Source organism: Methylorubrum sp. SL192, assembly GCF_026672325.1.
GTDB classification, from domain to species: domain Bacteria; phylum Pseudomonadota; class Alphaproteobacteria; order Rhizobiales; family Beijerinckiaceae; genus Methylobacterium; species Methylobacterium extorquens.
The window spans coordinates 3549960-3659979 of record NZ_JAPPQV010000003.1 but is presented as its reverse complement, the minus strand read 5'-3'; the positions used below and the strand labels follow the sequence as shown (position 1 = coordinate 3659979).

General features: G+C 70.3%; 109 protein-coding genes and 1 pseudogene (2 of these 110 only partly in view). 55 read left to right on the top strand and 55 right to left on the bottom strand.

Going from position 1 to position 110020, the window contains the following annotated elements:
* A protein-coding gene (locus OVA30_RS17970; protein WP_326493620.1) for a phospholipase D-like domain-containing protein crosses the window boundary here: on the top strand, positions 1 to 355 show its 3' end. The gene continues 1193 nt to the left of window position 1, outside the view; 355 of the gene's 1548 nt are visible here — the last part of the coding sequence; its start codon lies beyond the left edge, outside the window; its stop codon occupies positions 353 to 355.
* 114 nt (positions 356 to 469) lie between these two features.
* Here the strand turns inward: OVA30_RS17970 and OVA30_RS17965 are convergent, their stop codons facing one another.
* Together OVA30_RS17965 and OVA30_RS17960 are read right to left on the bottom strand one after the other, a co-directional pair.
* A complete protein-coding gene (locus OVA30_RS17965) occupies positions 470 to 1537 on the bottom strand; it encodes an asparaginase (protein WP_268176253.1) in 1068 nt (355 codons plus the stop codon).
* A 78-nt stretch (positions 1538 to 1615) separates the two neighbouring features.
* Positions 1616 to 2443: an endonuclease/exonuclease/phosphatase family protein gene (locus OVA30_RS17960; protein ID WP_268176252.1), complete on the bottom strand. Its 828-nt coding sequence runs from the start codon at positions 2441 to 2443 to the stop codon at positions 1616 to 1618.
* Positions 2444 to 2696: 253 nt separating this feature from the next.
* On the opposite strand from OVA30_RS17960, the gene OVA30_RS17955 reads away from it, so the two are divergent.
* From OVA30_RS17955 to OVA30_RS17925, 7 genes are all read left to right on the top strand, one after another.
* Entirely contained in the window at positions 2697 to 3584 is an 888-nt protein-coding gene (locus OVA30_RS17955) for an N-acetylmuramic acid 6-phosphate etherase (protein WP_253398242.1), read from the top strand.
* Positions 3581 to 4591 (top strand): SIS domain-containing protein, encoded by a 1011-nt coding sequence (locus tag OVA30_RS17950; RefSeq protein ID WP_268176251.1) that lies wholly within the window; start codon positions 3581 to 3583, stop codon positions 4589 to 4591. The genes OVA30_RS17955 and OVA30_RS17950 overlap by 4 nt, the downstream gene beginning before the upstream one ends.
* 97 nt (positions 4592 to 4688) lie before the next feature.
* Positions 4689 to 5855 (top strand): N-acetylglucosamine-6-phosphate deacetylase, encoded by a 1167-nt coding sequence (gene nagA, locus OVA30_RS17945; RefSeq protein ID WP_268176250.1) that lies wholly within the window; start codon positions 4689 to 4691, stop codon positions 5853 to 5855.
* A gap of 62 nt (positions 5856 to 5917) precedes the next feature.
* Positions 5918 to 6196: a hypothetical protein gene (locus OVA30_RS17940; protein ID WP_003605253.1), complete on the top strand. Its 279-nt coding sequence runs from the start codon at positions 5918 to 5920 to the stop codon at positions 6194 to 6196.
* A gap of 91 nt (positions 6197 to 6287) precedes the next feature.
* Positions 6288 to 8171 (top strand): glycoside hydrolase family 15 protein, encoded by a 1884-nt coding sequence (locus tag OVA30_RS17935; protein ID WP_268176249.1) that lies wholly within the window; start codon positions 6288 to 6290, stop codon positions 8169 to 8171.
* A gap of 265 nt (positions 8172 to 8436) precedes the next feature.
* Complete coding sequence (locus tag OVA30_RS17930) at positions 8437 to 8685, top strand: hypothetical protein (RefSeq protein ID WP_268176248.1); 249 nt, start codon at positions 8437 to 8439, stop codon at positions 8683 to 8685.
* Positions 8686 to 8766: 81 nt separating this feature from the next.
* Complete coding sequence (locus tag OVA30_RS17925) at positions 8767 to 9213, top strand: PilZ domain-containing protein (protein ID WP_268176247.1); 447 nt, start codon at positions 8767 to 8769, stop codon at positions 9211 to 9213.
* Between the two features lie 57 nt (positions 9214 to 9270).
* Here OVA30_RS17925 and OVA30_RS17920 read toward each other — a convergent pair whose 3' ends face one another.
* Positions 9271 to 9699 carry an HIT family protein gene (locus OVA30_RS17920; protein WP_015952462.1) on the bottom strand — a complete coding sequence of 143 codons (429 nt, stop codon included), beginning with the start codon at positions 9697 to 9699 and terminating at the stop codon, positions 9271 to 9273.
* 121 nt (positions 9700 to 9820) lie between these two features.
* On the opposite strand from OVA30_RS17920, the gene OVA30_RS17915 reads away from it, so the two are divergent.
* Entirely contained in the window at positions 9821 to 10843 is a 1023-nt protein-coding gene (locus OVA30_RS17915) for a cation diffusion facilitator family transporter (RefSeq protein WP_268176246.1), read from the top strand.
* A gap of 4 nt (positions 10844 to 10847) precedes the next feature.
* Here OVA30_RS17915 and ada read toward each other — a convergent pair whose 3' ends face one another.
* The 3 genes from ada to OVA30_RS17900 all read right to left on the bottom strand — a co-directional run bounded on the left by ada (position 10848) and on the right by OVA30_RS17900 (position 14558).
* Complete coding sequence (gene ada / locus OVA30_RS17910) at positions 10848 to 11933, bottom strand: bifunctional DNA-binding transcriptional regulator/O6-methylguanine-DNA methyltransferase Ada (RefSeq protein WP_268176245.1); 1086 nt, start codon at positions 11931 to 11933, stop codon at positions 10848 to 10850.
* A 250-nt stretch (positions 11934 to 12183) separates the two neighbouring features.
* Positions 12184 to 13341: a M20 aminoacylase family protein gene (locus OVA30_RS17905; protein ID WP_268176244.1), complete on the bottom strand. Its 1158-nt coding sequence runs from the start codon at positions 13339 to 13341 to the stop codon at positions 12184 to 12186.
* Positions 13338 to 14558, bottom strand: a complete 1221-nt coding sequence (locus OVA30_RS17900) for a GNAT family N-acetyltransferase (RefSeq protein WP_268176243.1) — start codon at positions 14556 to 14558, stop codon at positions 13338 to 13340. The genes OVA30_RS17905 and OVA30_RS17900 overlap by 4 nt, the downstream gene beginning before the upstream one ends.
* Before the next feature lie 281 nt (positions 14559 to 14839).
* Here OVA30_RS17900 and OVA30_RS17895 point away from each other — a divergent pair, with 281 nt between their 5' ends.
* Complete coding sequence (locus OVA30_RS17895) at positions 14840 to 15571, top strand: SOS response-associated peptidase (RefSeq protein ID WP_268176242.1); 732 nt, start codon at positions 14840 to 14842, stop codon at positions 15569 to 15571.
* Between the two features lie 15 nt (positions 15572 to 15586).
* Here the strand turns inward: OVA30_RS17895 and OVA30_RS17890 are convergent, their stop codons facing one another.
* The gene (locus OVA30_RS17890) at positions 15587 to 16582 is read right to left on the bottom strand and encodes an alginate O-acetyltransferase AlgX-related protein (protein ID WP_268176241.1); all 996 of its coding nucleotides are present in this window, start codon (positions 16580 to 16582) and stop codon (positions 15587 to 15589) included.
* Positions 16583 to 16897: 315 nt separating this feature from the next.
* Between OVA30_RS17890 and OVA30_RS17885 the strand changes: the two genes are divergently transcribed.
* The gene (locus OVA30_RS17885) at positions 16898 to 18142 is read left to right on the top strand and encodes a glycosyltransferase family 61 protein (protein WP_268176240.1); all 1245 of its coding nucleotides are present in this window, start codon (positions 16898 to 16900) and stop codon (positions 18140 to 18142) included.
* A 74-nt stretch (positions 18143 to 18216) separates the two neighbouring features.
* Here OVA30_RS17885 and OVA30_RS17880 read toward each other — a convergent pair whose 3' ends face one another.
* Both OVA30_RS17880 and OVA30_RS17875 read right to left on the bottom strand, forming a co-directional pair.
* Positions 18217 to 19500, bottom strand: coding sequence for a class I SAM-dependent RNA methyltransferase (locus tag OVA30_RS17880; RefSeq protein ID WP_268176239.1), 1284 nt, complete (start codon positions 19498 to 19500; stop codon positions 18217 to 18219).
* Between the two features lie 11 nt (positions 19501 to 19511).
* Positions 19512 to 20264 (bottom strand): TlyA family RNA methyltransferase, encoded by a 753-nt coding sequence (locus OVA30_RS17875; protein WP_268176238.1) that lies wholly within the window; start codon positions 20262 to 20264, stop codon positions 19512 to 19514.
* 359 nt (positions 20265 to 20623) lie between these two features.
* Here OVA30_RS17875 and OVA30_RS17870 point away from each other — a divergent pair, with 359 nt between their 5' ends.
* Positions 20624 to 21229, top strand: a complete 606-nt coding sequence (locus OVA30_RS17870) for a superoxide dismutase family protein (RefSeq protein ID WP_076642041.1) — start codon at positions 20624 to 20626, stop codon at positions 21227 to 21229.
* Positions 21230 to 21274: 45 nt separating this feature from the next.
* Here the strand turns inward: OVA30_RS17870 and dxs are convergent, their stop codons facing one another.
* From dxs to ygfZ, 6 genes are all read right to left on the bottom strand, one after another.
* Entirely contained in the window at positions 21275 to 23251 is a 1977-nt protein-coding gene (gene dxs, locus OVA30_RS17865; protein ID WP_015952451.1) for a 1-deoxy-D-xylulose-5-phosphate synthase, read from the bottom strand.
* Between the two features lie 89 nt (positions 23252 to 23340).
* Positions 23341 to 23601: an exodeoxyribonuclease VII small subunit gene (locus tag OVA30_RS17860; protein WP_268176237.1), complete on the bottom strand. Its 261-nt coding sequence runs from the start codon at positions 23599 to 23601 to the stop codon at positions 23341 to 23343.
* Positions 23602 to 23700: 99 nt separating this feature from the next.
* Entirely contained in the window at positions 23701 to 24213 is a 513-nt protein-coding gene (locus OVA30_RS17855) for a tyrosine phosphatase family protein (protein WP_268176236.1), read from the bottom strand.
* 14 nt (positions 24214 to 24227) lie between these two features.
* Positions 24228 to 24854, bottom strand: a complete 627-nt coding sequence (locus tag OVA30_RS17850) for an HD family hydrolase (protein ID WP_268176235.1) — start codon at positions 24852 to 24854, stop codon at positions 24228 to 24230.
* Complete coding sequence (locus tag OVA30_RS17845; RefSeq protein ID WP_268176234.1) at positions 24851 to 25480, bottom strand: DNA-3-methyladenine glycosylase I; 630 nt, start codon at positions 25478 to 25480, stop codon at positions 24851 to 24853. The genes OVA30_RS17850 and OVA30_RS17845 overlap by 4 nt, the downstream gene beginning before the upstream one ends.
* Positions 25477 to 26331 carry a CAF17-like 4Fe-4S cluster assembly/insertion protein YgfZ gene (gene ygfZ, locus OVA30_RS17840; RefSeq protein ID WP_268176233.1) on the bottom strand — a complete coding sequence of 285 codons (855 nt, stop codon included), beginning with the start codon at positions 26329 to 26331 and terminating at the stop codon, positions 25477 to 25479. The genes OVA30_RS17845 and ygfZ overlap by 4 nt, the downstream gene beginning before the upstream one ends.
* A 101-nt stretch (positions 26332 to 26432) precedes the next feature.
* On the opposite strand from ygfZ, the gene OVA30_RS17835 reads away from it, so the two are divergent.
* On the top strand, positions 26433 to 27770 hold the full coding sequence (locus tag OVA30_RS17835) for a dihydroorotase (RefSeq protein WP_268176232.1): 1338 nt from the start codon (positions 26433 to 26435) through the stop codon (positions 27768 to 27770).
* Positions 27771 to 28070: 300 nt separating this feature from the next.
* Positions 28071 to 29636: a hypothetical protein gene (locus OVA30_RS17830; protein WP_326493636.1), complete on the top strand. Its 1566-nt coding sequence runs from the start codon at positions 28071 to 28073 to the stop codon at positions 29634 to 29636.
* Positions 29637 to 29834: 198 nt separating this feature from the next.
* Here the strand turns inward: OVA30_RS17830 and OVA30_RS17825 are convergent, their stop codons facing one another.
* The 5 genes from OVA30_RS17825 to OVA30_RS17805 all read right to left on the bottom strand — a co-directional run bounded on the left by OVA30_RS17825 (position 29835) and on the right by OVA30_RS17805 (position 33241).
* A complete protein-coding gene (locus OVA30_RS17825; protein ID WP_003604705.1) occupies positions 29835 to 30089 on the bottom strand; it encodes a hypothetical protein in 255 nt (84 codons plus the stop codon).
* Positions 30090 to 30428: 339 nt separating this feature from the next.
* Positions 30429 to 30890: a TIGR02301 family protein gene (locus OVA30_RS17820; protein WP_268176230.1), complete on the bottom strand. Its 462-nt coding sequence runs from the start codon at positions 30888 to 30890 to the stop codon at positions 30429 to 30431.
* Positions 30887 to 31384 carry an NUDIX hydrolase gene (locus tag OVA30_RS17815; protein ID WP_268176229.1) on the bottom strand — a complete coding sequence of 166 codons (498 nt, stop codon included), beginning with the start codon at positions 31382 to 31384 and terminating at the stop codon, positions 30887 to 30889. Before OVA30_RS17815 ends, OVA30_RS17820 begins: the two co-directional genes overlap by 4 nt.
* Positions 31381 to 32526 carry a hypothetical protein gene (locus OVA30_RS17810; RefSeq protein WP_268176228.1) on the bottom strand — a complete coding sequence of 382 codons (1146 nt, stop codon included), beginning with the start codon at positions 32524 to 32526 and terminating at the stop codon, positions 31381 to 31383. Before OVA30_RS17810 ends, OVA30_RS17815 begins: the two co-directional genes overlap by 4 nt.
* Positions 32519 to 33241, bottom strand: coding sequence for an SDR family NAD(P)-dependent oxidoreductase (locus OVA30_RS17805; protein ID WP_041358820.1), 723 nt, complete (start codon positions 33239 to 33241; stop codon positions 32519 to 32521). Before OVA30_RS17805 ends, OVA30_RS17810 begins: the two co-directional genes overlap by 8 nt.
* Before the next feature lie 313 nt (positions 33242 to 33554).
* Between OVA30_RS17805 and OVA30_RS17800 the strand changes: the two genes are divergently transcribed.
* Positions 33555 to 33938 (top strand): response regulator, encoded by a 384-nt coding sequence (locus OVA30_RS17800; RefSeq protein WP_056463784.1) that lies wholly within the window; start codon positions 33555 to 33557, stop codon positions 33936 to 33938.
* A 48-nt stretch (positions 33939 to 33986) separates the two neighbouring features.
* Here OVA30_RS17800 and pdxH read toward each other — a convergent pair whose 3' ends face one another.
* On the bottom strand, positions 33987 to 34631 hold the full coding sequence (gene pdxH, locus OVA30_RS17795; RefSeq protein ID WP_012255403.1) for a pyridoxamine 5'-phosphate oxidase: 645 nt from the start codon (positions 34629 to 34631) through the stop codon (positions 33987 to 33989).
* A gap of 86 nt (positions 34632 to 34717) precedes the next feature.
* On the opposite strand from pdxH, the gene OVA30_RS17790 reads away from it, so the two are divergent.
* From OVA30_RS17790 to fabI, 3 genes are all read left to right on the top strand, one after another.
* A complete protein-coding gene (locus tag OVA30_RS17790) occupies positions 34718 to 35260 on the top strand; it encodes an RT0821/Lpp0805 family surface protein (RefSeq protein WP_268176227.1) in 543 nt (180 codons plus the stop codon).
* Between the two features lie 151 nt (positions 35261 to 35411).
* Entirely contained in the window at positions 35412 to 36356 is a 945-nt protein-coding gene (locus OVA30_RS17785; RefSeq protein WP_268176226.1) for a DnaJ C-terminal domain-containing protein, read from the top strand.
* Between the two features lie 245 nt (positions 36357 to 36601).
* Positions 36602 to 37429: an enoyl-ACP reductase FabI gene (fabI, locus tag OVA30_RS17780; RefSeq protein ID WP_003605474.1), complete on the top strand. Its 828-nt coding sequence runs from the start codon at positions 36602 to 36604 to the stop codon at positions 37427 to 37429.
* A 3-nt stretch (positions 37430 to 37432) separates the two neighbouring features.
* Here the strand turns inward: fabI and OVA30_RS17775 are convergent, their stop codons facing one another.
* The 3 genes from OVA30_RS17775 to OVA30_RS17765 all read right to left on the bottom strand — a co-directional run bounded on the left by OVA30_RS17775 (position 37433) and on the right by OVA30_RS17765 (position 40374).
* Positions 37433 to 38122 carry an MOSC domain-containing protein gene (locus OVA30_RS17775; RefSeq protein WP_268176225.1) on the bottom strand — a complete coding sequence of 230 codons (690 nt, stop codon included), beginning with the start codon at positions 38120 to 38122 and terminating at the stop codon, positions 37433 to 37435.
* Between the two features lies 1 nt (position 38123).
* On the bottom strand, positions 38124 to 39281 hold the full coding sequence (locus tag OVA30_RS17770; protein ID WP_268176224.1) for an AAA family ATPase: 1158 nt from the start codon (positions 39279 to 39281) through the stop codon (positions 38124 to 38126).
* Between the two features lie 88 nt (positions 39282 to 39369).
* The gene (locus OVA30_RS17765; RefSeq protein WP_015952436.1) at positions 39370 to 40374 is read right to left on the bottom strand and encodes a polyphosphate kinase 2 family protein; all 1005 of its coding nucleotides are present in this window, start codon (positions 40372 to 40374) and stop codon (positions 39370 to 39372) included.
* A 175-nt stretch (positions 40375 to 40549) separates the two neighbouring features.
* Here OVA30_RS17765 and OVA30_RS17760 point away from each other — a divergent pair, with 175 nt between their 5' ends.
* A complete protein-coding gene (locus tag OVA30_RS17760) occupies positions 40550 to 41146 on the top strand; it encodes a histidine phosphatase family protein (RefSeq protein WP_268176223.1) in 597 nt (198 codons plus the stop codon).
* An 83-nt stretch (positions 41147 to 41229) separates the two neighbouring features.
* Here OVA30_RS17760 and OVA30_RS17755 read toward each other — a convergent pair whose 3' ends face one another.
* Complete coding sequence (locus tag OVA30_RS17755) at positions 41230 to 41364, bottom strand: hypothetical protein (RefSeq protein WP_003606816.1); 135 nt, start codon at positions 41362 to 41364, stop codon at positions 41230 to 41232.
* A 99-nt stretch (positions 41365 to 41463) separates the two neighbouring features.
* Positions 41464 to 42561, bottom strand: a complete 1098-nt coding sequence (locus OVA30_RS17750) for a tyrosine recombinase XerC (RefSeq protein ID WP_268176222.1) — start codon at positions 42559 to 42561, stop codon at positions 41464 to 41466.
* Between the two features lie 122 nt (positions 42562 to 42683).
* On the opposite strand from OVA30_RS17750, the gene OVA30_RS17745 reads away from it, so the two are divergent.
* Complete coding sequence (locus OVA30_RS17745; RefSeq protein WP_056463798.1) at positions 42684 to 43079, top strand: VOC family protein; 396 nt, start codon at positions 42684 to 42686, stop codon at positions 43077 to 43079.
* Positions 43080 to 43091: 12 nt separating this feature from the next.
* On the opposite strand, the gene OVA30_RS17740 is transcribed toward OVA30_RS17745, so the two are convergent.
* Positions 43092 to 43463, bottom strand: a complete 372-nt coding sequence (locus tag OVA30_RS17740; protein WP_182568717.1) for a hypothetical protein — start codon at positions 43461 to 43463, stop codon at positions 43092 to 43094.
* A 200-nt stretch (positions 43464 to 43663) separates the two neighbouring features.
* On the opposite strand from OVA30_RS17740, the gene OVA30_RS17735 reads away from it, so the two are divergent.
* Positions 43664 to 44389, top strand: coding sequence for a hypothetical protein (locus OVA30_RS17735; RefSeq protein WP_268176221.1), 726 nt, complete (start codon positions 43664 to 43666; stop codon positions 44387 to 44389).
* On the opposite strand, the gene hrpB is transcribed toward OVA30_RS17735, so the two are convergent.
* Positions 44346 to 46835: an ATP-dependent helicase HrpB gene (hrpB, locus tag OVA30_RS17730; protein WP_268176220.1), complete on the bottom strand. Its 2490-nt coding sequence runs from the start codon at positions 46833 to 46835 to the stop codon at positions 44346 to 44348. The genes OVA30_RS17735 and hrpB overlap by 44 nt on opposite strands.
* Before the next feature lie 181 nt (positions 46836 to 47016).
* Here hrpB and OVA30_RS17725 point away from each other — a divergent pair, with 181 nt between their 5' ends.
* The 3 genes from OVA30_RS17725 to OVA30_RS17715 all read left to right on the top strand — a co-directional run bounded on the left by OVA30_RS17725 (position 47017) and on the right by OVA30_RS17715 (position 52623).
* On the top strand, positions 47017 to 47334 hold the full coding sequence (locus OVA30_RS17725) for a hypothetical protein (protein ID WP_268176219.1): 318 nt from the start codon (positions 47017 to 47019) through the stop codon (positions 47332 to 47334).
* A gap of 187 nt (positions 47335 to 47521) precedes the next feature.
* A complete protein-coding gene (gene mutS, locus OVA30_RS17720) occupies positions 47522 to 50272 on the top strand; it encodes a DNA mismatch repair protein MutS (RefSeq protein ID WP_268176218.1) in 2751 nt (916 codons plus the stop codon).
* Positions 50273 to 50463: 191 nt separating this feature from the next.
* Positions 50464 to 52623 carry a protein-disulfide reductase DsbD family protein gene (locus tag OVA30_RS17715; RefSeq protein ID WP_268176217.1) on the top strand — a complete coding sequence of 720 codons (2160 nt, stop codon included), beginning with the start codon at positions 50464 to 50466 and terminating at the stop codon, positions 52621 to 52623.
* Between the two features lie 63 nt (positions 52624 to 52686).
* On the opposite strand, the gene wrbA is transcribed toward OVA30_RS17715, so the two are convergent.
* A complete protein-coding gene (wrbA, locus tag OVA30_RS17710; RefSeq protein WP_003607417.1) occupies positions 52687 to 53286 on the bottom strand; it encodes an NAD(P)H:quinone oxidoreductase in 600 nt (199 codons plus the stop codon).
* A gap of 200 nt (positions 53287 to 53486) precedes the next feature.
* Between wrbA and OVA30_RS17705 the strand changes: the two are divergent.
* From OVA30_RS17705 to OVA30_RS17695, 3 genes and pseudogenes are all read left to right on the top strand, one after another.
* Positions 53487 to 54425, top strand: a pseudogene (locus OVA30_RS17705) (LysR family transcriptional regulator).
* 231 nt (positions 54426 to 54656) lie between these two features.
* Positions 54657 to 55355, top strand: coding sequence for a DUF1013 domain-containing protein (locus OVA30_RS17700; RefSeq protein WP_268176216.1), 699 nt, complete (start codon positions 54657 to 54659; stop codon positions 55353 to 55355).
* Positions 55356 to 55494: 139 nt separating this feature from the next.
* The gene (locus OVA30_RS17695; protein WP_268176215.1) at positions 55495 to 56070 is read left to right on the top strand and encodes a hypothetical protein; all 576 of its coding nucleotides are present in this window, start codon (positions 55495 to 55497) and stop codon (positions 56068 to 56070) included.
* Positions 56071 to 56339: 269 nt separating this feature from the next.
* On the opposite strand, the gene OVA30_RS17690 is transcribed toward OVA30_RS17695, so the two are convergent.
* Positions 56340 to 57818, bottom strand: a complete 1479-nt coding sequence (locus OVA30_RS17690) for an MFS transporter (RefSeq protein WP_015952425.1) — start codon at positions 57816 to 57818, stop codon at positions 56340 to 56342.
* 104 nt (positions 57819 to 57922) lie between these two features.
* Here OVA30_RS17690 and OVA30_RS17685 point away from each other — a divergent pair, with 104 nt between their 5' ends.
* On the top strand, positions 57923 to 58240 hold the full coding sequence (locus tag OVA30_RS17685) for a hypothetical protein (RefSeq protein ID WP_041358205.1): 318 nt from the start codon (positions 57923 to 57925) through the stop codon (positions 58238 to 58240).
* A 7-nt stretch (positions 58241 to 58247) separates the two neighbouring features.
* Here OVA30_RS17685 and OVA30_RS17680 read toward each other — a convergent pair whose 3' ends face one another.
* The 5 genes from OVA30_RS17680 to OVA30_RS17660 form a co-directional block, all read right to left on the bottom strand.
* Positions 58248 to 59339 carry an ABC transporter permease gene (locus OVA30_RS17680; RefSeq protein ID WP_268176214.1) on the bottom strand — a complete coding sequence of 364 codons (1092 nt, stop codon included), beginning with the start codon at positions 59337 to 59339 and terminating at the stop codon, positions 58248 to 58250.
* Positions 59336 to 60259, bottom strand: coding sequence for an ABC transporter permease (locus OVA30_RS17675; RefSeq protein WP_268176213.1), 924 nt, complete (start codon positions 60257 to 60259; stop codon positions 59336 to 59338). Before OVA30_RS17675 ends, OVA30_RS17680 begins: the two co-directional genes overlap by 4 nt.
* Positions 60256 to 61854 carry a peptide ABC transporter substrate-binding protein gene (locus OVA30_RS17670; RefSeq protein ID WP_268176212.1) on the bottom strand — a complete coding sequence of 533 codons (1599 nt, stop codon included), beginning with the start codon at positions 61852 to 61854 and terminating at the stop codon, positions 60256 to 60258. The genes OVA30_RS17675 and OVA30_RS17670 overlap by 4 nt, the downstream gene beginning before the upstream one ends.
* A 368-nt stretch (positions 61855 to 62222) precedes the next feature.
* A complete protein-coding gene (locus tag OVA30_RS17665) occupies positions 62223 to 62660 on the bottom strand; it encodes a GlcG/HbpS family heme-binding protein (protein WP_015824359.1) in 438 nt (145 codons plus the stop codon).
* 69 nt (positions 62661 to 62729) lie between these two features.
* Complete coding sequence (locus OVA30_RS17660; protein WP_268176211.1) at positions 62730 to 63182, bottom strand: OsmC family protein; 453 nt, start codon at positions 63180 to 63182, stop codon at positions 62730 to 62732.
* A gap of 148 nt (positions 63183 to 63330) precedes the next feature.
* On the opposite strand from OVA30_RS17660, the gene OVA30_RS17655 reads away from it, so the two are divergent.
* Entirely contained in the window at positions 63331 to 64047 is a 717-nt protein-coding gene (locus OVA30_RS17655) for a RibD family protein (RefSeq protein WP_268176210.1), read from the top strand.
* An 86-nt stretch (positions 64048 to 64133) separates the two neighbouring features.
* Here the strand turns inward: OVA30_RS17655 and OVA30_RS17650 are convergent, their stop codons facing one another.
* Entirely contained in the window at positions 64134 to 65159 is a 1026-nt protein-coding gene (locus tag OVA30_RS17650) for an alpha/beta hydrolase (RefSeq protein ID WP_268176209.1), read from the bottom strand.
* Positions 65160 to 65551: 392 nt separating this feature from the next.
* Positions 65552 to 67417 carry an ABC-F family ATP-binding cassette domain-containing protein gene (locus OVA30_RS17645; protein WP_003602407.1) on the bottom strand — a complete coding sequence of 622 codons (1866 nt, stop codon included), beginning with the start codon at positions 67415 to 67417 and terminating at the stop codon, positions 65552 to 65554.
* A 139-nt stretch (positions 67418 to 67556) separates the two neighbouring features.
* On the opposite strand from OVA30_RS17645, the gene OVA30_RS17640 reads away from it, so the two are divergent.
* Positions 67557 to 68783 carry an acyl-CoA dehydrogenase family protein gene (locus tag OVA30_RS17640; RefSeq protein WP_268176208.1) on the top strand — a complete coding sequence of 409 codons (1227 nt, stop codon included), beginning with the start codon at positions 67557 to 67559 and terminating at the stop codon, positions 68781 to 68783.
* 216 nt (positions 68784 to 68999) lie between these two features.
* Positions 69000 to 70988, top strand: a complete 1989-nt coding sequence (mutL, locus tag OVA30_RS17635) for a DNA mismatch repair endonuclease MutL (RefSeq protein ID WP_268176207.1) — start codon at positions 69000 to 69002, stop codon at positions 70986 to 70988.
* Between the two features lie 62 nt (positions 70989 to 71050).
* Here mutL and OVA30_RS17630 read toward each other — a convergent pair whose 3' ends face one another.
* From OVA30_RS17630 to OVA30_RS17615, 4 genes are all read right to left on the bottom strand, one after another.
* A complete protein-coding gene (locus OVA30_RS17630) occupies positions 71051 to 71560 on the bottom strand; it encodes a hypothetical protein (protein WP_268176206.1) in 510 nt (169 codons plus the stop codon).
* Positions 71561 to 71664: 104 nt separating this feature from the next.
* Positions 71665 to 72168: an Hsp20 family protein gene (locus tag OVA30_RS17625; RefSeq protein WP_268176205.1), complete on the bottom strand. Its 504-nt coding sequence runs from the start codon at positions 72166 to 72168 to the stop codon at positions 71665 to 71667.
* 231 nt (positions 72169 to 72399) lie between these two features.
* Positions 72400 to 73086, bottom strand: a complete 687-nt coding sequence (locus OVA30_RS17620) for a protein-L-isoaspartate(D-aspartate) O-methyltransferase (RefSeq protein WP_268176204.1) — start codon at positions 73084 to 73086, stop codon at positions 72400 to 72402.
* Positions 73055 to 73216: a hypothetical protein gene (locus OVA30_RS17615; protein ID WP_268176203.1), complete on the bottom strand. Its 162-nt coding sequence runs from the start codon at positions 73214 to 73216 to the stop codon at positions 73055 to 73057. Before OVA30_RS17615 ends, OVA30_RS17620 begins: the two co-directional genes overlap by 32 nt.
* A 71-nt stretch (positions 73217 to 73287) precedes the next feature.
* On the opposite strand from OVA30_RS17615, the gene OVA30_RS17610 reads away from it, so the two are divergent.
* Both OVA30_RS17610 and OVA30_RS17605 read left to right on the top strand, forming a co-directional pair.
* Positions 73288 to 73665: a cupin domain-containing protein gene (locus OVA30_RS17610; protein WP_268176202.1), complete on the top strand. Its 378-nt coding sequence runs from the start codon at positions 73288 to 73290 to the stop codon at positions 73663 to 73665.
* 108 nt (positions 73666 to 73773) lie between these two features.
* On the top strand, positions 73774 to 76002 hold the full coding sequence (locus OVA30_RS17605; RefSeq protein ID WP_268176201.1) for a glycosyltransferase family 2 protein: 2229 nt from the start codon (positions 73774 to 73776) through the stop codon (positions 76000 to 76002).
* 30 nt (positions 76003 to 76032) lie between these two features.
* Here OVA30_RS17605 and OVA30_RS17600 read toward each other — a convergent pair whose 3' ends face one another.
* Positions 76033 to 79293 carry a PAS domain S-box protein gene (locus tag OVA30_RS17600; protein WP_268176200.1) on the bottom strand — a complete coding sequence of 1087 codons (3261 nt, stop codon included), beginning with the start codon at positions 79291 to 79293 and terminating at the stop codon, positions 76033 to 76035.
* A 437-nt stretch (positions 79294 to 79730) separates the two neighbouring features.
* Here OVA30_RS17600 and OVA30_RS17595 point away from each other — a divergent pair, with 437 nt between their 5' ends.
* From OVA30_RS17595 to OVA30_RS17585, 3 genes are all read left to right on the top strand, one after another.
* Positions 79731 to 80327: a pyridoxamine 5'-phosphate oxidase family protein gene (locus OVA30_RS17595; RefSeq protein WP_268176199.1), complete on the top strand. Its 597-nt coding sequence runs from the start codon at positions 79731 to 79733 to the stop codon at positions 80325 to 80327.
* Between the two features lie 130 nt (positions 80328 to 80457).
* On the top strand, positions 80458 to 80925 hold the full coding sequence (locus OVA30_RS17590; protein ID WP_268176198.1) for a hypothetical protein: 468 nt from the start codon (positions 80458 to 80460) through the stop codon (positions 80923 to 80925).
* A gap of 239 nt (positions 80926 to 81164) precedes the next feature.
* The gene (locus OVA30_RS17585) at positions 81165 to 81593 is read left to right on the top strand and encodes a hypothetical protein (protein WP_268176197.1); all 429 of its coding nucleotides are present in this window, start codon (positions 81165 to 81167) and stop codon (positions 81591 to 81593) included.
* A 55-nt stretch (positions 81594 to 81648) separates the two neighbouring features.
* Here OVA30_RS17585 and metC read toward each other — a convergent pair whose 3' ends face one another.
* Both metC and OVA30_RS17575 read right to left on the bottom strand, forming a co-directional pair.
* Positions 81649 to 82827: a cystathionine beta-lyase gene (gene metC / locus OVA30_RS17580; protein ID WP_268177511.1), complete on the bottom strand. Its 1179-nt coding sequence runs from the start codon at positions 82825 to 82827 to the stop codon at positions 81649 to 81651.
* Positions 82828 to 82931: 104 nt separating this feature from the next.
* Positions 82932 to 83096, bottom strand: coding sequence for a ribosome modulation factor (locus tag OVA30_RS17575; protein WP_015824345.1), 165 nt, complete (start codon positions 83094 to 83096; stop codon positions 82932 to 82934).
* A 142-nt stretch (positions 83097 to 83238) separates the two neighbouring features.
* Here OVA30_RS17575 and OVA30_RS17570 point away from each other — a divergent pair, with 142 nt between their 5' ends.
* The 3 genes from OVA30_RS17570 to OVA30_RS17560 are packed head-to-tail and all read left to right on the top strand — an operon-like array spanning position 83239 to position 85454.
* Positions 83239 to 83526, top strand: coding sequence for a hypothetical protein (locus OVA30_RS17570; protein ID WP_003606728.1), 288 nt, complete (start codon positions 83239 to 83241; stop codon positions 83524 to 83526).
* 57 nt (positions 83527 to 83583) lie between these two features.
* Positions 83584 to 84468 (top strand): EamA family transporter RarD, encoded by an 885-nt coding sequence (rarD, locus tag OVA30_RS17565; RefSeq protein WP_056499589.1) that lies wholly within the window; start codon positions 83584 to 83586, stop codon positions 84466 to 84468.
* A complete protein-coding gene (locus OVA30_RS17560; RefSeq protein WP_268176196.1) occupies positions 84465 to 85454 on the top strand; it encodes a P1 family peptidase in 990 nt (329 codons plus the stop codon). Before rarD ends, OVA30_RS17560 begins: the two co-directional genes overlap by 4 nt.
* Positions 85455 to 85562: 108 nt before the next feature.
* Here the strand turns inward: OVA30_RS17560 and OVA30_RS17555 are convergent, their stop codons facing one another.
* Entirely contained in the window at positions 85563 to 87236 is a 1674-nt protein-coding gene (locus OVA30_RS17555; RefSeq protein ID WP_268176195.1) for an electron transfer flavoprotein-ubiquinone oxidoreductase, read from the bottom strand.
* Positions 87237 to 87447: 211 nt separating this feature from the next.
* Here OVA30_RS17555 and OVA30_RS17550 point away from each other — a divergent pair, with 211 nt between their 5' ends.
* The 3 genes from OVA30_RS17550 to OVA30_RS17540 all read left to right on the top strand — a co-directional run bounded on the left by OVA30_RS17550 (position 87448) and on the right by OVA30_RS17540 (position 90062).
* Entirely contained in the window at positions 87448 to 88461 is a 1014-nt protein-coding gene (locus OVA30_RS17550) for a uracil-DNA glycosylase family protein (RefSeq protein ID WP_268176194.1), read from the top strand.
* Positions 88462 to 88566: 105 nt separating this feature from the next.
* Positions 88567 to 89472, top strand: a complete 906-nt coding sequence (gene ypfJ / locus OVA30_RS17545; protein WP_003606570.1) for a KPN_02809 family neutral zinc metallopeptidase — start codon at positions 88567 to 88569, stop codon at positions 89470 to 89472.
* A gap of 26 nt (positions 89473 to 89498) precedes the next feature.
* A complete protein-coding gene (locus OVA30_RS17540) occupies positions 89499 to 90062 on the top strand; it encodes a sugar O-acetyltransferase (protein ID WP_012255358.1) in 564 nt (187 codons plus the stop codon).
* A gap of 34 nt (positions 90063 to 90096) precedes the next feature.
* Here OVA30_RS17540 and OVA30_RS17535 read toward each other — a convergent pair whose 3' ends face one another.
* The 6 genes from OVA30_RS17535 to hemB all read right to left on the bottom strand — a co-directional run bounded on the left by OVA30_RS17535 (position 90097) and on the right by hemB (position 93816).
* Entirely contained in the window at positions 90097 to 90414 is a 318-nt protein-coding gene (locus OVA30_RS17535) for a helix-turn-helix domain-containing transcriptional regulator (protein WP_012255357.1), read from the bottom strand.
* Positions 90414 to 90740, bottom strand: coding sequence for a type II toxin-antitoxin system RelE/ParE family toxin (locus OVA30_RS17530; protein ID WP_268176193.1), 327 nt, complete (start codon positions 90738 to 90740; stop codon positions 90414 to 90416). Before OVA30_RS17530 ends, OVA30_RS17535 begins: the two co-directional genes overlap by 1 nt.
* 86 nt (positions 90741 to 90826) lie before the next feature.
* On the bottom strand, positions 90827 to 91573 hold the full coding sequence (locus OVA30_RS17525; protein ID WP_003606575.1) for an arginyltransferase: 747 nt from the start codon (positions 91571 to 91573) through the stop codon (positions 90827 to 90829).
* 138 nt (positions 91574 to 91711) lie between these two features.
* The gene (locus tag OVA30_RS17520) at positions 91712 to 92206 is read right to left on the bottom strand and encodes an RDD family protein (protein WP_012255354.1); all 495 of its coding nucleotides are present in this window, start codon (positions 92204 to 92206) and stop codon (positions 91712 to 91714) included.
* A 112-nt stretch (positions 92207 to 92318) separates the two neighbouring features.
* Positions 92319 to 92720, bottom strand: a complete 402-nt coding sequence (locus tag OVA30_RS17515; RefSeq protein WP_253398156.1) for a hypothetical protein — start codon at positions 92718 to 92720, stop codon at positions 92319 to 92321.
* A gap of 40 nt (positions 92721 to 92760) precedes the next feature.
* Positions 92761 to 93816: a porphobilinogen synthase gene (gene hemB / locus OVA30_RS17510; protein ID WP_003605713.1), complete on the bottom strand. Its 1056-nt coding sequence runs from the start codon at positions 93814 to 93816 to the stop codon at positions 92761 to 92763.
* Positions 93817 to 94474: 658 nt separating this feature from the next.
* On the opposite strand from hemB, the gene OVA30_RS17505 reads away from it, so the two are divergent.
* From OVA30_RS17505 to ldtR, 3 genes are all read left to right on the top strand, one after another.
* On the top strand, positions 94475 to 95635 hold the full coding sequence (locus OVA30_RS17505) for an enoyl-CoA hydratase/isomerase family protein (RefSeq protein WP_268176192.1): 1161 nt from the start codon (positions 94475 to 94477) through the stop codon (positions 95633 to 95635).
* Positions 95632 to 96099 carry a DUF6163 family protein gene (locus OVA30_RS17500; protein ID WP_015824335.1) on the top strand — a complete coding sequence of 156 codons (468 nt, stop codon included), beginning with the start codon at positions 95632 to 95634 and terminating at the stop codon, positions 96097 to 96099. Before OVA30_RS17505 ends, OVA30_RS17500 begins: the two co-directional genes overlap by 4 nt.
* Before the next feature lie 161 nt (positions 96100 to 96260).
* Positions 96261 to 96779 (top strand): transcriptional regulator LdtR, encoded by a 519-nt coding sequence (gene ldtR, locus OVA30_RS17495; protein WP_003605707.1) that lies wholly within the window; start codon positions 96261 to 96263, stop codon positions 96777 to 96779.
* A gap of 156 nt (positions 96780 to 96935) precedes the next feature.
* Here ldtR and pqqA (OVA30_RS17490) read toward each other — a convergent pair whose 3' ends face one another.
* Together pqqA (OVA30_RS17490) and pqqA (OVA30_RS17485) are read right to left on the bottom strand one after the other, a co-directional pair.
* Positions 96936 to 97025, bottom strand: a complete 90-nt coding sequence (gene pqqA / locus OVA30_RS17490) for a pyrroloquinoline quinone precursor peptide PqqA (RefSeq protein ID WP_015857429.1) — start codon at positions 97023 to 97025, stop codon at positions 96936 to 96938.
* Between the two features lie 62 nt (positions 97026 to 97087).
* The gene (gene pqqA / locus OVA30_RS17485) at positions 97088 to 97177 is read right to left on the bottom strand and encodes a pyrroloquinoline quinone precursor peptide PqqA (protein WP_015824334.1); all 90 of its coding nucleotides are present in this window, start codon (positions 97175 to 97177) and stop codon (positions 97088 to 97090) included.
* A 479-nt stretch (positions 97178 to 97656) separates the two neighbouring features.
* Between pqqA (OVA30_RS17485) and serS the strand changes: the two genes are divergently transcribed.
* From serS to OVA30_RS17465, 4 genes are all read left to right on the top strand, one after another.
* On the top strand, positions 97657 to 98943 hold the full coding sequence (gene serS, locus OVA30_RS17480; RefSeq protein WP_268176191.1) for a serine--tRNA ligase: 1287 nt from the start codon (positions 97657 to 97659) through the stop codon (positions 98941 to 98943).
* Positions 98943 to 99707 carry a 5'/3'-nucleotidase SurE gene (surE, locus tag OVA30_RS17475; protein WP_003605704.1) on the top strand — a complete coding sequence of 255 codons (765 nt, stop codon included), beginning with the start codon at positions 98943 to 98945 and terminating at the stop codon, positions 99705 to 99707. Before serS ends, surE begins: the two co-directional genes overlap by 1 nt.
* Before the next feature lie 24 nt (positions 99708 to 99731).
* Entirely contained in the window at positions 99732 to 100430 is a 699-nt protein-coding gene (locus OVA30_RS17470) for a protein-L-isoaspartate O-methyltransferase family protein (protein WP_015824331.1), read from the top strand.
* A 203-nt stretch (positions 100431 to 100633) separates the two neighbouring features.
* On the top strand, positions 100634 to 101989 hold the full coding sequence (locus OVA30_RS17465; protein WP_268176190.1) for a murein hydrolase activator EnvC family protein: 1356 nt from the start codon (positions 100634 to 100636) through the stop codon (positions 101987 to 101989).
* A 124-nt stretch (positions 101990 to 102113) separates the two neighbouring features.
* Here the strand turns inward: OVA30_RS17465 and OVA30_RS17460 are convergent, their stop codons facing one another.
* Positions 102114 to 103004, bottom strand: coding sequence for an ATP-binding protein (locus OVA30_RS17460; RefSeq protein ID WP_056499610.1), 891 nt, complete (start codon positions 103002 to 103004; stop codon positions 102114 to 102116).
* Positions 103005 to 103490: 486 nt separating this feature from the next.
* On the opposite strand from OVA30_RS17460, the gene yajC reads away from it, so the two are divergent.
* The 5 genes from yajC to OVA30_RS17435 all read left to right on the top strand — a co-directional run bounded on the left by yajC (position 103491) and on the right by OVA30_RS17435 (position 108083).
* Positions 103491 to 103823: a preprotein translocase subunit YajC gene (gene yajC, locus OVA30_RS17455; protein ID WP_003601296.1), complete on the top strand. Its 333-nt coding sequence runs from the start codon at positions 103491 to 103493 to the stop codon at positions 103821 to 103823.
* A gap of 67 nt (positions 103824 to 103890) precedes the next feature.
* Complete coding sequence (gene secD / locus OVA30_RS17450; RefSeq protein WP_012255346.1) at positions 103891 to 105489, top strand: protein translocase subunit SecD; 1599 nt, start codon at positions 103891 to 103893, stop codon at positions 105487 to 105489.
* 99 nt (positions 105490 to 105588) lie between these two features.
* Entirely contained in the window at positions 105589 to 106533 is a 945-nt protein-coding gene (secF, locus tag OVA30_RS17445) for a protein translocase subunit SecF (RefSeq protein ID WP_003601299.1), read from the top strand.
* A 124-nt stretch (positions 106534 to 106657) separates the two neighbouring features.
* On the top strand, positions 106658 to 107053 hold the full coding sequence (locus OVA30_RS17440; protein WP_268176189.1) for an Mth938-like domain-containing protein: 396 nt from the start codon (positions 106658 to 106660) through the stop codon (positions 107051 to 107053).
* Positions 107054 to 107186: 133 nt separating this feature from the next.
* Positions 107187 to 108083, top strand: coding sequence for a phytoene/squalene synthase family protein (locus OVA30_RS17435; protein ID WP_003601301.1), 897 nt, complete (start codon positions 107187 to 107189; stop codon positions 108081 to 108083).
* A 64-nt stretch (positions 108084 to 108147) separates the two neighbouring features.
* Here OVA30_RS17435 and OVA30_RS17430 read toward each other — a convergent pair whose 3' ends face one another.
* Entirely contained in the window at positions 108148 to 109071 is a 924-nt protein-coding gene (locus OVA30_RS17430; protein WP_003601302.1) for a manganese catalase family protein, read from the bottom strand.
* A gap of 372 nt (positions 109072 to 109443) precedes the next feature.
* On the opposite strand from OVA30_RS17430, the gene OVA30_RS17425 reads away from it, so the two are divergent.
* Positions 109444 to 110020, top strand: the start of a protein-coding gene (locus OVA30_RS17425; protein ID WP_003601303.1) for an L-lactate permease. It continues 1163 nt past the right edge of the window; 577 of the gene's 1740 nt are visible here — the first part of the coding sequence; it begins with the start codon at positions 109444 to 109446; its stop codon lies beyond the right edge, outside the window.

Here is a 110020-nt window from a genome sequence, read left to right as displayed (position 1 = left end):
CGACGACGCCGAGGCCCGCGCGGCTTTGCAGCGGCTGCTCGTCCGGCTGCTCTCCCATCACGGCGGCTGCCCGCCCGACGTGTTCGGGCAAGCCTTCGCGGCGCGCGGCTCCCTGCGCGCGGTGCTCGACGATCCCCGCTTGATGCCGTGCTCGCGGGTCTGCCCCCTCGTCCCCTCCCGCCGCGGCCCGGTGGCCCGCCTCGTCGAGGCTTTCCATCTCGGCGACCCGGTGAGCCCCGCCGACGCGTGGCGCCCCTGGCGCCGCCGCAAGGCGCTGCGCCGGGTTGGCGGATCAAGTTTCTTGGAGGAGGACACCGCCTCACAACCGGAGAAGGCGGCACTGGGCGCCTCATGACCCCCCACCGTGACGGTTGGACGGTTGGATTTTAACTGGCTCCCCCTCTCCCCGTACGCGGGGAGAGGGGATGCGCGCGAAGTCGAGGCGGTCCCAGAGAGCAGAGGCGCGCGGCTACTTGTCGAACACCGCCTGCAAAGCGGCCTGATCCTTCCGTGCCTCCTTGCCCGCGGGCAGGGCGATCAGGGTGAGGATGCGCGCCTTGTCCGGCGTGAGGTCGCCCGCGAACACCGCGCCGGCCTTGCGCAGGGTGTTGCCGCCGCCCTTGAAGCCGTAGACCGGTAGGGCGCGGCCGTCATGGACCCTGGTCGCCACGATCACCGGCACACCCTTGGCGATGACTTCGGCGATGGCGTCGTGCATCTCGGCGTTGACGTTGCCCCAGCCATAGGCCTCGACCACGATCGCCTCGGCCCCGCTTTCAGCCGCGTGCCGCACCTGCGAACCGTCGGCGCCGGCATACATCGCCACGAGATCGACCCGCGGCATCCGCTCCGGCAGCGGCAGGGTCTGGCGGCGCAGGGAGCGGCGGCTGAACACGACGCGGTCCTCGTCCACGTATCCGAGGATGCCGGCCTCCCCCGAATTGAAGGTCTCGACGTTGCTGGTGTGGGTCTTGCGGACCTCGCGCGCCGCGTTGATGCGGTGGTTGAGCGTCACCGTCACGCCCTGGCCCACCGCGCCCTCGGCCAGGATCTGACGGGCGGCGTTGAGGAGGTTGCGCGGGCCGTCGGCATCCGCGTCGGAGGCGTTGCGCTGGGCGCCCACCAGCACCACCGGCTTGTCGCTCTTTAGCGTCAGGTCGAGGAAGTAGGCCGTCTGATCGAGGGTGTCGGTCCCGTGCAGGACGATCGCCCCGCGAATGCCGGGATCGGCGAGCAGCGCGTCGAGCTTAGCGGTCAGCGCCGGCCAGCGGTCCGGGCCCATATAGTCGCTCGGCACGTTGCTGAACTCGGTCACCTCGATGGTGGCGATGTCCTTCAGCTTGGGCACCGCCGCGACGAGATCCTCGCCCGAGAGGGCCGGGACCGGCGCGTGGGTCGTGGGATCGAGCTTCATCGCGATGGTGCCGCCGGTCGCGACTACGGCGATCCGCGGCGGCTCGGCCCGAGCCGGCCCGGCGGACAACGCGGTCAGGGCGGCGAGACCGAGAGCAGTCAGGGGTCCTGTCGTCTTCGTCATCGTGCGCGCATCCTCTCCCGTCCACGGCCGGTCGTCGGGCCGGCCCGCGGACGACCATGCTCGCGCGCGGAAAGACCCTCAACCCGGCTCGATCCGGATCTCCGCCAGAACCGGCAGATGGTCGGAGGCCTTCCGCGCCAGCGGCGTGTCCACGACCGCGATGCGCTCGACGGCGACGCGTTCGCTGACGAAGACATGGTCGACGCGCAGCAGGGGAAAGCGGCTCGGGAAGGTGGCGCCGCCGCGCCGCCAGCGCCGTTCCCCCGTGAGCCGACGCGCATCGGTGAGGCGTCCGCTCAGCCGGCGGTAGGCGCGCGACCAGCCCATGGCGTTGAAGTCGCCGAGCAGCACCGTCGGCGCGTGGCAGGCGGGATCGCCGAGCCAGTCGGGCCCGAGCAGCGCCTTGGCCTGGGCGACGCGCTCCGCCCCGAGCAATCCGAAATGGGTGGTGATCACCTGAAGCTTGCTGGCGCCCGCCGTCACCTCGACCCACAGCGCCCCCCTTGGCTCCAGGCCGGGGCGCCGCAGCAGCCCGGGCAGGGGGCCGGCGCGCTTGAGCCGCGACGGCAGGTGGGTGAGCAGGGCGTCGCCGTAGCGCTCCTCCTCGATGTGCAGGGCCGGGTGGAAATGCGAGAACATTCCGACCAGCCGGGCGATCTCCTCCGCCTGATCCAGACCGTCGGTGCGCGGGCGCCCGACATCGACCTCTTGGAGCGCGACGATGTCGGGCGCCAAGTCGGCGATCACCCGTGCAACCCGCTCCGGCGCGACCCGCCCGTCGGTGCCGCGGCAATGGCGGACGTTGTAGGTGAGCAGGCGCAAGCGCCGCGACGCCGCCGATGCCGGCTCATCCGACGCGAGTTCCGATCGTTCCTCGGCATGCGCCTCGATCTGCTCCTGTTGCACGCCCTCTCCCCCGGCCGGATTGCAGCGCGCCGCCTGCAAGGAGCCGGAGCGGCGCGCGCCAACCGAACGCCGGGACGGGCCAACCGATCCCTGATCGCGTCGGATCGCATGCAGCCAAACCGCGCCGACGGCCGTTTTCCGCGTCCGGCGGAACCGCACCGGAGATGACCTCTTTCGAACAGGCGAGGCGCGTGATGCAGTGCCGAAGACGGAATCAGGTAAACGCGATGCGGACGAGCAGGGCACGCAAGGTATGAGAACCGAGGACGCCAGCGCCCGCTACGTCGATCTCGACGCCTGGGGCGGGCTCGACATCCTCCAGGCGCTCTGGGAGGGCCAGCTCGCGGCAGTGGCGGCGGTGGGGCCGGCCCTGCCGGCGATCGATGCGGCGGCGCGGGCCGCCGAGCCGGGCCTGCGCGAGGGCGGACGGCTGGTCTATGTCGGAGCCGGCACCTCCGCGCGGATCGGCGTGCAGGACGGGGCGGAGCTGCCGCCGACCTTCGACTGGCCGGAGGCGCAGCTCGGTTTCGCCATCGCCGGCGGGGAGGGCGCCTTGCTGCGCGCCGTGGAGGATGCGGAGGATTCCGCCGCCGACGGCGCCGCCTGGATCGCAAGCGCCGAGATCGGCCCGCGCGACGTGGTGGTGGGGCTGGCCGCCAGCGGCTCGACGCCGTTCACCGTCGAGGCGCTGAAGGCCGCCCGCAGCCGCGGCGCCGTCACCGTCGGCGTCAGCAACAACCCCGAGGCGCCGATCCTGCGCGAGGCCGCCCACGGCATCCTCGCCGCCACGGGGGCCGAGGTGCTGGCGGGCTCCACCCGCATGAAGGCAGGCACGGCCCAGAAGGTGATCCTCAACCTGTTCTCGACCCTGGTGATGATCCGGCTCGGCCGGGTCTATCGCGGGCGGATGGTGGCGATGCGCGCGACCAACCGGAAGCTGCGCGCCCGCGGCGTCGCCATGGTCTCCGAGCTCGCCGGCTGCCCGGCAGACGTTGCCGCCGACGCCCTGACCCGGGCCGAGGGCGACATCAAGCGTGCGGTGCTGCTCGCGGGGGGGATGAGCGCCATGCGGGCTGACGACCTGCTCCTGCGCCACGACGGCAACCTGCGCCGGGCGCTTCGCGAGGTGGGCCGATCATGAGCGCGACGACCTTCATGGCGCGGGAGATCGCCGAGATCCCCGACGCCGCCTCTCTGCTGGTAGCCGGCGAAGCAGCCCGGATCGGCGCGACGCTGCGGGCCAGGAGCTTCCCCTTCGTGGTCGTGTGCGGACGGGGCAGTTCGGGCCATGCCGGCGTGCATCTGCGCTACCTGATCGAGACGCGGCTCAGCCTGCCGGTTTCGGCCGCCGCGCCCTCGGTGGTGACGGGCTATGACCGTCCGCCGAACGTGGCGGGCGCGCTCTTCATCGTGGTCTCGCAATCGGGCCGCTCGCCCGATCTCGTCGCGGCGACGGAAGCGGCGCGGGCCGGCGGCGCCCTGACGCTCGCCCTCGTCAACGATCCCGATTCCCCGGCCGCGCGGGCGAGCGACCTCGTCCTGCCGATCCTCGCCGGGCCGGAGCATGCGGTCGCCGCCACCAAGACGGTGACGAATTCAGCCATCGCGGGGGCGGCGCTGGTTTCGGCCTGGGCCGGCGACGGCGAGCTGGAACGGGGCCTCGCCGCCCTTCCGGAGCGGCTGAGACAGGCACTCGCCCTCGACTGGTCGGCCTGGAGCGCCGACCTCGCGGGCGCGCCTGCGGCCTTCGTCACCGGGCGCGGCCACGGTCTCGGGCCGCTGCGGGAGATCGCCCTCAAGCTCGCCGAGACCCTGCGCCTACCCGCGCTCGGCTATTCGGCGGCGGAGTTGCGCCACGGCCCCCGCGCCTCCGTCTCGGCCGCAACGCCGGTCCTGGCCCTGCGCCAGGCCGATCCGCTGGCCGAGGGCGTGGACGCGCTCGTGCGCGACCTCAGCCGCGACGGAATGCGGGTCCATGCCTGCGGCGGTCCCCTCGGCACCCTGCCCTGGCTCGGCGACGGCCATCCGGCCTGCGACCCCATCGCCATGCTGGTGCCGGCCTACCGCGCCATCGAGGCCGAGGCCCGCCGCCGCGGCCTCGACCCGGACAAGCCGGCCGGTCTCACCAAGGTGACGGAGACGCTGTGATGACGAGTCCGGGTTTCGAAAGGGCGAGCCGTTTCGCGGGTCCGGGGCAGAGCCCTGGGACGATATCGGGGCTCCGCCCCGACACCCCGCCAAAGGGATGATCCCTTTGGGAACCCCTTATGATCAAGCGATCTGTGCGGACCGCATCTTCGATGGCGAGCGGATGCTCGGCGACCGCACCGTCGTGCTGCGCGGCGGGCACATCGTCGACGTCACCGCCGAGCCGCCCCCGGATGTTCCCCTCGTCCGGCTGCCGGCAGGCGCTGTGCTGGCGCCGGGCTTCATCGATTGTCAGGTCAATGGCGGCGGAGGGGTGCTCCTCAACGACGATCCCAGCGTGGCCGGCATCGCCCGGATCGCGGCGGCGCACCGGCGCGGCGGCACCACCGCCCTGCTGCCGACCCTCATCACCGACACGCGGCCCGCGATCCGGGCGGCCATCGCGGGCATTGCGGCGGCGATCCAGGCGGGCGTCCCCGGCATCCTCGGCATCCACCTCGAAGGCCCGTTCCTGAGCCCGCAGCGGATCGGCATCCATGACCCGTCCCGACTCGCCGAATTCGGCCCCGGCGACGCCGAACTCCTGACCAGCCTGGGCGAGCACGGCCTCACCCTGGTGACGCTGGCGCCCGAGTGGGTGCCGGCCGGCGCGGTGGCCGACCTCGTCGCCCGCGGCGCCCGCGTCTGCGCCGGGCATACGGCAGATGCGGGTTCCGCGATCCGGGCGGCGATGGCGGAAGGGCTCACCGGCTTCACCCACCTGTTCAACGCCATGTCGCAGATCGGCCCGCGCGAGACCGGCGCGGTCGGCGTCGCCCTCTCGGAGGCCGGGACTTTTGCCGGGATCATCGCCGACGGCCACCATGTCGGCGACGACCAGCTTCGTCTGGCCCTGCGCCTCAAGGGAAGCGAGCGGCTGATGCTGGTGAGCGATGCCATGCCACCGGTCGGCGATACCCGCGCGGACGCGTCCTTCACCCTGTTCGGACGCCGGATCGTCCGGACCGGCGACCGGCTCACCGGCGAGGACGGCACCCTGGCGGGCGCGGCGATCACCATGGCGGAGGCCGTCCGCCACATGAGCACGCGCGGCGGCGCCTCTCTCGCGGAGGCCCTGGCCATGGCCTCGCTGACCCCGGCCCGCTTCCTCGGGCTCGACACCCGGCTCGGCCGGATCGCCCCTGGCTTTGCGGCCGATCTCGTCGCGCTTTCCGCCGACAGGGCGGTGCTCGGCACGTGGATCGGCGGGGAACAAGCCGTCTGAGCCACGGTTCGCTCCCTCACGGAGCCCGTCCGGGGCCGCATTTTCCAAAAGGGTCGAGAACCATGAAACTTCCGCTTCGACGCGGCCTCTTCATCCTGGCCGCAACGCTCACTCTCGCCGCCGGCCCGGTGGCCGCGCAGGGCAGCAGCGGCAATGCGGGCAGTGGGCTCTCGCCATCGGCGAGCGCCACCGGCAACGACCGCAGCGCCGGCGTTAACAACGGCAACTACCGCCGGCCCGGCGGCTACGGCACGCGGCGGGGCTACAGCACGCGGCGGGCCTACCGCCCGACCAGGAGCCATTCGCGGCGGTCCATGCGGAGCCGCGCGCCCCGGTTCTGAGCGGTGCGCCGCGTCGCGTTGCCTGATGTCGCAGGGGCGAACCTTGTGAGCCGGGAGACGTTGGCGCGGCGCAACTTAACCGGGAACGGCCGTGACCGACAAAGCTATCGCCGACTACGCCGTGATCGGCGATACCTGCACCACGGCCCTGATCGCCCGAGACGGTTCCCTCGATTGGCTATGCTGGCCCCGCCATGACGGGCCGGCCGTCTTCCTGGCCTTGCTCGACAGCGAGCGGGGCGGTGCCTGCCGCCTCGTCCTCGACGGCCTGACCGAGATCACCCGTCGGTATCTGCCCGGCACCAACATCCTCGAGACCACCTTCGTCACCGCCACCGGCCGTGCGGTGCTCACCGACTTCATGCCGCTTCACCGTCATGAATCGGTACCGGAGGAGGGACCGGACGGCCAAGCGCAAGCTCAGGTGGTCCGACGCCTCGCCTGCCGGTCCGGCCGCGTCTCCGGCCGCTGGCGGCTGCGCCCGAGCTTCGACTACGCCCGCGCCCCGACCGAGGCGACGACGGAGAGCGAGACCTGTATCCGCTTCCGCGGCGGCGGGGACACCATCCGCGCCGTCTGCGCCGTGCCGCTCGCCCTCCGCGACGAGGAGGCCGAGGGCGCCTTCGCGCTCGGGGCCGGCGAACGCGCCGACCTCGTGATCGCCCACGGCGAAAAGCACGGCGTGGACGAAGAAGGGCTACCCGGCGCGGTGGATGCCTCGCTTGCCGACACACGGGCCTATTGGGAGGAATGGTCGGGCCGCTGCACCTACGAGGGGCCCTACCGCGAGACGGTCCTGCGCAGCGCGCTGACGCTGAAGCTTCTGACGCACGGCCCTTCCGGCGGCATCGTCGCCGCCGCGACGGCGGGGCTGCCTGAGGCGGTGCCGGGCAACCGCAACTACGATTACCGCTACGTCTGGATGCGGGATGCGAGCTTCACCGTCACCGCCTTCGTCAATCTCGGCTACCAGCGCGAGGCCGCCGAGTTCCTGCGCTTCCTGCGCGAGGCCGATACGAGCCGGGGGCGCGACCTTCACCTGATGTACGCCCTCGACGGTGCGGTGCCGGAGGAAGAATTCCTCGACCACCTGCGCGGCTGGCGCGGCATCGGCCCGGTGGGGATCGGCAACGCGGCGGCGGATCAGGAGCAGTACGACATCTACGGCGAGTTCCTGGTGGCCCTCCACGGCTACCTCGAAGCGGTGGAATACGACCCGCCGGTCAAGGTCAACGACCACCTGCCCGAGGCGCTTCGCCATCTCACCGACCACATCCTGCGGGCCCGTCACGCGGCCGACCACGGCCTGTGGGAGATGCGCACGGAGAAGCGCCAAAGCGTGCACACCAAGGCGATGCTCTGGGTCGGTCTCGACCGCGCCGTGCAGATCGCCCGCGCCGACCCGAAGCACCGTCTCGCCAGTCCGGACACGATCGCCGGGTGGGAGCGGGCGGCGGCCGAGATCCGAGCGGAATACCATGCGCGGGGCTGGAACGCGGGGCGCGGCGCCTACACCATGGCCTACGAATCGGACGATCTCGATGCGGCAGTACTGCGCACCGTGCTGTTCGGCGCCTTCGATCCGCACGATCCGCGCGTCGCGAAAACCCTGGAGCGGGTCGGCGAGGAACTCGGCGCGGGCGACCTCATCTACCGCTACCGGATCGACGACGGGTTGGAGGGCGAAGAAGCGACCTTCACCGCCTGCTCCTTCTGGCGGGTCGGCTGTCTGGCGCTGGCCGGCCGCAACGATGAGGCCACCGCCCTGTTCGAGCGGCTGCTGGCGCGAGGCAACGATCTCGGCCTGTTCGCCGAGGAGATCGATGCGGAAACGGGCGAGCAGCGCGGAAACGTACCGCAGGGCTTCACCCATATGGCGGTGATCAACCACGCCGTCCGCCTCGCCGCGGCCGACCGCGAGACGCCGACCGAGGAGCCGGATTGCCGGGCAGAGGCCGACGCCGTCCCAGCCTGATCGGCCTATACCAACAAAACCAGGCGATCGCGCGAAGCCGAGTGAGCGGCTTCACGGCGCGTGCTTTTTGGGACGTGAGCCCCGGACAGCATCGAGCGGAGCGGACGTCCGAGGAACCGATGCAGCCCGCGGAAGCGGGCGCTGGCGATTGAGGCCAGCAAAAAACCAGAGCTATCGCCTTCAAGCGATGGCCCTGACCGACACAAACCGGACCGATTGTCGGGCTACCTTGATTCCGAGGGTGCGGCGATGCGGAGGAGATCCGATGCGAAGCTACAACCTGTTCCGCCGCCGGGGCAGGGAAGCGCTTTTCTGCGCAGTTCCGGAGAGCTGTGCCGTGCCGCGCTTCGTCGGCGGCCGACGCTGGACCTTCGGCGGGCGAATCGATGAAAGCGCGAGCCCGCCCCCCGGCTTCGACGACCGCGCCGCGGTGACCGCCGTGCGCTTCAACGGCTTCTACCTGTTCCAGTGCCTCGACGAGGGGGGGACGAAGCGAGCGGCCGACGGACCGTAAGCGGGTGCGCAATCATGTCGAGCATTCCTTAACGGCCGGCATGCGAGACAGGCGTGCAGTCAGGCGGGCCGGAGACCGATCATGATCAGCGAGAAGCGCCAGGAGCCTCGCAAGCGAACCTTTCTCAAGGGACGGATCCACTTCAACAAGGGTGCGTCCAGCATGGACTGCCTCGTCCGGGATTTCTCGGAGATGGGCGCACGGCTGGAGTTGAGCGAGACCAATACCCTGCCGGAAACGTTCGACCTCTACATCCCGCAGAAGGAGATCACCCTCCGGTCGAATCTGCGCTGGCGCCGCGGCGACGCAGTCGGCGTCGCCTTCGCGGAGGTGCAGAAGGCTGCCCCCGAGCCGTCCCCGGCACCGTTGACGGACCCGTCGCTGGCCGTCCTGCTGCGCCGGATCGCCGAGTTGGAGGCCGAGAATGCCGGCCTGCGCGCGCTGATCGCGTCGATGGGAAGCAGCATGGGAGCCGGCACGGGAGTGGGCATGGGCGCGGGATCGACGAACGGAGCACGGCACGCCTGAGCGGAGGCGACATCCGCGCCCCCGAGCGGGGGGGCGAACGGATGTCGCGGAGCCGGCTCAGCCCTCGTCCAAAGCCGCCCGGATGCGCGCGGCATGCTCGGCGAGCACCGCAGGGTCGGCCATGCCGCCCTCATGGCGCTTCAGCGGCACGCCGTCGTGGCGCGGCACGAGGTGGAAGTGCAGGTGGAACACCGTCTGCCCGCCGGCCGGCTCATTGTACTGGAACAGCGTCAGCCCATCGGCCTTGAAGGCCGCCTTCACCGCACGGCCGACTCGCTGCACCGTGCCGATCACGGCCGCGAGCGTCTGCGGCTCGGCATCGAGCAGCCCGCGCGAGGGCGCCTTCGGGATGACGAGGGTATGGCCCTCGCCCTGGGGCATCACATCCATGAAGGCGAGGCTGTGCTCGTCCTCGTAGACCTTATGCGCGGGGATCTCCCCGCGCAGGATCTTTCCGAAGATGTTGTCCGGATCGTAGGGCGTCATCGCACGGTTCCTCGCAGAAACGGGCGGCACGTTGCACGGGCGGCCTCATCGCAGCAACCTTGACCACTCCGGCGGCGTTGACGAGCCCGTGACGGCGGCGCGCGCCGCTCAGGAGCGGGACATGGCCGAAAGCACGGGTGCGATCTACACGGCGGCGGGGGCCAACCTCGCCATCGCGGCGGCGAAGTTCGTCGGCGCCTTCCTCACCGGCTCGACCGCGATGCTGGCCGAAGGCGCGCACTCGCTCGTCGACACCGCCAACCAGCTCCTGCTGCTGGTCGGCCTGAAGCGGGCGAAGAAGCCGGCGGACGCCAAGCATCCCTTCGGCTACGGGCGCGAGGTGTATTTCTACGCCTTCATCGTCGCCCTGTTCATCTTCCTCGGCGGCGGCATCTTCGCGATCTACGAGGGGGCCCACAAGATCGAGCACCCCGAACCCTCCGCCGACGCGACCCTGTTCGGCGTTCAGCTTTCCGGCTTCTGGGTGAACGTCTCGATCCTCGGCTTCGCGATCCTGGCGGAGGGCTATTCCTGCTTCGTGGCCGTGAAGGCGTTCTGGGCGGAGAAGGGCGAGCGCAGCGCCATCACCGCGATCCAGCGCAGCAAGGACCCGGCGCTCTACACGATCCTCGTAGAGGACGTCGCCGCGCTGATCGGCCTCGTCATCGCCATCGGCGGCGTGGTGCTCGCGCATGTCCTCGACAAGCCGGCGCTCGACGGCTGGGCCTCGATCGGCATCGGCCTCGTGCTGATCGGCATGTCGATCTTCCTGATGATCGAGACCCACGGCCTGCTGATCGGCGAGGCCGCCGACCCGGCGGTGGTGCGCACGATCCAGGCGGCGGTGGCCGAGGAGAGCGCCGTCCAGCACGTCAACGCGGTGCTGACCCAGCATCTCGGCCCCTCGGACATCCTCGTGAACCTCAGCCTCGACTTTGCCGACGAGGTGCCCGCGGGCGAGGTCGAGCGGACGGTGGCGCGGCTGGAGCAGCGGATCAAGGCGAAGAGCCGCAACGTCACCCGCGTCTTCATCGAGATCCAGTCGCGGAATGCGCATGCCGCCGGGCATGCGCCGACCGATAAGCCCACCCCTGCGCCCACGGGCCACGACGCGGCTCCGCCCGGCTCGGCCGTTCCGGCGTGAGGGCTTACCGCTTCACCCCCTCGCGGGCGAGCAGGGCCGTCTTGCGCGCCGTGCCCCAGCGGTAGCCCGACAGCGCCCCGTCCGAGCGCACCACCCGGTGGCAGGGGATCGCGACGGCCAGCGCGTTGGCGCCGCAGGCCATGGCCACCGCCCGCACCGCCGCCGGCTCGCCGATGGCGCGGGCGATCTCGGCATAGGTCGCGGTGGTGCCGACCGGGATGCGGCGCAGCGCCTGCCACACCCGCTGCTGGAAGGCGGTGCCGCCGATGTCGAGGGGCAGGTCGAAGGTGCCCCCCGGCGCCGCGACGAGGCGCACGACCGCGGCCACCGTCGCCGCGAATTCCGCGTCGCCGGCCACGATCGACGCTTTGGGGAAACGCGCCGTCAGGTCGTGCCGGAGCGCGTCGGCATCGTCGCCGAGCAGGATCGCGCAGACTCCTCGAACGGTCGCTGCCACCAGCACGAGCCCGAGGGCACAGGCGTCGGTCGCGAAAAAGATCCGCTCGCCCGCGCCGCCCTTGCGGTAGGCCGACGGGCTCATGCCGAGCCGCTCCGCGCCGCCCGCATAGAACCGGCTCGGCGCGCCGTAGCCCGCCGCGTAGACGCTCTCGGTCACGGTTCGGCCCTCGGCGAGGCTGTCGGCGGCGCGAGCCGCGCGGTGGGCCTGGGCGTAGGCCCGCGGCGTCACGCCGGTGACCGCCTTGAAGATCCGGTGGAAGTGGAACGGGCTCAAAGACGCCGCGCGGGCGAGCGCGTCGAGGGAGGGCGGCGTCTCCGCCGCCTCGATCAGCCGGCAGGCGCGGGTGATTTTTTCGGCTTGCTGCTCGGACAGAGCGGGTTCGTCGGGCCGGCAGCGGCGGCAGGGCCGGAAGCCCGCGGCCTCCGCCTCCGCCGATCCGGCATGGAAGGAGAGGTTTTCGGGACGCGCCGCCCGCGAGGGACAGCTCGGCCGGCAATAGACCCCGGTGGAGCGCACCGCATAGACGAAACGCCCATCGAAGTCGCCATCGCGCGCGGCGACGGCGGCGCGCATCTCGGCCTCGGTGAGGGGCGCCTCGTCGGGTGGGGCGATTTCAGGTTCGGCGAGCATCGGCTCCTCCGGGAGAAGGGATGCGGCGACCCTGACGGATCCGCATGGGGCGCGCATCCCGTCCCTTGCGGTCAAATCGTTATTCGAGCTCGCTCGCTGCCGATCTCCGGCCCGCACCTCATCCTGAGGTGCCGCGCAGCGGCCTCGAAGGATGCTCCAGGAAACGCGCGGGATCTGGAGCATCCTTCGAGGCTTCCGCTTCGCTCCAGCACCTCAGGATGAGGGAGAGGGTCGGAAGAATGCGGATGGCTTATGCCGCCGTGCGCCGCTCGACCATCCGCGCCAGGTAGGCCGCGCCGAGCGGGATCAGGCTGTCGTCGAAATCGAAGCTCGCATTGTGCAGGCCCGGACCCGGCGTGGCGCCGAGCCAGGCATAGGCGCCGGGCACCGCCGCGACCATGTCGGCGAAGTCCTCGCTGCCCATGCGCGGAACGGTGTTGGCCTCGACCTTGTCGGAGCCGAACAGCTCGGCGGCGATCTCGGCGGCGGCCGCCGCCTGCTCGGGGTGATTGTCGAGCACCGAGAACACGTCGCGCAGATCCACCTCGATGGTGGCGCCGTAGGCCGCGGCGAAGCCCGCCGCCAGTTCGCGGATGCGGGTGGCGATCAGCTTGCGCAGATCGGCATCGAAGGTGCGCACGGTGCCGGTGAGATGCGCCCCCTCGGGAATGACGTTGTAGGCCGCGCCCGCATGGATCTGCGTGACCGAGACCACGGCGGATTTCAGCGGGTTGCTGTTGCGGCTGACGATCGACTGCATCGCCTGGACCAGCCCCGTCGCGATCACGATCGGATCGATGCCCTGGTGTGGCATGGCCGCGTGCGCGCCGCGGCCGGTGATGCGGATGTCGAAGAAATCGGCCGCCGCCATGATCGGGCCGGGTCGGACCTGCAGCACGCCGTGCGGCCCGTGGGGCGCGTTGTGGATCGCGTAGATCTCATCGACCGGGAATTTCTCGAACAGGCCGTCGGCGATCATCGCGCGGGCCCCGCCCAAACCTTCCTCCGCCGGCTGGAACACGAACACGGCCGTGCCGTCGAAATCGCGGGTCTCGGCGAGGTAGCGGGCGGCACCGACCAGCATGGTGGTGTGCCCGTCATGCCCGCAGGCATGCATCTTTCCGGGCACGGTGGAGCGGTAGGGGAGGTTGGTCTCCTCGGTGATCGGCAGCGCGTCCATGTCGGCGCGCAGGCCGATCCGGCGCGCACCCGGCCGGCCCCGCAACACGCCGACCACGCCGGTCTTGCCCAGCCCCCGATGGACCTCGATGCCGAACTTTTCGAGATGCTCGGCGACGATGCCGGAAGTGCGGACCTCCTCGAAGCCGATCTCGGGATGGGCGTGGAGATCCCGCCGCAGGGCGGTCAGTTCGTCGGCGTAGCTGCGGATGCGGTCGATCGTGTTCATTCGCTGGCGTCCTCGCAGGTTCGGCGGAAGGGCGACACCGCCGCGTATTCGGCAATCGCCGCGTTCACGTGGCTGCGCTCCCGCTTCAGATAGTCGGCGACGGCGCGGGCCAGCGCCGGGTCGGCGATGTCGTGGGCCGAATGCATCGGCACCGGCCGGTAGCCGCGGGCGAGCTTGTGCTCGCCCTGCGCACCGGCCTCGACCCGCTTCAGCCCACGGGCGATCGCGAAGTCGATGGCCTGATAGTAGCAGACCTCGAAATGCAGGAAGGGGTGATCCTCGATGCAGCCCCAGTTGCGGCCGTAGAGCGCCGTGTCGCCGATGAAGTTGATGGCGCCGGCGATCGGCCGGCCCGCATTCTTGGCGATGACGAGCAGGATGCGCTCGGGCATCCGCGCGCCGATCAGCGAGAAGAAGGTGCGGTTGAGGTAGGGCCGGCCCCATTTGCGGGCGCTGGTGTCCTGATAGAACTCGTAGAAGGCGTCCCAATCGGCTTCCGTGATGTCGGCGCCGGTCTTGTGCTCGACCGTGATGCCCTGGCTCAGAGCCTCCCGCCGCTCGCGCTTGATCGCCTTGCGCTTGCGCGAGGCCAGCGCCCCGAGAAAATCGTCGAAGCCGGCATAGCCCTCGTTCTCCCAGTGGAACTGCTGGTCGATGCGGGGCAGCATCCCGAGGGCTTCGGCCTGCTCGGCCTCGCGCGCGCGGGCGAAGGTGACATGGATCGAGGAGGCCTCGGTCTCGGCCCGCAGGGCGCGCAGCCCCGCGACGAGGGCGGCGGCGGCGGTGTCGGGATCCTCCCCCGGCGCGATGAGGAAGCGCGGCCCCGTAACGGGCGTGAACGGCACGCTCACCTGGAGTTTGGGATAATAGCTGCCGCCGGCCCGCTCGTAGGCGTCGGCCCAGCCGTGGTCGAACACGTATTCGCCCTGGCTGTGGGACTTCAGATAGCAGGGCGCGGCGCCGACGAGCCGGCCCTCGCGCTCGACGCGGACATGCAGCGGCAGCCAGCCGGTGCGGCGGGAGACGCAGCCCGCCTCCTCCAGCGCCGAGAGGAAGGCGTGGCAGGTGAACGGGTTGAAGGTCTCGTCGCCCGCCCCGAGGGTCTCGGGGGAGGTGGCGCAGGCGTCCCATTCGGCGGCGTCGAACCGGGCCATGCCCGGCACGGCGCGCACCTGTAGGACGGGCTCGGGAGCGTTCGCCGTCGCGGGGGTGGTCATGGCCCCAAGTTAGAGCGCCTGGGCCCGGATGTGGATACCGGTTCGGCGAATGCGTGGCGCGACAAAACGGAGGCCGGTCGACGCCTCGCCCTCATCCTGAGGTGCGAAGCGCAGCGGAGCCTCGAAGGATTGTCCAGCCAGCCCCGTGATCCCTGGAGCCCTTCGAGGCCCGCTGGCGCGGGCACCTCAGGATGCGGCGGAGGGTCGGATCTGCATCATCGCTGTGACTCGGGCCCCCGCTGCGCTTGATCCCGCCCTCGCCCAGAGCCCATATCGCGTCCATGTGCGGACGCTTCTTCATCGGCCAGCCGCCGGAGGTCTACCGCGCCTTCTACGGCTATTCCGAGCAGCCGAATTTCCCCGGCCGCTTCAACGTGGCGCCGACCCAGCCGGTGCCCGTCGTGGTCAGCGAGAGCGGCGAGCGGCATTTCCGGCTGATGCGCTGGGGCCTCTGGCCGACCTGGCTCAAGGATCCGTCGGACTTTCCGACCCTGTTCAACGCCCGCATCGAGACGGCGGCCGAGAAGCCGGCCTTCCGCGGGGCGCTGCGCCACCGCCGCTGCGTGTTCCTGGCCGACGGCTTCTACGAATGGCGCCGCGAGGGGACCGGCAAGGCCGCGACGAAGATGCCGTTCGCGGTGCGCCGCACCGACGGGGCGCCGATGGCGTTCGCCGGCCTGTGGGAGCCGTGGATGGGCGCGGACGGCTCGGAAGTCGATACGGCGGCGATCATCACCTGCTCGGCCAACGGCACCCTGAGCGCGATCCACGAGCGGATGCCGGCGATCCTGGCCCCGGAAGCGGTCGGCGCGTGGCTCGATGCGGCGGTAGACGCGCCCGAAGCCGCCCGCCTCTGCCGGCCCTGCCCGGACGAATGGCTGCGGCTCGATCTGGTGAGCGAGCGGGTCAACAACGCGCGCAACGACGATGCCGGGCTGCCCGAACCGGTGGCCCCGCACGCAAGCCGCAGGGCTCCGGCGAAGGCCGCGATCGTGCAGGGCGAGCTTTTCTGAGGCGCCGCCCTCCGCTCAGGCGGCCGCGCCGCTTTCCCCGCCCACCTCTTCCCCGAACCGCTCGGCGGCATAGTCGTCGAGGTTGAACGCGTCGTCGGGCACGCGGAACATGAACCGCTCGGCGATCTCGGTGAGCAGGATGTCGGGCCGGACCCGCTCGACGTAGGACCAATCGACCGAGGTGCTCCAGACGAAGTGCACCTCGGCGAAGGTCTCGGCGAGCATGATCGTCAGCATCAGCGGCGCGAAGTGCGAGTACGAGTCGCCGAACAGGACGAGGCGGCGCGGGTCGCGGGCGGCGGCGTTGGCGTAGATCACGTGCGAGCCGACATGGAGCGTATCGGCGCGGCCGGCCGCCTCCCGTGCCTCGACGATCGGGCTGGCGTAGCGGCGCACGGCATCGCGCTGCAGGTCGTGGATGCGCGTCCGTTCGGTGCGCGGGGGATCGAACCGGCCCCCGAGATCGCCGGAAATCTCGGTCTCGCGGAATCCGCGTTCGGCGAGGTCCGGGCAGGGCGTGGCCCCCAGCGCGCGGCAGATCTCGCGATAGGCGAGGTGGCAGCCGGCGAAGGTCCAGTGACTGTCGGTGCGGAAGAACAGGTCTTCACCCGCGCGGGCCGCCCGCATCGGCGCGACGAGGTCGATGCAGGTCCGCCGCAGGACGCGTGTGACCGGCCATTCCCGGAGATGCCCCCTCAACCGGGAGAACCACCGCCGCCGGGGCAGGCCGCGGATCAGGCGGCGGGCGGGGGAGAGGCGGTGATCGACCGCGATCCCGTCGAGGAAGCCGTCGTAGACGCTGAGCTTTTCCGGGACGACGACGTGGTGGTAGGCGGTGCCGAGTTCACGCGCCCGCGCCGCACGGCCGGCGATGCGTTGGCGCCACAGCTCGGTCTGGTGGGCCATGAAGCCCGACTCGTTGAACTGCGCGATGACGTTGTTGCTGCCGGCGACGACGAACAGCCAGCCGTCCTTGCCGACATGAATGTGATCGGTGGCCGTGTCCGACACGAAGTCCCGCCCTTCCTCAACCGTCTTCGCCGATGCCGAACGCGCGGGCGGGCCGTGGCTCTACAGGCGCCGGCCGCTCCGAGGCAAATGCGGCCGGGAGCGCAAGACATGGCTCGGACTTCGCCCGTAGCGATATGCTAGAGCATCAACCCGAAAGCTGGCCTCCGGCTTTCGGAAAAGGACGATGCAAAGACAAGGGTCTAGGGCATCGTCCCGAAAGGTGGCCTCCGGCTTCCGGGACGATGACGATGCCCGAGCGGTGTTGCGGAATCCTTGAATGGACGAACTTCACGGCGGGACCCGCGAGGAGCAGGCTTGAACGACACGCAAGCGGATGAGGCTGCAGCGCATGCCCGGCTGATCGAGGACAACCTCGTCCTCACCTGCGAGGCCGGGCGCCTGTACCGCGACGGCGGGTTCGCGGGCGATGCCGCCCTGCTCGAACGGCTGAGGGAGCGGGTGAGCCCGCTCACCGAGGTGGTCGGCACGGTGTTCCCCGGCTTTCCCGCGCACGACCCCGAGCCCCCGCGCCTGTTCGGCGGTTCTGCCACCTTCCGCGAGAAGCAGGGGGCCGCGCTCGCCGCGCCGCGCCCGCCGGGGCCGCCGACGCTGCTGTGCGAGACCCGCGACGTCCGGCTTGCGGGCAACGCCCTGTTCCATGTCGCGGACGGCCGGCCGCAGGTGCTGTTCGAGACCTACCGGCCCCAGGAGCGGCACGTGGTGCCCGGCCCCGGCCCCGGCTTCCTGCACGTGGACGAGGCCATCGCCGAGGCGGGCCTGGTCTTCCTGCTCAACTCGGCGGGCTCGTTCAATTACGGCCATTGGCTGATCGACGACCTGCCCCGGCTGCACGCGCTCGCGCTGCTGCGCAAACGTCATCCGCAGGTACCGATCACCGTCGCGCTGGTGTCCTACTTCCCGCATATCGACGCGGCGCGGCGCCGCTCGATCCAGCTCCTGCTGCGCGATCGGGTCTCGATCCGCTTCCTCGACCGGGACAAGACCTACCGCTTCGCGCGCCTGCACCACGCCACGCCGTGCAGCCTGCCGAGCACGGGCAAGTCGCCGCACGCGCTGCGCTATCTCACCGGGCAGATGCGGGCGCGGACGCGCCTGCCGCGCGCGCTGTTCGCGTTACGGACGCTCACCGGGCGGGGCCGACGCCTGTTCGTGGACCGGCATCCGGGGCGGGGCCGGGGGCTCGCCAACCGCGACGCCGTGCTCGGCCTGCTGCGCGGCCTCGGCTTCGAGGCGTTCGATCCCGAACTCACCAGCGTGCGGCAGCAGGTGGTGCGGTTCTCGGCCGCCGAGATCGTGGTCGGCATCGCCGGGGCGGGGATGACCAACACGGTCTTCTGCCGGCCCGGCACGCCGGTCATCCACCTCGTGCCGGAGGGCTGGGAGGACCGGTTCTACGGCGAGATCGCCACCGCCTGCGGCCAGGATTATGCGGCGGTGTTCGGCCCCCGGATTCCATCGGACGCGCCCGAATATCTTCGGGATTTCGCGATCGACCCCGAGCCCCTGCAAGAGGCCCTCGCGGCTGCCGGTCTGCGTTGAGATCCTGGGATCCCAAAGGGGTCACCCCTTTGGCGGGGTCTCGGGGCAGCGCCCCGATCTCCCTCCACTAGGTTTCAGCGGGGGCGACGCAGCGTTCGGCCGGTGACCTTCACCTGCTTGCGGAACACGCCGACCAGCTCGACATGGGCCGACCACGCGAATTGGTCGACCGGCGTGACCCGCTCCAGCCGATAGCCACCGGCGATCAGGGTCGCGGCGTCGCGGGCGAAGGTGCCGGGATCGCAGGCGACGCCGACGACGAGGGGCACCTTCGATTCCGCGATCCGGCGCACCTGCGCCTCGGCCCCGGCGCGCGGCGGGTCGAACACCACCGCATCGAGCGCGTCGAGTTCCGGCCCGAGCAGCGGGCGGCGGAACAGGTCGCGTGCCTCCGCCGTGATCCGGGCGTAGCCGGCTCCGGCCCGGTAGGCGCGGGTCAGCGCGGTGATCGCCGCGGCCTCGCCGTCGGCGGCGTGGACCTCGCGGGCCCCCGCAGCGAGCGTCAGGGCGAAGGGACCGCTGCCGCAGAACAGGTCGCCGACGCGCCGCACCTTGGCCTTGCCCTCGTCCATGGCCTCCAGCACCAGCGCGGTCAGGGTCGCCTCGCCGGCCTGCGTCGCCTGGAGGAAGCTGCCGGGCGAGGGCACGCGCCGGGCCGGCCCCTCGCCGACCGCGGGCGGGCGGCGCTCGACCACGACGTCGCCGTGGATCGACAAACGGGCGAGGTCGAGTTCTCCGGCGAGCCGAGTAAGGACGCCGCGGACGCCGTCGCTCACCTGCCCGTGGCCGCGGATGTCGATGTCGAGGCCGGTTACGGTGGCGGTGGCGGCGATGTCGAGCGGCTTGCGGCCGTGCCCGAGCGGGGCGGCGAGCGCCTCCGCGACGGCCGGCGCCCTGTGCAGGCTCGGCACGGTGATCGGGCAATGGTCGATCGGCACCAGCGCGTGGCTGCGCGCGGCCATCAGCCCGGCCCGCGCCCGGCCCTCGATCTCGCGCACATGCAGGGTGATCCGCCGCCGGCCCTCGCCCTGCGCGTCGAGGAGCGGCATCAGCGTGGTCTCGATGCGCGCCTGCCCCAGCGCCCCGGCGACGATGCCGCGCTTCCACTCCGCGTAAGGGGCGGGGGCGAGGTGCTGCACGGCGCAGCCGCCGCAGGCCGAGAAATACGGGCAGAACGGCGCGATCCGATCCGGCGACGCCTCCTCCACGGCGATCAGCGTGCCGATGCGGTCGCCGCGCTGCACCCGCACGCGCTCGCCGGGCAGGGCACCGGGCACCGCCAGCCCGCCCTCGGTGAGGCCATCGCCGCGGGCGCCGAGCCGGGCGATGGTCAGAGTCTCTTCGATCACGTCGGACATGGGATCAATCATCAGAGGCAATCATCAGAGGAACGCCTCGCGGCGACCAGGAACTCGCGGTTGCCGTCACCACCCTCGATGGGGGAGGGGATCGGCCCCGACACAGTGAATCCGAGGCCGACGAGCACGGCGCGCACGCCCTCGCAGACCTCGGCATGAACCTCGGCGTCGCGCACGATGCCGCCGCGCCCGACCCGCTCGCGGCCGGCCTCGAATTGCGGCTTGATCAGCGCGGCGATGGCGGCCTCGTCGGCGAGCTGCGCCGCCACAGCCGGCAGAACCAGCCGCAGGCCGATGAAGCTCACATCGATGGTGGCCAGCTGCGGCGCGGGCTGAATCGCCCCCGGAGAGAGGGCGCGGATATCGGTGCCCTCCAAGCTGGTCACCCGTGGGTCGGCGCGCAGGGCGGCGTCGAGCTGGTCGCGGCCGACATCGACCGCGTGGATATGGGCGGCGCCGCGCCGCAACAGCACGTCGGTGAAGCCGCCGGTCGAGGCGCCGACATCGAGGCAAGGCAGGCCCGCGGGGTCGAGGCCGAAGGCATCGAGCGCCGCAGCGAGCTTGAGGCCGCCGCGGGAGACGTAGGGGTGGGGGGCCGAGGCCTCGATCCGGGCGCCGGGCTCGACCAAATCCGAGGGGCGCGTGACGAGGCGGCCGTCGGCGCTGACGAGGCCGGCTTCGATCGCCGCCCGCGCCTGCGCCCGGCTGCGGAAATGCCCGCGCTCGACCAGGAACCGGTCGGCGCGGAGCCGCTCGCCCGTCATCGGTCTCCCTTCCGAAAATTGCTCCGCCGCGCCCGAGGCCCTCGCCCCGCATATCCGATCCGGGACGAGGATCTCTGATTTTGATGTCGCATCGTACCTTTCCAAAAGCCGGTGGCCGCCTTTCGGGACGATGCTCACGTGATCGAGACGGATCGGCCCGTCCCCTGTCGGAACGCGCCGCTTCGCGTTACCTACAGCATCGCCTGAGACGGCGCGTGCCGGCTCGTCCGAAAAGGGCGATGCGAAATCCGCTTTTGCCGGGTAGCCCGGATTGCGCACCGCCTCAAGCGGTGGCGGAATCCCGGGTGGAACCGCCGGGCCGCAGCAACGGAGTGAGTCAGTTCATGAGAGGTGCCATCATGCGAGGGGCCACGACGCCTGCCATCCGCCGTATACCGGTCGCCATCCCTCTGGCCGCGGCCCTGCTCGCGGGCCTTGCCGGGTCCGCCTTCGCGCAAGATGCCAAGGAGACTCCGAAGGAGCCGGCCCCCGCCAAGACGGAGAGCGCCGGCGCGCCGCAGACCTACGAGAGCGCGATCACCAACGGCAAGGGTGACAGCATCGGCAAGATCATGATCCGCGACGGGGCGAATTCCCTCGTCATGCGGCTGTCGATTCAGGCCGGCGGCCTGCCTCCGGGCTGGCACGGCATCCATTTCCACGCCGTCGGCGACTGCTCGGACACGGAGAAGTTCGAGAAGTCGAAGGCCCACGTGAACCACGACCAGAGCAAGCACGGCCTGCTCAACCCCGACGGCCCGGACGAGGGCGACCTGCCCAACGTCTACGCCAACGCCGACGGCTCGGTGAACGCGGAAGTGTCGAGCGAGACCCCGCTGACCGGCGAGGGCGGCCTGCGCGACGGCGACGGCTCGGCGCTGATCATCCACGCCAACGAGGATGACCACACGAGCCAGCCCATCGGCGGCGCGGGCGCGCGCATCGGCTGCGCGGTCATCAAGTAACACGCCTCTTGCCCTCCCCCTACGGGGGGAGGGCGTTGGCAGAGGCTACCGCTTCAGGCTCACCACGCTGCCTTCGCGCTGCGCCGCCTTCTCCGGCAGTGCGGCGCGGACGACCTTGAGGATGCCCTCGGCATCGAGCCCGGCCTCGGCGTACATCTTCTCCGGCTTGTCGTGGTCCTGGTAGCTGTCCGGCAGCGTCAGCGTGCGGACCCGGACCCGGCCGGTGTCGAGCACGCCGCGCTCGGCCAGCAGGTGCAGCACCATCGCCCCGAAGCCGCCGACCGAGCCCTCCTCCACCGTCACCAGAACCTCGTGGCTCATCGCCAGATCGACGATCAGCTCGGCATCGAGCGGCTTGGCAAAGCGCGCATCCGCCACCGTCGCTGCCACACCCTCCGCCTCCAGCGCATCGGCCGCCTTCAGCGCCTCCGACAGGCGCGTGCCGAGCGAGAGCAGCGCCACCCGCGCACCCTCCGGACGCCGCACCACGCGGCCGCGGCCGATCGCCAGCGGCACGCCCGTCTCCGGCAGCTCGATGCCGACCCCCTCGCCGCGCGGGTAGCGCAGCGCGATCGGGCCCGAATCGTGCGCGTGGCAGGTCGCCACCATGTGCACCAGCTCGGCCTCGTCGGCCGCCGCCATCACCGTCATGTTCGGCAGGCAGCAGAGATAGGCCAGATCGAACGCGCCCGCATGCGTGGCGCCGTCCGCACCGACGAGCCCCGCCCGGTCGAGGCAGAACCGCACGGCTAAGTTCTGCAGCGCGACATCGTGCACGACCTGATCGTAGGCCCGCTGCAGGAAGGTCGAGTAGATCGCCACGAACGGCTTGTAGCCCTCGGTGGCCAAGCCGCCGGCGAAGGTCACCGCGTGCTGCTCGGCGATGCCGACGTCGAAGGTCCGGTCGGGATGCGCCTTGCCGAACAGGTCGATTCCGGTGCCGCCGGGCATCGCCGCGGTGATCGCCACCACCTTCGGATCGGCATCGGCCGCCTTGATCAGGCTCTCGCCGAACACGCGGGTATAGGCTGGGGCGTTCGCCTTGGCCTTGGCCTGCACGCCCGAGACCACGTCGAACTTGACCACGCCGTGGTAGCGGTCGGCGGATGCCTCAGCGGGCGCGTAGCCCTTGCCCTTCTGCGTGACGACATGGAGCAGGATCGGGCCCTGATCCGAATCGCGCACGTTCTTCAGAACGGGGAGCAGGTGGTCGAGATTGTGCCCATCGACCGGTCCCACATAGTGGAAGCCCATCTCCTCGAACATCGTGCCGCCGCCGACGATCAGCGAGCGGGCATACTCTTCGGCCGCCGCCGCGCGCTGGTAGAGCGCCTTCGGCAGCAGCTTGCCGAGCTGCTTGGCGGTCTCGCGGAGCGAACGGTAAGTGCCGCCGGAAGCGAGCCGGGCGAGGTAGGCCGACATCGCGCCGACGGGGGGCGCGATCGACATGTCGTTGTCGTTGAGGATGACGATCAGGCGCGAGTGCAGGGCGCCGGCATTGTTCATCGCCTCGTAGGCCATGCCGGCCGACATCGAGCCGTCGCCGATCACTGCGATCATGTTGCGGCGCTTGGGCGCCGGGCCGCCCTTGGCCTTGGCGTCCGCCTCCTCGAGGTCGCGCGCCACGGCCATGCCGAGCGCGGCGGAGATCGAGGTAGAGGAGTGGGCCGCGCCGAAGGGGTCGTACTCGCTCTCCGAGCGCTTGGTGAAGCCGGACAGCCCGCCGCCCTGGCGCAGCGTGCGGATGCGGTCGCGGCGGCCTGTGAGGATCTTGTGCGGGTAGCACTGGTGTCCGACGTCCCAGACGATGCGGTCGTCGGGGGTGTCGAAGACGTGGTGGAGCGCCACCGTGAGTTCGACCACGCCCAGGCCCGAGCCGAGATGGCCGCCGGTGATCGACACGGCGTCGATCATCTCGGCGCGCACCGCGTCGGCGACTCGCCGCAGCTCGCTCTCCGGCAGAAGCCGGAGACGATCCGGCGTCTCAAGACCCTCAAGGATCGTCGTGTCCGCTAGTGCCACCGGACCAGCCTCATACCCGAAGTAAGGAACAGCGCGCAAACCTTTGCGCACGATGAATTTTGTCGTGATTGAAACCGCACCGGCGTCACCTACTCGACGTCGAGCGGCGCGGTGCCGGCAGCCCGACCGTCCGGTCCGATGGCGATCTTCTGGATGCGTGCCTCGGCCCGCTTCAGCAGGGTCTCGCAGTGACGCTTGAGCGCCTCGCCGCGCTCGTAGATCGCCACCGATTCGTCGAGGGGCACGTCACCGCGCTCCAGCCGACGCACGATCTCCTCGAGCTGCTCCAGCGCCCGCTCGAACGGAAGATCGTCCGGCGCCGCCGCCGCGTCGGGTGTAAGATCGTTCATCCCGGATTCCTTTTGGGGCGGGTTATGACGGGCGACGTGCAGTCGCACAAGCCCGGGTCGATTGCGTGCGACCGATCTCCGCCCTGCGCGGCGTGCCCGTCACGCCAAGGTGAGGTGGAACGGCGTGCCCTCGAAGGCCTCGGCGCCGCGGCCGATTCCGGCGACGGCGGCGCTCATCCGCCCCTCGCGTCCGAGCAGGCGGTCGGCGATCTCGACGAACAGGCGATTCGGCGTGGCGCTCGGCGCGAGCCGCCGCACGTCTTGCGCGAGTTCCGCCTCGTTCCAATCCGGCCGCAGGGCGCAGGCCGCGACATAGGCCGCCGCGGTGGAGCGGCTGATCCCGGCATAGCAGTGGATCACCATCGGCTTTTCGCGCGGCCACGCCGCCACGAAATCGAGGACGGCGCGCACATGCGCCTCGCCCGGCGGCAGGTGCCCCTCCATCGGCGCGACGATGTCGCTGAAGCCGACGCGCAGGTGCTGCTCGGCACGGATCGCGGCCGGACGTTCCACCGCACTGCCGAGCGTCGCCAGCGTGACGAGATGGCTCGCGCCGCTTGCCGCGACAGTCTCCGGCAGGCGCGAGAGGGGGCAGACGTGGATGACGGGCATTCTCTTTTTCGGTCTCACGCCCCGCGCTGAAGCGCCGCGAAGCGGGCGAGATAGCACGCCTCCGCCTCCGCCGTCGGCCATCCGGCGACCAGCCGCTCGATTTCAGCGCTCATGGGATCGGGCAGAACCGGGGGGCGCCCAAAAATCCCGTCGGCCTCCGCGCTCGAGAAGCCGGCGAGCCGGGTCGCCTCGATCGCCGCGGCGATGCGGTCGGCGCGCTTGACGAGACGGGCGAGCGCCGGGGAGGGCGCGGCGAGCCCGAAGCGCTGGCGGATCGCCGCGAGCAGGCGACGCTCGACGCTGCGATAGGCGTCGCCGATCGCGTTCTTGAGCGGCGAGATGATGTCGCCGATGACGTATTCCGGCGCGTCGTGGAGCAGCAATTCGAGCCGCTCCGGGGCGCCGATCCGCGGATCGAGGGCGCCGCCGATCGCCTCCACCAGCAGCGAGTGCTGCGCCACGGAGAAGACGTGCGGGCCCGCCGTCTGCCCGTTCCAGCGGGCGACGCGGGCCAGCCCATGGGCGATGTCGGTGATCTCGACATCGAGCGGCGAGGGGTCGAGCAAGTCGAGGCGCCGGCCCGACAGCATCCGCTGCCACGCCCGCACCGGTTTTTTGGTCGTGCTCGGGGCCACGCTCACGGGCGGCGGCCCCCGCCGAGGGCGGCACAGGGCGCGTGACGATGGCAGCCGGTGAGATGGTCGTTGACCATGCCGACCGCCTGCATGAAGGCGTGGACGATGGTGGGGCCGCAGAAGGTGAAGCCCTTCGCTTTCAGGGCCTTGCCCATCTTTCGTGACACATCGGTTTCGGTGGCGATCGCGGCGCGGGTGGCCGCGTTGGTCTGGATCGGCCGGCCGTCGCAAAAGTCCCAGAGGAAGGGTGAGAAGCCCGGCCCGGCCTCCTCGATCGCGAGCCACGCCCGCGCGCCGCTGATCGCGCCGCGGATCTTGGCGCGGTTGCGGATGATGCCGGTATCACCCATCAGCCGCTCGACATCGTCGTCCGTGAAGCGGGCGACCCGCTCCGGCTCGAAGCCCTCGAAGGCCCGGCGGAAGCCGTCGCGGCGGCGCAGGATGGTGATCCATGACAGGCCCGCCTGGAACCCGTCGAGGATCAGCTTTTCGTAGAGCGCGCGGGAATTGGTTTCCGGCACGCCCCACTCGGTGTCGTGATAGGCGACGTAAAGCGGATCGGTCCCCGGCCACCAGCAGCGCGGACAGCCATCGGGATGGGTGGTGATCAGCCCGCTCGAATCCGCGCTCATCCGGCCACGGCCGTGTCGGTGGGGAAGGCGAAGCGGGCGAATTCGGGCTTGGCCACGGCCGCGATCGTGCCGCCCGCCCGCACCGGCTCACCGATGGCGAGCGCGTCGCCGAGGCGGTCGAGGCGGATCGTAGCGAGTCCCCGGTCACCGGCGGCGCTACCCGTGACGCCGAGACTGCGCGCGCCCGCAATCACCTCCGTACCGGGCTCCGGCGCCGGGCCGTCGCGGTAGACGATGGGCAGGATGCGGGTGCGGGCGGTGCCGCGGTGCTGCATCCGCGAGACCACCTCCTGCCCGACATAGCAGCCCTTCTTGAAGTCCACGCCGCCAAGCTGGTCCATCAGCGCCTCATGCGGGAACGCGTCACCGAAGGCGAAGTCGCGCCCGCCCTCAGGTACGCCGAGGCCGATGCGGTGGGCGTGATACGCGTCTTCCGGGGCATCGGCCGAGAACGCGCCCTCGGCGAAATACAGCCGCTCGCCGAGCGCGGGGAGACGTCCGTCGCGCACCCGCACCGTTTCGGCCGCGGTCTCGGCCCCATCCCAGGCAGCCGCCACGCCGAGCGTCGGGTCGGCGGCCACCGTCACCTTGGCGCGCAGGCGGTAGAGCCCGAGCCGCTTGACGAGGTCGGCGACGCGCTCGGCGGCAACGTCGAGACGGAAGCCATCGTCCGAGCGGGATACCAGGAAATCGAACTGGATCTTGCCCTGCGGCGTCAGCAGCGCGCCGAGCCGCGCCTCGCCCTCGGGCAGCGTCTCGACGTTGCAGGTGAGGATGCCTTGCAGGAAGGGGAGCGCGTCCGGACCCGAGACGGCAACGACGGTGCGGTCCGGCAGCAGGGCGATCGGCATGGCATCTCCTTGAAAGGACGGCGGCGTTGCGCGTGTGGGACGCCTGACATAAGCCGCCGCTATCCTCGTCTCAATCGCACGATGCGAACCGGGAGAGCCCGATGGAAGCGCCTTTCGACCTCGTCCTGTCCGGCGGCACGCTGGTGAACCACGACGGCGAGCATCGTGCCGATCTCGGCATCCGCGGCGGACGGGTGGCGGCCATCGGCGACCTCTCGGGTGCGGCAACGCAGGAGCGGCGCGATTGCCGCGGCCTGCATCTTCTGCCCGGCGTGATCGACAGCCAGGTGCATTTCCGCGAGCCCGGCCTCGACCACAAGGAAGACCTGGAAACGGGCTCGCGCGCGGCGGTGATGGGCGGCGTCACGGCGGTGTTCGAGATGCCCAACACCAACCCGCAGACCACGAGCGCCGCAGCACTCGCCGACAAGGTGGCCCGCGCCCACCACCGGATGCATTGCGACTTCGCCTTCTGGGTCGGCGGCACCCATGAGAATGCCGGCGAGGTCGCCGCGTTGGAGCGGCTGCCTGCTGCTGCCGGAATCAAGGTGTTCATCGGCTCCTCCACCGGCTCGCTGCTGGTCGAGGACGATGCCGGCGTGCGCGAGATCCTGAAGCAGATCCGTCGCCGCGCCGCCTTCCACTCGGAAGACGAGCCGATGCTGCGCGAGCGCAAGGGCCTTCGCGTGCCGGGCGATGCCGCTTCGCACCCGGTCTGGCGCTCGCCGGAGGTGGCGGTGAAGGCCACGCAGCGGCTGATCGCGCTCGCGTGGGAGACGGGTGCGCGCATCCACATCCTGCACATCTCGACCGCGGACGAGATGCCGATTCTGGCCGAGGCGAAGGATGTCGCCAGCGTCGAGGTGACGCCGCACCACCTGACGATCGACGGGACGGAAGCCTATGCCCGGCTCGGGACGCTGGTGCAGATGAACCCGCCGGTGCGCGACGCCGTCCATCGCGACGGGATCTGGCGCGGTCTGAGCCAGGGCGTGGTCGATGTGCTCGGCTCCGACCACGCGCCGCACACGCTGGAGGAGAAGGCCAAGCCCTATCCGGACTCGCCCTCCGGCATGACCGGCGTGCAGACACTGGTGCCGATCATGCTCGACCATGTGAATGCCGGCCGGCTCTCGCTCGCCCGGTTCGTCGATCTGACCAGCGCCGGCCCGAAGCGCCTGTTCGGCATCGCCCGCAAGGGGCGGCTCGCCGTGGGCTACGATGCCGACGTGACCGTCGTGGACCTCAAGCGCCGCGAGACGATCCGCAACGAGTGGATCGCCTCGAAATGCGGCTGGACGCCCTATGATGGGCTCACCGTCACCGGCTGGCCGGTGGGAACGGTGGTGCGGGGCACGCCGGTGATGTGGCAGGGCGAGTTGGCCAACCCCGCACGCGGCGAGGCGGTGGTGTTCGAGGAAGCGCTGCCGACGGGGTAGCGCCGCGCCGGGATATCCCATCCGGCGGCAGGCTTTTCGCGAGCCTCCCGCCTGTAAGCCGTTCACTACGGACGGTTGCCCTGCACCGTTTGGGACGCTCAGTCATTGTGCCGGAGAGCGAGCCGACACCATAGTTGAAAGAGGCGCACCGAGCAGACGAAGATCACTTCGAAGTCATCCGTGACTGGCTGCCGCGAAGATGCCTTGCGTTTCTTTCAAGGGTTGCGGGGACGGATGTCCGGAAAAGGTGAAGTGTCGGCCGTTGCCATGCGGTCATGGCACAGCCATGCGGCATGGGCGATGCGAGGCGTCGCGCTGGGGAGCCTGCTCGCCTTGACGGGCGCGGGCACGGCCTGGGCGAAGGAGATCGTGCTGCCGGAGAAGAATCCGGCCGTCACCTTGACGATCCCCGACGACTGGAAGACCGAGGTGCGCGACACCGAGGTCGTCTCGACCTCGCCCGATGGCGACGTCTCGTTCGAGGTGGGCTTCGAAACGCGGGCGGACCGCGACAGCCTCGTCAAGGACAAGGTGAGCTTCCTGCGCAAGCAGAAGGTCAATCTCTCGATCAAGCCGGTCGAGCAGGCGATGGACTTCGGCGGCACGCCGGCCCGGGTTCAGCGCTACCGCACCACCGACAAGTACGGGAAGACGATCGTCGATCTCGTGACCCTCGATGCGAGCCGGGACCGCGCGCTCCTCATGACGATCTGGGGATCCGAGGATCAGCGCCAAGCCAACGAAGCGGCGCTGGACACCATCATGAAGAGCGTCCGGGTTCCGGCCGAGACCGGCGGGAGCAGCAACTTCTGGTCAGGCGGCAAGACGGCCGCCAAACCCGAGACGAAGCCGGAACCGAAAGTCGAGACGAAGTCCGAGCCCGCGGCGGCCGGCTTGTCGCCCTCGGTGGCGGCCGCCCAGCCCGCGCCCTTGAGGCCCTACGCCACCCGGCGTGCGCTGTACGTCGCCCGCAAGGCCGCCGATTTCGGCGATGTCGAGGCCCGGCCCTCGAACGTCTTCAAGCCCGGCGAGCCGCTCCTGACCTATATCGAGCCGGTGGGCGAGGCCACGCAGCCGATCGGAAGCGATCAGATCGGCTTCGGCGTGATCGTCGATTTCGAGGTCCGCACGCCGGAGGGCAAGGCCCTCGCGACCCAGAAGAACATGATCGACCGCGACGTGACCGTGAAACGCGCGGAGGGCGAGCCGAACTTCTTCCTCAACCTCAGCCTCGACCTCGACGGCTTTCCGCCGGGCAATTACGTGCTGGTCTATACCCTGCGCGATAAGCTGAGCGGGCGCACGCTCGACGTGCCGCAGCCCTTCACGATTGCCCCGGCCGCCACCGACAAGGCCGCCGGCGCAAGCCCGGCCGCCCCAAGCCCGGCTCCGGCGGCTCCTGCGACGCCCCCCGCTTCGGTGCAAACCACCGTCGTGGACGGGTGGACGGTCCAGCTTGCCCCACCGGACGGCGTCTCCTGCGCCATCCACTACGAGAACAAGCCCCCGCGCGCCGACGGCAAGAGATTCGCCACGATCGTCGCCTTCGTCTCGATCCCCGACAGGAACCTGAAGCTCACAACCCTGGAACTCAAATTTTCCGGCTGGAACTGGACCAAGGACCAAGAGGTCAAGGCCACGCTCCGGACGGGGGAATTTTACCTGTATTCCGGCCTGAACTGGATCGTCCTCGATCCCAGATCCCTCCTGCTCCGATCCAACGATCCGGACGATATCCTGAAGCTCGTCAAAACGACGTCGAAACTCAGCGTCGAGAGAGACGGCGAGGACGCCGTCACGTTCGACATCACCGCGCCGGACAAGGCGCTGGAGGCTCTCAAGCCCTGCCGGGATCAATTGAAGTAGACGAAAAGAAAACGTCCCGAAGGCCGGTTTCAGGCCTTCGGGACGTTGCACATCGAACGGAGCTTTGCCGGTACAAGGCCCGCCTCGTCGTCACCGCGAGGCGAAGCCGAAGCGATCCGGAGCGCCAGCACGATCCGTAGGGACCGCTCGCGTTGCGGTTCAAGGAATTCGGCTGACGCCTCCGCCTCAGGCCACCGATCAGTGCTGCAGCGTCGTGGTGAACCCGCCGCCGCGGATACGCTCGGGCAGGGTCTCGGCATAGCGGGCGGTGGCGTCCTCGCCATAGGTGGCGACCAGTTCCTGGAACGCCGCGAACAGGGCCGCCTGGGCCATGCAGTCGCCGTCGATCCCGTCGAGGCAGCCCTCCGCGAATGCTTCCGTCACGAGGCCGAGCGCAAGGCGCTTGCTCTCCGCGTCGGCATCGAAGGTTGCGGTGTCGGCATCGTGGATCATGGCGGGCGGCTTCGTTTCTCGGCCGGAACAGTGCCGGCAAGACATCGGCACGATACGGCAGCCTTCACGGGCCGGGAAGCAGGGAATTGCGAAGAGGTTAACGCGGAGGCGCAATTGCGAAGGAATTTCGCAAGGCCTCCGGAGTGTGGCGCGCCCGCCACAAACGCGATCGCACGGCCGAATCCGGAGCGGATTCTGATGAAGCGGAAATCGGCCCGGCAGAAGAATGCCTGTCAAAACAGGGAGCTAGAGCATCGCCCCGAAAAGCGGCTAGCGGCTTTCAGACGATTGAAGAGGCCCTGCAGTCGCCGACCCGATGCGATCGGGCCGGTTACTTTCTTAACCGCCGAACCGCCCGGCGATGGCGTGCGAAAGCCGCTCGCCCTCGGCGACGAAACGGCGGGCGGCCTCATTCGCAGCGGGGGTGCAGACCCGATAGGTCAGGCTGTAGCCGCGGAAACCGCGATTATAGGCGCCGGCGAGGCGGTCGCGGCGGCTCTGCGTGATCCCCTCGCTGTCGAGGATCGCCTTCATCCGCGCCGGCCATTCGGCGGCATCCGGCGCGCCGCATAGCGTGCGCAGGAAGGCGAGCGCCCCGACGATCTCGGAGAGCCGCATCAGGTCGCGGTCGTAGGGCGCAGGCGGCGGCTCCGCCGGGGGAGGCGGCTCCTTCTCCTTCTCCTTCTCCGGCGGCTTCGGCGCGGATCGAGCCGTGCCGGAGCGCTGCTGCGCGAACGCCTCCGCCGCCGGGGTCAGAGCTAGCAGGGCGGCCAGGATCAGGCGGGCAAGTCCCGTTCTCATACCAAGCCTTCTGCCAAGCCTTCTGCCGAACCGTCTGCCGCCGACCGGATGCGGGAGAACGCCTCGCGCAGGGTCTCGATCAGCCCCGGCGTGGTGGTCAGGCCCGCGACCTCGTCGAGGCTGGCCCAGCGCACGGCAAGCGCTTCCGGCCCGGGTGCCGGCTCGACAGCGCGCCACAGGGCGGCGTGGGGATGGATCACGTAATGGTGGCGGATGCGGCCGATCTCGTCCCGCAGGATGATCTCGGTCGGCGTCAGGCTCGGGCCGACCACCTCGGCGAGCGACCCGACCTCCTCCTGCAATTCGCGCAACGCCCCCGCGGCGAGGGATTCGCCCAATTCCACGAGGCCGCCTGGCAGGGTCCAGACGCCGCGCATCGGCTCGTTGGCGCGGGCGGCGAGCAGCACGCGGCCGTCGCGGATCACCGCGACCGAAACGCCGATCAGCGGGCGCGCCGGAAACAGCCGCCCGTCCTCCTGTCCCGGATCGCTCACGGCGCGGAGACCGCGACGAGGCGCCCGTCGGCGAGGCCGACGAGGATCGTTTTGGCGGTTCCGCCTGCGTCGAGCACGGCGACGCCGTGGGCGGCCGGGGCGGGCAGGGGCAGGCGTGCCCGCTCGACGGGGCTGCCGCCCTTCAGCGACACCACCGCGACGGCGCTGCGGCCCGCCACCGGCAGGGCGAGATCGGGCGGGGCGCCACCGCCGCGGGGAACGGGAGCGGCGAGATCCGCCGCCTCGCCCGCCACCGGGCCGGCATAGCCCGGCGCTTCGCCCGCGAGGCTCAAGGTCCCGTCGGCGATGCGCCAGAGCTGAAGCACGCCCTCACCGTCGGGCGCGCGGATCGCGGCGATCTGCGGCTGGCCGGTGCCGGTGAAATCACTGACGGCGGCAAGCGCCAGCGGCGCGCCTTCCGGACCCTTGCCGGCCTGCGGCGGCGTCTGCGCCCGGAGCGTCCAGACGCCGTCCATGCCCTTTGCCGCGACGGCAAGGCCGGAGACGGCCGGCCCCTGCGCGGTCACGGCGGCCACCGCCGGGCGGCCGTCGAGACGGGTGATGTGGGGCGTGCGGCCGGCAAAAACCCGGCCGTCCCCCGGCGCCAGGGTCTGGGTCGTCACCGGCACGGCCTTCGGCTCGGCGGTAACGCCGACCGGCTGGCGCTCACGCACGGTCAGCACAGTCCCCTGGCCCGGCGCGCCGCCGAGCGCGCGGGTCGGGCCGGTGAGATAGGCGCTGAGCGGCCCGTCGAGGGCACGGCGCGAGCCCGGCACGGCCCCGCGCGGCGTCTCGGCGGCGGCAAACCCTTCGATCGCTTCGGCGCCGATCAGCGTGGTGCGCAAGCGGTCGCCTTCGAGGCTGAGAACGGCGCCGCCGCCCTCGCCCCAGACCACGACGACGGATGGCGGAGCGGTGTTGCCCGTGGCCTTCGGGTCGGCGCTGGCGCCTGCGGGCGCGCGGGCGACCGGCAGCAATCCGGAGGTCGCCACGGAAAGGGCCACGTCGCTGCCGGGACCGCGCATCGCCTTGACGGCAAACGGCAGCGCGACCGGTTCGACCCGGCTTCCATCCTCCGCCGCGAGGGCGGGGAGGGCGGTCAGCGACAGCAGGGCGGCGAGAACCGCCCGGCGGTCAGACATGCTGGCCGCCGTTGATGTGAAGCTCGGCACCGTTCACGTAGGACGACGCCTCGATGCAGAGGAAGTAGATCGCCTTGGCGACCTCGTCCGGGGTGCCGAGCCGGCGCTGCGGAATCTGCTCCACCAGCTTGTCGGTGCCGGGCGAGAGGATCGAGGTGTCGATCTCGCCCGGCGAGATCGCGTTGACGCGCACGCCGAGCGGCCCGAAATCCGCGGCCATCTCGCGGGTGAGGCCGGCGAGCGCCGCCTTCGAAGTGCCATAGGCGGCGCCCGCGAAGGGGTGGACCCGCGAACCGGCGATCGAGGTGACATTGACGATCGACCCGCGCGCGCGGGTCAGTTCGTCGCACAGGCCCCGCGCCAGCAGGATCGGCGCGAAGAAGTTGACCTGGAAGACGCGGGCCCAGTCCTCGTATTCCGTGGTGAGCGCGCCGAGCCGCTCGCCCTCCGGGCCCTTCGGCGAGATGCCGGCATTGTTGACGAGCGCGTGCAGCAGGCCGCCCTCGGCGGCGAGCCGCTCGGCGACTTCGCGCACCCCGCGCACCGTGTCCGCCGCGTTGGAGAGATCGACCTGAAGGTGGTCCTCCGGACCCATCTCCCAGGGACAGTTCTCGGGGAAGGGGTGGCGCGAACAGGTGATGACCCGCCAGCCCGCGGCGGAGAAGCGTTTGACGGTGGCGTGGCCGATGCCCCGGCTGGCGCCGGTGAGCAGCAGCACCCGTCGACGATCGTTGGATGAGGCCAAAGCCGGTTCCTCGCTGCCCGCCCCGCGCACCGCGGGTGAGCGGGCCAAGCTGGGTCTTCGCCAAGGGATAAGCCGCGCCCCGCCGGAAATCCAGGGCCGCGCTGCATTGCGAAAGGTGCCGGAGACGCGGCCCCGCGCCTTCGGAAGGGCCGGTGCCGTACGGCCCCGCCCGTCTTGCGCGCTTGTTCCGCGCCGGCCTTCATGCAACCCCGGGGAGGGGTCGCGGATTCGAGGGATCGTGCCGGGGGATCAGACGCATGATCGGACGAGGGATGCGACAGCCGTGAGCGGGGCGAACGCGAGGCCGACCGTCCTTGTCGTGGAGGACGATGCCGTGATCCGGTGCGCCGCGGTCGAGTTGATCGTGGAAGCCGGTTTCACCGTGCGCGAGGCCACCAACGGCAACGAGGCGATCCGCATGCTCGACCAAGAGCAGGAGGCGGGCGGGACGGTGTGCGTCGTCGTGACCGACATCGACATGCCGCTGGGCATCGACGGCATCAAGCTCGCCGCCTGCATCGACCGGCGCTGGCCGCGCATCGGCATCGTCATCACCTCCGGCAAGGTGCGGCCCTCGCCCGGCGACATACCGACCGACGGCCTGTTCATCCGCAAGCCCTACACGGAGGAGTGCCTGGTCGCGGCGATCCGCTCGGTGATGCCCTGAGCGACCCCGATCCTCCGCGATCCGGGCATCGCGATCAGGGCATCAAAATCAGGGATAGAGCCGCGCGCGGGTCCAGCCGTCGCCGTCGCGGGTGAAGCGCACCCGGTCGTGCAGGCGGTAGGCGCCGTTCTGCCAGAACTCCAACTGCACCGGGGCGATGCGGAAGCCGAGCCAGTGCTCGGGGCGCGGCACCGGGCCGTTCTCGTATTTCTCCGACAGGGCGGCGACCTCGGCCATCAGGGTCGGGCGGTCGGTGAGCGGGCGCGATTGCTGGCTGGCGATGGCGCCGATGCGGCTGTCGCGGTGGCGGCTCGCGAAATAGGCGTCGGCCTCCTCGCGCGTCACGGGGGAGACGGGGCCGCGGCTGCGGATCTGCCGGCCGAGAGACTTCCAGTACAGCACCGTCGCCGCCTGCGGGTTGGCGAGAAGCTGCCCGCCCTTGGCCGACTCGGCGTTGGTGTAGAAGACGAGCCCGCGCGGATCGAACCCCTTCAGCAGCACCACCCGCACGTCGGGCAGGCCGTCCGGATCGGCGGTGGCGAGCGCCATCGCGTTGGCATCGACGGGCTCGGAAGCCTCCGCCTCCGCCATCCACGCGGCGAACAGCGCCCAGGGGTCGCACGACAAGGTGAAGTCCTCCGGATGGACCGAAGGCGCGTCCGCATCACCCTCTCTTAACCGATCGATGGCCATTTTCTTCCCTGTGGCAGCCGGGTCGGGGGGCACCGACGTTGGGCAGCAACGCCGTCGGACCCCCGTCTGTCTCGAGTTCAGGTGTAATGCGTCTGCGTCCGTGTAAAGGCCTCGTCAGCGTGCTCTCCGCCGAAGGGAGGGCCGGTTCGACACGTGGACAGGCGCCGCGACGCGGCCTCGCAGCCCGGTTTGCGGGCCTGCTGACCCTCGGCCTCGCCGCCCTCTCGTGCGGCGGGTGCAGCGGGCCGATCCTGTCCTTCAAGGCGGAGGAGGCGCCGGCCGCGCCCGAGCCGCTCGTCACCGGCAGCATTCCGAAGCGGCCCGCGAGCTTCGGGCGCGACCTCGACGGCGAGGATTGGCGCCGCGCCCACGCCGCGCTCTCCGTCGCCCTCGATCCGCAGGGTAACGGGCGCCCGGTGAAGTGGGACAACCCGGAGACCGCGATGCGCGGCACCATCAACCCGACCGGCCTGCCCTATGTCGCCGGCGACGAGATCTGCCGCGACTTCCTCGCGACGGTGGTGGGCGGCGCCAACAACCGCTTCGTGCGCGGCACCGGCTGCAAGCCATCCGGCGGCGAGTGGGAGCTGAAGCGGCTGCGCGCCTCCAACCCCCAGGCCCGCTCCTGAGGCTTTCGCGGACGGCCGGACAATAAAGTGATCGCGGATCGGTGAACGTGGCCTCATCGGCTGTTGCAGAGCCGCAACGCCCTTCCCACGTTGAACCCGTGCGGCAGAGGCCGTATCCCTATTCGGTTGCGACCCCCTCAAAAGAATGCCGATGCGAAACCCCTACGACGTTCTGGGTGTCCCCAAGGGCGCGAGCGAGGCCGAAATTAAGAAGGCCTTCCGCAAGCTCGCCAAGGCGTACCACCCCGACAGCAACAAAGAGCCGAAGGCCGCCGAGCGCTTCTCGGAGGCGAACACCGCCTACGAGATCCTCGGCGACAAGGAGAAGCGCGCGCAGTTCGACCGCGGCGAGATCGACGCCGAAGGCAAGCCGCGCGCGACCGGCTTCGAGGGCTTTTCTGGGTTCGGCGGCGGACGCGGCGGCGGTGGCGGCGGCTTCGACTTCGAAGGCTTCACGCAGCGCCGCGGCGGCGCTGGCGGGGCCGGGCCTGGCGGCGTCGGAGAGGACTTCATTAGCCACATCTTCGGTGAGGCGTTCCGCGCGGGCGGCGCCGGGCCGGGTGGGCGCGGGGGCCCGATCCGCGGCGAAGATGTCGCGGCCGAACTCAGCGTGACCCTCGAACAGGTCGCGGGCGAGGACAAGATGCGCATCGGCCTGCCGAGCGGGCGCGATGTCGACGTGATGATCCCCAAGGGCGTCGTCGATGGCCAGACCATCCGCCTGCGGGGCCTCGGCGGCGCGGGCGGTCCCCGCGGCGAACCCGGCGACGCGCTGCTGACCATCCGCATCCAGCCCCACCCGGTGTTCAAGGTGGACGGCGCGGACCTGCGCGCCACCGTCGATCTGCCGCTGGAGGACGCGGTGCTCGGCGGCGCCTTGCGTGTGCCGACCCTGACCGGCGCCGTCGAGATGAAGGTGCCGGCGATGACAAGCTCCGGCCGCACCTTCCGCCTGCGCGGAAAGGGCCTACCGAAGAAGGACGGCAGCCGCGGCGACCTGTTCGCGACCACCGCCATCGTCCTGCCGGCCAGCGACGACGCGGCCCTGACCGAATATGCCCGCCGCCGCCGCGAGGCCAAGGCCGGGACGGCGTAAAGGACGCCGCCCCATAGGGTAGACCTCGGCGTCTGCCGAGGCGTCGAGCGGAGCGAATCCTAAGGGTTCACACTGTTCGCGGATGGGCGGAGGGTCCTCGAGAGCCCGAACGAGGACACCGGGATCGCCCTGAGGTGATCCCGCGCGCCTTGAGGCTTCCCCCTCCGGCAACCCTCGGCTAAGGAAGCCCCCGGCGCAGGGCCGTCCCTCAAGAGGCGCCCGCGCGGCCGAAGCGAAGGTGACGCATGTCGGAACAGAAGCCGGGCGGGCTGCTCGCGGGCAAGCGCGGGCTGGTGTTGGGAGTGGCCAACAACCGCTCGATCGCCTGGGGTATCGCCCGTAGCGCTGCCGCGCACGGGGCGGAATTGGCGTTCACCTACCAGGGCGAGGCGCTGAAGAAGCGCGTCGAGCCGCTGGCGCGCGAATTGAACGCGCATGTCGTCGGCCATTGCGACGTCACCGATCCCGCCTCGATCGATTCCGCCTTCGCCGCGACCGCCGAGGTGTTCCCGGACGGGATCGATTTCGTCGTCCACTGCATCGCCTTCTCCGACAAGGACGAGCTGACGGGGCGCTATCTCGAGACCTCGGAGGCGAACTTCACCAAGTCGCTGCTGATCTCGTGCTACTCGTTCACGGCGGTGGCGCAGCGCGCGGAAAAGATCATGCGCAACGGCGGGTCGATGCTGACCCTGACCTATTACGGCGCCGAGAAGTGGATGCCCCACTACAACGTGATGGGTGTCGCCAAGGCCGCGCTGGAAGCCTCCGTACGCTACCTCGCTGCCGATCTCGGGCCGAAGCAGATCCGCGTCAACGCGATCTCGGCCGGGCCGATCAAGACGCTGGCGGCGTCGGGCATCGGCGACTTCCGCTACATCCTCAAGTGGAACGAGTACAACGCGCCGATGCGCCGGACCGTGACCATCGAGGAGGTCGGCGAGACGGCAGCCTACCTGTTCTCCGACATGTCCCGCGGCATGACCGGCGAGATCCTCCACGTCGATGCCGGCTACCACGTCGTCGGCATGAAGAACCCCGACGCGCCGGACATCACCCGCGAGCGGGAATAGGGTTCATCCCTCTTCCCCGAGCCGTCGGCGCCAATCCTCCACGGCGCCGCTCGCGAGCCGGCGGGCGGCGAGCGCCCGCCAGGATTCGGTGAGGGGCGCGAGGCCGGCAATCGCCCGCAAGGCCGCCGCGTCGAGGCGATCCACGTAAAAGTGGTGCAGGAGCCGCGACAGCGGCCAGTCCGGATGCGGGCGCTCGACGAGTTCGAGCCCGTCGCCGGCCGCCACGACGCCTGTCTCGATCACCCGGTAGTACCAGCCGGTGCGCCCGCTCGCCTGCACCCGCCGGGCCATGTCCGGCACACCAAAGCGCAGGTTCAGCTTGAAGCAGGGCTGGCGCGCCTGCGAGACCTGAAGCAGGGCACTCCCCACCCGCCACAGGTCGCCGACGCAGACATCGTGCTCGGTGAGGCCGTGGGTCGAGAAATTCTCGCCGAAGGCGCCGGGCTGCTCCAACTGATTGGGCAGGCCGGGCAGATCGCCGCGCCACGCGGCGGCATGGTCGAGGGCGTAGTGGTGCACGGCCTTTTCCGGGCCGCCATGGACGCGCCGGTCGGCCTGCTCGTCGCCCACGAGACCGAGCGGCCCCACCGCGACCGGCTCCAGCACGGGGGTCTTGGCGATGGCGCTCGCCGCGCCCTTCTCCCCCAGCGGCGCGACGCGCCCGGTCAGCACGGCCTGAAGCGCGACCCGCATCTCACGCGTCCTCCTCGTCCTGCGAAAAATTGCCGGCGAGCCGCAAACCGTCGATCCAGGTCGCCCCGTCGCGCTTGAGCACGAGGCGCGGACGCACGCCGCCGGCCTCGGCGACCGCCGCCGCGAGGCGCTCAGAATGCGTCACCAGCCAGACCTGCGTACGTTTCGAGGCCTGTGAGATCATCCGCGCCAGCGGCTCCATCAGATCCGGGTGCAGGCTGGTTTCGGGCTCGTTGAGCGCGAGGAAGGGCGGCAGCCGGTAGGCGAGCAGCGCGCCGGCGAGCGCGAGGTAGCGCAGCGTGCCGTCCGAGAGTTCGGACGGCTCGAAGATCCGCTTCGGGTACTCGGCGAAGATCACGCCGAACCGCGCCTCCCGATCCGGTTGCGGCACCACGAGGCGGGCACCGGGAAAGGCGTCGGCGAAGGCCGCGTCGAGATCGACGGTGTCGCCGCGGATATGGGCCAAAGTCGCGAAGACCGCGGCGAGGTCGGCACCGTCGGAGGCCAAAGTCGGCGTCGTCACCGCGAGGCAGGGGCGGCGCAGGGGCGAACCCGCATCGGTGCGCACGTCGTGATAGAAGCGCCATGCTTCCATGGCTTGCCGGACGATCTGCAGTTCGGGAAAGCGCACCCCGTCCTGAAGCGCAGCGAGCGCCGTCTCGGTCGGCAGCAGGTCGGTGCCGAAGGAGCGCTTGCGCCCCTCCTCGTCCCGCACGAAGCCCGCCGGCCCGTCGCGGTCGAGCACCGTCACCGGCCGCGCGCCGGCCTGCACGGTGAGCCGCTCGCTCTTCACCTGCGGCTCCAGGGCGAAGGCCGCCCCGTAGATCGCGCCGCCCACCTGCGACACGAGGCCGACCTCGACCGCGTAGGTGTAGGCGTGGCCGGTGGTCTCGTCGGCCAGTTCGGCGGACAATCGCACCCGCGCCGGCTCGCCCTTGCGGCGGGTGCCGGCCCAGAGCACGGATTCCATCCCGCCCTCGGCGGCGAGCGCCCGCGTCAGCCGCCCTGAGGCGGCCGTCTGAAGCAGGCCGAGGGCGCGGTAGAGGTTGGTCTTGCCGGTGCCGTTGCCGCCAACGAAGACCGAGAGAGGCCCGACCGGAAAGCGAATGGTCTTCAGCGACCGGTACCCGGCCGCCTCGATCTCGCGAACCGCCGGCATCGGTGTGCCCCCCGTGAGCCTCGAAGGGCGCAGATCTAGACCGTTCTGAGACCGATTCGGAAACCCCGCCTCCCCAGGTTGTGCAGGCTCAATCCGGCACCTTGATACCGTTCAGCCCCTTGCGCGGCTCAGGGAAGCGCGGGTCCATCGCTTCCAGCGTGTCGGCGATGGTGCGGGCGACCATGACGTTGCGGGCCCATTTGCGGTTGGCCGGCACCACGTGCCAGGGGGCGTAGGGCGTCGAGCAGCGGGCGAGCGCGTCGTTGAAGGCGGTCTGGTAGGCGTCCCAGCTCTTGCGCTCCACGAGGTCGGCCGGGTCGAACTTCCAGTGCTTCTCCGGATCGGCGAGGCGGGCCTCCAGGCGCTCCTTCTGCTCGTCCTTGGAGATGTGCAGGAAGAACTTGAGGATCACCGTGCCCGAGAGCGTCAGCAGCCGCTCGAAATCGTTGATGATCCCGTAGCGCTCGCGCCACGTCTCCTCCGGCACGAGGCCCTTCACCCGCACCACGAGCACGTCCTCGTAATGGCTGCGGTTGAACACGCCGATCAGGCCGCGGCCGGGCGTGCGCAGGTGGTAGCGCCAGAGGAAATCCTGATCGAGTTCCTCCGTGCTCGGCACCTTGAACGACCAGACCCGGCAGCCCTGCGGGTTCACCCCCTCCAGCACGTTGCGGATGGTGCCGTCCTTGCCGCCGGTATCGATCGCCTGGAACACCACGAGCAGGGAGCGGCGGTGCTCGGCGTAGAGCTTCTCCTGCAGCGCCCGGATGCGCACGCGCTGCGCGTCGAGTTCGGCCTTGGCCGCCGCCTTCTCGAGACCGCCGGTGGCGTCGGGATCGATCGCGGCGAGGTTGACGCTCTGGCCGGGTTCGACCGTGACGATGCCGGGCGCGGCCGGCGGCAGGACCGGGTGGAGATGCGGGGACAGGCTCGGCGCGGTGCCGGTGCCCGCGATCGCCGCGCGGGCCCAGCCGGCGAAGGAAGGCGGATGGTCGGGCCAGGCCGCCTGCGGTTGTGCTTCCGTCGTTTTGTCGCTCTCGAGGCTTTTTTCACTCCCGGCGCTCTTGCCGTCCTTGCCGTTCTTGCGCGCCATGCCGAAGATTACCTGCTCACGAGCCGATTGCGAGGCCGCCGTCGCGGACCCGCAAGGAAGGGATAAGCTTGGAGCCCCAACAGATGCGCCGCCTTCGCCGTTCCCGATCCGGCGCGTCGGGGTCTTCAAGGGCAAGGTCTTCCAGGGGAGGCGCCGGTCGCGTCGGAGCCGCCGCATGAGCGGGGTGCCGACGATCTGGTTCGTGCGCCATGGCCAGACCGACTGGAATGCGGAGGGGCGCCTTCAGGGCCACCGCGATACCGATCTCAACGCCAACGGGCTCGCCCACGCGGCGGAGGCGGCCGCGCGCCTGCGCCGGATCGCCGGAGCGGAACTGCCCACCGCCGACTACGTGGCGAGCCCGCTCATCCGCACCCGCCGGACGATGGAGATCCTGCGCACCGGCATCGGCCTGCCCGCAGGGGGCTACCGGGCCGATATGCGGCTGCGGGAGATCGGCTTCGGTGCCTGGGAGGGCCGGACCTGGGCCGAGATCCGGCGGCGCGATCCCGCAGGCGCCGCCGCGCGCGACCGCGACCGCTGGGGCTACCAGCCGCGCGGGGAGGGGGCGGAGAGCTACGCGATGGTCGAGGCGCGGGTGGAGGAAGTGGTGGCGGAGCTACGCCGCCCGACCGTGATGGTCGCCCATGGCGGCGTCGCCCGGGCGCTGCTGGTCGTCGCCGGCCATCTCGACATCTACGCCGCCCCACGGCTCGGCATCCGCCAGGGCAGCATTCTCGTCATCGAACCCGGCGGCTGGCGCTGGGCTTGAGGGAATTACTTTCGGGGGACAGCGCTCGAGGGGCCGTGCGGGCCCGTCGAGCTTTTCCCCTGAACGGGTCCGTCCGAGCCCGGTCAGGCCCGCGCGGCGCGGCCGCGGGCGAGCAGGCGCACGGCGGTGACGGGGAGGAGGAGCGTCTTCACCGTGGCCGTGACGGCCAGAACGGCGAGGACCGGCAGGATCGCGAGACAGATTCCGCTCACGCGCATCGGACACTCCTTGAGGCTGCTGAAACGGCGGCTTGCGACCGCTTGGTTGATGACAATCCGCCACTCAATCGCGGCAAGACCAAGGTGAACGGAGCAAACTCACGCATTTCTACGCTCCACCGGCCTGTCCTGCCGGACAGCATAGCCGGATCGGGCGCTCGTGCCTTGCTCTGCATCAACGGTTTCGGAACGCGGTGACGGCGGTTCCGAGGGCGGCAGCCGCCGGGCGCGGGGATGGGCGTCCTCGAAGGCGCTCATCAGGCGGGCGGCATCGACCTTGGTGTAGATCTGCGTGGTCGAGAGCGAGGCGTGGCCGAGCAATTCCTGGATCGCCCGCAGCTCGCCCCGGCGGGCGAGCAGATGGGTTGCGAAGGAGTGTCGCAGGGCGTGCGGGGTCGCGCTCTCGGGCAGGCCGAGCGCGCCGCGGAGCGCGGAGACCGCGTACTGGACCACCCGTGGCGAGAGCGGCCCGCCCTTCACGCCGACGAAGAGCGGTCCCTCCGGATCGAGGGGGTGCGGGCACAGCGACAGGTAGGCGGCCACCGCCTCGGCGACCGCCGGCAGCACCGGCACGGCGCGGACCTTGTCGCCCTTGCCCGTCACCCGCACCTCGTCGATGCCCGGTATCGGCGCGTCGCGGGCAGTGAGCCCCAGCGCCTCCGAGATGCGCAGGCCCGATCCGTAGAGGAGGGCGATCACCGCCGCGTCGCGGGCGAGCACCCACGGGGCGCGGTCGTCGTCGGGACGGGTCTCGGGCGCGGTCATCGCCAGCGCGGCGGAGATGGGAAGCGGGCGCGGCAGGCGGCGCTCGACCTTGGGGGAGCGCACCGCGCCGAGCGCCGCGACGCTGCCGTGCCCCTCGCGTTCGAGGAAGCGGGCGAAGGAGCGCAGACCCGCCAGCATCCGCATCAGGGAGCGCCCGCCGATCCCCTCGGCCCGGCGCGCGGCCATGAAGGCGCGCAGGTCGCGGGGTTTCAGGGCGATCAGCCCGGCGATGGTGGGCGTGCCGGAGCGGGCGGCGCGATGGATCAGAAACTGGCGCAGGTCGCGCTCGTAGGCCTCGACCGTGTTGGCGGCCATGCGCCGCTCCCGCGCCAGCGCCTCGCGCCAGCCCCGCATCGCCGCGCGCAGGGTGGCGTCGCCCGGCGGCAGCAGGGCTTCGGGATCGACGGCGGTGAGGGACGCGGTGCGCATCATTGCCGGCAGCAAGCACCCGGTAAGGTTGACGAAGGGTAAACGGCAAAAACCCTTTCCGCCCGGCCGGACTGCGCCAGATGGGCGCTCATCCACACAACATCCGTACCGGGGAGAGAGGGCCGATGGCCAAGCCCGTCCACACCATGATCCGCGTCCGCGACGAGGCGCGCTCGCGCGACTACTATGCTCGCGCTTTCGGCCTGGAGCCGGCCGACCGGTTCGACTTTCCGGACTTCACGCTGCTCTACCTGCGCGACCCGTCCTCGCCGTTCGAACTCGAACTGACGGTCAACAAGGACCGCGCCGAGCCCTACAATCTCGGCGACGGCTATGGCCACCTCGCCTTCGTGGTGGAGGATGCCGAGGCCGAGCATGCCCGCTTCGAGCGCGAGGGTCTTCCGGCCACGCCGGTCAAAACCCTCAAGCACGGCGACACCGCGCTCGCGACCTTCTTTTTCGCCACCGACCCGGACGGCTACAAGATCGAGGTGATCCAGAAGGGCGGCCGCTTCGCCTGATCTTTGGGGAGTCTACGGCGCCTTCTCCAGGCGCTCGAGCCCGGCCAGCGCCTTCTCGCACGCACTTGCAGAGGGTGCCGGCAGGCTCGTCTCCAGGCGCATCGCGTCGTCGAGCGCCAGGGCATAGCGCTCCTCCGTGAGCGCCCGGCCGACCGCCGCCATCATGCGCTCGCGGCCGGCTCTCAACACCCGATCGACCCGCTCGCGCTCCGCGCCGCAGGCGAGCGCCCGGCCCAGAACCTTCCCCTGGCGCTCGCCCTCGACCTGGGGGATCACCAGCGGCCGGGCAGCGCCCGGCTCGGGCGGCGTCTGCGCATGGACCGCGCCGACCGTGAGCACGAGCCCGAACAGGGGGAAGAAGACGGAAGCGGCCCCTGAGCGCATCGAATCGTTCTCCCTCACGGCTCTTCAGAATAGCACCGCATCCTGCCCGATTCGGCGATCGCGCCGGACGCGACAGGTCGCGTGCGTTCCCTCACGCTCTCGGGAGCGGATCTCGTCCACGGTCAAGCCGGAAACGACAGGGGGCGACAATGGGTCTTTCCGGAGGTTCTGCCGGCAGCGCCGCGGCGACGGATACCAGCATGATCGGGCGAGGCCGCGGCCCGATCCCATCGCGCATCCCCTTGAGCCTCAAGCTCGCCTATTCGGCCTTCATGGCGGTGCTGCTCCCGGTCTATCTCACCCATTACGGGCCGACGAACTTCCTGTACTTCTGCGACATCGCCCTGATCCTGACCCTCGTCGGCATCTGGGCGGAGAGCGCGCTTCTCGTCTCGATCTGCGCCGCCGGCATCCTCGCGCCGCAACTGCTCTGGGCCGTGGATTTCCTGGCGCAGGCCGCGGGCACTCCGCTCACCGGCATGACCGCCTACATGTTCAACGCGGAGACGTCGCCGTTCCTGCGCGGCCTGTCGCTGTTCCACGGCTGGCTGCCGTTCCTGCTCGTGTTCCTCGTCTGGCGGCTCGGCTACGACCGGCGCGCCTGGGGCGCGTGGTCGGCGCTGGCGGTCATCCTCCTGTTCGTCTGCTACTTCCTGATGCCGCCGCCGCGGCCCGATCCGGGGCTGACGCCGGTCAACATCAACTATGTCTGGGGCATGAGCGACACCGCCGCGCAGACCTTCCTGCCGGCCTGGGCGTGGTTCACGGGCCTCGTCGTCGCCATCCCGCTCCTGATCTCCTGGCCGACCCACCGGCTCCTGATCTGGCTGATGCCCCAAGCATCCGCCACGTTGCCCGTCACATCGCCCGTGGCGTCCGCAGTCACGTCCCCTTCGGCTTCACCCGCCGGGTCGGGGCCTCGCTGAGCGGGTCTTCCGGCCAGGGGTGGCGGGGATAGCGGCCCCGCATCTCGGAGCGGACCGCGCCCCACGAGCCGCGCCAGAAACCCGGCAGGTCGCGGGTGATCTGGATTGGGCGGTGGGCCGGCGAGAGCAGGTGGAGCACCAGCGGCACCCGCCCCCCGCCGAGCGCGGGATGCCGGTCGAGGCCGAACAGCTCCTGCACCCGCACCGCGAGCACCGGTTCGGGGCCCGATTCGTAATCGACCGGGATGCGCGAGCCCGTCGGCACCTCGACATGGCTCGGCGCCTCGGTCTCGAGGCGGGCGCGCAGCGTCCAGGGCAGCAGACCCTGCAGGGCCTGGCCGAGATCGTCGGCGGTAATCGCTGCGAGCGAGGTCCGTCCGACGATGGCCGGAGCGAGCCATTCCTCGACACTCGCCGCCAGGGCCTCGTCGGAGAGGTCGGGCCATTCGCCGCCCTCCGCCTCTCCCTGGGCTCCGTGGAGGAAACGGACACGGGTGCGCCACTGCGCCAGGGCGGGCGTCCAGGGCAGGCGGTCGAGGCCGAGCCCGGCGATGCCGCGAGCCAGCACCCGCGCCGCCTCCCCATCGGCGGGGACGGGGAGGGTGCGCTCGTCGAGCGTCACGGCGCCGAGCCGGCGGCCCTCGCGGGCGCGCAGGGCCCGCGCCTCCTTGTCGAAGCTGACGCTGCGCACCGTGCCGATCCGGTCGGCGAACAAGGCGTCGATGGCCTCGGACGCGATGGCCACGGCGGACAGGATCCGCGCGGAGGCCGCCGCGCCCGTGAGGTCGGCGACGACGATGAAGGGCTCGCGGGCGAGCGGGCTCACCGGATCGACGAGGCCGGCGCGGCCGTTCGCCATCAGGAAGGCGCCGTCCCGGCCTCGCGCCCGCGCCACCCGGTCGGGATAGGCCAGTGCCAGCAGGGCGCCGGGCTCGGCCATCAGGGGATCGGGCTCGACGGTGTCGGCCGCTTTGGCCGCCTGCCGCGCCCAGCCGTCCGCGAGGCGGCGCATGTCGGCGGCCCGGCCCCCGCGGTCGCGGCGGAAGCGGTCGAGGCGCTCGGCGAGATCCACGGCGTCGCCGCCGAGGCCGCGCTCGACCAGCACGGCGGCGAGATCGGCCGCCATGCGGGCCTGACCGGATTCAGCGGCGCGGGCGACCATCCGGGCGAGCCGGGGCGGCAGCGGCAGGCTGCGCAGGGTGTTGCCGGTCTCCGTGAGCCGCCCGTCGGCATCGAGGGCGCCGAGATCGGCCAGCATCGCCCGCGCCTCGGCCAGGGCCGGCGCCGGCGGCGGATCGAGGAAGGACAGGGCGGTGGGGTCGGTGACGCCCCAGGCGGCGCAGTCGAGGGTCAGCCCGGCCAGATCCGCCGAGAGGATCTCGGGCCGGGCGAAGGGTTCGAGCGCCGCGGTCGCCGCCTCGGGCCAGAGCCGCCAGCAGACACCCGGCTCGGTGCGGCCGGCGCGGCCGCGGCGCTGATCGACCGAGGCACGCGAGGCCCGCGCGGTGACGAGCCGGGTCATGCCGTTGCCGGGCTCGTAGAGCGGCACGCGGGCCAGCCCGGAATCGACGACGATGCGCACGCCCTGGATCGTCAGCGAGGTCTCGGCAATCGAGGTCGCCAGCACCACTTTGCGCCGCCCCGGGGGCGCGGGGGCCACCGCCCGATCCTGCTCGCCCTGGGTGAGGGCGCCGTAGAGGGGCGCGAGGTCGGTGTCGTCCGGCAGCCGCCCCTCCAGCCGCTCGGCGGTGCGCCGGATCTCCGCCTGCCCCGGCAGGAAGGCGAGCACCGAGCCGGGATCGGCCCGCAGCGCCCGCAGGATCGCGGCGGCCATCGCGTCCTCGATGCGCTGGTTCGGGTCGCGGTCGAGATGGCGCGTCTCGACCGGGTAGGCGCGTCCTTCCGATTCCACCACGGGCGCGTCGCCGAGAAGCCCCGCCACGCGGGCGCCGTCGAGGGTGGCCGACATGACGAGGATGCGCAGATCCTCCCGCAGCGCGCCCTGCGCATCGAGGGCGAAGGCCAGCCCGAGATCGGCATCGAGGGAGCGCTCGTGGAACTCGTCGAACAGCACCGCGCCGATGCCGGTCAGTTCCGGATCGTCGAGGATCATCCGGGTGAACACGCCCTCGGTGACGACCTCGATCCGGGTGCGGGCCGAGATCTTGGAGCCGAGCCGCACGCGCAGACCCACCGTGTCGCCGACCCGCTCGCCGAGGGTGGCGGCCATGCGCTCGGCCGCACCGCGCGCGGCGAGCCGCCGGGGCTCCAGCAGGATGATTTTTTGGGTGCCGAGCCAAGCTTCGTCGAGCAGGGCCAGCGGCACGCGCGTGGTCTTGCCGGCGCCGGGCGGGGCCACGAGCACGGCGGAGGATCGCCCGGACAGGGCCGCGCGCAGGGCGGGAAGGGCGGCCTCGATCGGGAGTGCGGGGACAGGGGAGGACATGGTTCGCGAGGTGCCGCGGTTCGGGCCGGGGCGCAACCATCACCGCCGCCCCGATTGCTCATCGCTGTCCGCGGCGCCCACGAAAATTTGTTAACATATCTTGCGATTTCTCCGGAACGAGCGGGCAAGATGCGACTTGTGGGCTCAGCGTGCGGTCCATGCACGCAACGGAGAGACGACGATGCGCATAGCCCTGACACTCGCAGCCGGCGCGCTGCTCGGCAGCCTCGGTCTGGGAGTGGTGTCGGCCTCCGCCGCCCCCGCCATGCCGGCCCCCAGCCTGATCGCCGGCCAGACGGCCGAGACCGTGCGCGACCAGCACCATGACCACTGGCACCGCCCCCACCACAGCGTGCTCGGCCACCACCACTCGACCAAGGCCGAGCGCCATCGCCGCCGCCTGAACACCCACCATCACGGCGACCCGAACGCCCGCAACCCGGAGCGGCCCGGCTACCAGCAGCAGCTCGGCACCACCACGGGCGGCCCGCGCTACTGAGCGCTTCGGCCTCGACACGCCATGAGAAGGGGCCCGTCCGGCGCGATGCCGGGCGGGCCTTTTTCGTTCGCCCGCCGACCCCGGCACCACCGTCGCTTGCGACGGCTGGGGAGAGCGCCCACTTGTCCACGGACTTCACGGTTGCCCGGCGGTGCCCGGCGCAAGCGGGGCTGCTAGCCTCCGCTTCATGTCCAGACCCCAGCGTTCCCAACCCCTCGAACGGCGTGCCCAGGCGGCGGATACGGTGACTTCTTCGCCCCTCGACATCCCCGGCGCCACGCCGATGATGGCGCAGTACATCGAGATCAAGGCCGCCAATCCGGACTGCCTGCTGTTCTACCGGATGGGGGACTTCTACGAGCTGTTCTTCGAGGATGCGGAGATCGCCTCGCGCGCGCTCGGGATCGTCCTGACCAAGCGCGGCAAGCACGGCGGCGCCGACATCCCGATGTGCGGCGTGCCCCTGGAGCGGGCGGACGACTACCTGCACCGGTTGATCGCGCTGGGCCACCGCGTCGCCGTCTGCCAGCAGACCGAGGACGCCGCGGAAGCCAAGAAGCGGGGCCCGAAATCGGTGGTGCGGCGCGAGGTGATCCGCCTCGTCACGCCGGGCACGCTGACCGAGGACCGCCTGCTCGACCCGACGCGGGCCAACCTGCTGCTCGCCATCGGCCGGCGCAAGGTCTCCGACACGAGCGAGGCCTACGGGCTCGCCGCCCTCGACATCTCCACCGGCCGGTTCTCGCTGAGCGAGGTGGAGAGCTCGGAACTCGCCGCCGCGATCGCCCGGCATGAACCGCGGGAGATCGTGCTCTCGGAGGTCATCCACGCCGATCCAGGCCTAGCCAAGCTGTGGCGCGAGACCAAGGCGGCGGTTGTGCCGCTGGCCCAAGGCGAGCTGGAGCCGGCTTCGGCCGAGCGGCGCATCCGCGAGCAGTTCGGCGTCAAGACCCTCGACGGGTTCGGGAATTTCAGCCGGGCGGAGATCGCCGCGGCCGGGGCGGCTTTGCTCTATCTCGAGCGCACCCAGCTCGGCACGCGGGTGCCGCTCTCCGCGCCGAGCCGCGAGGCGACGGGAGCGACGCTCGCCATCGACGCGGCCACCCGCGCCAACCTCGAACTCACCCGCACCCTCTCGGGGGAGCGCAAGGGCAGCCTGCTCGACGCCATCGACCGCACGGTCTCGGCCGGCGGCGCCCGGCTGCTCGCCGAGCATCTGGCCGGGCCCCTGACGGACCTGACCAAGATCGGACGGCGGCACGACGCCGTCGCGTTCCTGGCCGAGGACGGCGCGCTGCGGGCGCATCTGCGCGACGCGCTGCACGCCGCCCCCGACATTGCCCGCGCGCTCTCCCGCATCGGCCTGAACCGGGCCGGCCCGCGCGACCTCGCCGCCCTGCGCGACGGGCTCGACGCCGCCGCGACGATCGCTGAGCAGCTTCGCGCGGAAGAAAATTTGCCGGACGGGCTGACCCGCCTCGCCCGCCGCCTCGAAAAGGCCGACCGGGCGCTGGCCGAGGAACTGGCTCGGGCGCTCGCCGACGACCTGCCGCTCAACCGGCGCGACGGCAATTTCGTGCGCGCCGGCTACCACGCCGAGATCGACGAGGCCCGGCTGCTCGGCCAGGACTCGCGCAAGGTCATCGCCGCGCTCCAGGCGCGCTATGCCGAGGCCAGCGGCTGCCGGACGCTCCGGATCAAGCACAACAACGTGCTCGGCTACTACATCGAGGTGCCGCAGGCGGTGGGCGAGGCCTGCCTCAAGGGCCTGATGCAGGACTTCGTGCATCGCCAGACCATGGTCGATGCGATGCGCTTCACCAGCGTCGAACTCGGCGAGCTGGAATCGAAGATCGCGGGCGCCTCCGACCGGGTGCTGGCGCTCGAATCCGCGGTGTTCGATGCCTTGAGCGCGCGGGTGAGCGACGGGGCGGAGGCGATCGCCGACATCGCCGAGGCGCTGTCGGGCCTCGACGTGGCGGCGAGCCACGCCGAGCTCGCGGTCGAACTCGCCTGGACCCGGCCGGTCATCGACGACAGCCTCGCCTTCGCGATTGAGGGCGGGCGCCATCCGGTGGTGGAAGCCGCGCTGACGAAGGCCGGCGAGGCGTTCATCGCCAATGCCTGCGACCTGTCCGGCGACGAGGCCGGGCGCATCCGCCTCGTCACCGGCCCGAACATGGGCGGCAAATCGACCTTCCTGCGCCAGAACGCGCTGATCGCCGTGCTGGCGCAGATGGGCGCCTTCGTGCCGGCGGCCGCCGCCCGGCTCGGGGTGGTCGATCGCCTGTTCTCCCGCGTCGGCGCGGCCGACGACCTCGCGCGCGGCCACTCGACCTTCATGGTCGAGATGGTCGAGACCGCCGCGATCCTCAATCAGGCGACGCGCCGGTCGCTCGTGGTGCTCGACGAGATCGGCCGCGGCACCGCGACCTTCGACGGCCTCTCCATCGCTTGGGCCTGCCTGGAGCACCTGCACGAGAAGAACGGCTGCCGGGCTCTGTTCGCGACCCACTTCCACGAGCTGACGGCGCTGAGCCAGCGCCTGCCGCGCCTCGACAACGCGACCCTGAAGGTGGCCGAGGACCGCGGCGACGTGGTGTTCCTACATGAGGTGGTGCCGGGCGTGGCCGAGCGCTCCTACGGCCTCCAGGTCGCCCGCCTCGCCGGCCTGCCGCCGAGCGTCGTGGCGCGGGCCGGGGCGATCCTGAAAGGGCTGGAAAGCTCCGAGCGCGAGCGCCCCGCCCGCCGTAAGATCGACGACCTGCCGCTCTTCGCCAGCCTCGCCGCCGCACCGCCCCCGCCGCCGGAGCCGGTGAAACCCGAGCCGGACGACCGGCTCGGCCAGTTGATCGACCGCCTCGATCCCGATGCGCTGACGCCGCGCGAGGCCCTCGACGCGCTCTACCGGCTGAAGAAGGAGCGGGCCGCGGGGTGAGGGCAGCGCGGGCGCGGTTCGAGGCCGCGGGCCCGCGCGGCTCACGGGGCGGAGACGATCTGCTATAAAGCCGCGCTGATGCCAGCCGGCCCGCTCCGGCCCAACCGGCCTCTCCCCTTCGCGGTCGCGGGCTTGCCCGGGGCCGGACGTCCTTGCGGGGAGGGGCGTTGGGCCGCTCGGAAAACAGATCGATGCTTCGTCTCCTCCTCGCCCTCCTCCTGACGCTTGCCGCCGGCCTTGCCGCCCCCGGCCTTGCCGGCGCGCAGGGAGCGATGACGGCGGTGAAGGCCAAGGATCTCGTGCGCGCGCGCCTCGTCGCCGAGAGCGAAGCGCTGGTGCCCGGCCGCACGGTGACGCTCGGCCTGCACATGGCGATGAAGCCGGGCTGGCACGTCTACTGGCGCAATCCCGGCGATTCCGGGCTGCCGCCGGAGATGGCGTGGCGCCTGCCCGAGGGCTTCACGGTCGGCCCGGTGCAGTGGCCGGTCCCGGAGCGCATTCCGGTCCAGACCCTGATGAATTTCGGCTACGAAGGCGCCGTCACCCTGCTGGTGCCGCTTGCCGTGCCCGAGAGCGCCCGAGCCGGCGAGACGGTGCAGCTCTCCGGCACGCTCTCCTACCTCGTCTGCGAGGAGATCTGCATTCCGGGCTCGGCAGAGCTGAGCCTCGACCTGCCGGTGGCGGCCTCCGCGGAGCCGGATTCGGGGCAGGCCGCCCTGTTCGCCCGCGCCCGCGCCGCGCTTCCTGAAGCCCTTGCCGAAGCTCTTCCCGAAGCCGCGCCCGGCTCCGTCCGCACGACCCGCGCGGGCGACCGGCTCGTGCTGCATCTCGACCGGCCGGGCCTCGCGGGCGTGACCGGAGCCGCCTTCTTCCCCTATGCCGAGGGCGCGCTCGACAACGCCGCGCCGCAGGATCTCGCCGTCGATGCCGCCGGCCTGCGCCTCACCCTGACGCCGGGCGATGCGGGGCAGCCGCCCGAAGCGCTCGCCGGCGTGCTCGCCCTCACCGAGGACGGCACGCGCAAGGCCTACGCGCTGGGCCCGGAACCCGCCCCCGCACCGACGGCGGCCGCGACCGTTCCCGCCGCGCCCGAGGCGCCGCCCGCCCCGGCGGAAGAGGAGAGCCTGACGCTGTGGAGCGCCGCGGGGCTGGCGCTCATCGGCGGGCTCCTGCTCAACCTGATGCCCTGCGTCTTCCCGGTTCTCTCGATCAAGGTTCTGAGCCTCGTACGGCAGGCGGGCGAATCCGCCACCCGCGTGCGGCTGCACGGGCTCGCCTACACGGCGGGCGTGCTCGCGAGCTTCCTCGGGCTGGCCGGGCTCCTGATCGCGCTGAAGGCGGGCGGCGCCGGGATCGGCTGGGGCTTCCAACTCCAGTCGCCGGTGGTGGTGGCGCTCCTGGCCTACGGGCTGTTCGCCATGGGCCTGAGCCTGTCGGGCGCGGTGCATCTCGGCGGCGGCATCGTCGGGCTCGGCGACGGGCTGACCCGGCGGGCGGGCTACCAGGGCTCGTTCTTCACCGGCGTGCTGGCGACGCTCGTCGCGACGCCCTGCACCGCGCCGTTCATGGGCGCCGCGGTGGGCTTTGCGCTGACGCAGTCGCCGCTCGCCGCGCTCACCGTGTTCGCAAGCCTCGGCCTCGGGCTCGCCCTGCCATTCCTAGGCCTGACGCTGGTCCCGCAGGCGCTGCGCCTGCTGCCGCGGCCCGGCGCCTGGATGGACGTGCTGAAGGGTGCGCTCGCCTTTCCCGTCTACGCCACGGTGGCGTGGCTCGTCTGGGTGCTGGCGCAGCAGGTCGGACCCAACGGGCTGCTCGCAGGGCTCACCGGTCTCGTCCTCGTGGCGCTCGCCGCCTGGGCCTGGGAACGGGCGCGCGGGGCGGGACGGCTCGGCACCGGCTTCGGCCGGGTGGCGGCCGTCGCGGCGCTCACGGCGGCGCTCGGCCTCGTCGCCGTCCTCGATGGCGACCGCGCCACGGCGCGCACCGCTTTGGCGCAGGGCGAGGAGGCCTTCACGCAGGCCCGTCTCGATGCGCTGAGGGCGGAGGGGCGCACGGTGTTCGTGGACATGACGGCGGCGTGGTGCATCACCTGCCAGGTCAACGAGCGCACGGTGCTGGCCCGCGAGGGGGTGCAGGCAGCGTTCCGGGCGGGCCAAGTGGTGTACCTGAAGGGCGACTGGACCAACCAGAACCCGGAGATCACCCGCCTGTTGGAGCGCCACGGCCGCAGCGGCGTGCCGCTCTACCTCGTCTATCGCGGCCAGGGCGAGGCGCAGGTGCTGCCGCAGATCCTCACCGAGGGGATCGTGCTCGCGGCCATCGGGCAGAAGGACGTCGCGGCGGCGCAGTAGGGCACACGAGCAGTCCCGTTCATCCCCTCTCCCTGCACGCGGGGAGAGGGGAAAATCCGCGCCTCAGCCCGCGAGCTTGGCCGCGATGCCGGCCACGTGGCGGCCCTGGAAGCGGGCGCCGTCGAGTTCGACTTCGGAAGGCTGGCGCGAGCCGTCGCCGTCGGCGATCGTGGTGGCGCCGTAGGGGGAGTTGCCCTTCACCTGCTCGACGCCGTTCTGCCCCGCGAAGCTGTAGGGCAGGCCCACCACCACCATGCCGTGGTGGAACAGCACCGTGTGGAAGCTCGTCAGCGTGGTCTCCTGACCACCGTGCTGCGAGGCGGTCGAAGTGAAGGCCGAGCCGACCTTGCCGACCAGGGCGCCCTTGGCCCACAGGCCGCCGGTCTGGTCGATGAACTGCTTCATCTGCGACGCCATGTTGCCGTAGCGGGTCGGCGTGCCGAAGATGATCGCATCGTAATCGGCCAGCTCCTCGACGGTGGCGATCGGCGCCTCCTGGTCGAGCTTGTAGTGGAACTGCTTGGCCACCTCGTCCGGCACCAGTTCCGGCACGCGCTTGAGCGCGACCTCGGCCCCAGTCTCGCGGGCGCCCTCGGCCACGGCCTTGGCCATCTGCTCCACATGGCCCCACGACGAGTAGTAGAGCACCAGAACCTTCGCCATCGTCGTCTCTCCTGTTCGCGGGCCCGGCGCATCGCCCCGGAATGGGCTTTCCGCCCTCGGGCGGAGGCGACGCGCTCAAATCGGCCCGAGCGTCGAATGCGCGACTCCTATGAAGGTTCGCGCTGTTTGCAGAAATGCCCTGCCGTGCAAGATCATTCTTGCAGATCTGCAAGCGAGAGACGGGGGAGGGCGCGGTGCCGATGGCCTGGGACGAATTCCGCCTCGTGCAGGCTATCGCCGACCGGGGCGCGCTGGGTCCGGCCGCAGCGCATCTCGGAGTCAACCCCTCCACCGCCTTCCGCCGCCTCGCGGCGGTCGAGGCGGAACTCGGTGCGCGCCTGTTCGAGCGCCACCGCTCCGGCTACGTGCCGACGCCGGCGGGCGAGGCGATGGCCGCTGCGGCCGCGCGGATGGAGGAGGAGGTCGCCCGCTTCGACCGGGAGGTCGCCGACCGGGCGCAGACGCCCTCGGGCCTTCTGCGCGTCACCGCCGCGGCGACGCTGGTCACCGATTTCCTGATGCCGATCCTCGGCCGATTCCGGGCGCGCTACCGATAAGTCCAGATCGAACTCGTGACCTCCGAGGAGGCGCTGAACCTGTCCCGCCGCGATGCGGACGTGGCGTTGCGGGCCACCCACGACCCGCCGCCGAACCTCGTCGGGCGCCGGCTCGGCACCATCGCCTGGGCGGTCTACGGGCCGGCGCGCGAGGACGCAGACGGCGAGACGGACGGCGGCGACGCCGATTGGGTCAGCCCGAGCGAGGCGGTGGCCGGCGGCCTCTTCGCGCGCTTCGTCGCCGCCCGCGCCGGGCCGGAGCGGGTCGCGCTGCGCCTCAACAGCGTGCAGGGGCTGTGCGAGGCGATCGTGGAGGGCGTCGGCATCGGGCCGCTGCCCTGCTACCGCGGCGACCGGCTCGCATCGCTGAGACGCCTTTCAGGGCCGGAGCCGGAGTTGGCCGGTTCACTCTGGCTCCTGACCCACCCGGACCTGCGCCACGCGGCGCGGGTGCGCGCCTTCATGGACCATGTCGCCGCCGAGGTCGCGCCGTTGCGCCCAGTCCTGGAAGGGCGCCAAGGGGACGATCCAAACAGCAGGGTGACCACCCAGCTCGAGGCTTTGCCCGTAACGCCGTCCTGAAACGCTCGCCCGGCGCGGTGCCGTTCGCATCGCGGAGACCTGACGCGCCGTCGCGCGAGGGCGCTCAACGCAATTGCGCAACGGCCGGTCCCGCCTGTATAAGAGGCGATCCCCTCATTCATCGCGACATGGGATCCTTCGGGCCTGACCGGGCCGGAGGCCGCGGGGAAGCCATTCCGGCATCCCGCCCGTTTCCCTGCCGCGCACTCTGACCGTCTGGAGCTTTGTCCGATGTCCCAAGGTCCGCTGATGCCCAAGGCGACCGCCGTGTGGCTCGTCGAGAACACCTCGCTCGCCTTCGAGCAGATCGCCGATTTCTGCAAGCTGCACCCGCTCGAGGTGAAGGGCATCGCCGACGGTGAAGTCGCCGCCGGCATCAAGGGCCTCGACCCGATCACCACCGGCCAGCTCACCCGCGACGAGATCGAGAAGGCGCAGAAGGTGCCGCATTACCGGCTCAAGGTCGCGGTCTCGAAGGTGAAGCTGCCCGAGGTCAAGCGCACCACTAAGGGCCCGCGCTACACCCCGCTGTCCCGTCGTCAGGACCGGCCGAACGCGATCCTCTGGCTGATCCGCAACCATCCGGAGCTGAAGGACGCGCAGGTCATCCGGCTCGTGGGCACCACCAAGGCGACGATCCAGCAGATCCGCGAGCGGACCCACTGGAATTCGGCCTCGCTCCAGCCGATGGACCCGGTGACGCTCGGCCTGTGCTCGCAGATCGACCTCGATTTCGAGGTCCAGCGCGCCGCCAAGGACCGCCCGGCCGTGCTGCCGACCGATGGCGGCGCCAAGCTCCTGCCGACCGAGGTCTCGACCGCCCCGGCCGCCGCGGAGCGGGAGGAAGAGGAAGAAGATCTCAACGCCGATGCGGTCTTCGCCAAGCTCAAGGGCATGAGCCGCATCGACGAGGACGACGACGAGGTGTGATCGTCTCGCTCGTCGGTCGGGCGCCTGCGTCACGCGCGTAGTGCTGTTTGTGAAAAAAATTTCTCGCTCACCTGCACTAGATGCGGAATAATGCTGGCCGGTCGCTCCCACGGAGCGGCGGCAGGCGCGAGGACGTGGCATGATCCACGGTGGCGTGACCGAGAGTGGCTCGAACCCTGGCGGCTTGGTCGAGGCCGGCCTGACTGAAACCGGCCTGCCCGCCGACCCCTCGGGGGGCTTGGACGAGCGGCCGCCCGCGGCCCCAACGGCCGAGCCGGTGACGCTCGCCGAATCCCTGATGAGCGAAGCGGGCTGGGGGCCGGAGAACTTTGGCGTTGAGGGTCCGAACCCGCCCTACTTGCGCATCGGCGGCAAGCTGTGGGTGACGCTCACCGAGTTCGAGCCCTGCTTCGCCTCGTTCCGCCGCGACCGGGGCCCGTTCCGCTCGAAGGTCGCGATCGCCAGCCACCTCGCCAAGTACGACGCGATCATGGTCGATCCGCTGGCCTTCGAGGAGTGCTTCGGCCCCGGCGAGGGCAACCAGACGGTGTTCCCGTTCGGTGCGTGGCTCGAGATCCGCCGCGTCGGCTTCGGCGGGCTGGAATTGTGGGGCAAGCGCCAGGGCGCCGTGACCCTCCCGCTCGACGCCCTGGCGGTGGCCTCGGCGATCTGGCTGCGGCGGAAGGGTTCGACACCGCGCTCCGGGCCGACTTGAGACTTAAGGGGTCGATCGGCTCGTAGCCCGCCGCGCTCCCCCCTCTCCCCGCAAGCGGGGAGAGGCCTGTCTGCACCCTCTCGTGCGGACAGGCAGCGGAGGCGAAGCCGGAGCGACGGTGAGGGGGCAGCTCAGATAGGAGCACCTTCCGGTACCGCCCCTCACCTTCGGCTGCCGCCTCGCTTGACCGACAACGAGGTCGGTAAAGCCCTCTCCCCGCGAGCGGGGCGAGGGGACGCGAAGTGAGCGGGATTGACCAGCAACATCCCTCACGCCGCGGCCAGCGGCTTCGACACGTCCTCCAGCGACTTGCCCTCGGCCGCCGTGCCCCAGATCCAGCCGACGATGGCGGCCACCGCCATCAGGGCCGCGCCGATGAAGTAGCCGACCAGCACGAGGTCGCGCGAGCCCGTCTCCACCAGCGCGCCGAACAGGAGCGGCCCCGAGACGCCGCCGATGCCGGTGCCAAGGGCGTAGAAGGCGGCGATCGCCAGTGCGCGAATCTCCAGCGGGAAGGTCTCGGCCACCGTGAGGTAGGCGGAACTCGCCGCGGCGGAGGCGAAGAAGAACACGGCCATCCAGGCCGCGGTCTGGCCCCAGGGACCGAGCATGTCGGCGCGGAAGACGAGGCCGACCACGACGAGCAGCACCGCCGAAATGCCGTAGGTGAAGGCGATCATCGGGCGCCGGCCCACGGTGTCGAACAGCCGGCCGAGCAGCAGCGGGCCGAGGAAGGAGCCGAGCGCGAAGGGCAGGAGATACCAGCCGACATCGCCGCCGGGCACGTTGTAGAAGCGCTCCAGCACCAGCGCGTAGGTGAAGAACAGCGCATTGTAGAAGAAGGCCTGGGCGATCATCAGCGCGAGGCCGACCATGGTCTGGCGCCGGTTCGTCACGAACAGGGCGTTGGCGACCTCCGCGAGCGGGGTGTGGCTGCGGACCTTGAGCTTGAGGCGGCGCGACGGGTCGGGCGGGGGCAGGGTGATGCCGTCATCCGTGAAGCGCTTCTCGATACCCGTCACCACCCGGTCCGCCTCCGCGGCGTAGCCATGGGTGACGAGCCAGCGCGGGCTCTCGGGGATCCAGGTGCGCAGGAGCAGGATGACGAGGCCGATGCCGCCGCCGACGAAGAAGGCGATGCGCCAGCCATAGGACGGATCGATCCATTCGGGGCGCAGGAGCGCGATCGACAGGAACGAGCCGAGCGCGGCGCCGATCCAGAACGAGCCGTTGATGACGAGGTCGGTCCAGCCGCGCACCCGGGCCGGGATCAGCTCCTGAATGGTCGAGTTGATCGCGGTGTACTCGCCGCCGATGCCGGCTCCCGTGAGGAAGCGGAACAGGCAGAAGCTCCAGATATTCCACGACAGGCCCGTGGCCGCGGTGGCGATGAGGTAGAGAAACAGCGTGATGAAGAACAGCTTCTTGCGCCCGATCCGGTCGGTCAGCCAGCCGAAGCCGACGGCGCCGACGACCGCGCCGACGAGGTAGGAACTCGCCGCCAAGCCGACATCGAACTCGGTGAAGGACATCGGCGCCTTGCGCAGCGCGCCGACGAGGGCGCCGGCCAAGGTGACTTCGAGCCCGTCGAGCACCCAGGTGATGCCGAGCGCGACGATGACGAGGGTGTGGAAGCGGCCGAAGGGCAGGCGGTCGAGCCGGGCGGCGATATCAGTGTCGACGACCGTGCCGGTGGCGACGCGCTCGGGGGCTGCGGCCCCGGCCTGACCTTCCACTCGGCTCGTCATGGACCCTCCGTTTACCCTGACTCGGCAAAATTGTTCGCAAGTCCCACCCGGCGGCGGACCGAGGGCAGGGCATATTGGCGTTCGGAAACGCTTCAGGTTGCGGAATGTCCCCGTTCGCCGGGCCACCCGCTATGAATTTTTTCGCGCAGCTTTCCGTCAAATCCTTGCTTCCGCCGCTCGCCGCCGGGCTGGCCTCCATGGGGGCCGTCCTCGCGGTCTCCACGCTGGCGAGCGCCGGCGGAGCCGAGCGCTGGGCGCTACGCCCCAAGGCGCCGCCCGCCCCGGCTGCGGCAGAGCCCGGCCCGATCGAGCCCGCCCCTACCTTGCGCGGATCGAAGGCCATTCCCGTCTCCGAGATGCCCGGCGAGCGGCGCACGGTGCGCATCGTTTACCAGGGATATCTGCCGGCTGAGGCTCGCTGAGGCGGGTTCAGCGAGCCTCGGCGGCGGGCAGCCGCGGGTCGAGCGCCTCGCCGAGGCCGTCGCCGAGCCGGTTCAGGGCCACCAGGGTGACGACGAGGAAGCAAGCGGGCGCGGCCAGCATCCACGGCGCGGATTCGAGCGCGCGGGCGCCTTCCGCGATCAGCACGCCCCAGGAGGTGTCGGGCTCCTGCACGCCGAGACCGAGGAACGACAGGAAGCTTTCCAGGAGGATCACCCGCGGCACCAGCAGGGTCGCCGCCGCGATGATCGATCCGAGCGTATTCGGCACGATGTGGCGGACGAGAATCCTACCCGTGCCCGCCCCGAGCGCCGAGGCCGCGCGGACGAAATCGCGGTCCTTCAGGCTCAGGGTCTGGGTGCGGACGATGCGGGCCATGTCGAGCCACTCGACCGCAGCGACTGCCACCAGCACCAGCCACAGACCGGCGCGGAAGAACACCAGCAGCATGATGACGAAGAAGACGAAGGGCAGGGCGTAGAGGATATCGAGGAGGCGCATCATCAGCGCGTCGACCGTGCCCCCGGCCATGCCCGAGATCGCGCCGTAGGCGACGCCGATGAGGAGCGCGGCGAGCGCCGCGGTCAGCCCGATCAGCAGGGAGACCTGCCCCGCGGCGAGGCAGCGGCTGAGGAGGTCGCGCCCGAGCGCATCGGTGCCGAGGAGGAAAGTCAGCCGTCGGACCGGCGCCTCGACCACGAGCCGGCGTCCATCCGCGGATCGCTCCAGCACCCGAGCCTCGCCGAACAGGCCGGAGCGGGGCAGCAGACGGAGGGAGCGCGCGTCGATGGGTTTTGGCGCCGTCAGCGTCATGCGAACCCGGTCGCCGTCCTGCGCCACGTCCTCCAGCGTCAGCCGCATCCGGAAGGCAAGCCGCGTGAGGGCCGGCCGCACCGCGTCGGGCCGCGGGTGGGCGGCAAGGCTGGGGGCGACCCGGACGAAATCCGGATAGATCCGCTCGGGCGGGTGCCCGGTGAGTTGCGGGCCGACGAAGCAGGCCAGGGCGATCAGCACGAGGCTCGCCAGTGCCACAAGCGCCGGGCGGTCGCGGGCGAGACGGCGAACGAGCGCCAGGCTCATGCCGACAGCCTCACGCGCGGGTCGAGGGCGGCGGCGATGAGGTCGGCGATCAGGTTGAAGACGATCACCATCACCGCGACGAGAATCACCGTGCCCATCACCAGGGTGTAGTCGCGGTTGAGCGCGCCCTCGACGAAGTAGCGGCCGATACCGGGCAGGCCGAAGATGGTCTCGACCACCACCGAGCCGGTCATCAGCCCCGCCGCCAGCGGCCCGAGGGTCGCGACCACGGGAAGCAGCGCCCCGCGCAGGGCGTGCCGGGCGATGCGGGCACGCGAGAGCCCCATGGCGCGCTGCGTGCGGATATGCGGCTGGATCAGCACCTCGCCGAGCGAGGCGCGGGTGAGACGGGCGATGCCGGCGGCGTGGGGCAAAGCGAGAGTGAGCACCGGCAGGACGAGGTTTTGCGGCGCGCCGTCCGCCCATCCGCCGACGGGGAGCCAAGCGAGGCCGAGGCCGAACACGATCTGGAGCAGGGGCGCGGTGACGAAATTCGGCACCGCAAGCCCGAGCGAGGCGGCGAGTCCCACCAGCCGGTCGGCGGTCCCATTGCGGTTGAAGGCGGCGAGGCTCCCGAGCGCCAGGCCGAGGCCCAGCGCGAGGACAAGCGCGAGGCCGCCGAGCGTCACGGAGACGGGCAGCCCCCGCGCGAACAGGTCGGTGACGGTGAGATCGCGAAAGGTGAAGGAGGGCCCGAGATCGCCCCGCAGCAGGCTCACGAGATAGCGCCCGAACTGCACGATCAGCGGCTGATCGAGGCCGTAGACCCGGCGCAGGTTCTCCATCGCCGCCGGCGGCAGCGGCCGCTCCAGATCGAACGGGCCGCCGGGCGCCAGCCGGATCAGGAAGAAGCTGCCCGCCACCACGAGGAACAGGGTCGGCAGGCTCTGGGCGATCCGGCGCAGGATCAGCGGGATCATGGATCGAGCCGGAGATAGCGGGTGGGGGCGACGTTGCGGATGTTCGGGTGCATCCCGTGCAGCCGCGGCGAGACAAGCGCCTTCGAGCGGTAATGCAGCAGCGGCACCCAGGGCAGTTCGTCGAGCACGAGGGTTTCGGCGTCGAACAGCATCCGCGCGCGGGCCTGAACGTCGCGCTCCTGCGCCGCCCGCGTCAGCAGTTCGTCAAAGCGCGCGTTCGACCAGCGCCCGGCATTGAACCCGTCATTGCCGGTGCGGAGCAGAAACAGGAAGTTCTGCGGGTCGGAATAGTCGGCGACCCAGGACATCCGGGCGAGGTCGAAGCTGCCGCCGTCGCGGAGATACGCGAAGTGGGTCTTGGCGTCGGTGGAGACGAAGCGGGTCACGACGCCGATGCCGCGCCACGCATCCGCGAGCGCGATCGCGGTGTTGCGGTTGTTGTCGGTGACGTTGAAGCGATACTCGACCGTCAGCGGGTTGCCCGGCCCGTAGCCGGCCTCCGCCAGTAGCCGCAACGCCTCCTCCTCGCGATCGATCGGCCCGTCCTCGCGCCCCGGCAGGAGCGGGGGTGGCAGGGCGTTGTCGAGGCCCGGCGGGCAGAAGGAATAGGCCGGGGCCATGGTCTGCCCCCAGACGATCTCGGCCAGAAACTCCCGGTCGATGGCCAGCGACAGGGCCCGGCGCACCCGCGCGTCGTCGAAGGGTTTCTTTCGCAGGTTGAAGGCGATGGCGAGCAGGCCGAGACCCGGTCCGAGCTGCACTTGGCGGTCGAAGCGGCTCTTGAGCGAGGCGATCTGGTCTGCGGGCAGGTCGGAGAGGGTATCGATCTCGCCGGCCGCATAGCGCCGCACCGCCGCGGCGAGATCGGGGGTCGGGATGACGTCCACCCGCTCGATCGGGATCGCGGCAGCGTCGCGGTAATGCGGGTTTTTCGTCAGGGTGATGCGGTCGTTCGGCACCCAATCGACCAGGGCGTAGGGGCCGTTCGAGACGAGGTTGCCGGGCCGCGCGAAGGCATCGCCCCAGCGCTCCAGCGAGGGGCGGTGGACCGGCAGCGAGGTCTGGTGTGTCAGGAGTTCGAGGAGGTAGGGCACCGGCTCGGCGAGCGCGATCTCAAGCGTCCGGGGATCGGGGGCCGTCACCCCCAGCGTCTCCGGCGGCTGCTCACCCGCATTGACGGCGGCCGCTCCCCGGATCGGGAACAGCACCTCGGCGTATTTCGCCGCCGTCCTCGGATCGAGGATGCGGCGCAGCGAGAACAGGAAGTCGTCCGCCGTCACGGCGTCGCCGTTCGACCAGCGCCCGTCGGGGCGGAGGTGGAAGCGGTAGGTCAGGCGGTCGTCGGAGACGGTCCAACGCTCGGCCATGCCGGGGATGATTGTGCCGCGGTTGTCGTAGGTCAGCAGCCCCTCGAACAGGTCGCGCAGGAGATGCGCCTCGGCCACCGTCGAGGTCTTGTGCGGATCGAGCGTCTCCGGGTCGGCGTCGTTGCCGCGGCGGTAGACAGGGGAGGCCGCCCGCGCGGGAGCGGGGAGGGCGAGCCCGGCGGCCAGCACCGCGCCGGTCTGCAGGAGGGTGCGGCGGGGGAGGCTCATGGGCTCAGGCAACGCTCCGGCGGTGCCACGGCGCCAAGCGGCTCACGGACAGGCGAGCCCTCTCCCGACGCATCCCCTCGCCCCGCTTGCGGGGAGAGGGTCGCGACGACCCTGTCGTCGGCGCGACGAGGCGGCAGCCGAAGGTGAGGGGGCGGTGCTGGATGCGTATCATCCGGGGATACCCCCTCACCCTCGCTCCGGCTTCGCCTTCGCTTCCGCCCTGCACGACAAGGTGCAGGGCGGCCTCTCCCCGCCTGATCCCGGGCTTGCCCGGGATCAGATCAGCAGTAGCCAAAGTCGGGCAAGCCCGGCTTTGGTCGGGGAGAGGGGACAAGCGGTACGTGCCTTCAACCACGGCCGTCAGGCGCTCACGCCCCCGTCTCCCCCTTCAGCCCCGCCGCCTCGATGCCGGCCAGCGCGCAGATCTCGTCGTTGTCGGAGGTGTCGCCGGAGATGCCGACCGCGCCGAGCAGGCGGCCGTCGGCATCGCGGATCAGCACGCCGCCGGGCACCGGCACCAGGGCGTCCGGGCCGACGAGGTGGCTCACCGCGGCCACGAAATGCGGCTGCTCCTCGGCGCGCTTGGCGATCGCCCGTGAGCCGAGGCCGAGCGCCAGCGCGCCGTTGGCCTTGCCGCGGGCCACTTCCGCGCGGCGCAGGGAGGTGCCGTCCTCGGCCGCAAGACATTTGAGGGCGCCGCGGGCGTCATAGACCACCACCGCCAGCGGCTTGAGATTCCGTTCGCGGGCGGTCTTCAGGGCGGTCGCCACAAGAGTCTGGGCGGCGGCGAGCGTCAGGTCGGTCATCCGGATGTCCTCGAAGGATCGCGTTGTCGAGGACATGCACCGGCGGGGCCGGTTTCGCCAAGCGCGCCTTCAGGCGACCGTCACCTCGGTCCGCACCGAATTGGCGATGAAGCAGGTCTCGTGCGCCTCATGGTGGAGCGCGGCGAGCCGCTCCGCATCCGGGGCTTCGCCGGCCCACTCGATGCGCGGATGCAGCACCACCCGCGTCACCGCCTGCCGGCCGGGCGCGATTTCTTCCATGCTGCCCTCGGCATGATCGCGGTAGGCGGTCGCGGAAAAACCGGCGAGCCTCGCGACGTGGAGGAAGCTCAGCATGTGGCAGGTCGAGAGGGACGCCACCAGCATCTCCTCGGGATCGACCGCCGCCGCCACCGCCCACTTGCCGACGACGTGCGGCGAGGCCGAGCCCGCGAGTTCGACGCCGCCATCGAAGCGCACGGTGTGGCCGCGGCTGTAGCGCCCGGCGGAAAAGTCCTCGCCCGCCGCCAGCGCCCAGCGGACATCCGCGGTGTAGGTCGCCATCCTTGCCTCCCGATCCGTCGGCACCAGCCTATCCGGCGCGGGCGCCCGCGGCCAAGCCGGCGGCGCGTCGCCGCGGCGGCGCGCCCTGGCCCGGTTGGGCGGCCGGTCTAGTTCCGCCTCCACAATCGAGAGCAGGAACCCTGACGCCATGGCCGATATAGCGGAGCGCCCCTACGTCCTGTGCCACATGACCACCTCGGTCGATGGGCGCATCAAGGTCCGGCGCTGGACCACCATCGACGCGGATTCGCACTACGAGGAGGTCCACAAGCAGCTGCAGGGCGACGCCTGGATGTGCGGGCGCATCACCATGCAGGGCTATGCCGACAGCGCCAAGCCGCTCGCCTCCGTTCCGCCCGAGGAGCCCGTCTCCCGCGAGGATCACGTCGCTCGCACCGATGCGTCCGGCTACGCGGTGGCGCTTGATGCCCGCGGCGCGATGGATTGGGGCGCACGCAACGACATCGAGGGCGATCACGTCATCGTGCTGACCACGGGACAGGCCTCGGACGACCGCCTGCGCCGCCTGAAGGCCGGCGGCCAGTCCTACATCATCGCCGGCGAGCGCGAGGTCGATTTCGCCCTGGCGCTGGCCAAGCTGAAGCGCCTGTTCGGCATCGAGCGCCTGCTGGTCGAGGGCGGCGGGCGCATCAACGGCTCGATGCTGAAGGCCGGGCTCGTGGACGAACTCAGCCTGCTGCTCGCACCCGCCGTCGACGGCGTGCTCGGCACGCCGGCCCTGTTCGACTTCGAGGGCGAGGAGGGTGATTCCATGGGCTCGCGCCGCCGCCTCACCCGCACCGCCTGCGAGCCGTTCGACGACGGCACCGTCTGGCTGCGCTACCGGATCGAAGCGATCGGCTGATACGGTTTCGCTTGATCAAAGCGAAGACCGTATCAGCAAGCCCGCGCGGCGCCTGAGCGGCGTCCAAATCCGCCATCCCGAAGGGATCAACCGGATTTGGTATGACCCTGCTGAGGACGGGCGGCGAGGAAGGCGTCGTAGGCGTTCGTCACCGCCGCCCGGTTCTCGAAATGCGGGAAGGCACCGGTCGGCAGCCGCAGGATCGTCCAGTTCGGGCGGCCCGCCACCTCGCCGACATAGCGGTAATCGACGAAGTCGCCCCGCGCCCCGTGCACCATGAAGACTGGCAGGCGCAAAGCCTCGTAGACCCGCGTCGTGTCGTCGGGGAACAGGTAGCCGGAGAGGAACGAGAACGGCGCGTGCTCGGCGCCTGGCTGGCGGGCCGAGAGCTGGTCGTAGGCGAGCAGGCCCTCGTCGATGTCGCGGCTGCCCCAGGTCTTTTCCAGGAAAAAGCGCATGCTCGGCCGGCTCACCAGCGCGTCGAAGAGCGGGCGGCCCCAGAGCGGGAAGGCGGCGAGCCCTCGGGCCAGCGGCTTGCCGCGGTTGGTGTCCGCCGGCCCGTACCCGGAGAGGCGGGCGTCGAAGCCGGTCGGACTGATGAGGCCGAGCGTCGAAAACAGGTCCGGCCGCTCGAAGGCGGCGCGGGCGAGATAGGCGCAAGGCAGCGAGAGCGCGATCGCGTCGAGCGCCACGCCGCCGTGGCGGCCGGCGATCTCGGAAGCCGCGTCGAGGATCGCGTCGGTCATCAGCCGGGGCGTGTAGATCCGGTCCGTCCGCTCGGAGTGTCCGAAGCCCGGCAGTTCCAGCGCGTAGACCGGGCGGTGGTCCCGGTAATGCTCGTAGAGCGGCTTGACCTCGTAGGCGTTGGCCGCCGCGTTGACCGAGTGGATCAGGAGCAGCGGCCGTCCGCCCTGCGCATCCGCGGCGTAGAGGTTCACCCGGCCCGCCCGCGTGCGCAGGGTGCTGCGCCGCCCCGGCAGGGCCGGAGGCAGGGGGCCGGCCCGGTTCAGCCCGAGATGGCTCCAGGCGATCCAGGCGCCGGCCGCCGCCAGCGGCAGCAGCGCGAGGGCCTTTCCGCTCTTTCGTGTCACGGGATGGCTCGTGCCGCGCATGATTTCTCCGTTCCGCTCTCGCGTCGGACAACGCGGGGCGGGGGTCGGCGTTGCCCCGATTACCGGCCCCCCGGCTCACGCCGCGGCGGCCTCCCGTTAAGCGTGCAGCCGAGCGAAGGGGCAGGAACCGGTTGCCGGTTCGCAAGGCGCCGCGCGCGAGCCCGTCTGAGAGACAGTTTACCCGGCTTGGTCCGGCAATCTGGATGCTCCTCATGCTGCGCGAGCAGCCTCGAAGCACGCCGCGACGCTTGCCCGATCGAGCCGTGCTGGGGATCGACCGTTCCGGGGGCTTCGAGGCCGAGCGATGGCTCGGCATCTCAGCATGAGGAGCGCTGGCCCTGCCCATAAGCCGCGCTCGAATGGCGGGCTTGGGACAGGTTCGCGGCCTAGCCTCAGGCCGCCGCCTCGATCTCGCCGCTCACCTCCAGCCACTCCTCCTCGGCCTTGGCCAGGGCCTCGGCGGCCTCGGCGCGCATGCGGGCGATGTCGCCGGCCTTGGCCGCGTCCTTGAGGAAGGCGGTTCCGTCGGCGAGCGCCGCGTCGATCTTCTCGATCGCCGCCGAGAGCTTGGCCATGCGCGCCTCGATGCCGTCGAGGCGTTTGCGCAGCGGCGCCAGAGCCGCGCGGCGCTCCACAGCCGAGCGGCGCGCCTCGGCCTTCTGCCCCCCGGTGCCCTCGCCGGACGTGTCCACCCGCTCCGGGCCGGCGAGCACGAGCCGGCGGTAATCGTCCATGTCGCCGTCGAAGGACTTCACCGAGCCGTCGCCGACGATCCAGAGCCGGTCGGCGCAGGCCTCGATCAGGAAGCGGTCGTGGGAGACGAGGATCACCGCCCCCTCGTAGTCGTTGATCGCCTCCACCAGAGCCTGACGGCTCTCGATATCGAGGTGGTTGGTCGGCTCGTCGAGAATCAGCAAGTGCGGCCCGTCGAAGGCGGCGAGCCCCATCAGGAGCCGCGCCTTCTCGCCGCCGGAGAGTTTTTCCACCGGCGTGTCGGCCTTTGACGCCGGGAAGCCCAGCCGGGCGGCGGCCGAGCGCACCTTCGCCTCGGGCGCGTCGGGCATGCGGTCGCGCACATGCGCCACCGCGCTCTCGGACGGGCGCAGCTCGTCGAGCTGGTGCTGCGCGAAATAGGCGACCTCCATCTTGGAGGAGCGCCGCATCTCACCCGCGAGCGGGGGCAGCCGCCCGCCGATCAGCTTGCAGAAGGTCGACTTGCCGTTGCCGTTGGCGCCCAAGAGCGCCACCCGGTCGTCGGGGGCGAGGCTGAGGTTGAGCCCCGAGAGCACGATGCGCTCACCGTAGCCGGCCTGGACGCGCTCCATCGCCACGATCGGCGGCGAGAGCGGCTTTTCCGGGCTCGGCAGGTGGATCACCGGCACGTCGTCTTCCAAGAGCGCGGCGATGGGCTCCATCTTGGCGAGCCGCTTCATCCGCGACTGGGCCTGGCGCGCCTTGGTCGCCTTGGCCTTGAAGCGGTCGATGAAGCTCTGCAGATGCGCCCGCTCGACCTCCTGCTTGGCCTTCGCCTTGGCCTGGAGCACCCGCTTCTCGGAGAGCTGGCGGGCAAAGCTGGTATAGCCGCCGCGGTAGATCGTGAGCTTGCCCCGATCGAGGTGCAGGATGTGATCGACGGATGTGTCGAGCAATTCCCGGTCGTGGCTGATGATGACGGCCGTGCGGGGGTACTTCTCGAGGTAGTCGTAGAGCCAGAGCGTGCCCTCGATATCGAGGTAGTTGGTCGGCTCGTCGAGAAGCAGCAGGTCGGGCTCGGAGAACAGCACCGCGGCGAGCGCCACCCGCATCCGCCAGCCGCCGGAGAAGTCCGAGCAGGGACGGCCCTGCGCCGCCGCGTCGAAGCCGAGGCCGTGCAGGATCGCCGCGGCGCGGGCCGGGGCCGAATGGGCGCCGATATCCACGAGCCGCGTCTCGATCTCGGCCCGGCGCAGCCCGTCGGCGTGCTCCGCCTCCTGCATCAACCGAGAGCGCTCGGTGTCGGCGGCGAGCACGACCTCGTGCAGGGTCTCGGGACCGGCGGGCGCTTCCTGCGCCACCGCGCCGATGCGCATGCCCTTGGGCAGCGAGACCGCGCCGGCATCGGTCGGCAACTCGCCGAGGATCGCCCGGAACAGGGTGGTCTTGCCCGCCCCGTTGCGGCCGACGAGGCCGACCCGCGCCCGGTCGGGAATCGCGAAGGTCGCCGAATCGAGGATGACCCGCTCGCCGATGCGGTAGGTGAGATCGTTGACGCGCAGCATGAGCGGCGTTCTGGGGGCGGGCGAGCTTCAGCGCAAGAGCAGCGGCCCCGCGCAGGCCTTCCGCGGCGCCCGCGCGAACGTTTTGCCAGCTTGAGCGTTCGGCTCAGACGAACAACAGCAAAAAAGACGCGGAGGAACCATGGCCAAGCCAGACTTCAAGGCGCCGCGCCCGCCGGAGCTGCTCTCGCCCTGGCGCACCGGCCGGCGCGCCGCGCTCCAACAGGAGGCCCGGGCGTTTGCCCGCGACGTGATCCTGCCGCTGGCCGACGAACTCGACCCGCAGAAGGGCGAGATGCCCCGCTCGCTCATCGACGCGATGGCGCAGAAGGGCTGGTTCGGCATCACCATCCCCGCCGAGTATGGCGGGATGGGGCTCGGCGTGTTCGAGTACTGCCTGATCTCGGAAGAACTCGCCCGCGCGTGGCTTTCCACCGGCTCGATCCTGGCCCGCGGCCAGGGTCTCGGCACCCAGACGCTCGATGATGAAAGCCGCCGGGCGCTGCTGGCCAAATCCGCCAAGGGGCAGTGGATCGGCTCGATCGCGCTGTCCGAACCCACCGCCGGCTCGGATCTGGCCGGCGTGCAGACCCGCGCCGTGCGCGAGGGCGACGAATGGGTGCTCACCGGCACCAAGCGATGGGCCGGCTTCGCTCAAGGCGCCGACTTCATCGAGGTGCTGGCGCGCGTGCGCGACCCCGAGCCCGGCGAGCCGCGCTCGGCCGGCCTCGAGCCCTTCCTCGTGGTCAAGGAGCCCGGCACCTTCCCGAAGGGCATGACCGGCACCGTCATCGACAAGATCGGCTATCACGGCTTCCTCACCTTCGAACTCAAGCTCGACGGGGTGCGGGTGCCCGAGCGTGACCGGCTCACCGGCCTCTACGGCGACGAGGGGGCGGATGCCGATTCCGGCGGCTTCGCCTCGGTGCAGCGCGGCCTCAACATCGCCCGCGTCCACACCGCCGCCCGCGCGGTCGGCGTGGCGCGGGCCGCGGTGGAGGATTGCACCGCCTACCTTCAGGAGCGCGAGCAGTTCGGCCAGCCGATCGGCCAGTTCCAGGCCCTGCGCTTCGCGCTCGCCGACATGGCGGCGGAAGTGGCCCAGGCCCGCGCCTACTGGCAACAGGTCGCCCACCTCCTCGACGAGGGCCTGCCCGCCGAGAGCGAATCGGCTCAGGTGAAGCTGCTGGCCACCGAGATGGCGGTGCGGGTGACGAACCAAGCGATGCAGCTCCACGGCGGCAACGGCTACACCACCGAGCGGCGGGTCGAGCGCTACTGGCGCGATGCGCGCCTCACCACGATCTTCGAGGGCACCAGCGAGATCCAGCGCCGTATCATCAGCGACCGGATGCTGCCGCGGGGATAGCCCTTTCTTCCCAACCACCGCCTCACCCTGAGGTGCGGAGCGAAGCGCAGCCTCGAAGGGTCCTCCAGCGGCCATCGCGATCCCTGGAACACCCTTCGAGGCCCGCTGACGCGGGCACCTCAGGGTGAGGTCGAGCCGGGAGTGAGGGAGAGGCTGTTCGCAAACGTCCGCCTTCGCCTATCGGGCGGGCGGCAGGCCGCCTATATTTCGCGGGCCATGTCCGCCGCCCCCGACCTTCGCGATCCGCCGCCCGCGCATGTGCGCCGCCTCGATCCGATCCTGGTCGATCGCATCGCCGCGGGCGAGGTGGTCGAGCGGCCGGCCTCGGCGGTCAAGGAACTGGTCGAGAACGCGATCGATGCCGGCGCGCGCAGCATCGAGGTGGCGATCGAGGGCGGCGGGCGCCGCCTGATCCGCGTCGTCGACGACGGCATCGGCATGGGGGCCGACGACCTCGCGCTCGCGGTCGAGCGCCACGCCACCTCGAAGCTGCCCGACGGCGACCTGACCCGGATCGGCTCGCTCGGCTTTCGCGGCGAGGCGCTGCCCTCGATCGGCGCGGTCTCGCGGCTCACGATCACCTCGCGCACCGCCGACGGCGAGGGGGTGAGCCTCACCCTCGATTCGGGCGTCAAAGGCCCGGTGCGCCCGGCGCCCGCCTCGCGCGGCACCCGCATCGAGGTCACCGAGCTGTTCGCCGCGACCCCGGCCCGGCTGAAATTCCTGAAGACCGACCGGGCCGAGACGGCCGCCGTCTCCGAAATCCTGCGCCGGCTCGCGGTGGCGCAGCCGCAAATCCGCTTCACCCTGCGGACCGAGAGCGGCAGCCCGACGGTGTTTCCCGCCGAGAGCGAGCCGGGCCCGGCAGCCTTGCTGCGCCGGCTCGGGGCCGTGCTCGGCCCCGATTTCCCCGGCAATGCCGTGCCCGTCGACATGGCGCGCGAGGGCTTCGCGCTTGCCGGCCATGTCGGCCTGCCGACCTTCCACCGCGGGGCGGCGAGCCACATCCACTTCGTCGTCAACGGGCGCCCGGTGCGCGACCGGCTCCTGCTCGGGGCCGTGCGCGGGGCTTATGCCGACACCATGAGCTCCGACCGCCATCCGGTGCTCGCGCTCCATCTCACCTGCGATCCCGCCCTCGTCGATGTGAACGTGCATCCGGCCAAGACCGAGCTGCGCTTCCGCGAGCCGGGTCTGGTGCGGGCGCTGATCGTCAGCGCGATTCACGAGGCGTTGCGCCGGGCCGGGGCGCGGTCTTCCAGCACGGGCACCCAGGCCGCCCTCGACGCGCTGCGGGCCGGCGCCGGCCTGGGGAGCGCCCCGCCGATGGCGGCGGGGGTGGGCCGGTTCGCCGTGCATTCGGGCGCCTCCACTGCCAGCGCCCTGAACCCCCGCCCGGCGAGCCGCCTGTTCTCCGGCCCCTCGGTGGCCGCGCCCGCGGGCTACCGCCCGGCGCCGCGCCCGGCCTTCACCGAGGACCATCCGGGCTTTGCCGAGACGCCGCAGGCTTTGTTCTCCGCCGACCTCGCCCCGCCCGGCGCCGACCTGCGGCCCGAGCCGGAGATGCTTTCGGAGGCCGAGGCCCATCCCGAAACCCATCCGCTGGGTGCCGCCCGCGCGCAGATCCACGAGACCTACATCGTCGCCCAGACCCGCGACGGCATCGTGCTGGTCGATCAGCACGCCGCCCACGAGCGGCTCGTCTACGAGCGGCTGAAGCGCGAGCGGGCCGGCGGCGGCGTGCTCGCCCAGGGGCTCCTGATCCCCGACGTGGTCGAGATGGCGCCCGAGGAGGCCGACCGCCTCGTCGAGGCCGCGCCCGAGCTGGAGCGGCTCGGCCTCACCCTGGAGGCGTTCGGCCCCGGCGCCGTGCTGGTGCGCTCGGTGCCGTCGGCGCTGGCGGGCGGCCCGGTGAAGGGGCTCGTGCTCGACGTGCTCGACGCGCTGGCGGCCAGCGGCGTCGAGGAGGGTGGCCCGGCCGGCGCGGGCGATCCCGATCCGGTGAGCCGGCGCCTCGACGCGATCCTCTCGCGCATGAGCTGCCACGGCTCGATCCGCGCCGGCCGCCGCCTCAAGCCCGAGGAGATGAACGCCCTGCTGCGCGAGATGGAGGCGACGCCGCTCTCCGGCTCGTGCAACCACGGCCGCCCGACCTTCGTGAGCCTCGGACTCGCCGATATCGAGCGGCTGTTCGGGCGGCGGTGACGGCGTCCTCCTGAGGAAGACGCCGGGCTCGGGCTCAAAGCCGGCAGGACGCCGCCCTGCGGTCAGGCCGGGATGGCGACGGCCAGGGCCGCCGCGCTCGGGGGGGTGCGCGGGCGCGGCATCACCGCCGCCGGGCAGGGCGGCGGATCGTCATCATCGTCCCGGCGACCGGGGCGAAAAAACCGGTGCCGGTTCGATGCGCGCCGCGGGCGCCGGGGCCACGCCGGACTGCCGGAAGAGGCCGTGCTCGCCGAGGGAGGCCCCCGGTCGAGCGTGCCGAGCGCGGCGAGGACGGTATCGACCGGCACCGGCTCGGCCCTGCAGCCGGCAAGGCAGCGCAAAGCGGGCGCGTTCTCGAGGGCGCAGGCATCGGACGCCCAGGAGGCCAGGATCGCGCGCTTATCCGCGCGCGACAGGAGCGGATGGGCCAGCACCTCGCGCGGATGGCGGAACACGTCGCCGGGGGCGACGAGCGCCTGCCATGCCTCGAACGAGGCGGCCGGAGTGCCGGCCGGGTTGCCGGCCGGGTTCATGGGGCCGGAATGGGCGGAATGCGTGTCCATCGTCGTCACGGGTCATCTCCCTGAAAGCACGGGGTTTTCGTGCGAAAAGGAAGCGGTCCCCGAAGGCGCGCAGCCTCCGGGGATGCTGGCTCGTGTGTGGCGTGCGCCGAGGGTCAGGCGGCCTTGGACAGGTCCTCGACCTGAGCCGGCGCCTTCTGGGCCGGCGTCTTCTCCGTCGACCCGTTGTCCTGCCCGATCGCGGCCCCTGTGCCGCCGATGGCGATCCGGCGCGGCTTGAACGCCTCCGGCACCTCACGCTTCAGCTCCACCGTGAGCAGGCCGTTATCCAGGCTGGCGCCCGTGACCCGCACATGCTGGGCCAGGTTGAAGCTCTGGCGGAACGTCCGGCCGGCGATGCCCCGGTGCAGATACTGGCGCTCGCCCTCCTGGGCCTTCTTCTGGCCCGTGACGAGGAGGGTCGTGTCGTGCTGGGTGAGTTCGATCTCGTCCTGCGCGAAGCCCGCGACCGCCATGGTGATGCGGTAGGCGTCCTCGGACACCTTCTCGATATCGTAGGGCGGCCACGCGGCCGAGGTCTCGGCTTGGTCGAGCAGGGAGAACAACCGGTCGAAGCCGACGGTGGACCGGTAGAGGGGAGAAAAGTCGAAGGTCCTCATGACCACATCCTCCTTGGAGCAACGTGATGACGAGGGCCGCCGGACACCTGCATCCGGCGCCCCATAAGCGAGCCCGATTTGGGCCTCGCACGCGCGTAACGCGGTTAACTGATCCCGGTTCCCATTTTTCCGAAATTTTTTCGTGGTTTTCGGTCGGCGCGCGACGCGCGGGCTCGAAGGGAGACTCCGTTCGCCCCGGCGCGGTGCGGACCGGACGGGAGACCCTACGCGTCACACGGGGTCCGCCGTTCCCACGCCCCGCAGCAGTGGCACGAAGGAGACCGGGCCGAAATCGCGGCTCTCGAACCGGTCCCGCCCGCGCCGGGTCAGCCGCAGCAACGTCTGCCCGCCGGGCGGGCCGACCGGGATGACGAGGCGGCCACGAGGCTTGAGCTGAGCCTTCAACGCCTCGGGGATCGTGGAGCCCGCCGCAGAGACGAGGATCGCGTCGAAGGGCGCAGCCTCCGGCCAGCCCGCATGGCCGTCGCCGACGCGCAGAGACACCGTGAGCCCGAGTGCGGCGAGGCGCGCGCGGGCGGCCTCGCCCAACGCCGCGTGGCGCTCGATGGCGAAGACCTGCGCGCCCATCCGCGCCAGGACCGCCGCCGCATAGCCGCAGCCGGCGCCGACCTCCAGCACCCGGTCGCCGGGCCGCAGGGCCAGCGCCTCGATCATCAGGGCGACGATGTAGGGCTGGGAGATCGTCTGCCCCGCGCCGATCGGCAGCGGCCCGTCGTCGTAGGCCTCCCCCGCCAGAGCGTCCGGCACGAACGCCTCCCGCGGCACGGCCCGCATCGCATCGAGGACGCCCGCGTCACGGATGCCGCGGGCGACCAGTTGCGTCTCGACCATCCGGGTTCGAGCCTCGGCGTGGTCCGGCACCGTCTCACTCCGTGTCGGCGCCGTCCGTCCCGGCATCGGACGCGCCGTCATCCGTGAAGGGCGAGGGCGGCAGGTTCGGCGGCGGCAGGCGGCCGGGGCTCGGCGGCGTCGGCAGGCCGGCATCCTCGGTGGCCGGGGGGAGCGGGGCGGGTTTGGTCTCGGGCATCGATCCGTCGCAAGCTGCGGCGGCGCGGGACGCGCGGCCTTCCCTGCTTCAACGCGCAAGAACGCCGCGCGGTGTCCGACCGGGTCCGGCGGCGCCTCATCGGCCGGGAGAGCGACATCGACATGAGCCCCTGTCCCAACCTGTTCGCCGGCTTGCCGCCGCACGCGGATGAAGAACGCTTCGAGACCCTGCTCACGCGTCCCGGCCTGCGAGTCGAGCGCATCGTCTCGACGGGCCAAGCGAGCCCGCCGGGCTTCTGGTACGATCAGGACGAGGACGAGTGGGTCGCGGTGCTTCAGGGCAGCGCCGAACTTCGCTTCGCCGACGAGCCCGCACCACGTCTGTTGTCGGCGGGCGATCACCTGCTGATCCCGGCGCATCGCCGGCATCGCGTCGAACGCACCCAGAATCCGACGATCTGGCTCGCGGTTCACTGCCCGCCGCGCTGAAGCCACCACCCTGACTGCATCGGGCCGGTGACTCTCGATCTTTGTTTCGACACGCATTCCAACGAACCGGTTGCCACTGCGTCGGAATGCACTCTAACGCGTTGCCCCATGATCGCGTGCCGCATCGAACCGAAGGGACAGATCGAGCCGGAGGGGGAGGGCGTCTGGCGCTCCACCGGCTCCGATCCGCAATTCCGGCTGACCCATCCCCGCGGCGGACGGCTGTTTCCGTTCCGGCTCGCGGGGGGCTGGGTGCGCATCCGCGCCGACCTCGAAGGGCTGGGCCATACGAAGCCGGTGCCGCTCCTCTACGTCGATGACGGCTCGGGCTTTCGCGAGGACGAGGCGGTCCGCCTGGAAGTACGGGAGGACGGGGGGATCGACGACCTCGTCCTCCTGCCGCGCCGGGTGCGGGGCCTGCGGCTCGATCCGCTCGCCGCGAGCGGGCGGTTCCGGCTCTCGCGGGCGACCCTCGAACCGCTGCACGGCCCCGCCGCGGCGCTCGCCGTCGCCCGCCGGTTGCGGGCGCGGCTGCCGGAAGAGGAGAGGAGGGGCGGGGCGCTGCTCGGGCGCCTCGCGCGTCTCGCCGTCAGTCGCCCGCCCGCCGCGCTGTGGCAGGCGTTCTGGGACAGCGCCCGGCCGCGCCCGGCGGCGGCCTCCTACGCCGCCTGGATCGAGACGATCGAGCGCCCCGCCCTGCCGCGTCCGGAGGCGATGCGGTCGGCGATCGCGGGCTTCCGGGTGCGGCCGCGCATCTCCATCGTCATGCCGGTCTACAACACGCCCAAACCCTATCTGGAGGCGGCGCTCGCCAGCATCCGGGCGCAGGCCTATCCCGATTGGGAATTGTGCCTCTGCGACGACGCATCGAGCGCGCCTCATATCGCGCCGATGCTGGACGCGCTGGCGGCGGAGGAGCCGCGGGTGCGGCTGCATCGGCGATCGAAGAACGGCGGCATCGTCGCGGCGAGCAACGATGCGCTCGCCTTGGCCACCGGCGACTGGCTCACCCTGATCGACCACGACGACGCGATCCCGCCGCACGCGTTCTACGCGCTCATTGCCGCCCTGAACGCGGATCCGCAGATCGATTTCCTCTACTCGGACGAGGACAAGATCACGGTGGTCGGCGAGCGCTACGAGCCGTTCTTCAAGCCGGACTGGTCGCCCGAGACGCTGGAAGCCTGCATGTACACGGCCCATCTGGCGCTCTACCGGATGGATATCGTTGCCCGCATCGGCGCCTTCCGGGCGGAATGCGAGGGCGCGCAGGATTACGATTTCGTCCTGCGCTACACCGAGCACGCAGCCTGCGTGCACCACGTGCCCGAGGTGCTCTACCACTGGCGCGCGATCCCCGGCTCGACCGCCCAGGCCATGGACAACAAGGGCTACGTGGTCGCCGCCGCGGTCCGGGCGCTCGAAGACCGGGCGCGGCGCACCGGCGGGCTCGATTCCGTGCGCCCCACCGCCTTTGCCGGCAGCTTCCACCTGCGCCGGCCGCTCAAGGAGCGGCCCCTGGTCTCGATCGTGATCCCCACCGCCGGGCGCGACAGCGAGGTTCGCGGCCGCACCGTCGATCTCCTGGCCGCCTGCCTCGCCAGCATCCGCGAGCGGACCACCTACGAGGCGATCGAGATCGTGGCGGTCGATAATGGCGACCTGCGGCCGGCGACGAAAGAAGCGCTGGAGCGCTACGATGCCCGCTCCGTCACCTGGGACCAGCCGGTCTTCAACGTCGCCGCCAAGATGAATCTCGGCGCGCGTGCGGCCACCGGCGAGGTGCTGATCTTCCTCAACGACGACATCGAGATCATCAGCCCCGACTGGATCGAGGCGATGCTGGCGCTTCTGCAGATCCCCGGCGTCGGCGCGGTCGGCCCCAAACTCCTGTTCGAGACCGGCGAGTTGCAGCATGTCGGCGTCACGGTGATCGACGCGACGCCGGACCATCCCCGCCGCTCCTACCCGCGGGAAGACCCCGGCCACTTCTTCTCGACCGCGGGCAACCGCAACTACCTCGCGGTGACGGGGGCCTGCGTGATGGTCCGGCGGGCCGAGTTCGAGGCGATCCAGGGCTTCGACGAGGGATTCGCCGTCAACTACAACGATGTCGATCTCTGCCTGCGGCTGTGGGAGCGGGGCCTGCGCAGCGTCTACTGCGCGGAGGTCGAGCTCTACCACTACGAGAGCCGCAACCGGGCCCGCACCGTCGCGGCGGACGAGCAGGCCCGCTTCCGCGCGCGCTGGGCGGAGGCAATCCCGCGCGACCCCTATTACAGTGAGTGGTTCGAGGCGCTGCCGCCGACCTTCGAACTCGATCCGGCGCGGTTCTGACCTTGCGACCGATTGGAGGGATGCCCCCCCTCACCGCGAGTTGATCATCTCCTTGATGCGCGCGGCCAGCACCTCCATCACGAAGGGCTTGGTGATGACCTGCATGCCGGGCTCGAGGTGGCCGTTGCCCACCGCCGCGTTCTCGGCGTAGCCGGTGATGAACAGCACCTTCAGGTCCGGCCGCAGGACACGGCCCGCATCGGCGACCTGGCGCCCGTTCATGCCGCCGGGAAGCCCGACATCGGTGACCAGAAGGTCGAGGCGCACGTCCGATTGCAGCACCTTGAGGCCGGCCGGGCCGTCGGCGGCCTCGATCGCGGTGTAGCCGAGATCCTCCAGCACTTCCGTCACCAGCATCCGCACCGTCGGCTCGTCATCGACGATCAGCACCGTCTCGCCCTGCTCGGCGCGGGGCGCGGCGGCCAGATCCGGGGCCGCCTCCGGCTCTTCCGCCGCCCCGTAATGGCGCGGCAGGTAGAGGCACATCGTCGTGCCCTGGCCGACCTCCGAGTAGATCCGCACCTGCCCGCCCGACTGGCGCACGAAGCCGTAGATCATCGACAGGCCGAGGCCCGTGCCCTGGCCGATCGGCTTCGTCGTGAAGAACGGGTCGAACGCCTTGGCGATGACATCCGGGCTCATGCCGGTGCCGGTATCGGTCACGCAGAGCGAGAGGTACTGGCCGGGATCGAGGTCGCGCTCCTTGGCGCCGCGGTCGTCGAGCCACTTGTTGGCGGTCTCGATGGTGATGCGCCCGCCATCCGGCATCGCGTCGCGGGCGTTGATGCAGAGGTTCAGCAGCGCGTTCTCGAGCTGGCTCGGATCGACCAGCACCGACCACAGCCCACCCGCGGCCACCACTTCGAGGGTGATCGACGGGCCGATGGTGCGGCGGTGCAGATCCTCCATGCCCATCACCAGCCGGTTCACGTCGGTGGGCTTCGGGTCCAGGGTCTGGCGCCGCGAGAAGGCGAGCAGGCGGTGGGTCAGCGCCGCCGCGCGCTTGGCAGCACCCTGCGCGGCGTTGACGTAGCGGTCGATCTCGGTGATCCGCCCCTGCGCGAGGCGGGTCTGGAGCAGTTCGAGCGAGCCGGTGATGCCGGTGAGCAGGTTGTTGAAGTCGTGGGCGAGGCCGCCGGTGAGCTGCCCCACCGCCTCCATCTTCTGGCTCTGGCGCAGGGCCTCCTCGGTTCGCATCAGCTCGGCGGTGCGGGCCAAGACCTGCTGCTCCAGGCTCGCGTTGAACGCCTCCAACTGCGCCTTGGCGCGCAGCTCACCCTCGATGTTGCGCGCCTCGATCACCGTGCCGATCGGCATGCCGGCCTCGTCGCGGATCGGGCTCGCGGTGAAGGCGACGGGGTAGAACGAGCCGTCGCGGTGGACGAAGATCTCCTGGCCCTGCTCCTGGTTGTTCTCGGGAAAGGCCTGATCGATCGGGCATTCGTGGAGCGGGTAGGGGCTGCCATCCGGCCGGGTATGGTGGACGACGTCGTGCAGCGCCTTGCCGTGCGTCTCGTCGAGGCTGTAGCCGGTCAGCCGCTCGGCAGCGCGGTTCATGTAGGCGCAGTGCTGGCGCTCATCCATCATGAAGATCGCCTGCGTCGCGTTGTCGAGCACCGCGTCGAGGCGGCGGGTGGCCTCGACGAGGCGCTCCTCGGTCGCCTTCCGCGCGGTGATGTCGATGGCGCTGCCGACGCCGCGCAGGCAGCGGCCCTCCGCGTCGAACACGCCGCGCCCCTTGGCCGCGACCCAGCGGACCGTGCCGTCGGCGCGGCCGATCGCGCGGAACTCCTCGTCGTAGAAGGCACGGGCCACGGGATCGAGCGCGGCGGCGAAGGCGGCGGTGACCCGCGCCCGGTCGTCCGGGTGGAGGCCGTCGGCGAAGTCGTCGAGGGTCACGTCCGCATCGGGCGCCAGCCCGAACATCGCCTTGATCCGCGGCGGCCAGAACAGGGTGCCGGCCCGTGGATCGAAATCCCACAGGCCGATCTCGCCGCTCTCGACGGCGAGCCGCAGGCGCTCCTCGCTCTCGGCGAGCGCGAGCTCGGCGGCGCGGCGCTCCTCAATGTCGACCACCGAGCCGATATAGCCGAGGAAGCTCCCGTCGGCGGCAAAGCGCGGGCTCGCGGTGTCGATCGCCCACCGGTAGACGCCGTCGCGGCGGCGCAGGCGGTATTCGAGGCTGAAGCCCTCGTGCCGGGCATTCGCCCGCAGGAAGGTCTCGCCCGACCAGCCGCGATCGTCCGGATGCACCGCCTCGAGCCAGCCGAGGCCGAGGGCCTGCGCCTCGTTCTGGCCGGTGAAGTCGTACCAGCGCCGGTTGAGATACTGGCAGGCGCCGTCCGGGCCGGTCACCCACATCATCACCGGCGCGTCGTCCGCCATGGTGCGGAAGCGCGCTTCGCTCTCGGCCAAAGCCGCGTTGCCGGTGATCCGCTCGGTCACGTCCGAACCGTCGACGAACACGCCGGTGATCGTCCCGGCCGCGTCCCGCATGGGCTGGTAGACGAAATCGAGGAAGCGCCGCTCCGGCACGCCGCCGGGCACGCGCAGGATCGTCACCGGTGCGCCGTGCGCCGTATGGGTGCGGCCGGTGGAGAACACCTCGTCGAGCAGCTCGAAGAAGCCCTGGCCCTCGACCTCCGGCAGAGCTTCCCGCACGGGCCGACCGAGAACGTCGCGGTGGGCGATGAGTTGGCGATAGGCGGCGTTGGCGAAGGCGAAGGCGTGGTCGGGCCCGTCGAGCACCGCGACGAAGCTCGGCGATTGCTCGAACAGCCGCGCGAAGCGCTCGCGCTCGGCATGCATCTGCCGGCCGGCCCGCACCGAGGCGGTGGTCTCCGAGCAGGCGCAGAACATGCCCGCCACCGTGCCGTCCTCGATCCGCACCGGCGTATAACCGAAGGCGAAGTGGGTCTCCTCCGGGTAGCCGTTGCGATGCATCGTGAGGGCGATGTCATCCATATGGGTGCCCTCGCCCGCATAGGCCCGCGACAGGATCGGCCCCACCTGGTCCCAGATATCGTGCCACACCTCGTCGAACGCCTGTCCCAGCGCGCGCGGATGGCGGGCGCCGCACATCGGTGCGTAGCCGTCATTGTAGAGGGTGACGTGCGCCTCGCCCCAGACGATCAGCATGGGCTGTTGCGAGCCGAGCATCACGCCGACCAGGGTCTTGAGCGCCGCCGGCCACGTCTCCGGGCTCCCGAGCGGCGTCGCCGCCCAATCGATCCCGCGGATCAGCGCGCCGGCCTCGCCGCCGCCGTCGAGGAAGAAGGGCCTGTCCCTCACGCGGTGCGCCTCCGGCACGACGGATGCCGTCCGCCGGAACGCGGAAGGGATCGGAGGACGGGCGAAGGGAGAGATCTCGGGCGGGCGTGCAGGGGCAAGGAATGGGGCAAGGAATAGGGCAAGGGAAAAGCGGGACCGTATGTTCGACAGCGTTCAACGCGGGAACCAGCCAGCCGTGCCATCGCTGGGTGCAGGAAGCTGAAACGAGAACCTCCCGGACCCATGCCATGGCGCGAACCGGTGGCGATGCCAAGGCAGCCGGCCGAGAAGTTCGATCGACCCGTTGCTCGCGTCGGTTCGCTGCGACGGCTTTGAGGACGCATGCGCGGTTGCAAGCACCTTGCGCGGGCACACCGGCCGCGTCAGCATCCGGGGCAGGCAAGAGCCGCCCGAGCAGGCTTCCTGCAACCTGGCATGACGCCTAAGGAAAGCCTTTCGTGGACGCGCTGCCCTCCTTCTACGACGACCTCGACGGCTTCCGCGCCGAGGGCTGGCGCCGCCTCGCCGACGGCGTGGGACACCGGCACAGCCCGTTCCACACACCGTCTCTCGCGACCGTCGATGCGGCGGGCCGTCCGCGGCTGCGCACCGTGGTCCTGCGCGCGGCGGAGGCCGGGGCGGGCGCCTTGCGCTTCCACTGCGACCAGCGCTCGGACAAGGCGCGGGAGATCGCCGAGAACGGGCTGGCCGCCCTCCACGTCTACGACGGCCGAGCCAAGCTCCAGCTCCGCGTCGAGGGGCGGGCACGCCTGCACCTTGACGACGCGCTCGCCGACGCCGCCTGGGCCGCCGCGCTAACCATGAGCCGGGTCTGCTACGGGGTCGAACCCGCCCCCGGCACCGCGCTCGCCAGGGGCGACGCCTACGCCATGCCCGACGAGGACCCGGACGCGCGCCTCGGCCGCGAGAATTTTTGCGCGGTGGTGTTCACGGCCGAGCGCCTGGACCTGCTCTACCTCGACCGGCGCGGTCACCGGCGGGCGGTTTTTTGCCGGGAGGGCGAGGGCTGGATGGGGACGTGGGTGGCGCCTTAGGAGCCCAACCCCGTCAGATTGCTCCCGCGGGGGCCGCTTTCGACCCGAAGCGGAACATGTGTTCGCCCCCTCTACAATTCTCTGATGCAAACACACTGAATATTAGGATCGAGGGCGCACTTAGGCCATCATGGCGGAGCTTTCTGAAAGCGAATTCCTCAAGGTGCTCCTTGGCTGGGCGCTGATATTAGCCGTGATCGTGTTCTCATATCTTTATCTCGGCATCGTTCCTTCTAGAAGTGGGATTGGTTATAGGCCTTGCCAGCCGATCGTCGTATATGACGATGAGAATGTCTGTATTTCCGAAGCAATCGTTGGTCGCGCAGAGTGTGAGGCGGGCTTCTCCTTGTTACCTGAACGCAGGGGTCTGAATGCTGAAGTTGAAGGTTTAGCATTTCACTTACGTCTTGCGCGGCGACCGGCTCCAAGCGCTGTTGTTGTGCAAGACCGTTTTGCGCGCCTTGATGATGGCTCGTTGATCCACTTGCGAGAAAACTGTAATTTCAAGCCTATGGTCGAGAAGGGGCGGGCCGTCAAACAGTTGCGCGCGCATTTGCGCGACCACAAGTATCTTTACGCTCACCGTGGTCAGCGCTGATTACCACAGTGACTTGCCCCGCTGCTCTCGCCCTCTACAATCGATATGTGGCGGCTATCGCCCGCGAGGCCCGTTCAGCCGCATGCCCGCTACCATGTTCCTCGTATTTCTCCTCCTAGGACCGCCGATTGGCTTCGCCGCTTTCGCAATCGAGATGAACTACGCACATATCGGATTTGAGCGCGCAATTTAACTCCATGTCGTGATCTTTGGCCCAAGATGCGCATCAGGAGATACGCGTGAATAGTGCTGCAAAGAAAATTATTATACTCACTGGTGCCATGGTCGCTCTTGCGATCGGCACATCGTGGGTGAGGCCCCCGCAACCTGTGACGGCCGGACAGCCTCACGTAATAGGCGTCGCCCCTACGGCATTCATTGAGACGAAGATTAGTGGCGAGCGCATCTCGCATCCAATGATCCATGCCAAGATACGAGTGCCGGAGCAGTCGGATTTAGCTGGCTTGGCGATGTTCGCGAACCAATTCTTCCATTCACGAGTACAAGGCGAGGCCGAGGCGTCTTCGAAAAATATGGTCTGGATCACATTCTATTTCGCGGACAAACCCGAGAAACTTGACGGTAAGGTAAGGACGTATCGGGAGATTTTTGTTCGTGAGGCGTCGGCTTGGTATCGTCTCTACCAGGGAGGCAAACAACTCCTCTAAGTCGGCTTTCCACCCCGACCAGTCCTTCAGGCAGCCAAGCCATTAAGTTTCGCCCTCAGCCCACAGCCGCCATCCGCGCGAACCCGGCTTCCAGATCCGCCTTCAGATCCTCCGGGTCCTCCAGGCCGATATGGAAGCGGAGTGCCGAGCCGTCCGGCGGCCAGCGGGTGGCGGTGCGGTAGACGGTCGGGTCGAAGGGGATGACGAGGCTCTCGAAGCCGCCCCAGGAAAAGCCCATCCCGAACAGTTCGAGCCCGTCGAGGAAGGCGGCGAGCGCCTCCTCCGAGACCGGCTTGAGGATCACGCCGAACAGGCCCGAGGCGCCGGAGAAGTCGCGCTTCCAGATCGCGTGGCCGGGATCGTCCGGCAGGCCCGGATGCAGCACCCGCAGCACCTCCGGTCGGGCCTGGAACCACTCGGCCATGGCCAGCCCGCGGGCGCCATGCTCGCGCAGGCGCAGACCCATGGTGCGCAGGCCGCGCAGTCCCAAAAAGATGTCCTCGGGGCCGGGGCAATTGGCGAAGTGCTCGTAGGTGCGCTTGAGCGCCGGGTAGTACGCGGCGTTGGCCGAGACGAGGCCGAGCAGCAGGTCGGAGCCGCCGCTGAGATACTTGGTTCCGGCCTCCACCGCGAGATCGACGCCGCGCTCGTGCGGCGGGAACAGCAGCGGCGTCGCCCAGGTGTTGTCCATCACCACCGCGCCGCCGCGGGCATGCATCGCCTTGGCGATGGCCGGCACGTCCTGCATCTCGAAGGTCTGCGAGCCCGGCGCCTCCACCAGCACCGCCCGCGTGTTGTCGCGCATCAACCCGGCAATGCCGGCGCCGATGAGCGGATCGTAGTACTCGACCTCGACCCCGTAGCGCTTCAGCACACCGTCGCAGAAGATGCGGGTCGGGCGGTAGGCGGAGTCGGTGACGAGGAGGTGGTCGCCCGCGCTGACGCAGGTCATCAGCGCCAACGTCAGGGCCGAGAGGCCGGACGGCGCCAGCACCGTACCCGCCGCCCCGGCGATCTCGCTCCACGCCTCGCACAGGGCGTCCATCGTCGGCGTGCCGGAGGTGCCGTAATTGTAGCGCCCGCGCCGATGCTTGATGTCGTCGTAGGTGGGGTAGAGGACCGTCGAGCCGCGGTAGATCGGCGTGTTGACGAAGCCGTGCTGGGCCGACGGGTCGCGCCCGGCGAGCACAAGGCGGGTGTCGGCGCCGAAGCGGCCGCGGTCGCGGGGGGAGATTTGGACATCGGCCTCGGGAGGATGAGAGGGGCTTCGCGTTGAAGCCCTTTCAGCCTCCCGGGACCGGACGCGTCAAGGCGGTCTCGGTTCGCCTCGGGCGGTCCTTACGCTGCCGGATCGTCGGCCGCGGCCTCCTCGTAGGCCTGGATCCAGGCCGCGCGATCCTCGGAGCCCTCCGCATAGGGGCATTCATCGATGCTCTTGCCGTAGAGCCGCGCGTTGCGCCCCTGGATGAAGGGGCTGTCGCTCGCCGTCGCCTGCTCGTTCATGGCCAGATCCTGTTCCGGATGTCCTGATTAGGGCCGGTCCGCAGCGGGCCCGGCCGTCCGGTTCATTAACGACACCGCGCGCATCCTGTTTCCGGGGCCGCCGTTCACGGTCCCGCGTACCCTGCGTATCGAGTTCCCCATCGTGAGCATCCTGCGCGTCATCACCTTCGGCACCATCACCGGCCTCGGCACGCTCTCGGTCGTCCTCGTGAGTGCGGACCGGCTCATGCATCAGGCGGTCGCCGCCGTGCCGGCCCCGACGATCGCGCGGGCCGCCCCGATCCTGCCCGATCCCGTCACGACCGGCACGGTGACGCAGGGGCCGGCGGCCGAGACGAAGAAGGAGCGCATGCTCACCGGCTTCGACACGGAGCGCCTCAACGCCCTGATGCGCGGCGAGACGCCCGCAGCCCCCGCCCGCAAGCGCTGACCGCGCGCCCAGTCCGGGCTACAAGCGGCGCTCCGCCACGCCGCCGCTCGTGCAATCTTGGGCCTGATCTACGCGCTCGCCGCCTATCTGAGCTGGGGCCTCGTCGTCCCGGTGCATTTCCGGCTCCTCGACGGTATCCCGCCGGGCACGATCCTGGCGCAGCGCATCGCATGGTCGGCGCTGCTGGTGGTCGGCCTGATCGCGCTGCTGCGCAAGCGGCTCGCCAACCCGTTCCCGCTGCGGCCGCGCCATGGCCTGCTCGTCGTCTCGGCGGGTCTGATCGCGATCAACTGGATGCTCTACCTCGTGGCGGTGTCGAGCGGGCACATGCTCGATGCGAGCCTGGGCTACTTCATCAACCCGCTGGTCTCGGTGGCACTCGGCGCCCTCGTCCTCGGCGAGCGCCTGCGCCCGGTCCAGGTGGTGGCCGTAGCCATCGTCGTGCTCGGCGTGGTGATCGCGGTGGCGATGGCGGGGCGCCTGCCGCTGCTGTCGCTCGGGCTCGCGGTCACCTTCGCGCTCTACGGGCTGGTGCGCAAACTCGTCGCCGTCGATGGCACCGTCGGCTTCTGCGCCGAGACCTTCCTGCTCCTGCCCGCGGCTCTGGCCTATCTCGCCTTCGTCGCGCCCCCGGTGCCCGACGACGCCCGCACTTGGGCGCTGCTGGCGCTCACGGGCGTGACCACGGCGCTGCCGCTGATCTGGTTCGCCGCCGCGGCGACCCGGCTGACGCTCGCGACCCTCGGGCTGATGCAGTACATCGCGCCCTCCTGCCTGATGGGGCTCAGCACGCTGGTCTACGGCGAGACCCTGACGCCGGACCGCCTCGTGCTGTTCGGGCTGATCTGGCTGGCGCTGATGCTCTACGCCTACGATGCGATCCGCCACGAGCGCAGGCGCCGCGCCGCGTTGACGACAGGACCGGCAGGAGAGAGGCGATGATCCGGCTCAACCGCATCACCGACATCTCGGGAATCCGCGTCGGCCACGCGGAAGACGAAAGAATCGCGAGCGGCGTCACCGCGCTCGTATTCGAGCAGCCCTTCACCTGCGCGGTGGACGTGCGCGGCGGCGGCCCCGGCACCCGCGAGACCGACCTGCTCGATCCCGCCGCTACGGTGCAGGCGGTCGATGCCCTCGTGCTGGCGGGCGGCTCGGCCTTCGGGCTCGATGCGGCGGCCGGCGTCGTCGCCCATCTCAGGGAGGCGGGGCGCGGCTTCGCGGTCGGCGATGTGCGCGTGCCGATCGTGCCCGGCGCGATCCTGTTCGACCTGCTCAACGGCGGTGACAAGGCGTGGGGCCGCTTCCCGCCCTATCGCGAGCTCGGCTATGCGGCGGCGCTCGCCGCGCAGGACGGCGCCTTTGCCCTCGGCTCGGTCGGAGCGGGGCTCGGGGCCCGCACCGCCAACCTCAAGGGCGGCCTCGGCTCGGCTTCGAGCGCGGTGCCGGGGTTGTCGGCGCAGGTCGGCGCCCTGGTGGCGGTCAACGCCTTCGGCCGGGTGACGATGGGGCAGGGGGCGCATTTCTGGGCCGCACCGTTCGAGCGCGACGGCGAGTTCGGTGGCCTCGGCCTGCCGCCGCTTGTGCCCGACGACGCCCTCTCCTGGCCGCGCGAGCCCTTGCCCGGCGCCAACACCACGCTGGCGGTCGTCGCCACCGATGCGGCGCTCACCAAGGCACAGGCCAAGCGCCTCGCCATCGCCGCGCAGGACGGGCTTGCACGGGCGATCCACCCGGCCCACACGCCGCTCGACGGCGACGTGGTGTTCGCGGTTGCCACCGGCGCGGTGCCGCTCGGCGATCAAGTGGCCGATCTCGCCCGTCTCGGCGCAGCAGCCGCCGAGACGCTGGCGCGGGCCGTCGCCATCGGCGTCCATGCGGCGACGCGATTGCCCTGTCTCGACCTGCCGGCTTGGCAGGAGCTTTAACCATTCGGGTTCCCAAAGGGATCGTCCCTTTGGCGGGGAGGCGGGGCAGGGCCCCGCCTTCCCTTCATCAGGGCCCCATGAGAAGGCCCCGTCCTTTCGAAACCCGGATTATAGGTTGGTGTAGTTCGGCCCGCCCGGACCCTCCGGGGTGACCCAGTTGATGTTCTGGTTCGGGTCTTTGATATCGCACGTCTTGCAGTGGACGCAGTTCTGCGCGTTGATCTGGAAGCGCACGCCGTCGCTTGCGGACTTGTCCTCCACCCACTCGTAGACGCCGGCCGGGCAGTAGCGGCTCGACGGGCCGCCGTAGACATCGTGCTCGGACCGCTTCTGCAGCTCCATATCCCTGACCTTGAGGTGGGGCGGCTGATCCTCCTCGTGGTTGGTGTTCGAGAGATACACCGAGGAGAGCCGGTCGAAGGTGAGCTTGCCGTCGGGCTTCGGGTAGGTGATCGGCGTCACCTCCGAGAGGGGCTTGAGGCAGGCATGGTCTGGCTTGCCGTGGCCCAGCGTCCCGAACAGCGAGGCGTTGGCGATCGTGTTCATCCACATGTCGAGCCCACCGAGCCCCACGCCGACGAGCGTGCCGTACTTCGACCAGAGCGGCTTGACGTTGCGCACCGGCTTGAGGTCGCGCCCGATCGGGCTGTCGCGCCAGCCCTCCTCGTAGGCGGTCAGCTCGTCGCCCTGGCGGCCGGCGACGAGCGCGTCGAAGATCGCGTCCGCCGCCTGGATGCCGGACAGGATCGCGTTGTGCGAGCCCTTGATGCGCGGCACGTTCACGAAGCCGGCGGAATCGCCGACGAGGCAGCCGCCGGGGAAGACGAGCTTCGGCACCGATTGCCAGCCACCCTCCATGATCGCGCGGGCGCCGTAGCCGATGCGCTTGGCCCCCTCGAACGTCTCGGCGATCATCGGGTGGGTCTTGAAGCGCTGGAACTCCTCGAACGGTGACAGGGTCGGGTTCTCGTAGTTCAGGTGCGTCACGAAGCCGACCGAGAGCAGATGATCGTCGAAATGGTAGAGCCACGAGCCGCCGCCCGCCTTGTTCGGCAGCGGCCAGCCCATCGTGTGCTGCACCAACCCCGGCTCGAACTTGTTCGGCGCGAGCTGCCACAGCTCCTTGACGCCCAGGCCGTATTTCTGGTGGTCGCTGTTGCGGTTGAGCCCGAACCGCTCGATCAGCGTCTTGGTGAGCGAGCCGCGCGCGCCCTCGCCGAACACCGTGTACTTGGCGCGCAGCTCCATACCGCGGGTGAAGTCGTCGCGCGCCTCGCCGGTGCGGGAGATGCCGAGATCACCCGTGGCGATGCCGGTGACGATGCCGCGCTCGTCGTAGAGGACTTCGGAAGCCGGGAAGCCGGGATAGATCTCGACGCCGAGACCTTCCGCCTTAGCACCGAGCCACTTCACGGTGTTCGAGAGCGAACCGACGAAATTGCCGTGGTTCGACAGCAGCTTGGGGAAGAACACGTTCGGCATGGTGACGCCGCTGTTCTTCGTGAGGAACAGGAACTCGTCGCGCTCCACCGCCGTCTTGAGCGGCCGGTCGGGATCGTCGCGCCATTCGGGCAGCAGCGTGTCGAGGCCGAGCGGATCGACTACGGCGCCGGAGAGGATGTGCGCGCCGACCTCGCCGCCCTTCTCGACGACGACGACCGAGAGTTCCTCACCCTTCTCCGCGGAGAGCTGCTTGAGGCGGATCGCGGCGGCGAGGCCGGCGGGTCCCGCGCCGACGATCACCACGTCGAAATCCATGCCTTCGCGTTCGGGCAGCGCCATCCTCATTCCTCCTGCGGCCGTTCGGGCATCGGGCGCCGCTCCGGCTCGATTCATTGTCAAGATGTCTCTCAAGCGATTCCAAGGTAAGAAGGCAAGGCCGTTCGGGTAGCGGCAGGCAGGCGCAGGGGGATGCCAGGGGCATGCGGAGGGCGCGTGTGCGACGATCCGCAGGACGCATCCGGGCGTTGTCCACAGGTCGCTCCCACGCCACATGGAAACGATGACGGCAAACCACGCGGATACCGACGCCAGGGGCGACCTGATCTCCTTCCTCGACTTCCATGTCGCGGCAGGCGTCGACGCGGTCCTCGACGAGCAGCCCCACGACCGCTTCGCCGAGGCCGAGTCCGTTCGAGCTGACGCCGCCTCGCAGGCCGAGCCGGCCACGCGCCGCGAGCCCCTTGAACCGCGCCGCGAGCCCCTTGAACAACGCCGCGAGCCGCTCGAAGCGCGCCGCGAGCCTCTTCCACCGCGCAGCGAGCCACCGCAGCGTGACGCTCCCTCCGCGGAAGAGCCGCCCCTGGCGTTCCGGCGTGAGCTGCCGAGCCGCGACGCGCCCGCGCGCGAGCCGCCCCGCACCTATGGCAACGCGGCCGGCGCCAAGCCCGGCGAGGCGGCGGACGATGCGCGGGCACGGGCCGCGCAGATGAAGACTCTTGAGGAGCTGGAAGAGCTGCTGCGCGGCTTCGAGGGCTGCGGCCTGCGCTTCACCGCCAAGAACCTCGTCTTCGCCGATGGCAATCCGCAAGCGCGGGTGATGTTCGTCGGCGAGGCGCCGGGGGCCGACGAGGACCGGATCGGCAAGCCGTTCATGGGACGCTCCGGCCAGCTTCTCGACCGGATGATGGCGGCGATCGGCCTCGACCGGACGAGCGTCTACATCTCCAATGTCGTGCCCTGGCGCCCGCCGGGCAACCGCAACCCGACCCCGCAGGAGATCTCGATCTGCCGCCCCTTCGTCGAGCGCCAGATCGAACTCGCCAACCCCGACATCCTCGTCTGTCTCGGCGCGCCCGCGACGCAGACGCTAACCGGCACCAAGGACGGCATCCTCAAGGCGCGCGGACGCTTCTACCCGTATCGCCTTGGCGACGGCCGCGAGATCCGGGCGCTCGCCACCCTCCATCCGGCCTACCTGCTGCGCCAGCCGGTGCAGAAGCGCCTCGCCTGGCGCGACTTCCGGATGCTGAAGAGTGCCCTCGACGGGAGCGCCGCGGGCAAGTAGGCGGGGGGCGGCTCAAGCGGAACCGTATCCTCCGCCTCGCCATTCTAGAAATCAGGTCCGGAATCCCGATGAGGCCGGGCGAGACGCGGGGCGGCGGGAGACTTTATGCGCTGGGACGATTTTCGCGCCTCTGAGAACGTCGAAGACCGGCGCGGCGAGGGCGGCGGCGGGGGCGGCTTCCCCGGCGGCGGCATGGGCGGCCTCGGCATCGGCACGATCGTCGTCGTGCTGCTGATCTCCTGGGTCACCGGCATCAACCCGGCGATCCTGCTCGGCGGCGCGCAGCAGATGACCGGCGGCGGGCAGCAGCGCGAGCAGCGGGTCGATCCCGAGACGCAGGCCCGGCGCGGTGAGGCGCCGACCGATCGCGCCGGCCAGTTCGCCTCGAAGATCCTCGGCAACACCGAGGATGTGTGGAACGAGATCCTGCCGAACCAGACCGGGCGGCCATACAAGCCGACGACGATGGTGCTCTATCAGGGCGGCACCCGTTCGGGCTGCGGCATGGCTCAGGCCGCGATGGGGCCGTTCTACTGCCCGCTCGACAAGAAGGTCTATATCGACCTCGGCTTCTTCAAGGAGATGCAGACCAAGTTCGGCGTGAAGGGCGATTTCGCCTACGCCTACGTCATCGCCCACGAGGTCGGCCACCACGTGCAGGACGTGCTCGGCATCCTCGGCAAGGTGCAGAGCCGCCAGCAGAACGCGAGCAGCAAGACGGAAGCGAACCAGCTCTCCGTGCGCGTCGAGCTGATGGCCGACTGCCTCGCCGGCGTCTGGGCCAAGAACTCGAACGACCGCTGGAACGCCCTCGACCAGAACGACATCAAGGAGGCGCTCAACGCCGCCAGCGCCATCGGCGACGACAAGCTGCAGGAAAAGTCGCAAGGCTACGCCGTGCCGGATTCCTTCACCCACGGCTCCTCCGAGCAGCGGATGCGCTGGTTCATGACCGGCTACAAGAGCGGGCAGACCAAGTCCTGCGACACCTTCCGCGCCAGCCGCGGCTGATCTTTTTGGAACTTGGGAAGGCGGATATGGCCGAGACCGCGCGCGAGCTGATGCTCGCCGGAAAGCCCTATCGCGGCGACGATCCGGAACTGATCGCGCTTCGCAACGCCGCCAAGCGGCGGCTCCTGCGGCTCAACGCCATGGAGCCCGAGGATGCGGCCGGCCGCGAGGCGGTGATCCGCGAGCTTCTCGGATCGGCGGGACGCAACCCGACGATCTGCCCCGGCTTCGCCTGCGACTACGGCGGCAACATCACGGTCGGCGACGACTTCTTCTGCAACTTCAACTGCGTCTTCCTCGACTGCGCCCCGATCACCATAGGCCACCGCGCGCAGATCGCCCCGATGGTGCAGCTCTACACCGCTGAGCACCCCCTCGACCGCGCCGCGCGGGCCGCGTTCTGGGAATCGGCCCGGCCCATCACCATCGGCGACGACGTTTGGATCGGCGGCGGCGCGATCGTGCTGCCCGGCATCACCGTCGGCGACGGGGCGGTGATCGGCGCGGGCGCGGTGGTGACCCGCGACGTGGCGCCCTACGCCGTCGTGGCGGGAAACCCGGCAAAGGTCGTGAAGTGGACGAAGGAGTGAGCGAGGCAACCGGCTGGCGGCCAGCTGGCCTTGCTCAGCGGCCGATAGCGACGGTGAGTTGCACGCCCGAGGCCTTTTGCACCGTCCGAAGTACACCGAACAAGTTGGTCGCTGTTGGATTGCCGGTCGGACCGAGCATCCGCATCAGACTCTTCGACGATGTGCCGGTCTCTTGTGACAGTCGCTCGAATCCGATCGTCGCGTTGATGTAATCGCGCAGAACGGCCTTGCCGGTCTCGATGTCGCCCGCGAGGAGTTGGTCCACCGCCTCGGTGAGCAGGGCGTCACGAAATGCCGGGTCGCGCTCGGCCCTCGCCTTCACGGTGTCCTTGAAGCTGCGCGTCAGGGCCATCAGCCCGTCTCCTTTTTCCGGCTCCTGTAGTCCGCCCAATGGGCCCGTGCCTCGGCGATGTCGTCCTGTTGCCGGCGCTTGGTGCCGCCGCAGAGCAGGATGATCAGCAGATCCCCATCGCGCCCGAAATACAGTCGGTAACCGGGCCCCCAGGCAATCCGATACTCCTGCACACCATCGCCGACCGACTTCACATTCGACAGGTTGCCCGCTTCCATGCGCGCCAGCGCAACGGTCACCTTGGCCGCCGCCTGGGGATCAAGGTCGTCGAACCAAGAGGCGAAGGGACTGCGGCCGCTCCCGTCCAGAAACTCCTGAATCTCCATCCAGAATAGTACCTTAAAAGTTACCATTCAAGACAATCCAGGGCCCGGAAACGCCGTGCGCATGCCAATCCTGGAGTGTCGGCGCGCTACTCCACCCGCACCCAGCCCTGAGGCATCAGCCGCTCCTGCGGCTTGAACTTGGCCTTGTAGTCCATCTTGCGGGAGCCATCGACCCAGTAGCCGAGATACAGATACGGCAGGCCGAGGGCGCGGGCCCGGCGGATGTGGTCGAGGATCATGTAGGTGCCGAGGCTGCGGCTCGCCTCGTCGGGATCGTAGAACGAGTAGACCATCGACAGGCCGTCGGCGAGAACGTCGGTGAGGCAGACCGCGACGGGCGCGCCGACGCCGCGGCCGTGGATCGCGCTGTCGGGGCCGCGCTCGCGGTAGACCACGAGATGCGTATCGACGTGGCTGTCCTCGATCATCATCGCGTAATCGAGCACCGTCATGTCGACCATGCCGCCATCGCCGTGTCGGGCATCGAGATAGCGGCGGAACAGGGCGTATTGCTCGGAGGCCGGACGGTTGGGCTCCGGCGTGCCGATGAGTTCGGCATTGCGCTGGAGGATGCGCCGCTGGCTCCCGGTGATGGCGAAATCCTCCACCACCACCCGCACCGAAACGCAAGCGCGGCAAGTCTCGCAGGCCGGGCGGTAGGCGATGGTCTGCGAGCGGCGGAAGCCGCCCTGGGTCAGGATCTCGTTGAGGTCCCGGGCCCGCCGCCCCACGAGGTGGGTGAACACCTTCCGCTCCTCCTGGCCCGGCAGGTAGGGGCAAGGGGAGGGCGCCGTCAGGTAGAACTGCGGTGTGTCGCGCGGATGGCTCGTCACGCTAGGTAGGCTCGCCCTCGGGGCCACGACATCGAACGCTGGCCCCGCAGCCAATGTAACGGGATCGACGCGGGGCTCAACCGGATTGATGGGTATGACGCCGGCTTTCCGCCGCCATCCCCTCACCCGAACGGGGGATCAGTCGCGCACGACGGCCAGACCGAGCAGCAGGTCGTGGCCGAGACGCCGGTCGGAGCGGACGAGGCCGAACACCACGTCGATGCACCAGAGCAGGAAGGTCGAGATCGCCACGTAGAACAGCAGCGCGTGGATGCCCGCGGTCAGGAAATCCACCGGACGCCCGCTCTCGGGCGCCACCACGCGCAGGCCGAGCATGCGCATCCCGAGCGTGCTCTGCTTGGGACCGCCCACCGTGATCGCGCTGTAGAGGATGCCGCTGACGCCGAGGATCGGGAACAGCATCCAGGCGAAGCCGAAGGTCAGCACGCCGAGGATCGCGATCGCCGTGGCGAGCACGGCCGTGAACACGAAGATGAAGGCGAGATCGAGCAGGTAGGCGACCGTACGCCCGCCGAGACTCGCCCGCACATACGGAACGGGGAACCCACCCTGGCCCGGCATGCCCGTCGGGTTGGTGTAGCCGGGGTGATAACCGGGCTGAAAATCCGTCATGGCCGCCGCTTCCTCGACCGTTGCGTGCACGTTCGAACAAGTGGGGAGACGGCGGGGCGCTGCCAAGAGCCGGGCCGCGAGGCCCAGCGACGCCTCGATGTCCGGCCTCGCCTCACCGGGCCCCCGGATCGGCAGCCTCGGCCTCGGGCGTCGTCAGGTAGTAGCGCCTGAGCAGGTAGAGCGAGGCGCCGTTCACCGGCCCTTGCTCGGTCGTCACCGCGCTGAGGTCGTCGCCGGCATCGAAATGGCAGACGAGGAAGCGGGGCCGGGTCGCCTCGGCCCTCGGAATCGCGCCGGGGCCGCCCACGAGGCGGTAATCGACGCGCACGCTGCCGCGGCTCGCGCCCGATCCCACCCGCAACAGGTCGATCTCGGCGCCGGGCGGGGCGAGTGCCGGCACCGCCCGGCGGCAGAGCGTCGCCCGGCGCGCGTCGAGCGCCGTGTCGCAGCCGAATCCGGCCGCGAGCCAGAGGATGACGGCGCCCGCCAGCGCCGCCCGCTCGATGCGGACCAAGGTCGTCGCGCCCGAAATCGTCGCGTCTGGGGTCGGCCCGTCAGGCGCCCGCGCGCAGGCGCTCGGCGACGCGGGGGGCGTAGTAGGTCAGCACCCCGTCGGCGCCCGCGCGCTTGAAGGCGAGCAGGCTCTCCGTCATGGCGCGGTCGCCGTCGAGCCAGCCGTTGCGGGCGGCGGCCTCAATCATCGCGTACTCGCCCGACACCTGATAGGCGAAGGTCGGCACGCCGAACTCCGTCTTCACGCGGGTGATGATGTCGAGATAGGGCAGGCCGGGCTTGACCATCACCGAGTCGGCGCCCTCGGCAAGGTCGAGGGCCACCTCGCGCAGGGCCTCGGCCGCGTTGCCGGGATCCATCTGGTAGGTGCGCTTGTCGCCGACCAGCGCCGCGCTGGTGCCGATGGCGTCGCGGAACGGCCCGTAGAACGCGCTGGCGTATTTCGCGGCGTAGGCCATGATCTGCACGTCGCGAAAGCCGGCCCGGTCGAGACCGGTGCGGATCGCGCCGACGCGCCCGTCCATCATGTCGGAGGGGGCGATGATATCGGTGCCGGCCTCGGCCTGGATCAGGCTCTGCTCGACCAGCACCGCCACGGTCTCGTCGTTGAGGATGGCGCCGGCTTCGATCAAGCCGTCATGGCCGTGGCTGGTATAGGGGTCGAGCGCGACATCGGTCATCACGCCGATTTCGGGGACGGCCCGCTTCACCGCCCGCACCGCCCGGCAGACGAGGTTTTCGCGGTTCAGCGCCTCGGAGCCGGTCGGATCGCGCAGGGACGGCTCGGTGTAGGGGAAGAACGAGATCGCCGGGATGCCGAGCCGCGCGGCGCGCTCGGCCTCGCGCACGATCTCGTCCACGCTCAGGCGCTCGACGCCGGGCATGGAGGCGATCGGCTCGCGGCGCTTCTCGCCCTCGATCACGAAGAGCGGCCAGATCAGGTCATCGACGGTGAGGCTATGCTCGCGCACGAGGCGGCGCGACCAATCCGCCTTGCGGTTGCGGCGCGGGCGCTGGGTCAGGCTCAGCGGCCCCGCACCGGGGGCGGCTTCGCGCGCGGTCTCGATGGCGAGCGGGCGCGGGGTGGCGTCAGACATGAGCCTCAGGACTCCGGTTGCTCCAGGACGCTCTCGAACCGAAGGGGAGACCGGTTCGGTGCGGCGGAGCGCATCACGACAAAGACGTCAAAGCCAAGCCCGACCGCAAGCCCGGCGGCGATGGCTCGGGGCGGGCATTCCGGATTCGCATCCCCCGGCAACCCTCCCGCGATCGGAGGTTGCCCCGAGACGAAGGGGTGAGGAAAGCGCCCTAGAACGCGCGGCCATCGACGATGCTCAAGCCTCTTGCCCTTGCATCGTCCACTCGGACAGGCCGGTTTCCACCGTTTCGGGCCGTGCCCTAGCACATCCGAATTCAGGCTCGAAAGGTGCCGTTGCCGCAGGCCGCCGAATGCGACCGGCTCCGTCCCGAGGCCACCTGCCGGACGACGGAGCGCGCCCGAACGGCGCCAAGAGAGAAGCCCCCGCGCGTGCAGATCCTGTCGAAGGGCCCGTTTCCCGAGGAGCCTCGTGAGGCGGTCGATACGGTTCGGCGCCGTCGGCACGCCCCGCGTTGACGCCCCACCCGGGACTTCGTCTAAGAGGGCCGCGCAATGCCCCGGGTGCAAAGCCTCCGGGCATAGGGCCCGGCTTCGAAACGACGGGCATCCGCTCGGGTGACGATACGGCGGAGGAGAGCGCGGCGGTGGAGCGCGGAATGTCGGGTGGGCAACAGGCCTTGCAGCAAGGGGTCGCGCAACGGGACGTGCGTGAGCCGTCGGCCGAGCCCGAGATCGTGTTCGAGACCCGCGGCGAGGCCGGGCTGATCACCCTGACACGGCCGAAGGCGCTCAATGCCCTCACCCTGCCGATGGTGGAGGCGATGCACCGGCAGCTCCGGGCCTGGGCGGGGGATGCGCGGGTCAGCCGGGTCGTGGTGCGCGGCTCGGGCGGGCGCGCCTTCTGCGCGGGTGGCGACATCCGCCAGATCCAGGCCCTCGGCAAGGCCGGGCGCCATGCCGACGTGATGGCGTTCTGGCGCGGGGAATACTGGCTCGACGCCGCCGTGAAGTCCTACCCGAAGCCCTACATCGCCCTGATCGAAGGGATCGTGATGGGCGGCGGCGTCGGCATCTCGCTGCACGGCGACGTGCGGGTCGCGGCCGAGAACTACAGCTTCGCCATGCCCGAGACCGGCATCGGCTTCTTCCCCGATGTCGGCGCGACCTACGCCCTGCCGCGCCTGCCCGGCTACACCGGGCGCTACCTCGCGCTGACGGGCGCACGGATCGGTGCGGGCGACGCGCTCGCCGTCGGCCTTGCGACCCACGCGGCGCGGGCGGACGATTTCGAGACCATCATCGAGCGGCTGGCGGGGGGAGGGGCGATCGCCCGCGCCTTCGACGGCCTCGATGCGCCGGGGACGGAGACCGGCCCCCTCGTCGCCGAGGGAACGCTGATCGACACCTGCTTCTCCGCCGACACCGTCACGGAGGTGCTCGCCCGGCTCGACGCGGCAGCGCGGGACGGCTCCGCTTTTGCCGGCGCGACCGCGGCGACGATCCGCACCCGCTCGCCCACCAGCCTGACCATCGCCCTGGCGCAGATGCGCCGCGGGGCCGACTTGAGCTTTGCCGAAGCGATGCTCGCCGAGTACCGGCTGTGCGAGCGGGTGATGCGCGGGCACGATTTCTACGAGGGTGTGCGGGCGGTGATCATCGACAAGGACAACCGGCCGGCCTGGCAGCCCGCGACCCTGGATGCGGTCGATGCCGGGGCGATCGAGGCCGCCTTCGGCCCGCTCGACGGCCCCGAGCCGCTCTTCGACGGCAGCCAGGGCCCGCCTGAAGCGGTGCACGCCGCGGAGGCCCGACCGTGAGGGCGCTCGCCAAGGTCGGCTCGACCCTCGACGGGCGCGGACGCCCGAGCGCCGGAGCCGGCGACCGCATCGAGGGCACCGCGCCGCGGGCGCAGACCCGCTGGGACGTGGTGCTGGTCTGGTTCATGCGCATCACCGCGCTGGTCTGGCTGGTCAAGGGACTCGCGACCTGGGGCGAGATCCTCGACCTGATCCCCGGCCGGACGCCGTTCGCCGAACTGCCGATGGGACGGCAATCGGCGATCGTCTACTTCGCGGTGATCGATTTCGTGGCCGCGGTCGGCCTGTGGCTGACGAGCGCCTGGGGCGGCGTGGTCTGGCTGCTCGCCGCGACCTCGGCCCTGACGCTGGCGCTGCTGACGCCGCAGCTCCTGCCGATGCCGGTGCCGGTGATCGCAGTGCAGGCAAGCATTGTCGCCATTTACTTCGTGTTATCCTGGCTGGCGGCGCGCGATGTAGGCTGAACAAGAGGTCAACATCATCGTTTCATTTTGCATTTACCGACAGAAGTAAATCGCGAGTTCATCCTGTCGCTTAAATCGGCTTTCATCGGTGCGGCTTAGGTTCACCTCATAAGCGATGCCGGCCAGCAAGAGCCGGACCGAACCGACAGGAAGGCACCACGATGAGCACGAAGGCCGCCAACACCGCCCTCAAGACCACCGACGCCGCCCCGGAGCTTCAGGGTGCCGCCGGCTCCTATCTCGAGGCGCTGCACCTCGTGGAGCGGCTGCACCGCCGCCTCCTCGACGTCATCAAGGACGAGTTCGACCGGCGCGGCCGCGAGGACGTCAACAGCGTCCAGGCGCTGCTGCTCTACAACATCGGCGACAAGGAACTGACCGCGAGCGAGCTGCGCTCGAAGGGCTACTATCTCGGCTCGAACGTGTCCTACAACGTCAAGAAGCTCGTCGAGGCCGGCTTCCTGCACCACGCCCGCTCCAAGACCGACCGGCGCTCGGTGCGCATCAGCCTGACGCCGAAGGGCCGCGAGATCCACGACCTGATCCAGGGCCTCTACGACAAGCATGCCCGCACGATCCAGCCGATCGGCGGCATCTCCGAGGACGATTTCGGCCGCCTCAACCAAGCGCTGTCCCGCCTGGAGCGCTTCTGGACCGACCAGATCCGCTACCGTCTCTGAGCGAGGCGCCGGGACATCGAAAGCAGGAAGGCCGGAGGGTTCTGTGGCGAACCCTCCGGCCTTCCTGCTTTTCGTCGCGTCAGAAGCAAACGAAAAGGGCGCCGCCCTCTCAGGCCGCGCCCCCGTTCTCACCGGATCGAGTCCGGCGACTCCTTCTTAGTTGAAGGTGTCGATCTCAGCGGACTCGTAGGAGGTGACTTCCATGCCGACACAGATCTCGGCAACGACGGGAGCGGACCACTTCATGACGTTTCTCCTGATAGACAAAATTGGTGAAACCGAACCAGCCTGGGGCTGGTGACGCCTTCTTAGTTGAAGGTGTCGATCTCGGCGGACTCGTAGGAGGTGACTTCCATGCCGACGCAGATCTCGGCAACGATGGGGGCAGACCACTTCATGGCGTGTCTCCTGGTAAAGTTTTGAATACGAAGATCGGTCTTTCGACCGGCTCGACCTCGAACTGAGGTGGGCCGCTCGTTCACCGGGTCCCTCGTGTTCGACGCCCTTGATATAGACAATCCGTTGGGCGCAATTCAAGCGGACCCTACACTTATATTTCTCATAGATTGCTCTCAGAAGCGCCCAAGCTGACGCCCAAGAGCGGCATCTTTCTGCCGAATGCGCGGAAAAGTGCTGGTCTTTCAGGGATATGGTGCCGATCGCCGCGATCCACAAGCGCAGCCAGCCGAACGGTGCGCACGCGTTTTTGCCGGTTTCTCCCGATCAAATTTATCGGAAGTCCGACGCTCCGGGCAGGGGCCGGGGCGCGAAAGGCCAGCCTCGGCCCGAGCGCCTGCCGACGCACCCGCACTTGTGATGCCGGGGGCGATGCGGCAAAGCGGGGCCCTCGCGCGCACAAGACCTCAAGAGCCCCGAAATGCACGACATCCGCGCCATCCGCGAGAACCCGGAGGCCTTCGACCGCGATCTGGAGCGGCGTGGCCTCGCGCCCCTCAGCGCCGAGCTGATCGCCCTCGACGACGCGCGCAAGGCTGCGGTCTCGGCGGCACAGGCGGCCCAGGAGCGGCGCAACGCGCTGTCCAAGGAGATCGGCGCCGCCAAGAAGGCCAAGGACGAGGCCCGTGCGACCGAGCTGATGGCCGAGGTCGCCCGCCTGAAGGAAGAGGCACCGGGCCTCGAAGCCGCGCAGGGAGAGGCAGCCAAGGCCCTCGACGAGCGTCTCGCCGCGATCCCGAACCGTCCGAAGGACGACGTGCCCCCCGGCGCCGACGAGCACGGCAATGTCGAGTACCGCCGCTTCGATTCCTCCCGTGAGCGCCTGGCGCAGGGCCGCCAGCATTTCGAGCTCGGCGAGGCCACCGGGCTGATGGATTTCGAGGCGGCCGCGAAACTCTCCGGCTCGCGCTTCGTCGTGCTGAAGGGCCAGCTCGCCCGGCTGGAGCGGGCGCTCGGCCAGTTCATGCTCGACCTGCACACCGGCGAGCACGGCTACACCGAGGTGGTGCCGCCGGTCCTCGTGCGTGAGGAAGCGATGTTCGGCACGGCGCAATTGCCGAAGTTCCGCGATGATCAGTTCGCGGCGGGCGAGAATTTCTGGCTGATCCCCACTGCGGAAGTTCCGCTCACCAACCTCGTGCGCGAAAGCATCCTCGCGGAGGACGAACTGCCCCTGCGCTTCACCGCGCTCACCCCCTGCTTCCGCGCGGAGGCCGGGGCGGCGGGGCGCGACACCCGCGGCATGCTGCGCCAGCACCAGTTCAACAAGGTCGAGCTGGTCTCGATCACCGCTCCGGAAAAATCGGCCGAGGAGCACGAGCGGATGCTCGCCTGCGCGGAAGCGGTCTTGAAGAAACTCGACCTGACCTATCGGGTCATGACGCTGTGTACCGGTGACATGGGCTTTGCCTCCCAGAAAACCTACGACATCGAGGTCTGGGTGCCGGGCCAGCAGACATACCGCGAGATTTCGTCCTGCTCGGTCTGCGGCGAGTTCCAGGCGCGGCGGATGAATGCGCGCTACCGGGCCAAGGAGGGCAGGGGGGTCGGCTTCGTCCACACCCTGAACGGCTCGGGCGTCGCGGTCGGCCGCGCGCTGATCGCCGTGATGGAGAACTACCAGAACCCCGACGGCAGCGTCACGATCCCGTCGGCGCTCCAGCCCTACATGGGCGGCCTCACCCGGATCGAGGGACCGAAGAACTGATGCGCATCCTGGTCACCAACGACGACGGCATCCACGCGCCGGGCCTGGAGACGCTGGAAGGCATCGCCCGTGCGCTCAGCGACGATGTCTGGGTGGTCGCGCCCGAGACCGATCAATCGGGCGTGTCGCACTCGCTCTCGCTCAACGATCCGCTGCGCCTGCGCCAGATCGGGGAAAAGCGCTTTGCGGTGAAGGGCACGCCCTCGGACTGCATCATCATGGGGGTGGCCCACATCCTCAAGGACCACAAACCCGACCTCGTGCTCTCGGGGGTCAACCGCGGCCAGAACGTGGCCGAGGACGTTACCTATTCCGGCACCATCGCCGGGGCGATGGAGGGCACGATCCTCGGTATCCGCTCGATCGCGCTGAGCCAGGCCTACGGCGCGGGCGGGCGGGCCAACCTGAAATGGGCCTGCGCCGCCACGCACGGGCCGCGGGTGATCGAGAAGATCCTGGAGATCGGCATCGAGCCCGGCATCCTCGTCAACGTCAACTTCCCCGATTGCGAGCCGGAAGACGTGCAGGGCGTGGCGGTCTCGGCGCAGGGCCAGCGCAATCAGGCGCTCCTGCAGATCGATGCCCGCCACGACGGGCGCGGCAACCCCTATTTCTGGCTCGCCTTCGCCAAGGCGCGGTTCGAGCCCGGCAACGGCACCGATCTCAAGGCGATCGCCGAGAACCGCATCTCGGTGACGCCGCTGCGGCTCGACCTCACCGACGAGCCGGAACTGACCCGCTTCGCCGCGGCGTTCCGGGCGTGAGCGGGGGCGGCCGTCCGGGCCCTCATGCCGCCTGAGGCCGGAGAGCCCGACGAACGGGCCGATCGGCTGTCCGCGGGGCTGGCGGAGGCGACCGGCAACGCCGCCTTCGTGCTGGCCCTGCGCGAGCGGGGCGTGCGCGACACCGCCGTGCTGCGGGCGATGGAACAGGTCCCGCGCGAGCGCTTCGCGCCGCCGGCCCTGCGCCCGCATGCGCGGCGCGACATCGCCCTGCCGCTCGCCTGCGGCCAGACCATGACCGCGCCGAGCGTCGTCGCGCAGATGCTCGGCGCCCTCGACCTCGCCCCCGGCCAGCGCGTGCTGGAGGTCGGCACCGGCACGGGCTACGTCACCGCCCTGCTGGTGCGGCTCGGGGCCGCCCATGTGCGCAGCCTGGAGCGCTACGAGGGGCTCGCCCGCGCGGCGCGGGCGCATCTGGGGCGCGACCTTTCCGACGTCACCGTCGAGACCAATGACGGGCTCGCGCCCGAAGTCGTGCGGGGCGGAAGCTACGACCGCATCCTCGTCAACGGCAGTCTCGCCGCGCTGCCGCCGCACCTCCCCGCCGCGCTCAAATCCGGCGGCCGGCTGGTGGTCGGTCATTGGACCGGGCGGGGGAGTCGGCTCGTGACGCTGACCCGCGACAGCGCGGCCGCCTACGCCCGGACGGAAGGGGCGGCGCTGCGCCTCGGACCCCTGACGCCGGGGCGTGCGCTGGCGCCGTAGCGGCTCGGCAACGGTTTGGCGCATCCGCGTCGAGGGGCGGTCTCGCCCACTCGGACATGCGATCGGCCGCGTTGCCAGACTCCCTCAACCTTTACGGAACCCGCGTGAATCCGATCCCCGCGACGATCTCGGGAACGGTTGCTTAACCTGAATCCCGTTTGAATAGCTCATCACGTTGCGTCAGTGTTTAAGCGGGTGCGTCGATGCGGGTTCGGGGGAAAATACTGGGCTTGAGGACGCTGTCGCGCTTCGCCCTCATCGGTATGATCGGCGGTGGCACCGCTGCTTGTTCGTCGGACGCCTCGCGTCTCGGCGATCCCTTCACCAACCCGTTCGCTTCGCTGACGGGTGAGCCCTCGGCCACCGGCAGCCTGCCGAACGACGGCGTCGAGGGTGAGATGGCGCCGGCGCCTGCGCTCCGCACGCCGCGCATCCAGTCCCAGGCGCTGCCCGCTCCCGGCCCGGCCCTGTCGCCGCGCCCCGGCGCGGTCAGCGCCGCCCCGGCCGCGCCCCGGACCGTGACCCGCGTCGCGACGGCCGAGCCGATCTCCGGCGGCATGGCGAGCAACGTGGCCGGCCTGAACCCCGATGCGGGCCGCGCGATGACGCCGCGTGCCTCCGCCCCGGCGCCGCAACCCAAGCTCCAGTTCGGCAAGCCCGTCGACAAGGCGGCTGAGAAGGCCGCGGAGAAGCGCGCCGCCGAAGCCGCTGCTGCGAAGGCGGCCGAGGCCCGCCGCGACGCCGAGCGGCAGGTTGCCGCCGCCAAGGTCGCCGAGGCCAAGGCGGCCGAAGCCAAGGCCGCGGAAAAGGCGGCGCAGTCGAAGAAGCTCGCCGACGCCAAGGCGGCTGAGGCGAAGAAGGCGGCGGAGGCGGCCAAGCATCCGCGTCCGGGCCAGAAGGGTGCCGAGAAGGTCGCCAAGGCCGAGCCGAAGGTCGATCCGAAGGATGCGGCCAAGGAGGCGGCGAAGGCTGAGGCCGCCCGCAAGGCCGAAGCCGACGCCAAGCAGGCCAAGGCGGACGCCGCCAAGAAGCTTGCCGAGGCTCGCGCCGCGGAAACGGCCGCGAAGGCCGCCGCCAAGGAGAGCAAGGAGGCCGCCAAGGCGTCCGCGAAGGAAGCGGCACCGGCTGCCCCCGTGAAGGTCGCCAGCGCCGACGCCTCCGCCCCGATCCCGGCTGCCGCCCCGCAGGCCGCGGCCGAGTCGTTCCGCTGGCCGGCCAAGGGCCGCATCATCAATGCCTACGGCTCGTCCGGCAACGAGGGCATCAACATCGCCGTGCCCGAGGGTACGCCGGTCAAGGCTGCCGAGGACGGCACCGTGGCTTATGCCGGCTCCGACGTGAAGGGCTACGGCAAGCTGGTGCTGGTGCGGCACAACAACGGCTACGTCTCGGCCTACGCCCATAACGGCGAGCTGGACGTGCGCCCCGGCGAGAAGGTGAAGCGCGGCCAGACCATCGCCAAGTCGGGCGCCACCGGCAACGTCACCTCGCCCCAGCTCCACTTCGAGCTGCGCAAGGGCGCGACCCCGGTCGATCCGATGCCCCATCTCGGCGGCTGATTGTTTCCGATCCCCACAGACGAAGGGCGGCTCCTCACGGAGCCGCCCTTTTTCGTTTTGGGTCTCGTCAGCGCGGCCGGCATGCCCCTCTCCCCGCGTGCGGGGAGAGGGGCATGCGGAAAGACTACCCGTCGAGCCGCTGACCCAACCGCCCGGCGAGATCCTGGATGAACTGGAACGCGGTGCGCCCGGAGCGTGAGCCGCGGGTCGTGGCCCATTCGAGCGCCTCGGCCCGCACCCGGTCCGGCTCCACATCGAGCGCGTAGCGCTCCACATAGGCGCGGATCATCGCCAGATATTCGTCCTGGCTGCATTTGTGGAATCCGAGCCAGAGGCCGAAGCGGTCGGAGAGCGAGACCTTCTCCTCCACCGCCTCACCGGGATTGATCGCGGTGGAGCGCTCGTTCTCGACCATCTCGCGGGCCAGCAGGTGGCGCCGGTTCGAGGTGGCGTAGAACAGCACGTTGCCCGGCCGCCCCTCGATGCCGCCGTCGAGCGCGGTCTTGAGCGACTTGTAGGAGGTGTCGTCGGCATCGAACGAGAGATCGTCGCAGAACACCAGCCAGGGGTGCGGGTCGTTCCGGAGCAGGCTCATCAGCTCGGGCAAAGCCTCGATGTCCTCGCGGTGGATCTCCACGAGCTTCATCGGCCGCGCGCCCTCCGGCCGGCGGGCGTTGATCTCGGCATGGGCCGCCTTGACCAGCGAGGACTTGCCCATGCCGCGCGCGCCCCAGAGCAGGGCGTTGTTGGCCGGCAATCCACGGGCGAAGCGCTCGGTGTTCTCCACCAGGGTGTCGCGGGCCCGGTCGATGCCGGTGAGGAGGCCGATTTCGACGCGGTTGACCCGCGGCACCGGGATCAGCCGCCGCTCGGGCCCCCACAGGAAGGCGTCGGCGGCGCTCGTATCCACCTTCGGGACGGTGGGCGGGGCGGCGCGCTCCAGGGCTGCGGCGATCCGCTCCAGAAGCGGCAGGAGATTCGGAATGGGGTCGGCAGGTGTCGGCTCTGAAGCCATGATCTCGGATCCGGTTGCGGGGGAGGGCGGCCGCCCTCGCTGAGGTGGCGCCTTGTAGGCGAAGGTCGAAAGAAAGGGGAACCGTGGCGGCGGCGGCCCGGATGCATCCCAGGGCTTCGCCCTGGTTTTACTACGGCTTCAAGCGCCGGCGGCCGCCTCCGCGGCCTCAGGCTGTCGCTCCGCTCGATGCTGTCCCGGGCTCACGCCCCGAAAAGCCCGCTCCGCGCGGCGCTCTTCGCGCTGCGAAGCCGCCCGAGCGGCTTCGAAGCGATTGCCCTGCGGGATGCATCACCCGCCGTTGCTTTCGAATCGCCCGTCGCTATAGTCCGCGCGCTTTCCGGCAGGTCAGATCTGGCCCGCCGGTCCTGGCATGTCTCTTTTTGGCAAGTCGCTTTCGGCAAGCCGGTTTTGACAAGCCCGTCGTCGCAAGGCACCGGTCCCGCCGGGCCTCACGGGCCGTCTGCCCTCGATCAGGAGTTTCTCGCGTTGATCACCCCCGCCTTCGCGCAAGGAGTCGGTGCCGGAAGCGGCGCGGATGTCGCGTTGCAGTTCGTGCCCTTCGTCCTGATCTTCGTGATCATGTATTTCCTGATCCTGCGCCCGCAGCAGCGCCGGCTCAAGGATCACCAGAACATGGTGAAGAACGTGCGCCGCGAGGACACCATCGTGACCACGGGCGGCCTCGTCGGCCGCGTCACGAAGGTCGCGGACGACGCCACCGAGATCGAGGTCGAGATCGCCCCGAACGTGCGCGTGAAGGTGGTCCGGTCGATGATCTCCGAGGTTCGCGTCAAGGGCGCCCCGGTCAAGGCCTCCTGAGAGGTCACATGAGGGTGCCGGCGCACAGGCCCGGCACCTTTCGGTAAACCCAGTCGGAACCGGGCGGATGTTGCGCTTCTCGAGAACCAAGATTTTCGCGACCCTGGCCATCATCCTGATCGGTCTGAGCCTCGCAGTGCCGAGCTTCTTCTCGAAGGAGCAGCGCGAGGCCTTCGTCAACGCGCTGCCGAAATCGATCCAATGGATGGTGCCGACCCGGGCGATCGTGCTCGGCCTCGACCTCCAGGGCGGCTCGCAGATCCTGCTGGAAATCGACCAGCCCGATCTCGTCCGCTCGATGGTCACCGGCTTGCGCGACGACGTGCGCCGCATCCTGCGCGAGGCCGCGGTCTCGCCGGACGGCGGCATCCGCGTCATCAACCGCGGCGTCGAGCTGCGCATCCCCGATGCGGCGGCCCGCGCGAAGGTGATGCCGAAGCTGCGCGAACTCGCAGCCCCCATCAACAACCCGCTCGCCGCCGGCGGCCAGACCCTCACGGTCAACGAGGCCGAGAACGGCACGATCCAGCTCGTCCTCACCGAGGCCGGCATCAACGACCGCACCCGCCGTGCGGTCAGCCAGGCGATCGAGGTCGTGCGCAAGCGCATCGATTTCGGCGGCACCAAGGAGCCGTCGATCCAGCAGCAGGGCGCCAGCCGCATCCTCGTCCAGGTGCCGGGCCTGCAGAACCCGCAGGAGCTGGAGGACCAGCTCGGCAAGACCGCCAAGCTCGAATTCCGGATGCTGGCCGATTCGCCCTCCGGCGACGTCGACATGCTCGCCTCGAAGGATGAAGGCGGCGCCAAGGTGCCGGTCGAGCGCCGGGTCATGGCCGATGGCAGCGATCTCACCGACGCCCAGCCCGCCTTCGACCCGCAGACCCACGAGCCGATGGTGAGCTTCAAGTTCAACCTGCGTGGCGCCCAGCGCTTCGGTCAGGCGACCTCGGAGAATGTCGGCCGGCGCATGGCGATCGTGCTCGACAACGTGATCCAGTCGGCCCCGGTGATCCGCTCGGCGATCACCGGCGGTACCGGCCAGATCACAGGCAACTTCACCGTCAAGGACGCCAACGACCTCTCGGTGCTGCTACGGGCCGGTGCCCTGCCGGCCAAGCTCACCGTGGTCGAGCGCCGCGTCGTCGGCCCCGGCCTCGGCCGCGACTCGATCGAGGCCGGCAAGATGGCGACCCTGGTCGCGGGCGGCCTCGTCATCGCTTTCATGTTCGCAACCTACGGCACCTTCGGCTTCATCGCCAACATCGCCCTCATCGTGCACGTCGGCCTGATCCTCGGTCTGATGTCGGTGCTGGAAGCGACGATGACGCTGCCGGGCATCGCCGGCATCGTGCTCACCATCGGCACGGCGGTCGATTCGAACGTGCTGATCTACGAGCGCATGCGCGAGGAAGCCCGCGGCGGACGCTCCCTGGTCTCGGCGCTTCAGGCCGGCTTCGACCGGGCGTTCGCCACCATCATCGACTCGAACTCGACCATGGCGATCGCCGCCCTGCTCCTGTTCTTCATGGGCTCGGGCCCGGTGAAGGGCTTCGCCGTGGTGTTCATCCTCGGCATCCTCACCACCGTCATCACCGCCGTGACGCTGACGCGCATGATGATCGCGCTGTGGTACAACTGGTTCCGGCCCAAGGCCCTGCCGTTCTAGGGGCGCCGCCGCCTCGTTCCCGGCGCGGCCCACTCGCCGCGCGAAAGCTGAAATCTCAGGGGATGCGCTCGGAGCGCCCCCTTCGCTTCGAGACCGACCATGCGCCTGCTTCGCCTCTGGCCCGACGAATCGCATTTCGACTTCATGCGGTTCCGGCGCGTCACCTTCCCGCTTTCGGCGGTGATGTCGGTCGTGACCCTGGTGCTGTTCATCACCGTCGGGCTCAATTACGGCATCGACTTCAAGGGCGGCACCCTGGTCGAGCTTCAGGCCAAGGCCGGGCAGAAAGCGGACGTCGCCGAGATCCGCCATACCGCCAACGGGTTCGGCTTCGGCGAGACCGAGGTGCAGGAACTCGGCGGCGAGGGTCAGGTGCTGGTGCGCTTCCCGCTCCAGGCCGGCGAGCAGGGCCAGACCGCGGTGATGCAGAAGGCGCACGCCGCCTTCGACGCGAGCTACGATTTCCGCCGCACGGAGACCGTGGGGCCGCGTGTCTCGGGCGAACTCGTGCAGTCCGGCACGATCGGCGTCGTGCTCTCGGTGCTGGCGGTGCTGCTCTACCTGTGGTTCCGCTTCGAGCGGGAGCTGGCGCTCGGCGCCATCGTCGGCACCCTGCACGACATCGTGCTGACGGTCGGCGTGTTCATCATCACCCGCATCGAGTTCAACATGACCTCGATCGCGGCGATCCTCACCATCGTCGGCTACTCGCTCAACGAGACCGTGGTGGTGTTCGACCGGACCCGCGAGCTGATGCGCCGCTACAAGACGATTCCGGTGGTGGAACTCCTCAACCTCTCGATCAACTCCACCATGTCGCGCACGGTGATGACTTCGCTCTCTACCACCCTGTCGCTGGTGGCGCTGGTGCTGTTCGGCGGTGAGGCGATCAAGGGCTTTGCCGTGGTGATGCTCTGCGGCGTGGTGATCTGCACCTACTCCGCGATCTTCGTCTCGACCCCGTCGCTGATCTATATCGGCCTGCGCCTGTCCGGCGCGAAGGCGTCGCAGCGCGAGTCGGGCCTGCCGCAGGCGGCCGAGTAGGGCGCGGCGTGCGGCGGGAGGCGCGAGACCGATCCGGGACGTCTTTCTCCGCCCCGGCGGTTGAGAGGGACGCCCGCGCTTCCGACATGCTCCGGTACGGAATGCGGGCGAGCGGAGGCATGGCGTGAGCGAGGGACGAATCCCCGGGCAGATCCACGACGGCTTTCTGCCCGGCCGCCACGGCATCGACGCCTACGGCAATGGCGGCTTCCGCTTCGGGCAGATGTCCCACCGGGGCTCGATCCTGCTGCTGCCCTCCGGCGTGCGCGCCTGGGAGGTGAACGAGCCCACCGGCATCGACGGGACGAGCCTCGGCCCGGTGCTCGCCGAGGCCGAGGGGATCGAGCTGCTCCTGATCGGCACCGGCGCCGAGATCGTGTTCCTGCCCGAAACCTTGCGCCAGCGCCTCAAGGCCGCAGGCATGGGCCTGGACACGATGCAGACGGGGGCAGCCGCACGGACCTACAACATCCTGATGGCCGAGAACCGCAAGGTCGCGGCCGCGCTGATTGCCGTCTAGAGCCATGCCCGGCTGATTGCATCAGGCCGGGCATGGCTCTAGGTCCTTGTTTTGTCGCGCTTTCTTTCGACGAACCGGCATCCACTTCGTCGGAGAGCGCTTTAAGTTCCGAACGCCGCGTGAGCCCCGCTCCATGACGCGCCCCGAGACCCGAACCGAGACGAGCCCGGAGGCCGGCAACGGCGGACTCGCCTTCGCCTTCCGGCATTGCGAGGAACTGGTGCGCGAGAGCGACCCGGATCGCTACTTCGCGGCCCTGTTCGCGCCCGCCGCCTTCCGGCCGCACCTCTTCGCGCTCTCCGCTTTCAGCCTGACCATCGCCCGCGTCCGCGAGGCGGCCTCGAACCCGATGGCGGGGGAGATCCGCCTGCAATGGTGGCGCGATGCGCTCCAGGGTGAGGCGCGGGGTGACGTCCGGGCCAATCCCGTCGCCGCAGCCTTGGACGATGCGATCGTCACGCGCCGCCTCGGACGCCAACCCTTCGTCGATCTGATCGATGCCCGCGTCTTCGACCTCTACGACGATCCGATGCCGCGGGTGAACGATCTGGAGGGCTATTGCGGCGAGACCGCCTCGGCGCTGATCCGCCTTTCCGGGCTGGTGCTCGCCGATGGGGCCGAGCCCGGTGGCGCGGCGGCGGCCGGCCATGCGGGCGTCGCCTACGGGATCACCGGCCTGTTGCGGGCGCTGCCGTGGCACGCGCGTCAGGGACAGGTCTACCTGCCCGGTGACCTGCTGCGCCAGAACGGGGTCACGCGTGAGGACATCGTCTCGGGCCGGGGCGGGCCGGGCCTCGTGCGCACCTGCGCCGAATTGCGGGCTTTGGCACGGCGCCACCTCGCCGCCTACGAGGCGGCCCGCGGCACCATCGCTCCGGCAGCCCGTCCCGCCTTCCTGCCGACCGCGCTGGTCGAGCCCTATCTCGCGGCGATGGAGCGGGCCGGCTACGATCCGCTCAACAGCGTGATCGAGATCCCCCGCTGGCGCCGCCTGTGGCGGCTGTGGCGCGCGGCACGCACCGGGCGATAGAGACGTTTCACACACTTATGGAAGCTCCTCCCCGCGAAGGGGAGGAGCTCGATGGGGCGGGGCGTCAGCGCGCCTTCTTCGTCAGCTTCTGGGCGATCTCGAACATCTCCTCCGGCGCATAATCGGGCGCGAAGGCCGAGGGGATGCCGGTGAGCTGGTGGATCTTGCCGCCGTCGGGCATGCCCTCCACGATCTCCAGCTCGCCCGGGGGATCGCCCGGCAGGGCGTGCTCGCTGCTGTTCCAGATCCCGGCGATGTCGCGGTAATCGTTCGGGCTCCAGGTGTAGAGCCGGCGATGCGACCCCTCCTGCAGGTACTTCTGGCACTCGGGGATCTTGTCGAGGTTGATGTTCGGGGTCGGCAGGAACTTGTCGAGGTCGACGCCGGTGATCTGCTTCAGCGCCAGGGCGTAGGCGTGGGCGTGGACCGAGCCGCGCACCAGCAGGTAGCCGCAGACCTCACGACCGGTCGGGTCGGACAGGGTCTCGTAGACCCGCAGCTTGTGCAGGCGGGCGCCGCATTCGAGGTGGAAGTTGTGCAGGAGATCGACGACGACATTGCCCGTCGAGGTGATGAAGTCGTTGTTCCACGAAGCGCCGTTGCTGTTGATTGGCGCCGAGCCACCCCCGTTCGACAGGAAGGCCGCGGCAAGCCGGATGTCCTTCATGTCCTCGAACGGCGCGCCCGAAATGTCGCCCCCGTCCGTCTCGTCGCCGTCGTTGTCGGGCCCGTTGTTGAGCATGGCCACGCCGTTGCTCACGAGCTCCACGTGGCCGAGTTCCTCCGCCGTGATGCTGGAGACGAGGCTGTAGAACGGCTTGAGCTTGTCCTTGCTGCGGAAATTGAAGCTCTGGAACATGTAGTTCCCGAGCGTGGACATCTCGCCGTATTTGCCGCCCAGCAACTCCTGCAGCGCGGCAGCCGCGTTGGGGTCCTTCCGTTTCGGTGCGGGAAGCTCGGCTTGTAGCTTGTCGACGCGCATGAACATGGGAGGAGGCCTCTCGCTGCTGCCGGTCACCACCGGAACGTGCGCCGCAGAAAGCCCCGAGCATCATCACAGCCAGGATCGGCCCGATGGTCGGAGGTTCAGTCGGGCACTGGGTGTGGTGTTGGAACCGCGCGATGAAGGGCTCTGTTCCCGGCCCCACGCATCGGTTGCAGGTTTAACGCCGGGCCGCTCCTGCCCCCGGACCTGCCATGCGCGGCGGCGTCGCGGTGCGCAAAAGCGTCACCAAGAAAACATCTGTCGATCGTGGGATTGAATACATGATGCCTTGCGTTGAGCGGGCCCAGCGGCTCTGCTAGCACCCTGTGCCAGAAGGTCCCGGCGGAAGATCGGGGCCTGGGAGGAGCAAGGCCCGTGACACCCTGGAATCAGGTCTACGATCCATTCGGGAGCCAATGGCTCTCGACCTTCATGGCGTCGCTGCCGGTGATCGCCCTGCTCGGCATGATCGCGAGCGGCAAGATCAAGGTGCACATCGCCGCCATCCTCGCCCTCGTCGTCGCCTTCCTCGTGGCGGTGGTGGCCTTCGGCATGCCAACCGACCTCGCGGTCCGGGCGACCCTCCTCGGCGTCGTCACGGGCATGTTCCCGATCGGCTGGATCATCCTCAACGTCATCTTCCTCTACCGGCTGACGGTGGAGAAGGGCTGGTTCGCAATTCTCCAGCAATCGGTGGCCGGCATCACCGAGGACCGGCGCATCCAGCTCCTGCTGGTCGCCTTCGCCTTCGGCGCCTTCTTCGAGGGCGCGGGCGGCTTCGGCACCCCGGTGGCCGTCACCGGCGCCATCCTGATCGGGCTCGGCTTCTCGCCGCTGGCCGCCTCCGGCCTCTCGCTCATCGCCAACACCGCCCCCGTCGCCTACGGCGCACTCGGCGCGCCGGTGCAGGGTCTGGCCTCGGTGACGGGCTACGACCCCTACATCCTCGGCG

Coding starts and splice junctions, on each gene's coding strand:
- OVA30_RS17965 (WP_268176253.1), bottom strand. CDS start 1,537: ATGACGAAGACGACAGGACCCCTGACTGCTCTCGGTCTCGCCGCCCTG.
- OVA30_RS17955 (WP_253398242.1), top strand. CDS start 2,697: ATGAGAACCGAGGACGCCAGCGCCCGCTACGTCGATCTCGACGCCTGG.
- OVA30_RS17950 (WP_268176251.1), top strand. CDS start 3,581: ATGAGCGCGACGACCTTCATGGCGCGGGAGATCGCCGAGATCCCCGAC.
- nagA (WP_268176250.1), top strand. CDS start 4,689: ATGATCCCTTTGGGAACCCCTTATGATCAAGCGATCTGTGCGGACCGC.
- OVA30_RS17940 (WP_003605253.1), top strand. CDS start 5,918: ATGAAACTTCCGCTTCGACGCGGCCTCTTCATCCTGGCCGCAACGCTC.
- OVA30_RS17930 (WP_268176248.1), top strand. CDS start 8,437: ATGCGAAGCTACAACCTGTTCCGCCGCCGGGGCAGGGAAGCGCTTTTC.
- OVA30_RS17925 (WP_268176247.1), top strand. CDS start 8,767: ATGATCAGCGAGAAGCGCCAGGAGCCTCGCAAGCGAACCTTTCTCAAG.
- OVA30_RS17920 (WP_015952462.1), bottom strand. CDS start 9,699: ATGACGCCCTACGATCCGGACAACATCTTCGGAAAGATCCTGCGCGGG.
- OVA30_RS17915 (WP_268176246.1), top strand. CDS start 9,821: ATGGCCGAAAGCACGGGTGCGATCTACACGGCGGCGGGGGCCAACCTC.
- ada (WP_268176245.1), bottom strand. CDS start 11,933: ATGCTCGCCGAACCTGAAATCGCCCCACCCGACGAGGCGCCCCTCACC.
- OVA30_RS17905 (WP_268176244.1), bottom strand. CDS start 13,341: ATGAACACGATCGACCGCATCCGCAGCTACGCCGACGAACTGACCGCC.
- OVA30_RS17900 (WP_268176243.1), bottom strand. CDS start 14,558: ATGACCACCCCCGCGACGGCGAACGCTCCCGAGCCCGTCCTACAGGTG.
- OVA30_RS17895 (WP_268176242.1), top strand. CDS start 14,840: ATGTGCGGACGCTTCTTCATCGGCCAGCCGCCGGAGGTCTACCGCGCC.
- OVA30_RS17880 (WP_268176239.1), bottom strand. CDS start 19,500: ATGTCCGACGTGATCGAAGAGACTCTGACCATCGCCCGGCTCGGCGCC.
- OVA30_RS17875 (WP_268176238.1), bottom strand. CDS start 20,264: ATGACGGGCGAGCGGCTCCGCGCCGACCGGTTCCTGGTCGAGCGCGGG.
- OVA30_RS17870 (WP_076642041.1), top strand. CDS start 20,624: ATGCGAGGGGCCACGACGCCTGCCATCCGCCGTATACCGGTCGCCATC.
- OVA30_RS17860 (WP_268176237.1), bottom strand. CDS start 23,601: ATGAACGATCTTACACCCGACGCGGCGGCGGCGCCGGACGATCTTCCG.
- OVA30_RS17855 (WP_268176236.1), bottom strand. CDS start 24,213: ATGCCCGTCATCCACGTCTGCCCCCTCTCGCGCCTGCCGGAGACTGTC.
- OVA30_RS17845 (WP_268176234.1), bottom strand. CDS start 25,480: ATGAGCGCGGATTCGAGCGGGCTGATCACCACCCATCCCGATGGCTGT.
- ygfZ (WP_268176233.1), bottom strand. CDS start 26,331: ATGCCGATCGCCCTGCTGCCGGACCGCACCGTCGTTGCCGTCTCGGGT.
- OVA30_RS17835 (WP_268176232.1), top strand. CDS start 26,433: ATGGAAGCGCCTTTCGACCTCGTCCTGTCCGGCGGCACGCTGGTGAAC.
- OVA30_RS17830 (WP_326493636.1), top strand. CDS start 28,071: ATGCGAGGCGTCGCGCTGGGGAGCCTGCTCGCCTTGACGGGCGCGGGC.
- OVA30_RS17825 (WP_003604705.1), bottom strand. CDS start 30,089: ATGATCCACGATGCCGACACCGCAACCTTCGATGCCGACGCGGAGAGC.
- OVA30_RS17820 (WP_268176230.1), bottom strand. CDS start 30,890: ATGAGAACGGGACTTGCCCGCCTGATCCTGGCCGCCCTGCTAGCTCTG.
- OVA30_RS17810 (WP_268176228.1), bottom strand. CDS start 32,526: ATGTCTGACCGCCGGGCGGTTCTCGCCGCCCTGCTGTCGCTGACCGCC.
- pdxH (WP_012255403.1), bottom strand. CDS start 34,631: ATGGCCATCGATCGGTTAAGAGAGGGTGATGCGGACGCGCCTTCGGTC.
- OVA30_RS17790 (WP_268176227.1), top strand. CDS start 34,718: ATGCGTCTGCGTCCGTGTAAAGGCCTCGTCAGCGTGCTCTCCGCCGAA.
- OVA30_RS17785 (WP_268176226.1), top strand. CDS start 35,412: ATGCGAAACCCCTACGACGTTCTGGGTGTCCCCAAGGGCGCGAGCGAG.
- fabI (WP_003605474.1), top strand. CDS start 36,602: ATGTCGGAACAGAAGCCGGGCGGGCTGCTCGCGGGCAAGCGCGGGCTG.
- OVA30_RS17775 (WP_268176225.1), bottom strand. CDS start 38,122: ATGCGGGTCGCGCTTCAGGCCGTGCTGACCGGGCGCGTCGCGCCGCTG.
- OVA30_RS17770 (WP_268176224.1), bottom strand. CDS start 39,281: ATGCCGGCGGTTCGCGAGATCGAGGCGGCCGGGTACCGGTCGCTGAAG.
- OVA30_RS17765 (WP_015952436.1), bottom strand. CDS start 40,374: ATGGCGCGCAAGAACGGCAAGGACGGCAAGAGCGCCGGGAGTGAAAAA.
- OVA30_RS17760 (WP_268176223.1), top strand. CDS start 40,550: ATGAGCGGGGTGCCGACGATCTGGTTCGTGCGCCATGGCCAGACCGAC.
- OVA30_RS17755 (WP_003606816.1), bottom strand. CDS start 41,364: ATGCGCGTGAGCGGAATCTGTCTCGCGATCCTGCCGGTCCTCGCCGTT.
- OVA30_RS17750 (WP_268176222.1), bottom strand. CDS start 42,561: ATGATGCGCACCGCGTCCCTCACCGCCGTCGATCCCGAAGCCCTGCTG.
- OVA30_RS17745 (WP_056463798.1), top strand. CDS start 42,684: ATGGCCAAGCCCGTCCACACCATGATCCGCGTCCGCGACGAGGCGCGC.
- OVA30_RS17740 (WP_182568717.1), bottom strand. CDS start 43,463: ATGCGCTCAGGGGCCGCTTCCGTCTTCTTCCCCCTGTTCGGGCTCGTG.
- OVA30_RS17735 (WP_268176221.1), top strand. CDS start 43,664: ATGATCGGGCGAGGCCGCGGCCCGATCCCATCGCGCATCCCCTTGAGC.
- hrpB (WP_268176220.1), bottom strand. CDS start 46,835: ATGTCCTCCCCTGTCCCCGCACTCCCGATCGAGGCCGCCCTTCCCGCC.
- OVA30_RS17725 (WP_268176219.1), top strand. CDS start 47,017: ATGCGCATAGCCCTGACACTCGCAGCCGGCGCGCTGCTCGGCAGCCTC.
- mutS (WP_268176218.1), top strand. CDS start 47,522: ATGTCCAGACCCCAGCGTTCCCAACCCCTCGAACGGCGTGCCCAGGCG.
- OVA30_RS17715 (WP_268176217.1), top strand. CDS start 50,464: ATGCTTCGTCTCCTCCTCGCCCTCCTCCTGACGCTTGCCGCCGGCCTT.
- wrbA (WP_003607417.1), bottom strand. CDS start 53,286: ATGGCGAAGGTTCTGGTGCTCTACTACTCGTCGTGGGGCCATGTGGAG.
- OVA30_RS17700 (WP_268176216.1), top strand. CDS start 54,657: ATGTCCCAAGGTCCGCTGATGCCCAAGGCGACCGCCGTGTGGCTCGTC.
- OVA30_RS17695 (WP_268176215.1), top strand. CDS start 55,495: ATGATCCACGGTGGCGTGACCGAGAGTGGCTCGAACCCTGGCGGCTTG.
- OVA30_RS17690 (WP_015952425.1), bottom strand. CDS start 57,818: ATGACGAGCCGAGTGGAAGGTCAGGCCGGGGCCGCAGCCCCCGAGCGC.
- OVA30_RS17685 (WP_041358205.1), top strand. CDS start 57,923: ATGTCCCCGTTCGCCGGGCCACCCGCTATGAATTTTTTCGCGCAGCTT.
- OVA30_RS17680 (WP_268176214.1), bottom strand. CDS start 59,339: ATGAGCCTGGCGCTCGTTCGCCGTCTCGCCCGCGACCGCCCGGCGCTT.
- OVA30_RS17675 (WP_268176213.1), bottom strand. CDS start 60,259: ATGATCCCGCTGATCCTGCGCCGGATCGCCCAGAGCCTGCCGACCCTG.
- OVA30_RS17670 (WP_268176212.1), bottom strand. CDS start 61,854: ATGAGCCTCCCCCGCCGCACCCTCCTGCAGACCGGCGCGGTGCTGGCC.
- OVA30_RS17665 (WP_015824359.1), bottom strand. CDS start 62,660: ATGACCGACCTGACGCTCGCCGCCGCCCAGACTCTTGTGGCGACCGCC.
- OVA30_RS17660 (WP_268176211.1), bottom strand. CDS start 63,182: ATGGCGACCTACACCGCGGATGTCCGCTGGGCGCTGGCGGCGGGCGAG.
- OVA30_RS17655 (WP_268176210.1), top strand. CDS start 63,331: ATGGCCGATATAGCGGAGCGCCCCTACGTCCTGTGCCACATGACCACC.
- OVA30_RS17650 (WP_268176209.1), bottom strand. CDS start 65,159: ATGCGCGGCACGAGCCATCCCGTGACACGAAAGAGCGGAAAGGCCCTC.
- OVA30_RS17645 (WP_003602407.1), bottom strand. CDS start 67,417: ATGCTGCGCGTCAACGATCTCACCTACCGCATCGGCGAGCGGGTCATC.
- OVA30_RS17640 (WP_268176208.1), top strand. CDS start 67,557: ATGGCCAAGCCAGACTTCAAGGCGCCGCGCCCGCCGGAGCTGCTCTCG.
- mutL (WP_268176207.1), top strand. CDS start 69,000: ATGTCCGCCGCCCCCGACCTTCGCGATCCGCCGCCCGCGCATGTGCGC.
- OVA30_RS17625 (WP_268176205.1), bottom strand. CDS start 72,168: ATGAGGACCTTCGACTTTTCTCCCCTCTACCGGTCCACCGTCGGCTTC.
- OVA30_RS17620 (WP_268176204.1), bottom strand. CDS start 73,086: ATGCCGGGACGGACGGCGCCGACACGGAGTGAGACGGTGCCGGACCAC.
- OVA30_RS17615 (WP_268176203.1), bottom strand. CDS start 73,216: ATGCCCGAGACCAAACCCGCCCCGCTCCCCCCGGCCACCGAGGATGCC.
- OVA30_RS17605 (WP_268176201.1), top strand. CDS start 73,774: ATGATCGCGTGCCGCATCGAACCGAAGGGACAGATCGAGCCGGAGGGG.
- OVA30_RS17590 (WP_268176198.1), top strand. CDS start 80,458: ATGGCGGAGCTTTCTGAAAGCGAATTCCTCAAGGTGCTCCTTGGCTGG.
- OVA30_RS17575 (WP_015824345.1), bottom strand. CDS start 83,096: ATGAACGAGCAGGCGACGGCGAGCGACAGCCCCTTCATCCAGGGGCGC.
- OVA30_RS17560 (WP_268176196.1), top strand. CDS start 84,465: ATGATCCGGCTCAACCGCATCACCGACATCTCGGGAATCCGCGTCGGC.
- OVA30_RS17555 (WP_268176195.1), bottom strand. CDS start 87,236: ATGGCGCTGCCCGAACGCGAAGGCATGGATTTCGACGTGGTGATCGTC.
- OVA30_RS17550 (WP_268176194.1), top strand. CDS start 87,448: ATGGAAACGATGACGGCAAACCACGCGGATACCGACGCCAGGGGCGAC.
- ypfJ (WP_003606570.1), top strand. CDS start 88,567: ATGCGCTGGGACGATTTTCGCGCCTCTGAGAACGTCGAAGACCGGCGC.
- OVA30_RS17540 (WP_012255358.1), top strand. CDS start 89,499: ATGGCCGAGACCGCGCGCGAGCTGATGCTCGCCGGAAAGCCCTATCGC.
- OVA30_RS17535 (WP_012255357.1), bottom strand. CDS start 90,414: ATGGCCCTGACGCGCAGCTTCAAGGACACCGTGAAGGCGAGGGCCGAG.
- OVA30_RS17530 (WP_268176193.1), bottom strand. CDS start 90,740: ATGGAGATTCAGGAGTTTCTGGACGGGAGCGGCCGCAGTCCCTTCGCC.
- OVA30_RS17520 (WP_012255354.1), bottom strand. CDS start 92,206: ATGACGGATTTTCAGCCCGGTTATCACCCCGGCTACACCAACCCGACG.
- hemB (WP_003605713.1), bottom strand. CDS start 93,816: ATGTCTGACGCCACCCCGCGCCCGCTCGCCATCGAGACCGCGCGCGAA.
- OVA30_RS17505 (WP_268176192.1), top strand. CDS start 94,475: ATGTCGGGTGGGCAACAGGCCTTGCAGCAAGGGGTCGCGCAACGGGAC.
- ldtR (WP_003605707.1), top strand. CDS start 96,261: ATGAGCACGAAGGCCGCCAACACCGCCCTCAAGACCACCGACGCCGCC.
- pqqA (WP_015857429.1), bottom strand. CDS start 97,025: ATGAAGTGGTCCGCTCCCGTCGTTGCCGAGATCTGTGTCGGCATGGAA.
- pqqA (WP_015824334.1), bottom strand. CDS start 97,177: ATGAAGTGGTCTGCCCCCATCGTTGCCGAGATCTGCGTCGGCATGGAA.
- serS (WP_268176191.1), top strand. CDS start 97,657: ATGCACGACATCCGCGCCATCCGCGAGAACCCGGAGGCCTTCGACCGC.
- surE (WP_003605704.1), top strand. CDS start 98,943: ATGCGCATCCTGGTCACCAACGACGACGGCATCCACGCGCCGGGCCTG.
- OVA30_RS17470 (WP_015824331.1), top strand. CDS start 99,732: ATGCCGCCTGAGGCCGGAGAGCCCGACGAACGGGCCGATCGGCTGTCC.
- OVA30_RS17465 (WP_268176190.1), top strand. CDS start 100,634: ATGCGGGTTCGGGGGAAAATACTGGGCTTGAGGACGCTGTCGCGCTTC.
- OVA30_RS17460 (WP_056499610.1), bottom strand. CDS start 103,004: ATGGCTTCAGAGCCGACACCTGCCGACCCCATTCCGAATCTCCTGCCG.
- secD (WP_012255346.1), top strand. CDS start 103,891: ATGTTGCGCTTCTCGAGAACCAAGATTTTCGCGACCCTGGCCATCATC.
- secF (WP_003601299.1), top strand. CDS start 105,589: ATGCGCCTGCTTCGCCTCTGGCCCGACGAATCGCATTTCGACTTCATG.
- OVA30_RS17435 (WP_003601301.1), top strand. CDS start 107,187: ATGACGCGCCCCGAGACCCGAACCGAGACGAGCCCGGAGGCCGGCAAC.
- OVA30_RS17430 (WP_003601302.1), bottom strand. CDS start 109,071: ATGTTCATGCGCGTCGACAAGCTACAAGCCGAGCTTCCCGCACCGAAA.